The sequence below is a fragment of the Marinobacter sp. genome, assembly GCF_048266785.1.
Classification (GTDB): domain Bacteria; phylum Pseudomonadota; class Gammaproteobacteria; order Pseudomonadales; family Oleiphilaceae; genus Marinobacter.
Window position 1 is genome coordinate 1 of record NZ_JBLWYX010000014.1, and the last position, 106,993, is coordinate 106,993.

Below are 106,993 nucleotides of genomic sequence, written 5' to 3' on the forward strand. Positions count from 1 at the left end.
AAACACCCTCAGGGTAAGCTGGTGCGGGTAACCCATGGCGAAGTATTTGATGTGGCGGTAGACCTGCGCACCAATTCACCCACCTTTGGCCAGTGGGTAGGGGAATACCTTTCGGAAGACAACAAGCGCATGTTGTGGGTGCCGCCGGGGTTTGCCCACGGCTTTCTGGTAACCAGTGAAACGGCGGATTTTCAGTACAAGTGCACGGATTTCTATGCGCCGGAGTATGAACGTTCTATCCGGTGGGATGACCCGGATATCGCAGTAGATTGGGGGGGCGTGACAGCCGAGCAAGTGTTACTTTCTGAAAAAGACAGGCTGAGCTTAAGGTTTGAGGCAGCTCTACCCGAGCTTAAAGCTTCCATTGTTGGCTTGCCTGTTTAGCCGCTTGAGCGACTTTTTCGGACGGTCGCATAAAGATCCAGATATTGCTGAACAATGACCGATCGGCTGAAGTGCTGCCAGTAGTGTTGGCTGGCATTCTGGACAAGTCGTTGTGACTCCACGGGGTTGTCCAGCAGTTCCCGAATGGCGCTGGCTAGCGCGTCCGCTTCGTCCACGGGGGTGATAATACCGGTGTGGCCAGATTCAATAAGCTCTCCAGGCCCCTGGGAGTCTGTGGCGATAATCGGGCACTCGTGAGCCCAGGACTCCATCACGATGGAGCCTAAACCTTCGTGTCGGGAGGGGCATACAAACAGGTCTGCCGTTTTCATCAAGGTTGTTACATCGTTGCGCCATCCCAGGAAACGAACCCGCTGGTCAAGCCCAAGTTCTGTGCACTGCTGTTTTAGCGCCTGTTCTTCCGGTCCGCTGCCGGCCAACCAGAGGGTGGCCCCTGGCACCTGTTTGAGCGCCTGTAGCAGGATGTCGAAGCCTTTGTTTTTATGCAGTCGTCCGGCCGCGAGAATCAATGGGCTGTCTGCGGGCGTCTCAAAGCTGTCCCGGGGTAGAGGCTTTACCGGCGTCTCGTCGGCAAAGTTGGGTATGTAGAATACCCGTTTTGCCGGCATGCCACCTTGGATAAGATGATCGCAGATGCCATGAGATATGCCAATCCAGTAATCGGCGTGCCGATAGTACTTCAGGTTATAGTAGTGCCCCAGGCGACTTATCAGGGAGTAGTCGCCTGGAGGTGTTGCTATAGATGCGCGGTTCATCCAGGTCATGACGATATCCGGGTGAAACTGCCGCAGGGCGCGACGGAAACGCAGGCCGCCAATGGGGTTAAACTTGCCGCCAAATCGGAAACCATCACTCGCAACACCGGCCGCCTCAAGCGAATCCAGGCGGTGGCGATGAGCGCGAATGAAGGCGTGCTGATCCACCTGGTTAGTGTCCTGAAGGCCCTTGACCAAACGCACAAAGAAATTTTCGGCGCCCCCTTGTTTGGCTCCGGCGAGAACCTGGGCGATGCGAGGCTTATCCATTATAGGCTTCCGGAATGACTGGGTTCTGTGAGATTAGCTTTTTGGTGTTCGTTTACGAGTTTTGTGAAGAGTGCCTTGTACTGAACCATAATCACGTCTTTTGAAAACCGCTCCCTAAAAACATCATAACCATTTTTAGCTAGCTCACTGGCGAGTTCGGGGTTATCCAGCAATCGGTTGACCGCTTGAGCACACCCTGCAGCAGAATCGATTTCGAATAGCAGGCCGTCTTTTTCGTGGGTGATGAGCCACGATGGCCCTTGGCTCGCAGCGGCCACGATGGGAGTATGCGTTGCCCAGGCTTCCAATACAACGTTGCCTAATGGCTCAAAACGTGAGGGAAACACGCAGATATCAGCTAGGTCGAATAACTCCTGAACATCTTTCCTGAGGCCCAGAAATTTTACGCGACTGTTCACTCCGCACTGCTTTGCCAAGTCCTCCAACTCTTCCTGTAGTTGGCCGGTACCAGCAATAAGCAGCGTGGTGTCCGGGATGTCCGGGAGTGCCCTAATGAGCGTGTCATGCGCCTTCTTTTTATGCAATCGTCCAAGAGCCAGCAGTACCCGGTGCCCTTCCGGGATATCCGGTTTTGGCGACGGCATGCTTAGGCGTGATGGCAGTTCGCCACAGTTGCTGATCATGCTGACATAATCAGCAGACCAGCCGTTCTCAATGACATGCCTGACTAGGTCGTGGGTATTCACAATCAAGTGATCACACTTCTGGTAATTTTTAAGGTTATAGTAGCCCCCCAGCCTGCCAACAACGATAGCGTCGGTTGGAGGGCATTTCCGGGAGGCCCGGTTTACCCAAGTGACGATGATATCAGGAGCGAAATCACGAACAATGGATTTGAGCTTCCGGTTATACAGCAGTGGTTTGGCCACTTTCCCCATGGGAAGTGTGAAATAATCAACACCGGCTTTTGTCAGGCGCTGTTCCCTCGGGGGCAACGCCTCAATGACAACCTTTTGGGTGATGGATGGGTCCAGAGCTAACGCAGCAGTAACTTTTTCAAAATAGGTTTCTGCTCCAGCCTGTGATTGGGATAGAAGTATTTGCATTAACCGCATGATTTAATCTTCCTCTCGTGTACTTGGCAGAGGTCCATCGAATGATGTTAGGTCATCCCTGTGGTCGAGAAAGCCGACCCTGCTGGGCATTACTCCCTGACTCCTCTTGTATACAGCTTCTTCGATCTTGTCTTGCAGGTGCCGGATACGCTCATTCACTTTTTGAGTCTTGATGGGACTGGATAGCCAGTGCCAGGGGACAAGGTTGGGAGATCCAAGTCCGTCAATCACAACCAATCGCTTTAAATCGCCGTCAGAGGATTGTTGAGCCATAATGTTATGGATAAGTAATCTGCGGGAGGGAATCTGGTGGCGAACCCAAAAGTTAGATAGAGCCTCGACTGCCTGTTTACAACTCTCGGTGTACCCATGTTCCCAAATGTATTGTTTCAGTGACAGGGAGATCAAGCCCGAATCGTCCCGGATGAGTTCACACTCCAGACCCGGGCCGAGGTCAGTGTCGATAAATCCGTAGCAGTGATAAATATGCTGAAAAGCCTCCGCACCAATTTTTCTGGTGATGTCATCAATTACCCGATACTCCTCAAGATTATCGTCAAAACTCTTAAGGGGTCTCAGGTTTTTTGGAAAGCCTTTTGATTTCCGTAAGTCTTCAAGAGTAAAGTCCGGCCGTCGTACCTTTATGCAGTGCTGGTCATTTTCCGGATGAACAAAGCATAATCGATGTCCGCCTTTGGCGAAGGGCTTCTGATCTGACAGCGTTAGGGTCATTTCTGGCTGCCGTCCAGATTGATGTCTTGTGCCCACACGTAATCGTGAGTGAAGGGCTGCATCAGCGATGCTTCAACAATGTACTGGGCATTGAGGCGGGAGTTGATTTCGGTCTGGAAAAACTCTCTTGCCCGATTCGCCCAGAGCCGGCGCTTGGCGTCGTCGTGGTGGAATTCCCGGATTTTTGCCAGCAGATCTTCCTGGTCGTTGAAGTAAACGATGCTTTCCGGAGGCATGAGCTCATCAAAACGGGGCCCGCTGTGGGTAAATTGCAGGATGCCGTTACCGGCAAGCTGTGCCATGCGGGCCGAGGAATACCAGTAATGGCCTTCCTGGCGGTTCAGGTTCAGGCCCATGCGGGTTCGCGCCAGCGCCCGATCATAATCGCGCCCCCACACCGGAGCTTCACCAAAGCTGCCGTACGTTTTGAAGTTGAGTTCATCACCGAGCTGATCCTTGAGCCATTTGACCCTTTCCAGCCGCTTGGTGAAGTTGGTGCTGTTGCTGCAGAACAGAAGGTCTATATCGAGATCTGTGCGTTCGTCGTTGCGCATGCTCTCGATGGCGGGATCCACCGGGTTGGGCATGTGATAGACCCGCGCGCCGATGTCTTCAAAAATGCCCAGTTCGCGCCGACCGGTGGATACAAATATGGCATCGACCACCGCGGCCCGATGTTTGATCCGTTCCACGTTCTCCGGAACGAACAGTGGATCGTTGTTGCAGTGAGCAAGGGTGACAGACGGGTGCCGTTTGCGGATCTGCGCCAGGGTATCGTTGGTGATAATGTCGCAGTGCCCTGCAATCACCAGATCCGGCTCGACAGCATCAACGGTTTCCAGCAGTTTCCGGTTGGCCTTGTTTTTACCCAGATCACGAATACCCAGTGGTGCTTCGAACGCCGCCACATCCCGATCACTGAAGACCGACACGAAGTGATCGTTTTTGATGAGACCATTGGTCAGCTTCTGTGCCCAGCTTACCCGGGTCTGGCCATAGCGGCGCAGTTGCTGATAGGCAATATGCAGTACTCGCATGTCTGGCACTTCCTCTGAGTTTAAACGCAATATTGTAGCAGCCGGCGGGGCCGGGGTCTTCAGGCGTCCGTCATGGCCTTTCGGTAGACCTCCAGTGTGGCCTGGACCTGGTGCTCAAGTTTGAATTCAGGGTGAACCTGAATGTGCGCTTGCTGGTTCAGCAGTTGGTGTACGCGTTCAGCGAAGGCGGGGAGATCATCCGGCGGCACCAGGCCCGCCGGGAAGCAGGCGGAAAGCGACTCGGCCGCGCCGCCCCGATCAAAAGCGACAACCGGTGTGCCCACGGCGAGCGCTTCGGTCAAGGTGCGACCGAAAGGTTCGGGTTTGCTGGACATGTGGCAGACCACATCGGCCAGGCGATAAAACTCGACAATGTCCGAGCGGTGGCCGGTAAACGTGACGTGTTGTTTCAGGCCAAGCTCCGCGGTTCTGGACTCCAGCTCCGCAAGGTACCCCTCCTTGCTTTTCTCGGCCCCGCCAACGACAACGCCATGGGCTTCGGGATCCCGCTGGATCAGCTCGCTCATCATAGCCAGGAAGGCTTCCTGGCCTTTCCAGCGCGTCAGGCGCCCAGGCATCAGGATCAGTTTTTTGCCCTGTAGCTGTGGATAGTCTCGGTACAGCTGTTGCAGCCAGTGGGGTTCGGGTGGCGCCGGTGAAAACGCCCGAGTATCCACACCGCGCTGAATGATGGTGATGCGTTCGGGGGCCACCTTGTAGTTGCTCAGTATGTACTGCTCGACACACTGGGAAATCGCGATCAGGTGGTGCGGTTTGGCCATGATAGCGCTGTAGGCGTTGACTGAGTACATGCCGTGGAAGGTGCTGACCAGAGCAGGTCGGCTGGCCTCAGGTAAACCGCGCCAGGCGAGCCAGATAATCCAGGCCGGCAGTCTGGAACGAACGTGAATGACATCGGGCCGAAGCTCCTGGAGCAGCCGTCGTACCGGTCGTATCTGGCCAAAGGAGGCGAGCGCCTTGCGGTGAATGGGCATGGTTACGTGGCGGGAACCTTCGGCTTTCAGTTGCTCAACCAGCCGACCGCCGGACGACAGCACGATGGATTCATGGCCCTGGTTGACCAGTTCGCGGGCCAACTCCACGCTGCCACGCTCCACGCCGCCACTGTTCAGCGCCGGCAGAACCTGCAATACCCGCATCAACGAAGCTCCCTGTATTTTGTCATTAGCCAGTCTGCTGCGCGGTCTGCCTCCCAAAGCCGGGGGCTTTGATCAGGACGTGTATTCATCAGGCGCTCCCGGTCCCCCCAGCCTGTTACAAGCACCTCGGTTTTCAGGGATTCCAGACCTTTGACGACGCGGCTGCCGCTACGGGCCGCCAGGTTCAGCAATCCGGTCGGGGTGCCGGCAGTCAGGGCTTCATAAACCATCGAAACGCTGTCCGGTGACACCCAGACGGCCCTGGAGGTGCTCAAGGTTTCGGGCAGCCATTCGGGGCCGGTGTCGCGATGATGGTAAAAGGTCAGGTTTTCCTGCTGGAGGCTTGCCAGCGTGTTGAGCAATGGCGCTGGCGTTCGGCGTGAGGACGTTAGTTTCCAGTGCCACTGGGGGTATTCCTCTGCCAGTGTGTTCACTTGGTGCAGAATGGCATCGCTGTCCCAGTCATAGTGCTCGGAGGGTCCGCCGAGCAAGAGCAATCCGTTGCGTTGTTCTACTGCTTGCGGTTGCGGCGTTATCGCATTAAGTACGCCCCGGGTGATCAGAACGTTCGGTCGCTCGGGTGGGTTATCGTGGGCTGGAATGATGGCCAGATCAGGTTGCGGCAGGGGCAAAACCGGGCGCATGAGTACAACGGTAACTGCGTTATAGCGTTTGCGGCAGGCAAGCAGGAGTCTCTGGGTCTGGCTGCCTGCAGCCACAATAATGTCGGGTGAGGGCTGCTGGATATCGGGCGCCAGCCCGAGCACGGCCTGAATCCAGGAAACCGGGTGCCGCTGTGCATCAATCCAGAGGACATGAACATCGGCTCGGGCTGACAGCCGGTCGCCAAGTCCCCGCAGTTGGTTCTTGTGGCCAGGCTTGTTGTCGGTCAGTAACCAGACGACCGGTGTGCTCGTTGCTACGGTCGCCATGTCAGCGTTTTCCGTTGTGTTTGTAGGGGTTGGGTCGGCCTTCCGGCTGGTGCCGCAGGCGCTTGTATTCCCACTGGTACTGCTCGGGAATACGCCGGACTACCTTTTCGATCGACTGGTTCAGGGCCGTGGCCGCCGCTGTCGGATCTTTGTCGTCCAGGCCGGGCGCGGCTTCGGTGACCACAAGACGAAAACCCTGATGGTGAGGCAGCCTTTCGGCATAGCTTACCAGAGCCTTGGCGCCGGTTTTCTGCAATAGTTTGCTAGCCAGGGTCATGGTGCGGACTTCAATGCCAAAAAACGGTGCGTAGGCGTTGGTTTTGCCTCGGGGGGACTGGTCTGGAAGAATTCCGGCAATGCCGCCTTCCTTCAGGAGGTTCATCAGCCTGGAAAGTCCCTTGCGATCTCCGCGAACCAGCTCACAGCCCAGCCGGCTCCGTACCCGAATCATGTACTCCTCGAATTCCGGGACAGGGGGCGGGCTGTACAGGACGGCCATTTTGTAGCGCGCGGAAAAATACAACCCTGCCAGTTCCCAGTTGCCCAGGTGTGGCGCCACAAGGATCAGGCCTTTGCCGGAAGCCAGCGCTGCGTCCACCAGCTCGATACCTTCCGTCTCTCGAATCAGGCCCAAGCATTTCTCTACTGGCCATTCCCATATCAGGGGAATTTCCAGGGCGGTGATGCCGGTGTGCATCATGGACTTACGCGAGAGTTCACGTTGTTGTTGCACCGACAGTTCAGGGAGGCACAACCTTATGTTGGTTTCTGTGACACTTCGGGAGTTGGTTCCCAGTTTCCATGCCAGTAGTCCCGCCCACATCCCGATACGCTGAGCCAGGCTCAATGACAGGGCGCCGACAGCTCGAAATGGGCTGGTAATCAGGTAATACTTCAAATTGCTCATAATCTTTCGCATCGATCCTCAAAACGTATAATGTCATCTTCGCCCGGGTCTGGTCGGGTGCTTTGCGAATTTCCTGCTCTAATAAGGGCGTTGATGCGGGAGGCATCCTCCAGGCCGTCTACCACCTGGTGTGGAGACAGCCGGAATAATTGGTATTTCCGGGAAACTTGCGGTACTTATTCTTCAAAATCGCAGATCCTACATCGACAAACGGTCTGTTCGCGGGCAAGATGCCCGGCAAAAGAATGACCGCACCATGATAACGCATCGTTTTGCCGGGAGTCCCGCGTGTTGCCGTTCATTTATTCTCAACTTATCAGAATCGCCCTGCCGTTTATCATGATCCGTCTGTGGTGGCGTGGCCGAAATGTCCCCGCCCGCCGCAAAAACTGGCTGCATCGTCTTGGCATTGTGCCGGAAATGTCCGGGCCAGTCATTTGGGTGCACGCCGTGTCCGTGGGTGAAACCATTGCCGCTGCGCCAATGGTAAGACGGTTGTTGGCACGGAATCCTGATGTCGCGATCCTTATGACCGCCATGACAGACACCGGTCTCGCTCAGGCTCGGAAGATGTTTGGTGACAGGGTAGCCTATGCCTACGCCCCATACGACACGCCGGGCGCAATTCGGCGTTTTCTTGATCGCGTCAATCCCCGGATTCTGGTTATCCTCGAAACTGAAATCTGGCCCAATATGATCGGCCAGTGCCGACAACGTAATGTGCCAGTGTTTCTTATTAATGCCCGGTTGTCGGAACGCTCTGCCCGTGGCTACGAGCGGGTGGGAAAACTGCTGGCCCCGATCATGCAGAGCATTACCTGGGTGGCGGCGCAGGCCGAGCGGGATGCCGAACGATTTCGGCGTATTGGTGTTGCAACATCGCACGTTGAGGTTACCGGTAGCGTGAAATTTGATGTCGATATGCCCGAGGATGTCCGTGAGGCCTCCGCAAGCTTGCGACAGCAGTTTGGGCGGCGGCCGGTCTGGATTGCGGGTAGTACGCACAGTGGTGAGGATGTGCAGCTTCTGGAAGCCCAGCGATGCGTACTCGAATGCCACCCTACGGCGTTATTGGTTCTTGTGCCTCGCCATCCGGAGCGCTTTGATTCGGTATCTGAAATGGCGACAAGTAAGGGCTTCAAGGTGGTTCGGCGTTCATCTGGCCAGAATCCGGAAACTGCCCAGGTCTATGTTGGCGATACCATGGGCGAGTTGATGATGCTTTACGGTGCCAGCGATATCGCGTTCGTGGGCGGTTCACTGGTTGCGCGCGGCGGGCACAATCCTCTGGAGCCGGCGGCGTGGGGCATTCCGGTGTTTTCCGGCCCCCATGTGTTCAATTTCGAGACGATTTACGAGCACCTGGAATGTGATCACGGAGCACAAAGGGTCCAGAGCAGTCAGGAGCTGGCGCAGGCGGTCAGCCATCTGATATCGAACCCGAAAGAACGGCTAGCCTTTGGTCAGCGGGCGCAGGTCGTGGTCAGCAAGAACCGTGGGGCTCTTGATAAGGTGGTGGAAGGCATTATCGAGAGGCTGTGATTCCGGCCCTGTCTGTCGCCACGCCTGGGTTTTGGCAGTTCCGGAAGGCAAATAGAGAGGTTGATGTCGGTAACCTCACGAGGTTTTGCGGGCAGCTTCCACATAAACAAGCCGACCAGCTTGGTCATTTTCTACCGTACCGGTCTTCGTATCTGACAATGTCATCCTCTCCAAGATAGGAGCCGGATTGCACTTCGATCAGCTCCAGATCGATAACTCCCGGGTTTTCCAGAGAGTGCACTTGTCCTATTGGAATGTATGTGGACTGATTTTCGGTGACCAGATAGGTTTTTTCGCCGTTGGTCACCCGTGCTGTGCCGCTAACGACAATCCAGTGCTCAGCCCGATGATGATGCATCTGAACAGAAAGCTTTGCTCCGGGTTTTACAGTGATTCGCTTCACCTGGTAGCGCGGACCGCTATCTATAGAGTCGTAGATACCCCAGGGCCGATAGACCTCACGATGATTCATATGCTCGTGCCGGCCATCGCTGCGGATTTGCTCAACCACCGCTTTTATATCCTGAACTTTGTCTTTGTGAGCAACAAGAACGGCATCCTTGGTCTCGATGATGACAAGATCATTGAGACCAATGGTCGCAACGAGGCGGCTGTCTGCGCGAACAAGCGTACTTCGGGTTTGGTGCGCTATGACGTCGCCGCTGAGGCTGTTTCCATCCGGGTCTTTGTCGCTGACATCCCAAAGGGCGGACCAGGATCCGATATCACTCCACCCGGCATCCAGAGAGACAACCGCAGCGTGATCGGTTTTCTCCATAACGGCATAGTCCACGGATTCAGAAGGGCAGTTCGCGAACAGCGCCGAACTCACCCTGATAAAGTGCAAGTCCTCGCTGGTATCCGTCATCGCGGCACGGCAGACAGACAGAATATCAGGGCGGTGTAACTCCAGCTCTGCCAGGTATTGCCGGGCGCCAAACAGGAACATGCCGCTGTTCCAGAGGTACTCTCCAGACGCAAGATAGGTTTTAGCGGTCTCAATATCAGGCTTTTCCACAAAGCCATCAACGGAGTAGCAATCAGCGGCCAGTGCACTGCCGCGATGTATATAGCCGTACCCGGTTTCAGGTTGGTGGGGAACAATTCCGAAGGTGACAAGTTTGCCTTCTTTTGCCAGGGGTACAGCCTTTGCCACGCCTGCCTGGAACACCTGCACATCCTTGATCAGATGATCGGCGGCAAGAACCAGCATCAGCGGGTCATCGCCATCGGCGCTCTCGCACAGTTGCAGTGCCGCCAGCGCAATGGCAGGCGCGGTGTTGCGACCGCAGGGCTCCAGGATGATGCAGCTATCCTCATGGCCGGACTGCCGCATTTGCTCCGCTGCCAGAAAACGGTGCTCCTCATTGCAGATCAGGAGTGGTTTTTGCGCGTCCATTCCGTCAAGCCTGGCCACCGTCGATTGCAGCATCGAGAGCGGGCCGTCTGTCAGTTTAAGAAACTGTTTCGGGTTCAGTTGTCGTGACAGAGGCCACAGTCGCGAGCCGGTACCGCCAGCCATAATGACGGGATGAATCATGAGTTTACTCCGGGCTTGAGTTTGTGAGCGCTTTCCTGAGCATCAGGTTCAAGTGCGGATGTTACCATACGCATTGAGCATCAACATCGCGCTGTCTTGCCGGCGCCCGGGGAAAGCCAGCGATGGATAACCCACTGCGCGGCCCGGTCCGCTTCCCAGAGAGGTTTCTCCTGGCCGGTTTTGCCACCCATTACCGTAGCGTGATCGCTCCAGCGGGCCCAGGCATTTCAGTTGATTCCGATGCCGGGTTTGTTGTCTGTGAGCAACCATATTACGGGTGCTTTTAATGCTTTATATGCCGCCATAAAAACCCGGATCGTCTCTGTCCGGACGCGTTTTGAAACGCCGATGCATCCAAAGGTACTGGTCTGGAGCGCGCCGGATCTCCCGCTCCAGAATCTGATTGATCAAGGTCGCATCCTGCAAGTCATCTCCGCTGGGGAATGGTTCCAGCGGAGGGTGAAAATAAATGTCGTAACCGGGCTTGTCGTCTCGCCGGAAATGGCTGAAAGGAACCACCTTGCATTTACTGCGTGCCACAATGCGTGAAGTTGCTGTTATGGTGCCGGTTGGTATGCCAAAGAAGGGCGCAAATACGATATCTTTGCGCCCATAGTCCTGATCGGCGGCGTACCACACGGTGCGATTATTGCGCAGGCTCCGGAACAAGCCCCTGAGGTCCCGTGCACTGAGAACGGTTTCATACCGGCGCTCCCTTGCCCGTGTCATGATGGCATTCATCAGCGGATTGTTGTGGTCCCGCTGCATTACATCCGCTTCAATGTACTCGGTAATGAGGCTGCCACCGAGATCCAGAGTGCTGTAATGGCCTCCCAACAGCAGAACACCTTTGCCCTCGGCCAGTGCGGTATCGAGGTACTCCTTGCCGTGAACTTCCGTTATGCCGGTAAGCCTTGCAGGGTTTCGGAACCATGCTATGCCCAGCTCGATCAGGCCAATTCCATTGGCAATAAAGGTATTTCGAACCAACGCAGCCTGTTGCGACTGATTGAACTCCGGGAAGCATAGCCGGACGTTTACTTCGGCTATGTGGCGGCGCCTGCCGGCAAAACGCCAAGCCAGAAGGCCGACCCGTTTGCCGAGCCACCACTGAAAACGGATGGGAAGCTGGGCCACACACCACATTACAATAATCCCGGCCCAGGTCGACCACCAGCGAGGGTGGAGGTAGGCGGAGTAGTCAGTGTTGCGTGGCTGCCTGCGGTATTTCTTTTTCACGTGAAACAGATCCCGGGGGTCGGTGGGTTGCTGGGCAGACTATGAGACTATGGTGCCCGGCTGGGTGAGCCGGAAGCAAATCAATAGGCTTTGCGATATGATAGCGCACTGGTTTGCCGGGAGTCCTGCGTGCTTCAATTTATCTATTCACAGCTTATACGGTTGCTGCTTCCATTTATTCTTTTACGTTTGTGGTGGCAAGGCCGGCAGGCCCCGGAGCTGCGCCGTAATTGGCAGCAGCGTCTGGGCTTCGTGCCCCCGATCAGCGCACAGTGGTATGGGTGCATGCTGTGTCGGTTGGCGAAACCATTGCTGCGGGGCCTATGGTGGGGCGCCTGCTCGCTCGCAACGGTCACAACCCGCTGGAGCCAGCAGGTTGGGGAATCCCGGTAATCTCCGGGCCCATGTGTTCAATTTTGAAACCATTTACCAGAGGCTTCTCGACGACGGAGGCGTTACGATGGTCGGAGGTGCCGATGAGCTGTCCCGTTGCCTGCTGCCTCTGTTCAGTGATGCTGGCGAACGCCAGGCCAGTGGCCAACGTGCATTGTCCGTGGTCAATAAAAACAAGGGTGCACTGGACAGAGTGGTTGACGGGATTATTGAAAGGGTTTGATGTATGGCAGAGTGAGGAGTTTGCACTCCCTACTCTGCCTCCACAGGACTTTGCCGGGGCTTAGCGCTTGGCCTAACGAGCAGGGTCGTTCAGAGTTTCCTGATCGTTGGCCAGAGCTTCAATGCCCGGGGCATTGGCGCTAAGCCAGTTGTTCAGATCAATAAGGTCTCTTGGGCTGAGTGTGCCGGCGGCCTGCTTTAACTGAAGCGTGTTGTTCACGTAGTCATAACGGGCGTTAGCGTAGTCTCTCAGCGCCACATAGTAGGCCCGCTCCGCATCCAGTACCTCGACAATGTTCCGGGTCCCCACATCATAGCCTGCACGAGTGGCATCCAGTGCGCTGCGGCGTGAAATAATCGTGCGCTCCAGAGCAGACGCAGTTTCAACGTTATTATTAATGGTCAGGAACAGGCTGCGGGTATTTACCCGCACGTCGCGGCGCACGGTATTCAGCGACTGTTCGGCTACGGTAACCAGAGAGCGCTGCTGACGCACGCCGGCCTGTGTTCCACCGCCAGAGTACAAGGGGACGTTGAGGCTAAGCCCGATAATACCCTGGGTGCTGACGCCGTCACGCTGGATGCTTAGCGAGTTTTGGTCAATGCCGTCAACATCGGATTTGCCGTAAGACGCATTCAGGTCAACGGTCGGATAATGACCCGCTTTGGCGACTTTCAGCCCGGACTCACTGGCGCTCAGATCGTAAATTGCGGACTGAATAGACCAGTTTTGTTCCAGTGCCGTCATTTCCCACGCGGTCGGATCCATTGGCTCAGGCCGTCCCAGAGGGAAGTTCTGACGCAGATTCTCCAGATCCTCCGAATATTCACCGGTCAGCCGGGCCAGTTGTTCCCTGGCAATGTTGGTCTGGTTCTCCGCGGCAATGCGCTGGCTTCTGCTGTCGTCATAGCTGGCGCGGGCTTCATACACTTCTGTAATGGCAATCAGGCCGACATCAAAGCGCTCCTGAGCCTGCTCGTACTGGCGTTGGATCGCAGCCTCGGTAGCCCGGGCGGTTGTTACCGTATCCTGAGCCCGCAAAACGTCAAAATAAGCGGTTGCAACATCCAGGATCAGTTGCTGCTGCGCCAGGTTGTATTGCGCTCGGGCAGATTCTGTCTGGAACTGGCTGGCGTCGTATTGAAACCACGCGTCCGCACGGAACAATGGCTGTGTCAGTTGCACGCCATAGTTAAATTCTCGGTAGCTGCTGTCCTGGCTAGCGCTGGGGCCGTCCGAATCAATATGGCTAGCATCACCATAGGCGTCAATCTGTGGCAGCAGGGCGCTCCGGGTGACATCGCTGGCCGCTTGCTGGGATTCAAACCTGGCCTGAGCTGCAGCAATGCCAGAGTCGTAGGAGAGTGCTTTCTCATAGGTCTCGACCAGGTCCAGGGAAAGAGCGGGATGTGCCGCCAAGAGGCCAACTAGCCCGGAAAACAATCGTTTCTTCATTGTTACTCCTGAGTACATATACGCGTCTGCGCCCTCTCGGGGCGCTTATAAGGGAATGCCGGACCTTTGCGGAAAATATGGGAGCGGCATCAATAGTGACATGAAAAATCGAACCGGCCTGCAAAGACCCATCATTATGGACAATAATTGCTCTCAGCTCTACACTTGCAAATCGCACTCACTTTGAGTGCTATGCATTATAGACTCGCGTCTTGACGGGGTGCTGGCTACCTGATTTGTTTGGGTAGCCGGCTGAGATTGCAGCGCAGAACCCGCGACCTGATCCGGATAATACCGGCGTAGGGATTGAGACCAGACCATCGAAGAGCCAGCGCTGCCTGTGAAATAAAGGCGTAGCAGCTCTCTCCGTCATACGCGACCCGAATACCAAAGCCAAATTCCGGGAGCGAATGATGACAGATCTGCCAACCTACCTCAGTGATTCCGCCCGCGTAGATTCCGCCGCGATACAACCGTTGCCAGGATCGCGCAAAGTATACGTACAGGGTAGCCGTTCCGACCTGCGCGTGCCTATGCGGGAAATTACAGTACAGGATACACCCACGGAATTGGGCGGCGAGAAAAACCCGCCTGTGATGGTGTACGACACATCCGGTCTTTACATGGACCCAGACGCAACCATCGACTTGCGCAAGGGGCTACCGGCTATTCGAGCCGCCTGGATAGCCGAACGCAATGATACCGTGGTGTTGCCAAGCTATACATCGGAGTTCACCCGCCGTCGTATGAAGGATCCGCAGCTTGATCCGCTCAGGTTCATGGATGAGCGTAAGCCTTTACGCGCGCAAGCGGATAAAAACGTCACCCAAATGCATTATGCGCGTCAGGGTATTGTTACGCCGGAAATGGAATTCATCGCGATACGCGAAAACATGAAGCTGCAGGAAGCCCGGGAAAAGGGGCTATTGAAAGATCAGCACCCAGGCCAGTCATTTGGGGCCAGTCTGCCGCCGGAAATTACCCCCGAGTTCGTGCGCGACGAAGTTGCGCGGGGCAGGGCAATTATCCCCGCCAACATTAACCACCCGGAATCTGAGCCGATGATCATCGGCCGCAACTTCCTGGTGAAAATCAACGGCAACATCGGCAACTCTGCGGTTACTTCCTCCATTGAGGAAGAAGTGGAGAAACTCACCTGGGGCATTCGCTGGGGCTCCGACACCATTATGGATCTCTCCACGGGCAAAAACATTCACGAAACCCGCGAATGGCTCATCCGCAACTCACCGGTTCCCATTGGTACAGTGCCTATTTATCAAGCGCTGGAAAAAGTAGGCGGAGTCGCCGAAGATCTGACTTGGGAAATCTTCCGGGACACCCTGATCGAGCAGGCAGAGCAGGGCGTGGACTACTTCACCATCCATGCCGGCGTGCGCTTGCACCACGTGCCCATGACCGCCAAACGCACCACCGGTATCGTCTCCCGCGGCGGCTCCATCATGGCGAAATGGTGCCTGGCTCACCACCAGGAAAGCTTCCTGTACGAGCACTTTGAAGACATCTGCGAAATCATGAAAGCCTACGATGTCTCCTTCAGCCTAGGCGATGGCCTGCGCCCCGGCTCCATAGCCGACGCCAACGACGCCGCCCAGTTCGGCGAGTTGGAAACCCTGGGTGAACTGACCAAGATTGCCTGGAAGCACGATGTACAAGTTATGATAGAAGGCCCCGGCCACGTGCCCATGCACCTGGTGAAAGAGAACATGGATAAACAGCTGGAATGCTGCGATGAAGCACCGTTCTATACCCTCGGTCCACTGGTCACCGACATAGCGCCCGGCTACGACCATATAACCTCTGGTATTGGGGCTGCCATGATCGGCTGGTACGGCTGCGCCATGCTTTGCTACGTCACCCCCAAAGAGCACCTGGGCCTGCCCAACAAAGATGATGTAAAAACCGGCATCATCACCTACAAAATCTCCGCCCACGCAGCCGACCTGGCCAAAGGGCACCCGGGCGCTCAGATACGCGACAACGCCCTCTCCAAAGCCCGGTTCGAATTCCGCTGGGAAGATCAGTTCAACCTCGGCCTGGATCCAGACACCGCTCGCGCCTTCCACGACGAAACCCTACCCAAGGAATCCGCGAAGGTGGCGCACTTCTGCTCTATGTGTGGTCCAAAGTTCTGCTCCATGAAAATCTCCCAGGAAGTCCGCGACTACGCAAAAGAACACGGCTTGGACGAGATCTCAGCGGTGGACGCCGGTATGCAGGAGAAATCCAAGGAATTTATTGACGCTGGCAGTAAGCTCTACGATAAGGTCTGAGTTTCCCGGAAGCTGGCGGCCGGCGTAATAGGAGCTCGCGACTGCCAGCGTATAGCTCATGAGTCTGGGGCGGGGATGGAGAGGGCGTTCCAAAACTGTGCGGAGCCATGGATGGCGGAGCCCAAGCGTCACATGGATGTGCCGCAAGGAGCGTGTTTTGATAAGCCCTCTCGATCCCTGTCTTGCACCCAAGCAAGCACCAAGAAGGCTTGCAATACCCCACAGCCTGAGTCTATCGTTCAAAGTCGATTCCACTGCAGGGTAAACCATGACCGAGCCGTTCCAGTTTAAAGCCAGCGACGTCACCATCGAAAAACGTGAAACCGTTTTCCAAGGCTTTTTTCGCATGGACAAGCTGTGGCTGACACATCCGCGCTTCGATGGCCGGAGTATGCCTCGGTTTACCCGCGAACTCTTTCTTCGCGGCGATGCCACCTGCGTGCTCCCCTACGATCCCGGTCGCGACGAAGTGGTTCTGCTTGAGCAATTTCGCTTGGGCGCAATCGGGCGCGACCAGTCGCCATGGTTGCTGGAACTGGTCGCTGGAATGAACGAAAACGGTGAAAGCAGCGAAGACGTTGCTCAGAGAGAAGGTCAGGAAGAGGCCGGGCTCAGTTTCACCAGGCTCGAAAAAATCTGTGATTATCTTGTTTCACCGGGTGGCACTACTGAGATGGTTTACCTGTACTGCGGCAAAGTCAGCACCGAATCAGCGGGCGGCCTGTATGGGCTCGAAGACGAGCACGAAGACATACGAGCCCACGTAGTTTCCGCCGACGAAGCCATAGACATGATCCGTGACGGTCGCATCAATAACGCTGCCGCAATTATCGCGATACAATGGCTCCAGCTCAACAGGGCCAGACTGCAGGCAGGGTGGTAGTAATGGGTGAGTGGACGATGAAGCCCAAGCGGTATGTGCCTGACCTGCGCCAGCTGGGCGCCTTGTGTGAAGGTAACTACCAGCGCCTTCGCAGGCTACGCCAGCTCAGGGTGGACGATCAGCCAGTGTGTGAAATTGAGCTGCACCGGGAAAGTGAGTACCTGGGCCGCGTTCGGATCCAGGTGCTGCAAACCGCCCGGTATACGGAAACTCTCTTGCTCGAGCAGATCCACAACAGCGGACGTTGGCTCAATAATCCACAGATGACCGTTCGGGTATACCACGATGCTGCCATGGCGGAGGTCATCAGTTGCTATCGTGACACGCAGATTGCGCCTGTTAATGACTATCCCAACCGCTTTATGCACCATCCGGATGAAAAAGTTCAGGTCAACGGATTTCTTGCAGACTGGCTCGAATACTGTCTCAGATTCGGCCACTTGCCGCTCGAGTATGCGGCCTGGTCTGCTGGCGAAAGTGCGGATTGAAACTGGTTCTGGAGACCGGCATTATTGTTAAACACTGCAATATTTTGGACGCGCTGATCCAGAATGTGACGCCGGTTCCAATCAATAGTGATAAATCCCGAGGCTGACGACGTACACTTGTTTTGAGGTCATGGGAGCTAGTCTGAATTAGCAGCCTGTGAATCCGTTCCCCAAGCGCTGACCAAGAGCATCATGACGTCAATGGAAGCCACCCGCCCACTTCGGGTATTGCAGTTAACGGATCCGCACCTGATGGCCAGCGTTGATGGTGCGCTGCTCGGTGTAAATACCCGCGACAGCCTCAATGCAGTTATAGCAGAGGTGCTCAAATCCCGCGGGCAACCTGATTTGATCCTTGCCACGGGCGACCTCGCCCAGGATGGCTCGGAAGAAGCCTATCGTGTTTTAGGTGACCGCCTTGGCGTTTTTGACTGTGGGTCGGCGTGGCTTGCCGGAAACCATGATCACGTTGAACCTCTGACAAAAGCGGCAGCGCGACATGGCGCAGACCGCAGGCAAATTATTCAGGGCGGCTGGCAGTTTATTCTTCTGGATTCCTCAGTGCCTGGAAAAGTGTTCGGGGAACTGTCTGAGTCCGAGTTGGATTTTTTGGCCCAGGCGTTGGCACAGCACCCGGATTTGCCGGCACTTGTCACGCTGCACCATCACCCGGTAGATATCGGTGCTGACTGGATGAGGGAAATTGGCCTCAGGAATCGTGAAGATTTCTGGCAGGTGATTGATCGCTTCCCGCAGGTAAAGATTGTGTTGTGGGGCCACATTCACCAGACTCACGAGCAGCAGAGAAACGGCGTGCAGCTGCTAGCCACGCCTTCCACCTGCATTCAGTTTGCGTCCGGTTCGCGCAAGTTCTCCGTGGAAGATCTGGCGCCTGGGTACCGTTGGTTTGAACTCCAGGCCTCCGGCAACTTCACAACGGAAGTCGGCCGGGCCCTGGATTTCGAGTTTGAGCTTGATCAGAACAGCTCGGGTTACTGAGCCGCTGCCGCGAGCTTTCGTGCCACAATCCTATTTCCCGCGCTTTGCGCTCGCAGTTCGCCGGCTGCAGCTACCATAGCCTTGAGGGCGGGGATCACCTCTTCCCAGCGACGGGTCTTCAAGCCGCAATCCGGATTTACCCACAAACGCTCCGCCGGAACCCGCTCTGCTGCTTTTCTCATTAAATCCGTCATCTGTTCCTGTAGTGGAATATTTGGCGAGTGGATGTCATAAACGCCCGGACCGATATCATTGGGATATTCAAAGCCTTTGAAAGCATCCAGCAACTCCATGGCAGAGCGGGATGTTTCGATGGTGATCACGTCCGCATCCATACGGGCGATGGCCCCGATGATATCGTTGAACTCCGAATAGCACATGTGGGTGTGAATCTGGGTGTCATCCTGCACGCCGTTGGCGCTGATGCGGAAGGCGTCGATAGCCCACTCCAGATAGTTGTTCCAGTCGGACTGGCGCAGCGGCAGGCCTTCGCGCAATGCGGCCTCGTCAATCTGGACAATTCCCACGCCGGCTTTCTCCAGATCCCGCACTTCTTCACGTACGGCCAGGGCCAACTGAAGGCAGGTATCTTTGCGTGACTGATCATCACGCACGAATGACCAATTCAGAAGGGTTACAGGCCCGGTTAGCATGCCTTTCAAAGGCTTGTCCGTCAGGGATTGGGCGTATTTGGTCCAGTTTAGGGTCATGGCGTGGGGGCGGGTGATGTCTCCAAACAGAATAGGCGGTTTCACGCATCGTGAGCCATAGGATTGCACCCAACCAAAGCCGCTGAACACGTAACCTTCCAGTTGCTCACCAAAATACTCCACCATATCGTTGCGTTCGGCTTCGCCGTGCACCAGTACATCCAGGCCAAGCGCTTCCTGTTGCTCGATGCAGTAGGCAATTTCTTCGTGAATCCGCGCGGTGTAGTCCTGCTGGCTCAGATTTCCTTGACGGAACTCTTTACGAACCTCGCGTATTTTCGGGGTTTGCGGGAAGGAGCCAATCGTTGTTGTTGGATAGACGGGTAGCTTGAATCGTTCCTGTTGCAGCTTGGCCCTGATGCTGAACGGACTCTTGCGCTCGCCATGCTCTGGTGTAATGGCTGACAGGGCTTTTGCAACTGCCTGGTTATGAACGCGTGATGACTGCCGGCGGCTCTCGATGGCTTTCTGGTTGATATTCAGCTCTTGCGCGACAGACTCGCGGCCATCATCAAGCGCCTTCGCCAGTGTGCTCAATTCCAGCAGCTTCTGCCGTGCAAAGGCTAACCAGTTGCCGATTTCAGCATCCAGCATGGTTTCGCTCTCCAGATCAACGGGCACATGCAGAAGAGAGCAGGAAGGCGCGAGCCAGAGGCGCTCACCCAGCTTTTCATTCAATGGCTCCAGCAGATCCAGCGTGGCGCTCAGGTCGGTTTTCCAGATATTGCGGCCGTTGATAACACCGAGCGATAACACCTTGTGAGCTGGTAGCCAGTCGGCCAGCCGCGCAACTTCGCCGTGTGCGCTGATGGCATCCAGGTGAATGCCCGCTACCGGTAGCTCGCAAGCAAGTTGCAGGTTTTCCCGTAGTTCCCCGAAATAAGTCGTCAGCAGCAGTTTTACGGGTGCTGTTTTCAGCTCGTGATAGGCAAGTATGAACGCGTGTCGCCAGTCAGCATTGAGTTCCGTGACCAGTGCAGGCTCGTCAATCTGCACCCATTCGGCGCCCGCTGCGGCAAGCTTTGCCAGCAACTCCGTGTAGACCGGCAGCAGCTTGTCCAGAAGATTCAGGCGGTCGGAATCGTCTTTGGTCTTGCCCAGCCAGAGATAAGTAACCGGGCCGATGATGACCGGTTTGGTGGTTACACCCTGCCTACAGGCTTCGGCCAGTTGCTCGAGAATGCGCTCTGCATTAAGGCTAAAGCTCGTATCCGCACTGAATTCGGGCACTATGTAGTGGTAGTTGGTGTCGAACCATTTGGTCATTTCACCTGCATGCACACTGCAGCATGCGCTGTCGCTGGGGGAGCGGCCCCGAGCGACACGAAAATACTTATCCAGCGTAGAGCCGTCATGGGCCATTACCCGTTCAGGCAGATTGCCGAGCGTGGCACTCATGTCCAGCACCTGATCGTACAGCGAAAAATCGCCCACAGGTGTCAGGGAAAGGCCAGCCTGCTCTTGCCAGTTCTGTGCGCGCAACTCAGCGGCCGTTTCCTGCAGGGCTTGTTCACTGGACTTACCATGCCAGAGGGCTTCCAGAGCAAATTTAAGTTCCCGCCGGGCGCCAATGCGCGGGTAACCGAGGTTGTGTGTAGTGGTCATCCGGAACTCCTGATTCTGTGTTTAGTGGGGTGTTGATAGGAGCTGTCAGATTAGCGTTCCGGGTTAATGAAAAATAATGGTATTATTTCAGGGTTCCATTAATTTAATTCATGGGTTGCCGAATGATTGAGCGTAGCCATCTGGAAGTGCTTCGGGCTGTCGAAGCGGAAGGTTCCCTGACGGCAGCGGCCAGCCGTCTACACCTGACACAGTCAGCGCTCAGCCACTCCGTTCGCAAACTCGAGCAGCAGTTAGGAACGCCACTTTGGCTGCGGGAAGGGCGCCAGCTTCGGTTGACCCAAGCCGGTGGCCACCTGCTTGCTCTGGCAAATCGTCTGCTGCCGCAGTTCGAACATGCGGAAATGCTCATCGACCAGTTCGCCAGAGGGCAGGCCGGCACTCTTCGCATCGGAATGGAATGCCACCCGTGTTATCAGTGGCTGTTGAAAGTTGTTGGCCCCTACCTTGAACAGTGGCCGTCGGTGGATGTAGACGTAAAGCAGAAATTCCAGTTCGGCGGCATTGGCGCACTGTTTGGCCACGATATCGACATGCTGGTCACTCCCGACCCGTTGCACAGGCCCGGTTTGGTGTTTGAACCGGTATTTGATTACGAACAGGTGCTGGTGGTCGCGGCCAACCACCGCCTGGCAGACAAGCCTTGGGCAGAGGCTGTGGATCTGGAGCCGGAAACCCTGATTACCTATCCCGTGGCGATCGAGCGACTGGATGTGTTCAATTATTTACTGGTCCCCGCTAACACGCGCCCTGCCCGCCATAAAACCATCGAGACCACGGATATCATGCTGCAAATGGTCGCAGCAGGTCGTGGGGTGGCGGCGCTACCCCGCTGGCTGGTAACGGAATACAGCGAGCGGCTAGCCATCGTTCCGGTAAAACTGGGTAAAGAGGGCATCTCCAAACAGATTTTCCTGGGCTGCCGCGAGCGAGATGTCGGTGTGCAATATATGGATTCATTCATGAAGCTGGCGCGGGAGGTTCGCTGGCGCTGACGTTTCGGTTACACTGCGCAAAAATCTGCCAGGAACTACCCTTATGAGCGAAACACCTCCCGATTTGAAATACATTGAAACTCACCAATGGGTGCGCGTAGATGCCGATGGCACGGCTACTGTTGGTATTACCGACTTCGCCCAGGAGCAGTTGGGCGATGTGGTGTATATCGGCGTCCCCGAGGTGGGTGAGACGGTGACCGGTGGTGAGGAAGCCGGTGTTGCCGAATCCGTGAAATCCGCTTCCGATGTGTTCAGCCCGGTAACGGGTGAAGTTCTTGAAATAAACGAATCTCTTGAAGATGAACCTGAAAAGGTTAATGAAGACCCTTACGGTGATGGCTGGATGTTTAAAGTAAAGCTTGCTGACAAGGGTGAACTTGATGGGCTTATGGATGCGGATGCTTACGCTGAGCATGTAGCGTCCGCCGAATAAGTCTGGCAGGAACCGTCGGGCAAGGCTGTCCAAAACTGTGCGGAGCCATGGATGGCGGAGCCAAGCGTACACGGACGTATTCACAGCGTGTTTTGGACAGCCTTGCCCGACGGTTCCCTCCGCCCAAGCTTGGGTGTAGTGGTCGTCAGTTAATGTATAATCCCGCCCTGATTTTCTCCCCCTAGGTGGTCACAATGAATTTCCCGGTTTTATATCTACGCAAAGGCGCCGAGCGCAGGCTCCGTGCTGGCCATCTTTGGGTTTACAGCAACGAAGTGGATATTCAGCGATCGCCTCTGACACAGTTCGAAGCCGGCACCCAGGCTGAGTTGCGGGCATCGAACGACAAACCACTTGGTGTGGTTTTCGTGAACCCCCACGCCCTCATATGCGGCCGCCTGATCAGCCGTGATGCTGCCCAAGGCATGACACCAAACCGGCTGACTCAGCGCATGGAAACAGCGCTGGTGCTGCGGGACAGGTTGTTCGATAAGCCTTTCTATCGCTGGGTGTTTGGTGACAGCGACGGGCTGTCCGGGTTAGTGGTGGACCGCTTTGGAGACACGGTAGTGGTGCAAATCTCCACTGCCGGCATGGAACAGTTGAAGGAATCGATTATCCGGGCGGTTCAGCGCTTGGCGCATCCGAAAGCCATCATCCTCAAGAACGATGGCAAGATGCGCAGCGTTGAAGGGCTGCACACCTACATTGAACAGGCCCATGGCCCGGAAGCGACTCTGCTCAAGGTTGAAGAAAACGGTGTTCGCTTCGAAGTGCCGCTTGAAGGCGGCCAGAAAACCGGTTGGTTTTACGATCACCGCATGAACCGTCAGCGCCTGCAGGCCTATGCGCCCGGCAAGCGGGTGCTGGATGTGTTCAGTTACGTGGGTGGCTGGGGTATTCAGGCCGCGTGTGCGGGTGCAACGCAAGTGACCTGTGTGGACAGCTCTTCCACCGCTATAGATTCGGTGCATCACAATGCCAAGCTCAACGGCCTCGACAACGTGGAAACCCTTGAAGGGGATGCATTCGAGGCGCTGAAAGCGCTGGCGGACGAGAAAGAGAAATTCGATATCGTTGTGCTGGATCCGCCGGCTTTTATTCCTCGCCGTCGCGACCAGAAAGCCGGCGAGCAGGCTTATGCACGGTTGAATCAGTTAGGTTTGCGACTGTTGGAACGGGATGGGGTACTGGTTTCAGCCTCATGCTCCATGCACCTCTCCCAAGAAAAACTGGTTGATATTATTCGTGGTAGCGGGCGCAAGATTGATCGCTTCGTACAACTGCTGGAGCAGGGGCATCAGGCGCCGGATCACCCGATTATTCCCGGAATTCCGGAGACGGACTACATCAAATCCTGCTTTGTGCGGTCCCTTACCGGGTTTATGTGACGCCAGAGCTGAACCCGCTCTTCAAAAGAGGGCGGGTTCAGTGCTTCTTTGGTGACTGTCAATCGCGAAGTGTCATAACATTCCAGCCCTTATTTCTGGCGAACGCTTCCAGCTTTGAATCCGGATCAACCGCAACCGGATTATCTACTTTCTCTAGCAGCGGCAAGTCATTGTGTGAGTCACTGTAGAACCAGGCGCCGTCCAGTCTTTCATTGTGAGCTTCCAGCCAGTCATTCAGCCGGGTGACCTTGCCTTCCTGAAAGCTGGGGATGCCCGCCACTTCACCCGTATAGTGTCCGTTGACCATCTCGGGCTCGGTGGCAATCAGGTGCTCAATACCCAGGATGTCGGCAATGGGTTCGGTCACAAACCGGTTGGTGGCCGTGATAATCATCAGGGTATGGCCGCGCTGCCGGTGGCTGTTCAAAAGCACGCTGGCCTTTTTCTGCAGCATGGGGCGCACTTTTTTATCCGTGAACCTGGCTCGCCAATCCAGCAGTTCTTCCATGCTATGGATTGAGAGGGGCTGAAGTGCAAACCCAAGGTAATTCAGTATGTCCATCTCGCCGTTCAGGTACTCCTGATAGAAGCGGTCATTGGCCTTGCGATAGGCCTCGGCATCAACAATGCCTTCCTCTACCAGAAACTCACCCCAGGCATGATCGCTGTCACCAGCGAGCAGGGTGTTGTCGAGATCAAAAATTGCGAGCGTCAAGCGATTACCTCCAGGGAAACAGGGCGTGCGAAAGCGGGTATGTTACCACGGGTGGTGGAGTGCAACTGCGTTTGCCGAAGTCTTGGGATTCTGTAAGAATGAGCGCAACTTGGAAAAAATCCGGCCGGTAAATATCTCACCGGCCTGCCGACTCTATCAAGAGGACTGTACCGTGATCGATTCAGACGGTTTCAGACCCAACGTCGGAATCATTCTGGCCAACCACCGGGGAGAAGTTCTCTGGGCAAGACGAATAGGGCAGGACTCCTGGCAGTTTCCCCAAGGCGGTATTAATCATGAAGAATCGCCGGAAGATGCACTGTATCGGGAGCTTGGAGAGGAAGTTGGCCTGGGCGCCGATGATGTTGAAATCATCAGTTGTACCCGGGGGTGGCTGAGGTATCGCCTACCCAGAAGGATGGTACGGCACAACTCACACCCCGTCTGCGTGGGGCAAAAACAGAAATGGTTCCTGTTGAGGATGTTATCACCCGATGCGCAAGTACGCGTTGACGGTACGGATTCACCGGAGTTTGATGGTTGGCAGTGGGTAAGCTACTGGTATCCGTTGGGTCAGGTGGTTTCCTTCAAGCGTGAAGTGTATCGACGTGCGCTGAGAGAACTTGCGCCAAGACTGTTCTATAACATGGAGCAGTGGCACCGGAGCGAGCATAACCGGCGTTTAAAGGAACAGGCGAAATGACGGACTGACACCCCTATGCTGAGCATTCTGCGAAGTCTTGTACAAGAGGTAAACAGTGCCCGGGATCTTCATGAGGCGCTGGGTATAATTGTATCTCGTGTGCAGAAAGCCATGGGGACCGAAGTTTGTTCGGTTTATCTGCTGGATCCGGCCTCTAACCGCTACATTCTGATGGCTACCGAAGGCCTGTACCTTAAAGCCGTAGGTAAAGTGAGCCTTGCGCATTCCGAAGGGCTTGTCGGCCTTGTGGGTTCCCGGGAAGAGCCAATCAATCTTGAAGACGCACCGTCCCACCCCCGTTATCGCTATTTTCCTGAAACCGGCGAAGAGCGTTTTCGCTCATTTCTTGGTGTTCCCATTATTCACCATCGCCGGGTGCTCGGCGTTCTCGTGGTTCAGCAGCGGGAGAGTTCCCGGTGTTTTGACGAAGGCGAAGAGGCGTTTCTGGTCACGGTTTCCGCTCAGCTAGCGGGCGTTATTGCCCACAGTGAAGCGACCGGTGCCATCAGTGGACTTTCTCTGACCGGTGAAGAGGCCCGTGATGTCAGCTTCAACGGTGTGCCTGGGGCGCCAGGTGTGGCAATAGGTCATGGTGTTGTAGTCTATCCGGCCGCCGACCTGGATGTGGTTCCCGACAGGCAGGCGGAGGACGTTGATCTCGAGCTGGAGTTATTCCGGTTGGCTGTGCAAGCGGTCTGTGAGGACATCGAGCAGGTTGCAAAGCGGCTGACTTCAACGCTTCGCCCGGAAGAGTTGGCACTGTTTGATGTGTATCTCCGCATGCTGAGCGATGAAGCCTTGCCCGGTGAGGTTAACAACCGAATTCGTGAGGGTGTCTGGGCTCAGGGTGCGCTCAAACAGGTGGTTCAACATTACGTTCGTCATTTCGAAATGATGGACGACCATTATCTCCGGGAAAGAGCGGTCGATATCCGTGACCTTGGTCGGCGCCTGCTTTCCTATTTGCAGGAAGGCGAGCAGAAGGATCTGAATTACCCTGCGCGTACGGTTCTGGTCAGTGAAGAGCTGACACCGTCCATGCTCGGAGAGGTGCCCCGGGGCCAGTTGGTCGGCCTGGTGTCGGTCAAGGGCTCCAGTAACTCCCACGTGGCCATTCTTGCCCGCGCGATGGGCGTGCCCACCGTTATGGGGCTGGTGGATATTCCCGTTAACCAGCTCGATGGCAAGGAGCTGATCGTCGATGGCTTTGAGGGGCAGATTTTCGCTTCCCCTTCTTCAGATCTCAGGGCGTTCTTTCAAGCCATCTGTGAAGAAGAGGACGAGCTTGACCGCGGGCTGGAAGCGCTTCGAGACAAGCCCTGTGTGACAACGGATGGTCATCGGGTTCCTTTGCTGGTTAATACCGGGCTGATGACCGATGTCGTGCGCTCGCTGTCTCACGGAGCTGAAGGCATAGGACTCTACCGCACCGAAGTGCCGTTCATGATCAAGGATCGGTTTCCGTCGGAACAGGAGCAGCGGCAGTATTACCGCGAGCAGCTGGAAGCCTTTGCGCCCAATCCGGTGACCATGCGCACTCTGGATATCGGCGGTGACAAGGCGTTGACGTATTTCCCGATTGAGGAAGAGAACCCGTTCCTGGGCTGGCGGGGTATCCGGGTGACACTGGATCATCCTGAAATATTTCTGGTTCAGGTTCGGGCCATGCTCAAGGCGAGTGAAGGCCTCAACAACCTCCAGATCATGTTGCCGATGATCAGCAACATTTCAGAAGTTGAGGAATCCCTGCACCTGATTTACCGGGTTTACCACGAGGTGAGGGAAGAAGGTTTTGACATCCACATGCCCAAGGTGGGCGTAATGGTAGAGATACCGGCAGCGGTTTACCAGATTCGCGAGCTGGCTGACCGTGTCGATTTTCTCTCGGTGGGTTCCAACGATCTGACCCAGTACCTGCTTGCGGTAGATCGCAACAACCCCCGCGTTGCCCAACTCTACCACTCATATCACCCGGCTGTTCTGCAGGCGCTGGTGCGAATTGCCCAGGATGCCCACGCCGTCGGTAAGCCGGTAGGTATCTGCGGCGAGCTGGCGGGGGATCCCGGTGGTGCACTGCTGTTGATGGCCATGGGCTACGATTCCCTCTCCATGAACGCGGCCAGTTTGCCAAAAGTGAAATCCGTGATTCGCAGCGTCAGCCGGGAGTGGGCGGTGACGTTATTGAAAGACGTGCTATTGCTGGATTCTCCCCACGTTATCAAGAGTTGTGTGGATCTTGCGTTGCGCAATGCCGGCTTTGGTCGCTATCTCCGGCCTGGTAAGTCCACGTCGGCAGCCCTGGCTGAACAGGCGGCTTCCTGAAAGCGCGCTTGAAACTAGGGTGCGCGCTCTAAACCGGGTTGCTACCGTGCCAGATATACAGTGCCGAGAGTCCGTTCTGGCTCTTTATCCGGAAAAGGAACAGCTATGAAAGCGCCAACCGATCTGAAACCTTCTCCGCGCATTGGGCTCGCGCTCGGTGGCGGCGGCCCTTTGGGTGGTATATACGAAATTGGCGCACTTCGGGCGCTTGATGAAGCGCTGGATGGGCTGGACTTCAATAACCTCGACGTTTATGTAGGCGTTAACGCCGGTTCGTTTGTTGCAGCCAACCTGGCTAACCAGATGACCACAGCGCAGCTGTGCCGGATCTTTGTCCGGAACGAAGCCGAAGTTCACCCGTTTCACCCGGACGTGTTCTTCCGCCCGGCTTTCAAGGAAATAGGGAGCCGGATGCTGGCGATGCCAAGGCTGTTTTCTACCGCCTTGCGTCGTTTTATCAATAATCCCTACGACCAGAGCTTGCTCGAGGCTCTTACCCTGATGGCGCAGGCGATTCCAGCCGGACTTTTCGATAATGAAGGGCTGCATGAGTATCTCAAGCGGGCTTTTTCCATGCTGGGGCGATCAAACGATTTCCGGCAGTTGAAGCACAGCCTCTACATTGTTGCCGCCGACGTTGAAAGCACTGAAGCCGTATGTTTTGGTGCTCCCGGGTTTGACCATGTGCCGATTTCCAGAGCCATTCAGGCGAGCACAGCGTCGCCGGGCTTGTATGTGCCTGTCGATATAGATGGTCGGTATTACGTGGACGGAACACTGCGCAAAGGCCTGCATGCTTCGGTAGCGTTTGAAGACGGTGCTGATCTGGTTTTCGCGGTAAATCCCCAGGTACCGATTGACGCCAGTGCTGCGGTGAGGGCCGGAACCATGGCGCCAGGGGAGTTGACCCGTTCAGGCATGCCGAACCTGCTATCACAGATGTTCCGTACCATGGTGTATTCCCGTATGAAGTCGGGAATCGCACACTACGCGACGGATTATCCGGATAAAGATATTTTGTTGTTCGAACCGACCAGAGATGACGCCAAGCTCTTTTTCTCAAACGTGTTCAGCTTCCAGTCACGCAGAATGGTTTGCGAGCACGCTTATCAAATGACACGTCGGGATCTGCTGAACCGGGCAGGCGAGCTGGAACCAAAGTTGGCGAAATACGGCATCAGGCTGCGTCGGGACAGGCTGGAAGATGAGCAGCGCACGATAAGCACCAGTCTTTATGGCGAAATGCTGCCATTGTATGTTGCCAAGAGCAGGCAGAAAAAGGCGACGGGGAAAGGCAAGCTGGTGGCCGGGCTGGAAAATGTCACCCAGTTGTTTTCAAAAGCAGAATAACTGACCGGACCAAGGGCATACAACACCCCTGATCCGGCAGTTTCCGATCCGCGTGTGCGGATCCGCTCTGATCAGAGTATATAGCGGCTCAGATCCTCGTCTTCCGACAGCTCTCCAAGCTTTTCATTCACGTAGTCTGCAGTCACTTCAAACATCTCCGTTACGCCATCTCCGGCATCGAACGACAAGCTCTCGAGCAACCGTTCCAACACAGTATGGAGGCGTCTGGCACCGATGTTCTCGGTGGTCTCGTTCACCTTCCAGGCAATCTCGGCAATGCGGGCGATGGCATCTTCGCTGAACGTCAGCTTAACACCTTCGGTGGCCATCAGCGCTTCGTATTGTTGAACCAGCGATGCGTCCGGTTCTGTGAGAATGCGCTTGAAATCGTCGGGGCTGAGAGCCTGAAGCTCCACCCGGATTGGCAGGCGGCCCTGAAGCTCCGGAATCAGATCCGATGGCTTGGACAGGTGGAACGCGCCGGAGGCAATAAACAGAATATGATCTGTGCGCACCGAGCCGTATTTTGTGCTCACAGTGCTGCCCTCAATCAGCGGCAAAAGATCCCGCTGAACCCCTTCCCGCGAAACATCTGAAGAGGTGTTTTCCGAGCGCTTGGCCACCTTGTCAATTTCATCGAGAAACACAATGCCATTTTGTTCCACTGCAAGTATTGCTTTGTGTTTGATCGATTCTTCATTGACCAGCTTGGCGGCCTCTTCTTCCTTCACCCGTTTGAGGGCATCCGCCACCTTCATTTTCCGGGGCTTGGATTTGTCCGCAGCCATGTTGGAAAACATGCTCTGCAGCTGGTTCGTCATCTCCTCCATACCCGGAGGCGCCATGATCTCAACGCCGGCAGTCGAGCTACGAAGATCAATTTCGATTTCCTTGTCGTCGAGCTCACCTTCCCGCAGTTTTTTCCGGAACAGTTGGCGCGTGGAAGAATCCTCCGAGGTTTTCTGGCTGTCTTCGTTAAAACTGCGGGGCGGTGGAATGAGGGCGTCCAGAATGCGGTCTTCGGCAGCGTCCAGGGCTCTTTCTTCGTGGCGCTTCATTTCCTGAACGCGCAGCATTTTAACCGCCATGTCGGCCAGATCACGGATAATGGATTCCACGTCGCGCCCAACATAGCCCACCTCGGTAAATTTGGTGGCTTCCACTTTCAGGAAGGGCGCATCAGCCAGCTTGGCCAGGCGGCGGGCAATTTCAGTTTTACCCACGCCAGTGGGGCCAATCATCAAAATGTTCTTGGGTGTAACCTCATCGCGAAGGGTGCTGTCCAGCTGCATCCGGCGCCAGCGGTTCCTGAGGGCAATCGCTACGGCCCGCTTGGCATCTTGCTGGCCCACGATGTGTTTATTGAGCTCGTGAACAATCTCACGGGGAGTCATTGCAGGCATGGTTACTCCGGATCGGTCGTTTTGGAGGAGGCTTCTTTGGAGAGCAATTCGATCGTGCAATTGTGATTGGTGTAAATGCAGATATCCGCCGCTATATCCAGACCCTTCTCCACAATCTCATGGGCGGAAAGCTGGGTATTTTCAAGCAGTGCGCGTGCAGACGCCTGCGCGAACGGACCACCAGAACCAATAGCGATCAACCCCTGCTCGGGCTCGATCACGTCGCCATTCCCGGTGATAATCAGAGACGCTGTTTTATCTGCCACCGCCAGAAGCGCTTCCAGTCGCCGCAAGGCTCTGTCTGTACGCCAGTCTTTGGCAAGCTCAACAGCTGCTCTCGTGAGGTTCCCGTTGTGTTTCTCAAGCTGGGCTTCAAATCGCTCAAACAGAGTAAAGGCATCCGCAGTGCCGCCTGCAAAACCCGCAATCACCTGGCCATTATAAAGACGGCGAACCTTGCGGGCGTTACCTTTCATCACGGTATTCCCCAGAGAAACCTGGCCGTCGCCACCCATGGCAACTTCGTCATCGCGTCTGACGGAAAGTATGGTAGTCATTAGGGCTCCAATTGCCTGATAAAAATCGGTATTGGCCAGTTATGGAGGCGGGAAGGGAGAATTCAAGAGGAAGCTTGCGTTAGGCACGAATACAGCTATGAGGCGTGTTTCAGGAACCCTCGCCTGAAACACGCTTTCTCCAAAGGACGCAGGCCCGGCCTTATCCCTGTTTGGGAACCTTCCGAATAAGTGGCTGGATGTTAATCGAAACAAGCTTGTCGATCGCCGAACTCATCTGGCTGCGGGACGAGAATGGCCCCACGTTTACGCGGTACCAGACAGAGCCGCTATCCAGCTCTATTCGCTGCACGCCAGCCCTGAGCCCCTGGAAGGCAATCTGCGCGCGCTGGCGCTCGGCGTCTTCCTTGCTGCGGAACGAGCCGGACTGCACCAGGTAGTCGAAGTTCTGCTTGGTCGGGCCCGGGGTGTATTCCTCAACCTTCGAGGGAATAACTTCTGATTCCGGAAGCATCTCATAAAACCGGAAGCCCGGTTTTTTTTCGACCTGTTTAGTCGTTTTGGCCGCGGGAGGCTGCGCCGGTTTTTCGATTGCCGGTCGCGGTTGCGGCCCACCGCTGGTCGGCACGGAGTTCAGGTAAACAATAAACCCAATAAACCCGCCAACCGTCGCTAATGACAGAATCCATTTCAAAGACAAGCCTCCACGTTGGGATCGAGCTGGTGCTGCCGGTTTGGTGCGCTTCTTCTGGGCGCGGACAGGTTTGGCCGATTTTCTCTTGGCGGTGGCTGAGGGTGAGCCTGACCGGTTTTTGCGAGCGTAGTCTCGGGACATTTTTGTTACTTACATCTCTTCTGGTGCGCTGACGCCCAGCAGATCAAGCCCGTTTGCAATTACCTGGCGTACCGCGAGGTAGAGGCTAATACGGGCATCGCGCACTGCTGTGTCTTCAATCAACACTTTATGGGCGTTGTAATAAGTGTGGAACTGTCCTGCTAGATCCCTCAGGTAGTGCGTGAGGTGATGAGGTTCGCGTTGGGCGGCGGAGTTGGCGACCAGTTCCGGGTACTTGGCCAGTTGGTTTGCCAGCTCTTTTTCTTCATCCAGCGTGAGTAACGACAGGTCACCCACGCATTCGTTAAGCCCCCGCTCGACACCTTCTGTAGCCAGTTTCCGCAGCACGCTGCAGATACGGGCATGGGCATATTGAATGTAATAGACCGGGTTTTCATTGGTCTGGGAGCGGGCCAGGTCGATATCGAAGGTCAACTGGGAATCAACCCGCCTTGCCGCGAGGAAAAAGCGGGTAGCATCCCGGCCCACTTCGTCGATCAGGTCCCGTATGGTGACGTAACTGCCGGCGCGCTTGGAAATTTTTACTTCCTGCCCGGAGCGGGTGACCATGACCATCTGGTGCAGAACATAATCCGGCCAGCCTTGGGGAATACCCGCGTTCAATGCCTGCAGACCCGCACGAACACGCGTGATCGTGGAATGATGGTCGGCGCCCTGTTCGTTGATGACGGTGGTAAAGCCGCGCTGCCATTTATCCATATGGTAGGCCACATCGGGCAGGAAGTAGGTGTAGCCACCGTCTTTCTTGCGCATGACCCGGTCTTTATCGTCGCCGAACTCTGTGGTTTTCAGCCACAGCGCGCCGCCGTCTTCGTAGGTATAACCGTTGTCCTGGAGACGTTTTACAGCCGCTTCCACTTTGCCGTCCTGGTACAGGGACGATTCGAGGAAATACACATCAAACTCAACGCCGAATGCCTTCAGGTCCAGATCCTGCTCCCGGCGCAGATAAGCCACGGCAAATTCCTGAATGGCTGACCTGTCTTCGGGATCCGCGCAGGCGGTTACTTCACGGTCATCGGCGGTTACGGTGTCGCCCGCCAGATAGGCCTTGGCAACATCGCTTATGTAGTCGCCGCGGTAGCCGTCTTCCGGCCAGCTTTCGTCCTCGGGTGTCAGCCCTTTGACACGTGCCTGTACCGAGAGTGCGAGATTGTTGATCTGGGCACCAGCGTCGTTGTAGTAGAACTCGCGGGTAACTTCGTAGCCGTTGGCTTCCAGCAGTCGGCAAAGGCAGTCGCCAATGGCCGCGCCCCGTCCATGGCCGACATGCAGCGGGCCGGTTGGGTTGGCGGAGACAAATTCCACCTGAACTTTTTCGCCCTTGCCACTTTTGTTGCGGCCAAACTGGTCAGCCTCATTCAGAACGGCATCAACAATCTCAAACGCACTGGCCGTGCTCATAAAAAAGTTGATAAAACCGGGGCCTGCAATCTCCACTTTCTCCACAGCACTGCTCTCGGGTAGTTTCCCGATCAGCATTTCGGCCAGTTGGCGTGGTGCACACCCCGCCGTTTTCGCGGCGACCAGAGCAATGTTGCAGGCGTAATCCCCGTGGGATTTATCCTTGGTGTTGTCCACTTGCGGTATATAGGTCTGGTCGGCAGGCAGCGTGCCTTCTGACTGAAGGGTGGCCAGGGCAGACTGGAGCAGGTCGGAAACGGTCTCTTTCATGCTGTGAGGTAACTCGGTTTACTTGAAGAATTAATCAGGCAGGGCGCCCGTTGAAGACTGAAGGCCGGTATTATCGCGGAAAGTCCTGCCGCAAGCAAAAGGCTCGGTACTGTTTAGCCGGTTTCCTGAGGATCGACATCAATCATCCATTTGGCGCCTTTGGAAAATCTTTGCCCCTCAAGTGTCTGACAAATGCCGGTCAGCAACATGTTTAGCCGCTTCCGGTTATCGGTGTTCAGAACGAGTTGCGCGCGATGCCTGTCAGCCCGACGGGCAATCAGCGCGGGGAGTGGGCCCCAGATCTCGATGCCGGGCGCGTTAGCGAGAGGTTTTATGCTGTCGAGTATTTGCAGGCTCTGTTCCATCGTATTGGCTTCGGCCCGGAAAATCGCCATGGCGCGGAAAGGCGGGAACTGGCCGGCCTCGCGCTCTTCAAGAAGTTGGTCCGCCATGTCCAGGTAACGACCGTGGCAGAGCGTCTTGAGAAGTGGGTGGTCGCTATGGCAGGTTTGTACGATCACTTTTCCTGATTTCGAACCTCGTCCGGCCCGGCCGCTTACCTGAAGCAGTGTTTGGATCAGTTGTTCGGGGGCTCTGAAATCGACGCTGAAGAGCCCGCCGTCGGCATTGATCACAATCACCAGGGTCACATTGGGGAAGTCGTGGCCCTTGGCCAGCATCTGAGTTCCAACAAGGATGCAGGGCTTGCCGCTGTTGACCTGTTTCAGAATGCTCTGAATGCTGCCTTTGCGCTGGGTGCTGTCGCGATCGACACGCACGATGGGCGTATCCGGAAAGCTGGCGGCGAGAATATCTTCTGTTTGCTCTGTGCCTTGGCCAACCGGTTTGAAAGCGTCACTTTTGCATTGCGGGCAGGTTTCGGTCGCCGGTGCCTGGTAATCGCAGTGATGGCATCGCATCGCCCGGTCACGGCGATGGTAGGTCAGGCGAGTGTCGCAGCGCGGGCACTCAACCATATAGCCGCAATCAAAACACATCATGACAGGTGCAAAACCACGACGGTTTACGAAGACCAATGCCTGGTTGCCGCTGTCCAGAGTTTGCCGGAGCGCCTGCAGGACAGGGCGGGAGAGTCCTCCTTCGAGCGGTCGGCTGCGTATATCCAGCAGGCTGATTGATGGTGGCAGCGCTTTACCTGCGCGCTCTTCAAGCCGAATGAGCTGATACTTGCCGCCAAGAGCGTTGTGGTATGACTCCAGCGAGGGCGTAGCTGAGCCCAGAATAACCGGGCAGCGATTCAAATGTGCGCGATAAACCGCGACGTCACGGCCCGAATAACGAAAACCCTCCCCCTGTTTGTAAGAGCTGTCATGTTCTTCGTCAACGATCAGCGTTTTCAGTGAGGTAAAGGGCAGGAGCACAGCCGAGCGTGTGCCAATGAGAATAACCGGCTCGCCGTTGCGAATTTTCAGCCAGGCGCTCAGGCGTTGGCTGTCGTTGAGAGCCGAGTGCCATACCAGGATGCGCTCGCCAAAATAGCGTTGAAACCGCGCGACGGTTTGCGGTGTCAGGTTTATTTCCGGAACCAGCACCAGTGCCTGATCTTTGGCGGTCAGGTTCTGTTTTAGATAGTGCAGATAGATTTCTGTCTTGCCGCTCCCCGTAATGCCATATAGAAGGGACGCGCTGAAACCGTCCCCCGGCAGTGGTAGCTGAGAAGCAGCTTCGCGTTGCGCGTCTGATAACTTCGGGGCGGTTATGGTTTCGGTGTGCTGGCTTACGGAGATGTCTTTCGTGGGTGTTGCAGCCCGGATCAGGTCCTTGTTACATAGTGCTTTCAGCTGCGGGCGGGAGAATCCGGCCTTTATGATGTCGCTGGTTTTGGCGCCCTGTTTGTATTGTGCGATCCAGTCCAGCAGGATTTTTTGCTTGTGCGCGTTTGCTGGCAGTGCGGCGCTGCTGCTGCAGGCTTGCCACCAGTCCTCGGCCTTCTCCATGGCGGGCCGGCCCTTTCGCAACGCGGGTGGCAGTGCTGTGAACAGACATTCTCCCAGTGGGTGCTGGTAGTAGTCGCTGGCCCAGCTCAAAAGTTGAAAGGTTTCGTCCGGAAGTGCGGGCCATTCTTCCAAAGCATTGTGGAGAGGCTTTAGGGTGATCCCTTCTGGTGGCTCAATGTTGGTTTCCACGACCAGGCCAATCGCCTGTTGACGCCCGAAAGGAATTTTCACGCGTTGGCCGGGAGTTACGGTGAGCCCCTCAGGCACGAGATAGTCAAAAAGCCTTCTGAGCGGCCGGTTCAGTGCAATGCGAGCTGTGGATGGCACTGAGTGCTCCCTGATGGTAAGGCTTGCCTGCCGGGATAATTGCAAGTAAGATTCGCGGTCTGTTTCCGGCAGGGCATGATTGTGCCCCGTCTTCTCCATTGATTCAAACATGCGGTGCCTGGCACCAGGGCTTTAGAAATTGCCCCGTGATCAGGTAGCGGCATGACCCACAGAGGTTCGCCATGAAAGAAGGTATTCACCCCAAGTACGAAGATATCACCGCAACCTGTTCCTGCGGTAATGTGATCAAGACCCGCTCTACTATCGGTCACGATCTGCAGCTTGACGTCTGCTCACAGTGCCACCCTTTCTACACTGGCAAGCAGAAAGTTATGGATACCGGTGGTCGTATCGACAAGTTCCAGAAGCGTTTTGGTGGTCGTATTGCAGGCAAAAAAGACTGATACAGTCACAGAGTTTAAAAAAAGCGCCTGAGGGCGCTTTTTTTTGTGGCGGCTAAAATAACTGTATTGTTTTTGATCGTACGCAATTGGCCGTATTGACTGATCAGATTTTGTTCGACGCGCCCTTGTCGTTTCGGGGCAGGCGAGCCATAATGGCGCGCTCCTTCAGGCTGGCTCTTGCCGTCTGGAGGCTATTACCTTTAAACGTGACAAACGGAACAGTGGCAATGTCTCAAGATCTGAAAGAAGCAGCCCTTGAATATCACGCCAAGCCGCGGCCTGGAAAGATTAGTGTAGAAATCTCCAAGCCGACAGCGACCGCCCGCGACCTTGCTTTGGCATACAGCCCAGGCGTTGCCGAGCCGGTTCGCGAGATCGCGAAGGACCCGGAGAACGCCTACAAGTACACTGCCAAGGGCAACCTTGTGGCGGTTATCTCCGACGGTACGGCGATTCTTGGTCTGGGTAACCTGGGTCCGCTGGCAAGCAAGCCGGTAATGGAAGGCAAAGGCGTACTGTTCAAGCGCTTTGCCGGAATTGACGTGTTCGATATCGAGGTCAACTCCGAAAGCCCGCAGGCGTTCATTGAAACCGTTGAGCGTATTGCTGACACCTTTGGCGGTATTAACCTTGAAGACATCAAGGCGCCAGAGTGTTTCGAAATTGAGCGCGCTCTGATCGAGCGGTGCAATGTGCCTGTCTTCCACGATGATCAGCACGGCACAGCGATTGTTACAGCGGCCGGCATGATCAACGCCCTTGAACTGCAGGGCAAGAAAATTGAAGAAGCGAAAGTGGTTTGCCTGGGTGCTGGTGCTGCTGCAATCGCTTGTATGAAGCTGTTGATCAGCTGCGGTATTCGCTCTGAAAACATCTTCATGCTTGATCGTAAGGGTGTGATTCACTCAGGTCGCGATGATCTCAACCAGTACAAGGCGATGTTCGCTAACGATACTGACAAACGCACTCTGGACGATGCGGTGGACGGTGCTGATGTGTTTGTCGGCCTGTCAGGTCCAGACCTGCTGAGCGGTGAGCAGCTCAAGAAGATGGCGCCGAACCCTATTGTGTTTGCCTGCTCCAACCCGGATCCGGAAATTGATCCTGCGCTGGCTCACTCGGTTCGTGACGATTTGATCATGGCTACCGGCCGTTCGGACTACCCGAACCAGGTGAACAACGTTCTTGGCTTCCCGTTCATTTTCCGTGGTGCGCTTGATGTTCGCGCAACCTGCATAAACGAAGAAATGAAAGTGGCTGCTGTAACGGCTATCCGTGAACTGGCTAAAGAGCCCGTGCCGCAGGAAATCTGCGATGCTTACGGCGCTGACAGCTTTGAGTTCGGGAGAGAATACATTATTCCCAAGCCCATGGATGTTCGTCTCCTGGAAGTTGTACCGGCTGCTGTAGCCCGTGCTGCGGTGGATTCAGGTGTTGCTCGTAAAGGGTACCCAGCGCACTATCCTCTGATGAGCATGGATGACATCATCTGATCGATGACGTTATGAGACCACAAAAAACCGGCGGTAATCCCGCCGGTTTTTTGTGGTTGCTTTTTGTTTTGCGCTGCGGCTAGAAAATCTGGCGCGAGAGTCCGTTTCCGTCTGCGCCACCCGGGCCGATGTCATCTGCTGCCATTGGCGCTGGCGCATCCTCTTCCTTGAATATCTCGAAAACGCCTTCCTCTCCGGGCCTTGCGCGCTTGCCGGTTTCGGGATTGATGCGAATGTTAACGATACCGTTGGGTCGCGGCATGAATGCCGAAGGCATTCCGTCCAGCGCTACTTTCATATAATCGACCCAGATGGGCAGGGCAGTGCTTGCGCCGAACTCTCTGCGGCCGAGAGGGGCTGGCTGATCAAACCCTACCCATACGGTGGTGGCAAGGTTGTGATTGAAGCCGGCAAACCAGGTGTCTCGCTGTTCGTTGGTCGTTCCCGTTTTGCCTGCAATGTCATCGCGCCCAAGCGCCAAAGCACGACGTCCGGTTCCGCGCTTGACGACATCCCGAAGCATTGAGTGCAGGATATAAACCGAGCGCTCATCCGCAAGTCGTCGCATGACACGCGTTTCCGGTGCAGCTTCCGCTGTGGTGGCCGGAGATTTATCGGTTTCGTCATCGGGGTTCACCGGCGCAGTTTCAATCGTGTCGCAGTCCCGGTCACAAAGGGCGACGTTCGGGGCTTTGTAAATTGTTTCGCCGTTAACATCCGTAATGCTCTGAATCAGAAATGGTTCCACGTCGTAGCCGCCGTTGGCTATAACAGCGAGTCCTCGGGCTAACTCCATGGGGGAGAGCTGGCCACTGCCCAGAGAGAGGGACAGGTCTTTGGGCATGTTATCAACGGGAACCTTGAGCTGCTTGAGATAGTCCAGTGTCTGCGGGATGCCGACATCTCTGAGTAGCCTGATGGAAACCAGGTTCCGTGAGCGGTATAGCGCCTCGCGAAGCGGAGTGGGGCCGTAGAACTGCCCCGAGGAGTTCTGCGGGCGCCATGCGGTCTCGAGTTCCGAGTCGTCAAACACGATGGGGGCGTCATTGTAGATGGTTGCGGGTGTCATGCCGCTTTCCAGAGCTGCCAGGTACAGGAATGGTTTGAAAGTAGAGCCTGGTTGCCGTTTTGCTTGTATGGCTCGGTTGTATTTGCTTTGTCCGAAGCTGTAACCGCCGGCGAGCGCTTCAATGGCGCCCGTTTCCGCCTCAAGGGAGATCAGCGCTCCTTCGGCTTTGGGTACCTGCACGAGTGAAACCCGGACTGGCTGGTCAATTCCGGATGCTGCTGCTTCCTCCACCGGTTCGCCGTCTTCGGGCGCTGTTGGGGCTTGCGGCAGCTCGTCTACACGAACGTAAACAACGTCACCTATGGCTAAAACGTCTGACGGCTTTTCTGGCTTGGGGCCGGTCAGATTTTCTGTTTTGTAGCGGCTGGCCCACTGCATTGATTCGAATGGCATAACAGCAGGGCCGAACCGGCGCACGTGAGCCAGTGCCTGGTTTTTGTCATCATTGACGGCGGTAATAACCGCAGGCATCAGGGACTCTATTCTCGGGTAATTCAGTATGACGTTGGAAAGGTTGCCGCTGGCCAGCGTTTCGGCGTCGAGCTGGCCGATGGCGCCCCGATACCCGTGCCGGCGATCATAGGCTTCAAGACCGCTTCTGAGCGCGTCCGTTGCCATCTGCTGGTCTTTGCCGTCGACGGTCAGTGTAACAGTGTATCCGTCGGTATAGGCCTCCTCGCCAAACCGCCGGACCATCTCGGCGCGAGCCATTTCAGCGACATAGTCGGCGTCGACCTCTGTCTCTGTTGCATTGTAGGTAGCGGTGAGGGGGGCCTGGATAGCAAGCTCGTAAGCATCCGGGGTGATAAATCCGAGTTCTTTCATCCGGCCCAGGATCCAGTCTCTACGCTGCATGGCGCGCTGAGGATTGGCGAGGGGGTTATAGGCAGAGGGTGCCTTGGGCAGGCCCGCCAGCATGGCCATCTGTGCGAGAGAGAGTTCGTTGACCGGTTTGTTGTAATAAACGCGGGCCGCGGCAGCGATACCGTAGGCTCGATTCCCCAGGTAGATCTTGTTCAGGTACAGCTCGAAAATCCGGTTTTTGTCCAGTTCACGCTCTATCTGAACTGCCAGAAGTATCTCGTTGAACTTGCGAATAAATGTCCGATCACGTGACAAAAAGTAATTTTTTGCAACCTGCATTGTGATGGTGCTGCCGCCAGACTGGATCGAGCCAGTAGAGACGAGTTCGATTGCAGCCCGCGCCAATCCTTTGATGTCGACCCCGAAGTGCTCGTAAAATCGCGAGTCTTCAGCCGCCAAAAAGGCTTGTAACTGAATTGTTGGGATCTGTTCGATTGTGATCGGTGTCCTTCTCTTTTCACCGAATTCTGCTATTAATCTGTTGTCTTTGCTATATACCCGTAACGGCGTCTGGAGTTTTATATCCAGAAGCTGTTCGACAGGGGGGAGGCCGGGACGGAGGTAAAGATAGAAGCCTGAGCCTACGATAACGGCGACACTCAGACCGGTGAGAAATAACCATGCAAAAAGGCGAGATGTACGCAACAAATGAGACATTTTTTTCTGACAACTGTTGGATATAGGTCTATCATTTGAGAAATTGCTTTAGGAAGGATGAGTCGCTTCACCGTTGCAATTGTTCCCAGCTGAATGAGAGCGGGTATTGTAAACGGAATAATGAAGAAATTCTCTTAAATAAAAAACACATAACACATGTAACCGGGTGCATCTAGCCAGGTTTAGGGTGAGCGCGTGTTCGGATTGTTCGGAAAGAAATCCAGTGCAGTATTGGGCGTAGATGTGAGCTCAAGCTCCGTTAAGCTCCTTGAGCTGTCGAAGCAGGGCGACCGTTACAAGGTCGAGAGCTACGCAGTTGAGCCGTTGCCGGCCAACGCGGTTGTTGAAAAAAACATCACGGATGTTGAAGCGGTTGGTGAAGTCCTGAAAAGGGTGGCTTCCAAATCCCGTACCAGCGTCAAGCAGGTGGCTATTGCGGTATCTGGTTCGGCGGTCATTACCAAAGTCATCCAGTTGGACGGAGGGCTCAACGAGTTTGAGATGGAAGATCAGATTGCTCTTGAGGCGGATCAGTATATCCCATACCCGCTTGACGAAGTTGCGATTGACTTCGAGGTGCAAGGCGCCTCGGAAACCAACCCGGATCAGGTAGATGTGCTCCTTGCGGCATGCCGTAAAGAGAACGTTGATATCCGTGAAGACGCACTCGAGATTGCCTCCCTTAACACAAAAATTGTCGATGTTGAAGCATACGCGCTTGAACGTGCATACGCGTTGATTGAGTCACAGCTGGACTCCCAAGGTGAAGATCTTGTCGTTGCCATCGTCGATGTGGGTGCCACCATGACCACGTTGAGCGTTCTGGCTGAAGGCAAGACGGTTTACACCCGGGAACAGATCTTCGGCGGAAAACAACTTACCGAAGAGATTCAGCGCCGTTACGGCCTGTCTGTTGAAGAGGCCGGGCTTGCCAAGAAGCAGGGTGGCCTGCCTGATGATTATGAATCCGAAGTGCTTACACCCTTCCGGGAAGCTGTTGTTCAGCAGGTTGCGCGCGCGCTCCAGTTCTTTTTTGGAGCCAGTCAGTACAACGCGGTGGACTACGTGGTGCTCGCCGGCGGTACTGCTTCGATTCAGGGGCTGACAGAAATGGTGGAAGAGAAAACAGGCACACCGACACTGGTCGCGAATCCTTTTGCGGAAATGGCGGTCGGTTCGCGGGTTAACGCATCTGCCCTGAGCAACGATGCTCCTTCGCTGATGATTGCCTGTGGACTGGCAATGAGGAGCTTCGACTGATGGCAAAGATTAACCTCAGGCCCTGGCGCGAAGAGTTCCGGGCAGAGAAGCAGAAACAGTTTGTTGTGATGGTTGTGGGTGCTGCGATTATTGCAGGTGGCCTCACATTCCTCTGGAGCACAGATCTCGACAGCAGCATTGCGTATCAGCAATCCCGGAATGCTTATATTGAATCTGCTGCCAAGAAGCTGGATGAACAGATCCGTGAAATTGAAAGCCTTAAACGCAAGCGCGACGAACTGCTTGCCCGCATGAAGGTTATTCAGGATCTTCAGGGTAAGCGCCCTGTGATTGTTCGAGCTTTTGATGAGTTGGTTCGTACCTTGCCCGATGGCTTGTTTTACACAGACCTGAAAAAGGCGGGTGACCAGGTGAGCATTGTAGGTATGGCTGAATCGAACAGCCGTGTCTCGACGCTTATGCGGCAGTTTGAGGAATCTGACTGGTTTACCAGTCCGAAACTCTCCAATGTGTCTTCGGCTGACAGCCGGCGAGCGGGGTATAGCCAGTTCACTATGACTGTTAATCAAAAAACACCTGAGCCCGAAGGGGAGGATAAGTAATGAGCCTCGCGGACTCGCTGAAAAGCCTGAATGAATTTGATATCAACGATCTTGATATAAACAATGCCGGTATCTGGCCGGCACCTGTCAAGGCCATCGTTGTCCTGATTGTTTTCGGCCTTATTCTGGGCGGTGGCTACTGGTTCTTTATCAAGGATCAGTACGTGCAACTCGACCGGGTTGAGAAAACCGAGCAGGACCTGCGCAAAAAGTACGAAGAGAAAGCCTATCAGGTAGCGAATCTGGAGGTTTTCAAAGCGCAGATGGTTGAGATGGAAGAAACCTTTGGCGCGCTTGTGCGACAGCTTCCAAGCGAGACGGAAGTGCCGGGGCTTCTCGAAGATATTACCAACACGGCTCTGGGCAGCGGTTTGGCGCTTCAGGAAGTGAAGCTTCAGGCTGAGCAGAAACGCGATTTCTACTCTGAATTGCCGATCAATATCCGTGTTTCAGGTTCCTATCACGAGCTGGCATCTTTTGTGAGCAGCGTTGCAAGCCTTCCACGGATTGTAACACTGCATGATTTAACCATTAAACCAACTGGCGGAGACGGTGAGCGACTTGATATGCAGGTTGTTGCACGTACCTACCGCTACCGGGCTGGAGAATGAGCATGGCAGCAAAGCATGCGGGAAAAGCCTGGCTGGGTGTTTGTCTGGTATCACTCCTGACGGCCTGCTCCCAGGGCAGCGGATTTTCCGATCTGGACAAGTTTATGGCAGACACCCGGGCCAAGCCTCGAGGACATGTCGAGCCATTGCCGGAATTCAACGCATACGAGGCGTTCAGCTACTCAGCGGCAGATCGGCGCGCGCCATTTGAGCCGCCAATGGATGTCCAACTGACCATGGTTGATGAAAAGCCGGTCAGTGATGTTGAACCAAACCTGGATCGGCCAAACGAAGTGCTTGAGAACTTTGATATCAAGGATCTCGGGATGGTGGGTACGCTTCAGGGCGTGTCGGGAGGTCTATTTGCGCTGATTCGGGACAACGCGGGTGGTATTCACCGGGTTCGTGCCGGGAACTACATGGGTCAGAATTATGGCCGCGTTATCGGAGTTAGTGAAACCCGGATCGAGCTTATCGAGATCGTTCCCAATGGCCGGGGTGGTTGGGTAGAGCGTCCTCGCTCTCTGACCCTCAACGAAGACGCAGGCTAAGGAGCGGCGGGATGAAAGTTGAAAGAAAAATGCATATACAAAAAAGTTCGGGGTCGAGGCTAGCGATGTTAAGAAAACTCAATGTATACGTCAGCGTGATTACTTTTGGGTTGTTATCCGGCCTGGCCAGTGCGGTCACGCTGGAAGACGTGTCGTTTTCGTCGCTACCGGGAGAACGCCTGGAAGTGACACTCAAATTTGATGGTCAGCCACCCGAGCCATCGGGGTACACCATTGAGCGCCCGGCGCGCATTGCGGTGGACCTGCGCGACACGACCAGTGGTCTGAATAGCCGTAGTATTTCTCTCGGGTCGGGAAATGCCCAGAGCATGACAGTCGTAGAAACCAAGGATCGTACCCGCCTGATTTTCAATCTGGTTGAACTGGCACCCTACGACACGGTTCGCAAAGATAATTCTCTTGTGATGACCATTGGCGGAGAGTCCGGCGGCGGGTCGGTAACGGCCAGCACATCGATGAGCCCTTCGTCTGCAAAATCTTCCGCATCTCCGGATACGCTTGCCGGCGTTGATTTCCGTCGCGGCAAGGATGGCGAAGGCCGCGTTATCGTCGATCTCGGTAGCTCCGGCACCCAGGTAGATCTGTCTGAGCTTGGCGGAAAAATTCGCCTTACCATGGACGGGATCGCTGTGCCCGCAGACTTGCGCCGCCGGCTTGATGTAACGGACTTCGCGACGCCCGTCAGCCGCATTGATACCTTCGTTGAAGATGGAAACGCGGTGGTCGAGATTCGCCCTGAAGGCAACTATGACTACATTGCCTATCAATCGGGCAACCAATTCACGGTCAGTGTTGAAAAGCTGAGCGAAGAAGAGGCCGAGTCCCGCCGCGAAGAAAAATTCCCGTACACCGGCGAAAAGCTGTCGTTGAACTTCCAGGATATTGAAGTTCGCTCGGTGCTGCAGTTGATTGCCGATTTCACAGGCTTGAACCTGGTGGCGAGTGACACGGTTGGTGGCAGCATCACTCTGCGCCTGCAGAATGTTCCCTGGGATCAGGCTCTGGATCTTATCCTGAAAACCAAAGGCCTGGACAAGCGTCAGATCGGTAATGTCTTACTGGTTGCCCCTGCTGATGAGATCGCCGCCCGGGAAAAGCTCGAGCTTGAAACTACGAAGCAGATCGCAGAGCTGGCACCGGTTCGCCTGGATATCGTTCAGGTCAATTATGCCAAGGCAGGCGATATTGTTGCCCTGATCAAGGCGGACAAAGAGCTGATTACTGATCGCGGCTTCGTATCTTCAGATGTGCGAACCAACACCATCAGTGTCCGTGAGTCGTCGGAAAAGTTGGAAGAAATACGGCGCCTGGTTTCTACCTGGGACGTGCCTGTTCGCCAGGTTTCGATAGAGGCCCGTATAGTGCGCGCCCAAAACAATGTTGCTGAGGAACTTGGCGTACGTTGGGGGGCAGCCGCTCGAGGTGACGCGAATGGCGGATCAAATAACGTTGTGGGAGGGGGTTCTCAGGGTGGCTTGGCAGGTATTGCCGGCAGCAGTATCCTTGGATTCCCGTCTGATTTGAACGTCAATTTGGGAACAACTCGTCCACCAGCTGGTTCCGTGGCCTTCGGTTATATCGGTACGGATTTCCTGATTGATATGGAGCTGTCTGCATACGAAAGTGATGGTCAGGCCGAGGTAGTTTCGCAGCCACGCGTGGTGACTGCAGATCGCCAGACTGCTTCTATCAAGTCGGGTGAAGAGATTCCTTATCAGGAAGCCTCGTCAAGTGGTGCGACCTCGGTATCCTTTAAAGAAGCAGTGTTGTCTCTGGAAGTAACTCCGCAGATCACGCCGGATGACAAGATTATTATGGATCTGGTGGTGAATCAGGATTCCCGTGGCGAAGTTACCGAGGGCATTCCTTCGATCAACACCAACGAAGTGACAACTCAGGTGCTGGTTGGCAACGGTGAAACGGTCGTGCTGGGTGGGATCTTCCAGTCCGAAGTTGCCACTACCGTGATCAAAACTCCGGTTCTGGGTGACATTCCCTATCTTGGCCGCTTGTTCAAGCGCACGGAGCGGATCAACGAGCGCAGTGAGTTGCTGATCTTCATCACACCCAAGATCCTCAAGAACGACCTGATTCAGTAAACCGAACGGGTAAAAAAGCCGCCGCGATAAACCGGCGGCTTTTTTGTGTCTGCAGAATGTTCGGTGCTCAATCCGAAGCTTATGCAATCTACAGCCCTGTGATATTCTCACCCGCCTGAACACTATTGAGCGGAAGTTATGTCTTTGCCCAAACGCGTAGTCCTGGTTGGCCCCATGGGCGCCGGTAAAAGTACGATTGGCCGGATGCTTGCCCGTGAGTTGGGGTACCGATTCCTTGATTCCGATCGGATTATTGAAGAGCGTTGTGGGGCAAATATTCCCTGGATATTCGATGTTGAGGGCGAAGACGGATTCCGGCAGCGTGAAACTGCCATGCTTGCAGAGTTGTCTGCTGAGTGTCAGACGGTTCTGGCCACAGGTGGCGGTGCCGTTATGCGTGCTGAAAATCATGCAATGCTAAAAAAAGACGCTGTGGTGGTTTACCTTAGAACCTCAATAGAGCAACAGGTGGAGCGTACCCGTAAGGATCGCAATCGACCATTGCTGCAGAATGATGACCCTGAAGGCGTTTTACGCCATCTGTTTGCCGTCAGGGACCCGCTATACACCGAACTTGCCGACATTATTATGCATACGGATCGCAAGAGTCCCCGGCTTGTGGTGCGACAGCTTGTGAATCGTATAAATCCCAAAACTCCGCGACAGCAAAGACAGGTGCGAAAGGAAGGCCGCAATCATGTATAACCTGCTTCACGAACTTCTGGTTGATCTGGGAGAGCGCAGTTATCCCATCATAATCGGCGAAGGCCTGTTGGGTGACTACGACCTTTCCGGTTACGTTGCTGGTTCTCAGGTAATGATCGTTACCAATGATGTCGTTGGTCCCTTGTATCTGGAACAGGCCAAGGCCTGCTTTCCTGGCAAGAGTGTGGACACAGTTGTGCTGCCGGATGGTGAAAAGCACAAAGACTGGCAGACGCTGAACCTGATTTTTGATGCTTTGCTGGAAAAGCGGCACACCCGAAAAACCACGTTGGTCGCTTTGGGTGGTGGTGTTGTTGGCGATATGACAGGATTTGCTGCGGCGTCTTACCAACGCGGTGTCCCGTTCCTGCAAATTCCAACCACACTTTTGTCTCAGGTAGATTCCTCAGTTGGAGGCAAAACCGGCATTAATCATCCGCTGGGGAAGAACATGGTTGGCGCTTTTCATCAGCCTGAAGCGGTACTGATTGATACTGATACGCTTCAATCTCTCCCGCCGAGAGAAATTTCTGCGGGGCTTGCGGAAGTCATCAAGTACGGCCTGATTCGGGACGTGGCGTTTCTTGAATGGTTAGAACAGGCTATCGATCAACTGATAGCATGCGACAGCAAAGCTCTGGCGGAAGCGATATTTCGCTCTTGTGCCTGTAAGGCGGACGTTGTAGCTCAGGATGAACGCGAGAGCGGGCTCAGAGCTACGTTGAATCTTGGCCACACCTTTGGTCATGCCATTGAGACCTTCGTTGGCTATGGCAACTGGTTGCATGGGGAAGCGGTGGGCACCGGCATGATAATGGCTGCCGATCTGTCTGCGCGCGAAGGCTCAATCAGCCAGGATGATTATGGCCGCATTGTGCGAATCGTCAGCCGGGCCAGCTTGCCTGCTTCGCCTCCGGCGGATATGACGCCAGACGACTTTATGAACCTCATGGCCGTTGACAAAAAGAACGTTGATGGCCGGTTAACGCTGGTATTGCTTCGTTCTGTTGGGGATGCGGTCGTGACAGCTGGCGCCTCCCCGGAAAATCTTGCGGCAACGCTGAAGACCTTCTGTCGGCAGGAAGGCTGAGCCGAGGTTGTAACAATGAACAGCGGGGATCCCTTGTGACTGACGACAGCTTCAACAGCCTTGATGGCGGAGGGTTGTTCCCCAGATTACAGCAGCGATACGGTTTGAGAGAGAACCCGCTGGAAATGGAAACGCCGTTTTTTCCCGATGCTATGCGCTACCATGCCCTGGAAACGCTTCGCCACCTCTGTGGCTTTGGCGATATGGCACTGCTGCTTACCGGCGCACCGGGTTCGGGTAAGAGCAGGTTGCTGGCCGAGCTGGTGCGCAGCGAGTCCTCACGACTAGGCTTTCATCGCCTGTCCGCCGCCGCCATGACAAGCCCAAACGCGTTGGCAAGAGACCTGAAGCAGGTTGCTCGCTCGGGCGCTAGCCCGGATGAGAATCCGCGTGAAACCGTTTATCGCTTTTTTCGGTGGTCTGAGGACAAGGTCGCCAAGGGGCAGCGAATGGTGCTGCTTATAGATGATGCTGATCGAGCATCTCCAGAGCTTCTCCGGTTGATCCTTGACGGTTTTCTGGCAACCGATCGTGCCAAGGCTGCGGTTCCAGTGTTTGCTGGTGAGGACCATCTCGTCACGCTGCTGGGCCTTGAGGATGCATCGGTATCTGTGCACCAGATCCACTTGCGCCCGCTTACCAGGGAAGAGCTGTTTTCCTACCTTGAGCCACGTGTTCACAAAGCGGGCGGTAAGGTAGATGAACTTTTGAGCCCCGCCCGGCTAGCAAGAATACAGGATCTCAGTCAGGGCAGCTTTTCCCGACTGAAAAGAGTAACGCCTGGTATATGGCTGGATATCGTGTCTGATGCTTCGAAATCGAAGCGCTCACGGAGTATTGATTTAAAGCAGCTCCGCCTGCCAGCGCTGGCTCTCCTGCTTTTGGCTGGTTCCTGGTGGTTTGTATCCCGGCAGTATGAAGAGACGGTCGCTCTGGAGCATGAGGCGGTTTCTGAGCCTGACCGGATACGCAAGAGTATTACTGTCGGCCCCCATATGCCAGATGAAGAGATGCCGAAAGATGAAACACCAGATGAACTGCCTCTAGCGTTGACAGAGCCTCCGCCGCTGCCAGACCCTGTTGCTGAGCCTGAGCCTGAGCCTGAGCCTGAGCCTGAGCCTGAGCCTGAGCCTGAGCCTGAGCCTGAGCCTGACTTCATTCCAGAAAACGCCAGCAGGTATGTGGCCATTGAGCAATTGCGCAGCCGCGGCAAAGGCTGGACGATTCAGCTGGTAGCCGGAAACCAGGAGCAGACAGCGCTGAACGTAATTTCCCGCTACCCATCTCTTGATGAGATGGTTTATACGTTGGGCGAGCGCAAGAACAAGCCATGGTTCATGGTGTTCTATGGGAACTATTCGTCCTGGGAGTTAGCCCAAAAAGCGGCATCCCGGCTCCCTGATTCACTGGTTTCACGCTCTCCCTGGGTGCGTGCAACCGAGGGCTTGTGACAGGATCAAAAATGCGCGGTAACCCCATGTTCCGTATCGGGCAAAGCACTGAAACAACGCAACCTTACTCGAGAAATATTGCCAAATCTGTTTGAGTACGTATTTCTACGTGTGTAGAATGATCAGCCCATTTTTTTAATGTTGGCTGGTTTTTGCACTATATTGGTGCATAAGTCGCTGATTAAAAAGCATTTGCATGCGAGAGAGCGCTTATGAAGTCAGGTATGTATCATCCCGACGAATTCAAAGATAACTGCGGATTTGGACTGATTGCCCACATGAAAGGCGAGGTCTCTCACAAGCTGTTGCAGACGGCCATTGAGTCGCTCACCTGCATGACTCACCGGGGTGGTATCGCCGCAGATGGAAAAACCGGAGATGGTTGCGGCCTGCTTATTCAAAGCCCCGAAGCGTTCCTTAAAAAAGCTGCCGAAACAGCCTTTGGAAAAGCGCCCGATGGGCTATTTGCGGTGGGCCAGGTGTTCCTGAGCCCGGAGCCAGAAAAGGCCGCCGATGGGCGCGCCGCGCTCGAAAAACGACTGGTTGAACAAGGGCTGGAAGTCATGGGCTGGCGAGAAGTGCCGGTAGATGACAGTTGCCTGGGCCCAATGGCGCTGGACTGCATGCCCCGCATTGAACAGGTGTTTGTAACGCCAGCGGCCAAGTCGGAACAGGAATTTGCCATCAGTCTGTTTGTCGGTCGCCGCCATGCAGAGCGCGATATGGCAGATGATCCGGAGTTCTACATCTGCAGTCTTTCCCACCGCACGCTGGCCTACAAGGGCCTGATGATGCCGGCGGATCTGGCGAATTTCTACAAAGATCTGGGGGATCCTGATTTTGCCACTGCCATTTGCGTGTTCCACCAGCGCTTTTCCACCAATACCATGCCGCGCTGGCCTTTGGCCCAACCGTTCCGCTATCTGGCGCATAACGGCGAAATCAACACCATTGATGGCAACCGTAACTGGGCCATTGCCCGGGCGGCGAAATTCAACGCTCCGGATCTGCCTGACCTGCAAACCTTGCAGCCCCTCGTAAACCTGGCAGGCTCTGACTCTTCAAGCATGGATAACATGCTGGAAATCCTGTTGGCCGGCGGCGTGGATCTGTTCCGCGCCGCGCGGATGATGATTCCACCGGCCTGGCAGAATGTCGACACCATGGATTCCGAGCTTCGAGCGTTCTACGAATACAATTCCATGCACATGGAACCCTGGGATGGTCCCGCAGGCCTGGTTATGTCGGATGGCCGTTACGCGGTGTGCATGCTGGACCGCAACGGCTTGCGACCGGCGCGCTGGGTGGTTACCAAGGATGATTTCATTACTTTGGCGTCCGAGATAGGCACCTACAGCTATCAGCCGGCGGACGTGGTCGCAAAGGGCCGTGTCGGGCCGGGGCAAATGCTGGCTATTGATACCGAAACCGGTGAGGTGTTGCATACCCGGGATATCGATCAGCGCCTCAAAACAGCAAAGCCCTACAAGCGCTGGCTGCGTGAAAATGCGTTGCGAGTGGAAACAACGCTGAACCAGGATACGCCGGAATTCCGGCTGATGGATACGGATGAGCTGCTGGTGCACCAGAAGATGTTCATGGTGTCCTACGAGGAGCGTGACCAGATCCTGCGTCCCCTCGCGGAAAATGCCCAAGAGGCTGTAGGCTCAATGGGCGACGACACGCCCATGGCCGTGCTGTCCAGCAAGGTGCGACATGTGGCGGACTATTTCCGTCAGAAGTTTGCTCAGGTAACCAATCCACCGATCGACCCGCTGCGGGAAGCGATTGTGATGTCGCTGGAAACCTGTCTGGGAGCGGAGCGTAACGTCTTCGAGGAAACCGCAGAGCACGCTGACAGGATCATCTTGACCACACCGGTTCTGTCGCCAGCAAAATTCCTCCGGATTTCCAACAATGAGCGTCCGGGTTTTTCTGCAGCGCGAATTTCCATGAGCTACCTTCCGGAGCAGGGGCTTGAACAAGCCATTCGTCGCGTTTGTGATGAGGCCGAGCAAGCCGTTCGCAACGGTAAAGTACTGCTGATCCTCTCAGACAAGGACTTGAAACAGGGTGAGCTACCTGTGAGCTCGCTGATGGCGACCGGAGCCGTTCACCATCATTTGGTGGCAAAAGGTTTGCGTTGCGATTCCAACATTATCGTGGAGACAGGCTGGGCCAGGGACCCTCACCATTTTGCAGTGCTGTTTGGCTTTGGCGCGACGGCGGTCTATCCCTATCTGGCCTATCAGGTGTTGAACGATCTGATTCGGACGGGCGAATTGCTGATAGACCCTATCGAAGCGAAGAATAACTACCGCAAAGGGATCAATAAGGGGCTGCTGAAAATTCTGTCTAAAATGGGCATCGCGACTATCGCGTCTTATCGTGGCGCTCAGCTTTTCGAGGCCATTGGCCTTGCCGATGATGTTGCGAACCTGTGCTTTAACGGTGTGCCTTGTCGCATACAGGGTGCAGGCTTTTTCGATTTCCAGCAGGATCAGGAACAACTGGCGACCACTGCCTGGAAGCCGCGCAAGCCGATTACCCCAGGCGGCTTGCTGAAATATATCCATGGACAGGAATACCATGCCTTTAATCCGGATGTGGTTGGCAAGCTGCAAGAGGCGGTGACCTCGGGTGATTATGGCCATTACAAGGAATACGCGGCACTGGTCAACGAACGCCCGGTGGCCACGCTCAGGGATTTGTTTGGTTTCCGTGAAGGTATAGAAGCCATAGGGATTTCCGAGGTTGAGCCGGTCGAGCAGATCTTTACCCGCTTCGATTCGGCGGCCATGTCTCTTGGTGCTCTGTCGCCGGAGGCTCATGAGGCGCTGGCAGTAGCGATGAACACGCTTGGTGGCCGCTCCAACTCCGGCGAGGGTGGTGAAGACCCGGCCCGTCATGGCACCGAAAAACGATCCAAAATCAAACAGATCGCCTCGGGCCGCTTTGGTGTAACCGCTGAGTACCTGCGCAGTGCCGACGTCATGCAGATCAAGGTCGCCCAGGGTGCCAAGCCAGGTGAGGGTGGCCAGCTACCCGGTGGTAAGGTAAATGAGCTGATCGCTCGCCTGCGTTACTCGGTGCCGGGTGTAACTCTGATTTCGCCGCCGCCGCACCACGATATCTACTCGATTGAAGATCTGGCGCAGCTGATCTTCGATCTCAAACAGGTCAACCCGCAAGCGCTGGTTTCGGTAAAGTTGGTCTCTGAGCCCGGTGTCGGCACGATTGCGGCGGGTGTCGCAAAGGCTTATGCCGATCTGATTACCGTCTCCGGCTACGATGGCGGCACAGCGGCAAGCCCGCTGGCATCCATTCGCTACGCAGGCTCGCCCTGGGAGCTCGGATTGACCGAAACACAGCAGGCGTTGCGCGCAAATGACTTGCGTGGAAAGATCCGCCTGCAAACGGATGGCGGCATCAAAACCGGTCTGGATGTGGTGAAAGCCGCTATTCTTGGTGCCGAGAGTTTTGGTTTTGGCACCACCCCCATGGTCGCGCTGGGCTGTAAGTACCTGCGTATTTGCCATCTGAACAACTGCGCAACCGGTATCGCAACCCAGAACGAGCACCTCCGTGAAGAGCACTTTAAAGGCACGGTGGAAATGGCCATGAACTTCTTCCGTTTTGTGGCGGAAGAAACCCGGGAATGGATGGCCAAGTTGGGGGTCCGTAGCCTGGAAGAGCTCGTCGGGCGTGTCGACCTTCTCGTTCGCCTGCCGGGTGACACGGAGCGCCAGAAAAAACTGGATCTGACGCGGCTGTTGTCTAACGATCATATTCCGGCTGACAAGCCTCAGACCTGCCAGGTTGAGCGCAATCTGCCGTTCGATAAAGGTTTGCTGGCGGAAGAAATGCTCAAGGCAATTGCGCCTGCGATTGAGGGCAAGACCGGAGGCGCGTGGAATTACAGGGTGACCAACTGTGATCGCTCAATCGGTGCCCGTCTCTCTGGTGAAATTGCCGCGAAGCATGGAAACCAGGGCATGGCCGATGCACCAATCACGCTGGGCCTGGTAGGCACTGCCGGCCAGAGTTTTGGTGTCTGGAACGTCGGTGGGTTGAACCTTATTCTCGAAGGCGATGCCAACGACTATGTCGGCAAGGGCATGACTGGTGGCAAGCTGGTGGTCAGGCCGCCCCGTGGCAGTGCCTTCAAAACCCAGGAAACCGCGATTATCGGCAACACCTGCCTTTACGGAGCCACCGGCGGCAAGTTGTTTGCGGCCGGCACGGCCGGCGAGCGCTTCGCTGTTCGCAACTCCGGTGCCCATTCGGTTGTTGAAGGCGCTGGCGATCACTGTTGTGAGTACATGACCGGCGGGCTGGTGACTGTGCTGGGTTCTACTGGTCCCAACTTTGGGGCCGGTATGACCGGAGGGTTCGCCTATGTGCTGGATATGGACAATACCTTTGTTGATAAATACAACCACGAATTGGTGGAAATCCAGCGCATTTCCCGTGAAGAAATGGAGGCTTATCGCAACCTTCTGCGTAGCGTGATTCGAGAGCATATCTCGGAGACCGGTAGCGCCTGGGCTGAGCATATCCTTGAAGATTTCGACGACTACATCGGTCGCTTCTGGCTGGTGAAACCCAAAGCTGCGAATTTGCGCAGCCTGTTGGCAAGTACCCGTGCGCGTCCTGAATAGGCTCAGGGCGTTGAGTCTGGTTACTTGTGAGGGTTCCGGGTTGCCGAAATGGGCAGTCCGTGTCGATATTGAGCTGATGAGAGCGTCAACATGAAAGAACGACTTGGTAACGATTTCCAGTTTGTGGAAGTAGGGCGGGTAGACCCAAAGAAAGTGCCCGCGAAAAAGCGTAAAAAAGAGTTTGGTGAGATCTATCGACCGTTTACCGCCGATAGCGCAGCGTCCCAGTCCCACCGCTGCCTGGAGTGCGGTAACCCCTATTGCGAATGGAAGTGTCCGGTACACAACTACATTCCCAACTGGTTGAAGTTGGTTTCCGAAGGCAACATCATGAAAGCCGTCGAGCTGTGTCATCAGACCAACTCGCTGCCTGAAGTGTGTGGGCGTGTTTGCCCACAGGACCGCTTGTGTGAAGGTGCCTGTACGCTGAACGATGGCTTCGGCGCGGTTACCATTGGTTCGGTTGAGAAATACATTACGGATACGGCCTTCGCTCTTGGCTGGAAGCCGGACATGTCAGCGGTAAAATGGACGGATAAAAAAGTGGCTGTTATCGGCGCCGGCCCTGCGGGCCTGGGCTGTGCCGACGTATTGGTTCGCAACGGCGTTAAGCCGGTGGTGTTTGATATCTATCCGGAGATCGGCGGTCTGCTCACGTTCGGCATCCCGGAATTCAAGCTGGAAAAATCCGTGATGACCCGGCGGCGCCAGGTGTTCGAGGAAATGGGCGTCGAATTCCGTTTGTCCACCGAGGTGGGTAAAGACGTCCAGTTAGAGGATATTCTCGAAGAGTACGATGCCGTGTTCATGGGCATGGGAACCTATACCTACATGAAGGGCGGTTTCCCGGGTGAAGATCTGCCAGGGGTTTACGACGCACTGCCGTTCCTGGTGTCCAACGTGAATCGACGTCTTGGCTTTGAGAAAGATGCAGCGGATTTCATTGATATGAAAGGCAAGCGCGTCGTGGTGCTGGGTGGCGGTGATACCGCCATGGACTGTAATCGCACCTCCATTCGCCAGCAGGCAGAAAGTGTGAGTTGCGCCTATCGCCGTGACCAGGCCAACATGCCGGGCTCGCGCCGCGAGGTGTCGAATGCCAAGGAAGAGGGCGTGACATTCCTGTTCAACCGACAGCCCATAGCCATCATCGGTGAGGATCAGGTTGAAGGTGTGAAAGTGGTGTCAACTCAGCTTGGTGAGCCAGATGAAAACGGGCGTCGCCGGCCAGAGGTGGTGCCTGGCAGCGAGGAAGTCATACCCGCCGATGCCGTGCTGGTTGCCTTTGGTTTCCGCCCGAGCCCGGCCGACTGGTTTGACGAGCTTTCGATCAACACCGACGATTCTGGCCGGGTAACTGCGCCGGAAGACGCGGAATGCGGCTTTCAGACCAGCAATCCGAAGATCTTTGCGGGTGGCGATATGGTTCGGGGCTCGGATCTCGTAGTAACCGCCATCTGGGAAGGCCGCCAGGCTGCCGAGGGCATTATGGATTATCTGGATATCTGACAAACCCTTTGACCCGGATCAGAAGGCCGGCTTACTAAGGGTATGCCGGCCTTTTTTATTATGGCAAACGGGGTATCATTGCTCCCATTCCGTGTAGACCACCTGAAAGAGACAACGTTGGAATCCTTATGACCGAGTTGAAGAATGACCGCTTCTTGCGCGCCCTTATGCGCCAGCCTGTTGATCGTACCCCGGTATGGATGATGCGCCAGGCCGGCCGTTATCTGCCCGAGTATCGCGCTACTCGGGAGAAAGCAGGTGACTTCCTCAGCTTGTGCAAGAATACGCCTCTGGCCTGTGAGGTAACCCTCCAGCCGCTTGAGCGCTTTCCGCTGGATGCCGCGATTCTGTTCTCGGATATTCTCACCATTCCGGATGCCCTGGGTCTCGGGTTGTATTTTGAAACCGGCGAAGGCCCCAAGTTCAAGCACACCATTCGCTCCCAGGCAGATGTGGATGCAATGCCGAAGATCAAGGCCGAAACCGATCTTGATTATGTGATGAACGCCGTTTCCACCATCCGGGGCGCGCTCAATGGTCGCGTTCCCCTGATTGGCTTCTCCGGCAGCCCCTGGACGCTGGCAACCTATATGGTGGAGGGGGGTTCCTCCAAGGACTTCCGTGAGGCCAAGAAGCTCATGTACAGTCAGCCAGAGGTCATGCACCAACTGCTGGATCACCTCGCGGATGCGGTCATCGATTACCTCAACGGCCAGATCAAAGCCGGTGCCCAGGCGGTTCAGATTTTCGATACCTGGGGCGGCGTGCTGAGCAGCTGGGCGTACGAGGAGTTTTCTCTGCGCTACATGAAGAAGATCGTTGATAACCTGATTCGCGAAAATGACGGGCGCTATATCCCGGTGATTCTGTTCACCAAAAACGGTGGCCAGTGGCTTGAATCCATTGCAGATTCAGGGGCTGATGCCGTTGGTCTGGATTGGACCACGGACATCGGCGACGCTCGAGCTCGCGTGGGCGATCGTGTGGCTCTGCAGGGTAATATGGATCCCACCATGCTCTATGCGCCTAAAAAGCGTATTCGCGAGGAAGTGGGCGACATCCTGCGTCGCTACGGCTCCGGCCCTGGTCACATATTCAACCTCGGCCACGGCATTACGCCGGATGTGGATCCCGAGCACGCCAAGGCGTTCATCGAGGCGGTTGTTGAATTGAGTCCTGAGTACCACCGCTGATTGTTGTCCTTGCTTTCTGGCCTGTTAGCGCCGGGAAGCGGGGGTTGAGTCACCGATTCCAAAAACCGCTACAAGCACATCCCTGTGGCTTGTCTCCGGCCGTCCATGGCCTCCGACATTTTTGGAATCGGTGACTCAACCCCCGCATCTATGTTCTCAGCACGTCTTCTCTTAGTGCCCCCCCCTGAAGTAGAACTCCTCTGGATCGGCAACCCCACCCGGTCTATAGTCGTACCAGATGATATCGACAATAAAGGAGCAGCCCCTTGCCCACCAAAACGTCCGAAAAACGGAAGTTTCACCGCATCAGCTTTGACGCCCCTTGTGAACTGCATGCCTTTGAGAGCGTGTGGACAACGGAGGTACTGGATATTTCCCTGAAAGGTGTTCTGGTCAAGCGGCCAGAGGGTTGGGACATACCTTTGAGTCAGCCCTGTGAGGTGATTGTTCATCTTGATGGACAGCAGGCAGGGATTGTTATGGCTGTCGAATTAAAACACGTTGAACCAAATAGGCTTGGCTTCAGTTGCCAGTACATCGATCTGGAAAGCGCCACCCATCTGAAGCGTTTGGTTGAGTTGAACCTTGGCGATCAGGTTCTTCTTGAGCGGGAGTTTTCTCACCTCATTGATTAGTTAATTATCGAGTTTTTGTTGGAGGGCGAATTGCGAATTTTGCAGGCGGAAGTGGGGAAGCCTTTCCAAAAATGTCGTAGGCCAAGGACGGCCGGAGACAAGCGCACATGGATGTGCTCGTAGCGGTTTTTGGAAAGGCTTCCCCACTTTCGCCATACCGCTAAAGCCGGCAGTCTGGGGGTAGGGCTTAAAGCTCCTCCAATGCCGTAATAGCCTCACTAAGCTTGGTCACAGGAATCACCTTCATGCCCGCTATAGCCTTACGTGGCGCATTAGCTTTAGGAACAAGAGCACGGGTAAATCCATGCTTGGCGGCTTCATTAATCCGCTCCTGCCCGCTGGGCACCGGCCGAATCTCGCCCGACAACCCGACTTCCCCGAAAATGACCAGGTCCTGGGGCAGCGCCCGATCACGGAATGACGAAACAATCGCAGCCAACAACGCCAAATCCGCGCTGGTCTCGTTAACCTTCACGCCACCCACAACGTTCACAAACACATCCTGATCCGACACATGCAAGCCGCCATGGCGGTGCAACACAGCCAGAAGCATGGCAAGCCGGTTCTGATCCAGGCCAACCGCGACACGCCGTGGGTATCCGCCCTGGGCCATGTCCACCAGCGCCTGAATTTCCACCAGCATGGGCCGGGTGCCTTCCCATACCACCATAACCACGCTGCCCGGCGCCGCTTCTTCGCCACGGTTCAGAAAAATCGCACTGGGGTTCTTTACTTCCTTCAGACCCTGCTCGAGCATGGCAAACACGCCCAGCTCATTCACCGCCCCAAAGCGGTTCTTGATGCCGCGCAGGGTGCGGTAACGGCTGTCACTGGAGCCTTCCAGAAGGATGGAGCAGTCGATCATGTGCTCCAAAACCTTGGGGCCGGCAAGACTGCCGTCCTTGGTGACGTGGCCTACCAGGAACAGAATGGTGCCTGTCTGTTTGGCAAAGCGGGTCAGAAACGCTGCGCTTTCACGCACCTGGGAAACCGAGCCGGGGGCGGATTCCGTGTCCGCCACGTGCATCACCTGAATACTGTCCACCACCAGAATCCGTGGCTTTTCCGCCTCCGCCACCTGCATGACCCGCTCGACGCTGGTCTCGGAGAGCATTTTCAGATCTTTGGTGGGCAGGCCAAGACGTTTCGCGCGCATGGCGACCTGCTGCAGGGACTCCTCACCGGTCACGTAAAGCGCGGGAACACTGGCGGCCAGATGGCACACGGCCTGTAGCAGCAGAGTGCTCTTGCCTGCGCCGGGATGGCCGCCCATCAGCACGGCGGAGCCCTCCACCAGCCCGCCACCCAGAACCCGGTCAAACTCCTGCATGCCGGTGCTGATGCGCTCCTGCTCGGAGAGGCTTACGTCGTTCAGGCTCTGGACGGCCGACAGGCTGCCGGCAAAACCTTCAAAGCGAACGCCGCGAGCGCCTTTGGCATTGTTGCTGACGCCACGGACTTCGCTAATGGTATTCCAGGTCTGGCAGGCCGTGCATTGGCCCTGCCATTTGGAATAATCTGCACCGCATTCAGTGCAGACATACGCGGTTTTGGCTTTTGCCATCAGGCCAGCTTCTTGTACTTCATGCGCTGGGGCACCATGGCGGAATCCCCTTTGCGTTTTTTGTGGTCTTCGTCGTATTCGGCGAAGTTACCCTCGAAGTACACCACCTCACCGTCATCCTCGAACGCCAGAATGTGCGTGGCTACGCGGTCAAGAAACCAGCGGTCATGCGAGATAACCATGGCGGAGCCCGGGAAATTCAACAGAGCTTCTTCCAGAGCGCGCAGGGTTTCTACGTCCAGGTCGTTGGTAGGTTCGTCCAGCAGCAACACGTTGCCACCTTCTTTCAGCAGCGCAGCCAAGTGCAGACGGTTGCGTTCACCGCCAGACAAGTCGCCTACGCGCTTTTGTTGGTCAGAGCCTTTGAAGTTGAAGCGGCCGGCATAGGCCCTCGACGGCGTTTCATAATTGCCGACCTTGATGATGTCCTGGCCTTCACTGAGCAGTTCCCAGACAGTTTTGGACCCGTCGAGATCACGGTTCTGATCTACATAGGCCAGCTTGACCGTTTCACCCACGGTGATGGTGCCGGAATTGGGCTGATCGTGACCTGCGATCATGCGGAACAGTGTGGATTTACCAGCGCCGTTACCACCGATGATGCCGACGATGGCGCCCGGCGGTACAGAGAATGAAACATTTTCGTAGAGCAGGCGGTCACCAAAAGCTTTGCTGATACCTTCCACTTCGATGACCTTGTCGCCAAGGCGGGGTCCGGGTGGGATATAGATTTCGTTGGTTTCGTTGCGTTTCTGGAAATCCTGCGAGCTCATTTCTTCGAAACGGGCAAGGCGGGCTTTGCTCTTCGACTGCCGGCCTTTGGCGTTGCTACGCACCCACTCCAGCTCCTGCTTGATGGCTTTCTGGCGCGAGGCTTCCTGTTTGGCTTCGGTGCCCAGGCGCTTTTCCTTGTTTTCCAGCCACTGGCTATAGTTGCCTTCAAACGGGATGCCCTGGCCCCTATCGAGTTCCAGAATCCAGCCTGCTACGTTGTCGAGGAAGTAGCGGTCGTGGGTAATCGCAACCACTGTGCCTTCATACTCGTGCAGAAAACGTTCCAGCCAGGCGACGGATTCTGCGTCCAGATGGTTGGTGGGCTCATCCAGCAGAAGCATGTCCGGACCCGAGAGTAACAGGCGACACAGGGCTACACGGCGGCGCTCACCACCGGAGAGATTCTTTACCGGCTGATCCCAGGCTGGCAGGCGCAGAGCGTCTGCGGCAACTTCCATTTTGCGCTCGATGTCATGGCCGTCAGTCGCCTGAATCAGCGCTTCCAGTTGGCCCTGTTTTTTGGCCAGCGCGTCGAAATCCGCGTCTGGTTCAGCGTAGTCGGCGTAAACCTGGTCGAGCTCGGCCAAGGCGTTGTGAACGTCGGCAACCGCTTCATCAACAATTTCTTTAACAGTTTTGCTGTCGTCCAGCTCGGGTTCCTGAGGCAGGTAACCCACATTGATGCCGGGCTGAGGCCGGGCTTCGCCAATGTAATCCTGATCCACGCCCGCCATAATGCGTAAGAGAGTAGATTTACCTGATCCGTTGAGGCCCAGTACGCCGATTTTGGCGCCCGGGAAGAAGCTCAGGGAAATATCCTTGAGAATTTCGCGTTTGGGCGGAACCACTTTGCCCACTCGGTTCATGCTGTATACGTACTGGGCCATAAAGGCATTACCCTCTTGGAAAAGGAGATGTGACAGGGTGTCTGAGGCGCTTCGAGCCCCCACCTTACGGAACTTGCTAATTGGGTTTGCTAATTGGGTTTGTAAGGTATCGAAACCCGGGAGCTATAGCAATTTCACGAAAACAGGTGATATCGGCATGACGGTATCTGCGAACTGCATAAAGGGTGATTTTCAACCCGATAATAGGCTAGAATAGCGGCCCAAATTTTAAGGGATTCCGGGGGCTATTTCCAAGACTCTCCGGGCCAGCCAAGCACACAGGGGCAGCGCATCGATGTTTAATCGTGATATGAAAATCGCCGGATTCGACGATGAACTCTGGAACGCCATGCAGGCGGAAAGCAAGCGCCAGGAAGCTCATATTGAGCTGATCGCATCCGAGAACTATACCAGCCCGCGGGTTATGGAAGCCCAGGGCAGCGATCTTACCAACAAGTACGCTGAGGGTTATCCCGGCAAGCGTTACTACGGCGGCTGTGAGTTTGTCGATATCGCCGAGCAACTGGCCATTGATCGTGCCAAAGAGCTGTTTGGCGCCGCTTACGCGAACGTGCAGCCGCACTCGGGCTCACAGGCTAACTCAGCCGTCTTCATGGCGCTGGTTAACCCGGGCGATACCGTTCTGGGGATGAGCCTGGCTCACGGTGGCCACCTGACCCACGGTGCCAGCGTAAACTTTTCCGGCAAGATCTATAACGCCGTGCAGTACGGCATTAACACTGATACCGGGTTGATTGATTACGATGAGCTGGAGGCCCTGGCGGTTGAGCACAAGCCGAAGATGATCATTGCCGGCTTCTCTGCTTATTCGCAGGAACTGGACTTTGCCCGTTTCCGCGCCATTGCCGACAAGGTGGGTGCCTACCTGTTTGTAGACATGGCTCATGTTGCTGGCCTGGTTGCCGCCGGTGTTTATCCCGACCCGATGCCCCACGCGCACGTGGTCACAACCACCACTCACAAAACCCTGCGTGGACCCCGTGGCGGCCTGATTCTGGCCTGCGACGATGAAGCCCTGCACAAGAGGCTGAACTCCGCGGTTTTCCCGGGTGGCCAGGGCGGCCCGTTGATGCATGTGATTGCCGCCAAGGCGATCTGCTTCAAAGAAGCCATGAGCGACGAGTTCAAAACGTATCAGCAGCAGGTGGTCAAGAATGCTTCCGCCATGGCAAACGTGTTTGTTGATCGCGGCTACGATGTGGTTTCCGGCGGTACCAAGAACCACCTGTTCCTGGTAAGCCTGATCAAACAGGACATCACCGGTAAAGATGCAGACGCTGCTCTGGGTCGTGCGCACATTACTGTTAACAAGAACGCGGTTCCCAACGACCCGCGCTCGCCGTTCGTAACCTCCGGCCTGCGCCTTGGCACACCTGCCGTCACCACCCGTGGTTTTGGTGAAGCTGAGTGCCGTGAACTGGCAGGGTGGATCTGCGATATTCTTGATAACCTGGAAGACGAAGCCGTAAGCAACCGTGTCCGCGAGCAGGTTGAAGCCCTGTGCGCGCGCTTCCCGGTGTACAGCTAAGCATCTGGCAAGACCTGCCGGGCAGGGCGCGTATAGCCGCGCTGCCCGGCTTTCTCTTCGGAGTTCCTGACTATGCACTGTCCTTTCTGTGGTGAAGCAGATACCAAGGTTATTGACTCGCGTCTCGTGACCGAGGGTGATCAGGTGCGCCGTCGCAGAGAATGCCTTTCCTGCCGTGAGCGCTTTACCACGTTCGAGTCAGCTGAACTGGTAATGCCCAGAGTCGTCAAGCAGGATGGCATTCGTCAGCCTTTTGACGAAGAGAAGCTGCGCTCGGGGATTATGAAAGCTCTGGAGAAGCGCCCGGTCAGTATTGAACAGATTGATGCTGCGCTGAATCGCATCCGATATCGCCTGCGCGCGACCGGAGAGCGCGAGGTGAAATCCATGCAGCTGGGTGAAGAGGTGATGACAGAGCTTAGGCAACTCGACAAGGTGGCCTATGTCCGGTTTGCCTCTGTTTATCGCAGCTTTCAGGACATCAATGAGTTCAAGGAAGAAATTGAGCGGCTTTCGGCCTCCAACGGTGACGCGGCTGTGGATGTTGCGAAAGCGCTGGCGGATAACCACTCTCCTGAAGGAAAAAAATGACCGAGCTCCGGGAACGGTCCATGATGGCCCGGGCCGTGCAGCTTGCATGGCGGGGCCGCTATTCAACGCATCCCAATCCCCGGGTTGGTTGCGTGATAGCCCGTGGTGACAAGATTCTGGGTGAAGGCTGGCATGAACGGGCCGGCGAAGCTCATGCGGAAACCCGTGCGCTCAGTCAGGCCGGCCCGGCTGCTCGTGGCGCGACGGCCTATGTCACGCTCGAACCCTGCAGTCATTTTGGCCGCACGCCACCCTGCGCACGTGCATTGATTGATGCAGGTGTGTCTCGGGTTTTTGCAGCCACTAAAGACCCGAACCCGTCGGTATCCGGAAGGGGGCTGGAAATGCTCCGCGAGGCCGGTATCCGTGTCAGTGAAGGGCTTTTGGCGGATGAGGCGGCGCGCCTGAACCCTGGGTTCATGAAACGCATGAATACAGGTCGCCCCTGGGTTCGGCTGAAGATGGCGGCCAGCCTGGATGGTCGCACCGCTATGGCCTCAGGTGAAAGCCAGTGGATTACCGGTGATGAAGCCCGCCGTGATGTTCAGCGGCTCAGGGCTGTCAGTGACGCTATTCTTACGGGTGTAGGAACGGTGCTCGCGGACGACCCTTCACTAACCGTTCGCCGTGAAGAGCTCGGGGATATAGGCGATGCCACTGAGCCCTCCCGGCAGCCATTACGCGTGATCGCCGACAGGGATGCCAGAACACCGCCTTCCGCAACGATTTTGCGCGGTGGCAAGGTTCAGATATTTTGTGCTTCGTCTACGCTTGCGACGGCGCCTGCACAGGACCTTGCAGCACTGGGGATTCGCCTGAAAGGCGTCACCTGGAAAGACAACGGCATTGATGTATCCGAGCTTTTGGATTCGCTGGGGGGAATGGGCATAAATGAGCTACTGGTGGAAGCCGGCCCCACACTGGCAGGCACGTTTATCAGCGAACAGCTGGTCGACGAGCTCTGGCTCTACCAGGCCCCGGTATTTCTGGGCAGTAACGGCCGGCCGACGGCACATCTTCCGCTGGAGACTATGGCCGACAAGATTGAATGGGTCGTACAAGACCGGCGACAGGTAGGAGACGACCAGCGCCTGATCCTGGTACGCCGCTAAACGTTTAAATTCACAATGTATCCCAAAGTTGCTGTCTGAGGCTGTGATGGGTGCATTGAAAGGGTGCAAAAGAGTATGGCACTGAACAGCGTTGAAGAAATTATCGAAGATATCCGCCAGGGCAAGATGGTTATCCTGATGGATGACGAAGACCGGGAGAACGAAGGTGACCTGGTGATGGCGGCTGAGCACTGCTCCGCTGACGACATCAACTTCATGGCCCGTTTTGGCCGTGGCCTTATTTGCATGCCCATGACCCGCGATCGATGTGAACAGTTGGGGCTGCCGTTAATGGTTCAGCAGAACGCCTCGGGTTTTGGCACCAAGTTTACGCTTTCCATTGAAGCGGCCACGGGCGTGACCACAGGCATCTCGGCGGCAGACCGTGCCCGCACTGTGCAGGCTGCAGTAGCCCGCAATGCCAAGGTGTCGGATCTGGTTCAGCCCGGGCATATTTTCCCTCTGATGTCTGATCCTGGCGGCGTGCTTAGCCGGGCTGGCCACACAGAGGCATCCTGTGACCTGGCTGCATTAGCCGGTTGCGAGCCTGCGGGCGTTATCTGTGAAATCATGAATGACGACGGTTCCATGGCGCGTCGGGAAGATCTTGAGCGCTTTGCAGAAATACATAATCTGAAGATCGGCACCATTGCGGATCTGATTCACTACCGCACCCTTCATGAACGTACCGTTGAGTGTGTCGAAGAGAACCAGCTCGATACTGAGTACGGCGTGTTCAAGCTACGCACTTACAAAGATGTTATTCAGGGCTCGACACACCTGGCCATGATATTTGGTGAGATTTCCGTAGATGAGCCCGTGTTGGTGCGCGTTCATATTACCGATACGCTCAGGGACCTGCTGGGTGCCCGCCGTAAGGATTCCCGCAGCTGGCCGCTGCACCACGCGCTTGAGAAAGTCGCAGCGGAAGGACGTGGCGTTGTGGTTCTGCTGAACAGTGCAGAAGACAGTTACGATCTCGAAGACCGCATTCAGGAGTTCTTTGATCAGGGACAAGCTTCTGCTGGCAAGGGTAGCTCAGGTGTGTATTTCACCATAGGCACCGGCTCCCAGATTCTGCGGGATCTTGGCGTAAGCAAAATGCGCCTGCTAAGCCCCTCTGTTAAATACTCGGCGATTTCCGGATTTGATCTGGAAGTGGTTGAGTACATTCCCTACACCCCGGACTGACACGCCAGGTTGCAGCATTGTGGCTGCGACCCGAGAAGGAGCCACCGATGGCAGATATCAAAGTAATTGAAGGTGATTTTACCCAGTGCAGCGGTCGCTATGCGCTGGTGGTTGGCCGTTTTAACGGCTTTGTGGTGGAAAGTCTGGTAAGCGGTGCGATAGATACCCTGCGTCGCCATGGTATTGCCGACAGTGACATCACTCTGGTTCGAGTACCCGGGGCCTATGAAATGCCATTGGCCGTGAAGCGCGTTGCTGAAACCGGCGGCTACGACGCCATTATTGCTTTGGGCGCCGTTATTCGTGGTGGAACCCCGCACTTTGAATATGTGGCGGGCGAAGCTGCCAGTGGTCTCGGTGCGGTAAGCCTGGAAACAGACGTGCCGGTAACCTTTGGTGTATTGACCGTTGATTCTATCGAACAGGCAATCGAGCGCTCCGGCACCAAGGCCGGCAACAAGGGCGCTGAGGCGGCCATCACGGCGCTGGAAATGGTCAGCCTGTTCAACAAGCTGGGTGAGTAATGAGCAATACTGAAGATACAACACCCCGCCCGGCGCCGTCCGACCAGCCAAAAGCTGGTGATCGCCGCCGCGCCCGGATTCTGGCAATGCAGGCGCTTTACCAGCGGCACTTTGCCAAGAGTCCGATTTCGGATATTGAAGCCGAGTTCATGGTCGACAACGACATGGCCAAGGTCGATATCTTGTACTTCCGTGACGTCCTGCGTGGTGTCCATCGCGAACAGGCAGAACTGGACAAGCTGATTGAGCCATTTCTCGATCGCCCGCTGCAAGAGGTAGATCCGGTGGAGCTGGCCATTTGTCGGGTCGGAGCCTATGAGCTGCGGCATCGACTGGATGTGCCATACAAGGTGGTGATCAACGAAGGCATTGAGCTTGCGAAGAAGTTCGGTGGCACAGAAGGACACAAGTTCGTCAATAGCGTGTTGGACAAGCTAGGCCGGCGTTTGCGCCTGGCCGAGACTCGTTCGCGCTGATCAATGGGCGAATTTGAACTGATACGGCGGTATTTCATGCCGCTGTCCCGTTTGCACGGCTCCCGGTCTATCGTTTTGGGGCCGGGCGACGACTGTGCCATTCAGCGTGTTCCCTCCGGTTCTGATCTGGTTTTTTCCATCGATACGATAGTTGAGGGGGTGCACTTTCCCCTCAACTATCGTCCTGACTATCTCGGTTGGAGAGCACTTGCGGTTGCTGCCAGTGATCTTGCCGCCATGGGCGCCGACCCCACCTGCTTTACCCTTGCGTTGACTCTGCCCGAGGCTGATGAGACCTGGTTGCGCGACTTTGCGTTCGGGCTAGGCAAGGCAGCCGAATCATTCGGAATGGTGCTTGCAGGTGGCGACACGACGCGCGGTCCCCTGGTTTTGAGTTTGCAAGTACACGGCCAGGTTCCCGTCGGAGCGGCAATCTGCCGCTCTGGTGCCGGGCCGGGTGATCTGGTTGTGGTTTCCGGCACTCTTGGTGATGCCGGCGCCGCCCTGGACTATCTTGACGCGCAGAGCCCCTCCAAAGATGAAGAGTTTGTTCTTGAGCGTTACCATCACCCCGAGCCGAGGCTGGCGCTGGGTGCAGCCCTGAGAAGCATCGCTACGGCTGCTGTTGATGTGTCCGACGGTTTGCTCGCGGATCTTGGCCATATTCTTGAAGCTTCTTCGGTCGGCGCCAGTATTGAGTGTGCCCGTGTGCCGGTATCGCCTGCACTCACCCGCCTGAAAGGCTCGGAGGCACTGGATTATGCGTTGCGCTCCGGCGATGACTACGAGCTTTGCGCGACCATTCCTGAGGCAAAATGGACCGATGCACCATCATCATTGAAGCAGCAGCTCACGGTTATCGGCGTGATTGAGCAAGCGCCGGGTTTGCGCCTTGATGGGACTGCTGTAGTGTCGGAATCTGATGCCGTGGGTTTTGACCATTTCAGGAGAAAAGCATGAGCCAGGAAGATCAGTGGCCAGAACCGGATTTGCCCCAGGCGATTCTGCCGCCGGGGTTTCTCAAAAACCCGGTGCACCTGCTAGCTTTCGGGTTTGGTAGCGGGGCCGCGCCCCGCGCTCCGGGAACCTGGGGTAGCCTTGCAGCGATTCCCCTATGGTATGGGTTTGCCTGGATTCCACCGGTCGCCTATTGGCTTGTCGTTTTACTGGCCTTCCTGGTGGGTATCTGGCTATGCGGAAAAACAGCAGCCGATTTGAAGGTACACGACCACGGCGGGATAGTGTGGGACGAATTTGTCGGGATGTGGATTGCCCTTGGGCTCTTTCCTGACCAGATTTACGGTGTAATGCTGGCGTTCTTGATTTTCAGGTTCTTCGATGTACTCAAGCCTTGGCCCATTAACTGGCTGGATGAGCGGTTGCCCGGTGGGCTGGGGATCATGGTGGACGACGTGGTTGCCGGGGGCATGGCACTGCTTTGCCTGCTCGCGATCGACGTCTGGCTGATGCCTTACATTCTTTAACAGATGCTCACTTCAGTGCACCTGCTGTTCTTCCGGAAGGAGTTTCACCACATGCAAGAAACGCTTCAGCCCGATCTCAGCTCGCTCTCTGGAAGCGAAAGGGCCGCTGTCGAAGCCTTCCCGGGTCGTGAAATACCACTTGCTCCCGACACAGAAAAACCGACTGCTACGAAAGGCGATGCGCCCCTCTTCTCCTGATCTGACCTGAGTATTCATGGCCGGCTCCTGTGCGCCTGATCTGTGTCTGTATTCCGGGCGCCGTGTGAAGGGTAAGGGTCTGTTTAAAATTAATACAAATCCGGGAAAATTCAACATTTTTTGACAATTATGTAGATCATATCTACGGACTGACTACTCGTCGTACTCTTTTTGTATCTGGTTGCCCTCTGCCGCCGCTGTGTTCAGAATACACTTTAGCAGGCCGCATCCTTCGCTCGCCCAAGCTTCACTCGAATCGTCAAGGAGATAAAATGAGCATCAGTCACGTTTTATGTGTTAGCAAGTTCAAGTTGAGCTATTCCCCTCGTTGGTTACAGATGGTTCGGGCGTTACTTCCTGTTGCGTTCCTTTCTGCCCTGGTTGGTTGTTCGTCGGCGGTTACCAAGCTTGAGACTTGGGAAGGTAACCCGACCACTGCGGTGAACGCGGCTACGCTGAAGGCGCCCGGTGCCATCCACGTCAGCCGGGTTAATGGGCACTCGATGACCAACTATCTGATGGATGATCTGGCGTTGGACTATGCGCTGCTTCCGGGTGAGAACCAGGTGGTATTCACTTATAAAACCATATGGGCCAAATCCGGCGTGGTGAGAGATGGTGAGTCGAAGGTTCATGTGATCAAAAGTGGGCCGCAGGTCGTGCGCTTTGAGGCCAGTCCCAATGAGACGTATCGATTCGAGTTCGACAAGCCGGAATCCCGCCGGCAAGCGGAGCAGATGATGCCTGAGTTCTCTGCGGCAATTGTAGGGGCAAACGGTAAGGTTCTGGCCCAATCTGCAAGCTGGTCGCCTTCAGACACCACGTCGAGAGCGCGAACGCCTTTGTCGGGTGGTCAGGCGATGGATGGTGAGATGTTGGCCAGCGATGGTATGAGTTCGCTGGACCGCTTGAAGGCTGTCTGGGAAACCGCATCTGACGACGATAAGAAAGCCTTCCTGCGCTGGGCGTTTGAGTAAGCGCTCAATGCTTCGCCAGCCGTTATCGCCTGAAGCGGCCCACGAGCCTCTTCAGGCCACTTTCCAGTAAGCCCATTGCAGTGTATGCCAGGGACTGACGTCGGGTCTCTGTGAGCGGAATATGCATTTCCTCCGGGTCCAGTTCGCCGGCGGCGCCCTCAATGGCTGCAAGGCTGTCACAGGCGTGGTTCCGGAGCGAATCGCCCTGGGGCACCACATCGGGGCAGATGGTGAAGTTGAGTGTCAGGTCGCCCTGATAGCTTACGGCAACAATAACCAGCCCCATGCTGTCGAAAAGTGGCGCAGCATTGTACTGCTGCACCAGTTTTGCGCCCTGAAGATACAGGGGTATCTGAGGCCCGGGCACGTTGGTAATGGGCAGGTTAAATGCAGGCCGATAGCGTTGGGCAATCTGCAGCTCCGAATACAACCGTGCCGACAACGCCAGCATGCTGGAGGGCAAAAGCTCTGTGAGCCGATCCGCCGCGATGGCTTCCCGGTATGGCTCTGAGGCCACGGCATTCCAGTGAATCCTGCGAATACGCCGGGCCGGGTCGGGTTCGTTGGTGGCAAGATCCAGAAGCATGGCGGACATCTGGTTTCCAGTGGTCCTGCGCAGCGTACTTGAGCGCACCGAAATGGGCGTCATGGCAATCAGAGACTGACCTGCGTCAGCTCCCTGGTCGCCAAGGTATCGGCGCAGTGTTTCCGCGCAAAGCCCTAAAACCACATCGTTCAGCGTGACATCGCCCAGCGCTGCCTTGATTGCTTTGAGGCGGGATAATTCAACCTTTGCGGATACGATTTGGCGGTTGGCCGTGATCTGCTGGTTGAATGGGCTGTGGGGCGCCGAAAACAAGGGGAATGGCAGGCGGATTTTTCGTAGCTGCTTCTGTATCAATCCTCGGGTAGTGGCTTCCGCTGCATCGACTGCCAATGAGGCGAATCGCCAGGGTGTGCGCAGAATATTGGCGCCCGCCCGGATCATTACCCGCCCTTCCGAGGGCTCAGGGCGTGGTTGCCAGGGTCTTGGAGAGCTGATGAGTTGTGGCTCGGGCGTATATTCCAGCAGCTTGCCCATGATTTCCTCACCGCTGAACGCATCGATGGCGGCGTGGTGCAGTTTTACAATGAGTGCAAGGCCCGCCTTGCCTTCTTTCTCGCCACCCAGTCGGAAACCGTCCACGAAGGTTATATGCCAAAGGGGGCGGTCCCGCTTCAGAGGCTCTTCCAGAATCCTGGAGGCAAGCGTCATCAGGCTTGCCTCCCGGCTGTTTTCGCCGAGGCTTACATAGGCCAGATGTCGCTCAATACTGAAGTCAGGATCATCAATCCAGTATGGGCGGCCCAGGCGTAGGGGGATCTCCTTGAGACGCTGGCGGAAAACCGGCACGACGTGAAGGCGGCTGCGCAGGTAAGCAACGAAGGTGCTGAATGCCAGGGGCGTATCGCGCTCGCTGGCATCGAAGAGGTAGATGCTACCGATATGCATCGGCGCGTTCGCAGATTCAAGGTACAGGAAGGAAGCGTCCAGTTCTGATAGCTGCCGCATCAATGGGCTCCAGTCGTCGTTAAAGTTCGTCGCAGTATAGATGAAACGGTTGTTGATCTTGTTGACTTATTTGCCTGCCAGAATTCTGCGGCGGAGCCATTTTGGTCTCAGCCTGTGCCGGGGCTTCAGCTATCGAGCCAGTCTGTTATGGTCGCGTCTTTGGTCAGTCTGTGCCAGAACCACATCAACGCTTTGCCTTTATCGTCTGCGTGCCTTGCGGCCTGAAGCGCTATGGGTTGTCTTGGTTCGCCTACAGATTTTTCGATGAGTTGGCCGGAAGCAAGAAGCGCCTTCACCCGGGCGCGTGGTAACCAGCCTACGCCAAGCCCGGCCTTCTGCATGGCGATTTTGTGGTCGATAGTTGCGCCTGTCAGAGTACGTTGTTGGTGAAAGATGCCTGCATGTCCAGCGGGCAGAGCGCGTGATGAGTCTGCGGCAACGGCGGCCGGAAAGCGGCGGATATCTTCTTTGCTTAACGGTTCTTCTGCAGTTGCCAATGGGTGGTCGGGCGCGACGGCAAAAACAAAGGCCATGTTGCCAAGAATAAGACTGGTAAAGTTCCCCGCGGGCTTGCTGATGTCGTCGGCACCAATAACAAGGTCCACCCTGCGGCTTTGAAGCGCATCCCAAGTGCCGGCAAACACCTCTTCGGTGATCTGAACGTCAACCGGAACACCCAATGCGTAGAATTCTTTTATCGCCGGAAACAGGCACTCCGCTGGCAACAGTGAATTGAATCCGATGCGTAGCCGGGTTTCCCAGCCCTGAGCAACTTGCCGGGTTGAGTGTGCGAGGTTATCGGCTGCATCAAGCAGGGTTCGACCTTCTTCGAGCAGGTAAAGGCCAGCGGGCGTGAGCACGGCCCGGTGCCCGCTTCGGTCAAACAGAACTACGTTCAGGTCTTCCTCGAGCTTTTGCACCGTATAGCTGATCGCAGATGGCACCCGGAAGAGCTCGCCAGCAGCGCCGGCGAAGCTGCCTTTGCGGTCGATGGCGTCGAGGACTTTCAGGGCGTCTATAGTGATGGCTGTGTGCATGTTCGAATTATCTGAGGTAGTTGGCCAGAATTGGTTGCTTGAGAGGGTAGCAGGGTCGCCGTTATTGTGCTTGGGTCATCAGTATATTTATTGGAGTTGGATATGGGTCTTCTCGTCGACGGCAAGTGGCACGATCAGTGGTATGACACCAGCAAAACCGGGGGCAAATTTGAGCGTGAAGCCGCGCGGTTTAGGAACTGGGTGACGGCGGATGGCTCGCCGGGGCCGGCGGGTGAGGGCGGTTTCAGGGCTGAGTCGGGGCGTTATCATTTGTACGTTTCGCTGGCCTGCCCCTGGGCTCATCGCACGTTGATTTTCCGCAAGCTGAAAGGGCTTGAGGCCCATATTTCCGTATCTGTTGTGCATCCGGATATGGTGGAGAATGGCTGGGAGTTCCGGCCCGGTGCGAGCGCACACACGGATGATTTGCACGATTTTCGATTTATGCATCAGGTGTATACCAAAGCAGCACCGGAGTATACGGGGCGAGTGACAGTTCCGGTGTTGTGGGATAAACGCCAGAACACTATTGCCAGCAATGAGTCGGCGGATATTATCCGTATGTTCAACTCGGCGTTTGATGGTCTGGACGACGTGAACACTAATCTGGACTTCTATCCGGAGGTGCTGCGGGCGGAAATTGATGCAGTGAATGAGCGGGTTTACGACACGGTTAACAACGGTGTCTACAAGGCAGGTTTTGCCACGGCTCAGGCGCAGTATGAAAAAGCCTACTCTGCGTTGTTTGATTCGCTGGATTGGCTGGAAGCCAAGCTGTCGGGGCAGCGTTATCTGGCGGGGAGTACTTTAACGGAAGCAGATTGGCGACTGTTCACGACGCTGGTGCGGTTTGATGCGGTTTACTACAGTCACTTCAAGTGCAATCGTCAGCGCATCAGTGATTTTCCGGCGCTTTCAGGTTATCTGAGGGAGTTGTATCAGGTGCCTGGTGTGGTCGGTACCGTGAATATTGATCAGATCAAGCGCCACTACTATGTGAGCCAGCGTACTATCAACCCCATGCAAGTTGTGCCGGTGGGGCCGTTGCTGGATTTCACAACGCCCCACGGTCGCGATGGTCTTAGCTGACTCGCACTACGGCGACCTGAGTCAACAGCTCCAGGGCGTCTTTGTGGGGAGAGTCAGGAAGGGTGCTCAGGGTGTCAGAAGCTTTTGCAGCTTCGGCCCTGGCTCGCTCCATGGTGTATTCCAGCGCACCTGAGGCTTCAACAAGTTCGAGAACCTTTGGCAAGTCATCCAGCCCGCCTTTGCGTATGGCCTGGCGTATGAGTTGGCGGTCTTCTTCGCTGCTGTGAATCATGGCGTGGATCAGGGGTAGGGTGGTTTTACCTTCCGCAAGGTCGTCGCCGACGTTCTTGCCCATGGCTTCGGCATCGCCGCGATAATCGAGAACGTCGTCCACCAGTTGGAAGGCCAGCCCAAGGTGTTTGCCGTAGTTTTTCAGTGCCTGCTCCTGTGCATCATCTGCATTGGCGAGCAAGGCGCCGGAATGGGAGGCGGCTTCAAAAAGCATGGCGGTCTTGTTGTGGATCACGGTCATGTACTGATCTTCGGTGAGGTCCGGGTTCTTCACATTCATCAACTGCATGACTTCGCCTTGGGCGATTACCGCCGTGGCGTGAGACAGGATTTCCATAATAGGAAGGCTTTTCAACTCAACCATCATCTCGAATGCGCGGGCGTAGAGGAAATCACCTACTAACACACTGGGAGCATTCCCCCAGTTAGCATTTGCTGTGCTTCGGCCCCGGCGCATGTCCGATGTATCCACAACATCGTCATGGAGCAGTGTCGCGGTATGCAGGAATTCGATCACCACGGCCAGCTTGAGATGCTCATCCTTGCTATAACCTGCAGCCCGGCTGGAAAGCAAAACCAGTAAGGGCCTCAAGCGCTTACCGCCGCTTTCAATAATGTACTGGGCTATTTTCTCTACCAGAGGTACATCAGAGGAAAGTCGCCGGATGATCAGGTCATTAACGCGGCTGAAGTCGTCTGCCACGGTGTCGTAAATGCGCTGGGCTGTCATGCGGCTTGTGGGTCCCTTGCTGATGTCGTAGTTGTGTCGCTGCCTAGTATGCTGATAATACAGGCAGAACGCGGCAATGCTAGGTATTGAAGCGGTAAGTGTCAACTTGGCTTGTATTGCTGAGCGCCTTTTCGTACAATCACGCGCCCAACTCATCCCAACCTGCGCTCCCTGCTATAGGGTTGCCAAAGCGCTTCCCTTAGAACCAGGTGGATAAGAGCAGGGATGGGTCAATCGCGGAGAACGTTAATGTACGCAGTTATTGTTAGCGGTGGTAAACAGCACCGTGTTAAGGAAGGCGAAACGCTGAAGCTTGAGAAGCTCGAAGTGGAAACTGGCGGCAACGTCGAGTTTGATCGCGTTCTGCTGATCGCTGATGGCGACAACTTCAAAGTTGGCGCGCCGGTAGTTGATGGTGCCAAAGTGACTGCCGAGGTGGTTAGCCACGGTCGTCACGACAAGATCAACATCATCAAATTCCGTCGTCGTAAGCACTCAATGAAGCGTCAGGGCCACCGTCAGTGGTTTACTGAAGTCAAGATCACGGGTATTCAGGGCTAACACCCGGAAAAAAACCCCTTAATCAGGAGGCTTGTCATGGCTCACAAAAAAGCAGCAGGTAGTACCCGTAACGGTCGCGATTCCGAGTCGAAACGACTTGGTGTGAAGCGCTACGGCGGCGAATCAGTATCTGCAGGCAGCATTATCGTTCGTCAGCGCGGAACCCGTTTCCACGCAGGCGTCAATGTTGGCTTGGGTAAAGACCACACGTTGTTCGCAAAAGCAGACGGCCAGGTCAAGTTCGAAGTGAAAGGTCCGCAGAACCGTAAGTTCGTAAGCATCGTTCCAGCTGCTGCGTAAGCAGCGGCGATCCGGTTCTGTCGAACCTTGGGTAGCCCTGATATTCTGCTGTTATAGTCAGAAGTCAGAGCCACCCGGAGCCCCGCAAAGCTTCCATAGAGGCTGCGGGGCTTTTTAGTTTATGCGCTACGCGCAAAGGGTTGATTCATGAAATTCGTAGACGAAGCCACAATCATCGTTGAAGCCGGCAACGGCGGGCACGGCTGCCTCAGTTTTCGACGTGAAAAATACGTTCCCAGGGGTGGTCCCGACGGTGGCGATGGCGGCGATGGTGGCTCCGTGTATCTCGAGGCGAGCGATTCGCTTAATACGCTGGTCGATTACCAGTTTCAGCGTAAGCACAAAGCCCCGGGCGGTGAACAGGGTTCCGGGCGGAATTGCACCGGCACCAAAGGTGAAGATCTGGTGCTGCCGGTACCGGTTGGCACCACGGTGGTTGATGTTGACACCCACGAAGTGCTTGGCGACCTGACCCGTATTGGTCAGCAGTTGAAGGTAGCTCAGGGCGGGTTCCACGGCTTGGGCAATACCCGATTTAAATCATCAATCAACCGCGCGCCCCGCCAAACATCCAAAGGCTCTGAAGGTGAGCTCAGGAATCTGCGTCTGGAGCTGAAAGTTCTGGCAGATGTGGGCCTTCTGGGGTTGCCCAACGCAGGTAAGTCTACGTTTATACGGTCTGTATCAGCCGCGACGCCCAAGGTTGCGGATTATCCGTTTACGACGCTGGTGCCGAATCTGGGTGTCGTGAGCGTGCAAATGCACCAGAGCTTTGTTATTGCGGATATCCCCGGTCTGATTGAGGGTGCTGCGGAAGGTGCGGGCCTTGGTGTTCGTTTTCTGAAACATCTGGTGCGCACCCGTTTGCTGTTGCACCTGGTCGATGTGGCCCCCTACGATGGTTCATCGCCGGCCCACGCAGTTAACGTGATTGCTCACGAGCTGGAAAAGTTCAGTGAAACCCTGGCTAATCGAGAGCGCTGGCTGGTGTTGAACAAGGTCGATATGGTGCCGGAAGAAGATCGTGAAGCTCATTGCCAGGCGATTGTTGATGAGCTTGATTGGCAGGGGCCGGTATTCCGCGTTTCTGCGCTTAGCGGTGAGGGCACCAAGCCGTTGACGCAGGCGGTGATGCGTTGGATCGAAGAGCGTGCCGAGGAAGAGGCGGAGAATCCAGAGGCCGCCGAGCAAGAGGCCTTGAAGCGCCAGCGGATGGATGAAGAAGCTCGAGCGGGCATCGAGGAAGAGAAGCAGGCCCGCCGCGCGGCTCGTGAGGAAGATGACGATGGCTTTGACGAAGACGACGACGATGATTACGACGTTGAAGTGGTTTATGTGAAGGATTAGATTTCGGATTTGATGCCTGAGTTATCCCGTTAGTTCGAGAGAGGCGAAGCCCATATCATGACGCAACGCGCCCAGCTGCATCAGGCACGCCGCCTGGTGGTGAAAATCGGAAGTGCCCTCCTGACCAATGATGGCCGTGGCCTGGATGTGTCAGCGCTTGGGCTTTGGGTGGATCAGATGGCGGCGCTGGTCAAGCAAGGCGTTGAGCTGGTTGTGGTTTCTTCCGGCTCAGTGGCTGAGGGGATGAGTCGCCTGGGGTGGAAAAAACGCCCGGAGCAGTTGCATGAGTTGCAGGCCGCCGCTGCTGTAGGTCAGATGGGGCTGGTGCAGACCTGGGAGGCAGAGTTCAAGCGCCACGGTATTCATACCGCCCAGATTCTGCTGACCCACGATGACCTTTCTGATCGCAAGCGTTATCTGAACGGTCGCAGCACGCTCAGGGCTCTGCTGGATTTTGGTGTTGTGCCTATCGTGAACGAGAACGACACGGTGGTTACCGATGAGATCCGCTTTGGTGATAACGACACCCTGGGCGCTCTGGTTACTAATGTGGTTGAGGCAGACGGCCTGATTATTCTCACCGACCAGCTTGGCCTGTTTGATAAAGATCCACGCAAGAACCCGGATGCCAGTCTGGTGACCGAACGGCTCGCCAGTGATCGCGAGTTGGATGCCATGGCCGGCGGCAGCGCCGGAGTTCTGGGTCGCGGAGGCATGCAGACCAAACTCCGTGCCGCGCGCCTTGCAGCGCGATCCGGAGCCTTCACGGTGGTTGTGGGTGGCCGCATTGAGGGTGTTCTTACCCGGCTGCACCAGGGGGATGTTCTGGGTACTTTACTGCTTCCTGAGCAGGGGCGGATTGCGGCGCGTAAGCAGTGGCTGGCAAGCCATCTGCAGACTCGCGGCAAGTTGACGCTCGATGATGGCGCGGTGAAAGTGCTTCGTCAGGGTGGACGCAGCCTTCTCCCTGTCGGAGTCAAAAGCGTTGCCGGTCAGTTTCGCCGTGGCGAGATGGTGTCCTGTGTTGATCAAAAAGGTATTGAGGTTGCTCGCGGGCTGGTGAATTACGATGCAAGTGAAGCGGGTGCAATAGCCGGTCGTTCAAGCAGTAGCATTACAGAAATTCTGGGCTATATTTCCGACGAAGAGATAATTCATCGGGACAACATGATAATTGTCTGAAAAAAGGTCATTGTTTGAAAAAGTAATTATCTGAACAAAAAAACCGGCTGCGAGCCGGTTTTTTTATAACAACAAGAGCTTTTAGTTAGCGCAAGGCGCTATCAGGCGCTCTTCAGCGCTTTGATCTTGGTGCTCATGCGACTCTTCTGGCGAGCCACCTTATTCTTGGTGAAGATGCCCTTGTTGACCATGCTGTCCATAATAGGCTGGGCAGTCTGGAATGCGGCCTGAGCTTCTTCGTAGTTGCCAGACTCAATTTTGGTCTGCACTTTTTTCATGTAAGTGCGGGTCATGGAGCGCAGGCTTGCGTTGTGCTTGCGGTTTTTCTCGTTCTGACGTGCGCGCTTTTTGGCTTGCGGGGTATTTGCCACCGTAAAACTCCTGAAAGTACTGAAAATTCGTTACTGAATGATTCGTACGGAAAACTCTGGGCAAAATATCATCCAGAGGATCCCTGAAATCGCGGGCGCGCCCATAACCAGCGCGTCGAAATAAATGACGCGGAACTATGCCGCCCAAACCCGTAAATGTCAATACCAAACCCCATTTGATCCCATGATTCAAAAGGGCTGTGGTAAACTCCCGGCTCGCCGGATACGGGTTCAGCGGGGAAGCAGGTAATTCCCGAAATACCCGGCCAAAATGAGTGTGCAACCGGACTAAAGCCCGAATGTCATCGCAACCTGAACCTTTGCCGAAGAAACAACCGGAAAAAAAGCCGCCTGCCAAAGTGCCCGGCCTGCTCAGGTCTTCCGGTTTGGTAGGTATGATGACCATGCTGTCCCGGGTGCTGGGTCTGGTGCGGGATATGGTGATTGCGCGCTATTTTGGCGCCGGTGCCGGTGCAGACGCTTTCTTTGTTGCGTTCAAAATCCCCAACTTTTTACGCCGGCTTTTTGCCGAAGGTGCTTTTTCACAGGCGTTTGTGCCGGTGTTGTCATCCTATCGCGAGAACCGCCCGGTTTCGGATGTAAAACGCCTGGTAGATGCGGTAGCAGGCTCTCTCGGGCTTGTTCTGCTAGGCATTACCCTGGTGGCCATGCTTGGCGCGCCACTTTTGACCGCCGTCTTTGCCCCCGGCTTTCTGGATGATGACGTCAAATTTGCGCTGACCAGCGACATGCTGCGCATCACCTTTCCGTACTTATTGATGATTTCCCTGACGGCATTTGCCGGCGGTATTCTCAACAGCTACGACCGTTTCGCGGTGCCGGCTTTTACGCCGGTTTTGCTCAATCTGGCGATGATCGGTGCGGCTGTCTATCTTACGCCGCTGATGCGCGAGCCGGTTATGGCTCTGGCCTGGGGTGTGTTCATCGCCGGCGCACTTCAGCTGTTTTTCCAGCTGCCGTTCCTGATGCGCCTGGGACTTATGCCCCGGCCGCGGGTTGATTATCGACACGAAGGTGTCAGCCGCATCCTCAAGCTGATGGTGCCGGCGTTGTTCGGGGTGTCGGTCAGCCAGATCAATCTTCTGCTGGATACGGTTCTGGCATCGTTCCTGCAAACCGGCAGCGTATCCTGGCTGTATTATTCAGACCGGCTTTCCGAGCTGCCCTTGGGGGTATTCGGTATTGCTATTGCTACGGTGATTCTGCCAAGCCTGTCGCGCAAGCACTCCGCAGCCTCCACAGATCAGTTTGCCGCTACATTGGACTGGGCCGTGCGTGCGGTGCTGATTATCGGGGTGCCTTCGGCGCTGGCGCTGGGGTTGTTGGCCGAACCCTTGATCGCAACCCTGTTTCATTATGGTGAGGTTACCGACAGGGATGTGGTCATGTCGGCCCAGAGCTTACGGGCCTATTCTGCCGGATTGCTCGCCTTCATGGTGATCAAGGTTCTGGCGCCGGGATTTTTCGCGCGACAAGACACCCGTACGCCGGTGAAAATCGGGATCATTGCCATGGTCGCCAACATGGTTTTCAATCTGGCGCTTATCGTACCTTTGGCCCACGCAGGCCTGGCGTTGGCAACGTCGCTGTCGGCCTGGCTTAATGCGGTTCTGCTCTGGCGTGGGCTCAAGCGGCAGGGTGCCTGGCAAAGCCAGCCCGGCTGGGGGAAATATTTTTTGCAGATCGGCCTCGCGAACGCTGCCATGGTTGCCGTTATACTCTGGCTGAACATGCCAGTCGAGCGCTGGCTGTCAGCAGACGGCATTGAGCGTTCGCTTTATATGGGAATGATGGTGGTGGCCGCCAGTGGTGCCTATTTCCTTGTTCTGGCTCTGGCAGGGGTGCGGGTAAGACATTTCCGCCAGAGGTAAGGTATAATCGCGCGTTTTCTCGCCAGCGTCTTGCACACACCGGCAAGCGCTGAAAGCCAACTGGCAAATGAAGGTTCGCACAGCATGCGTCTCATCCGAAGCCTGACCAACCTGAAAATGCTTTCCAGGCAGGTGGATTCTCCGCTGGCGGAGGGCTGTGTTGCCACGATCGGCAACTTTGACGGCGTTCATCTGGGCCATCAAACGATTATTGATCAGGTAAAAAGCAAAGCCCGCGCATTGAATCTACCCTCGGTTGTCATGGTTTTTGAGCCTCTGCCAAGGGAGTTCTTCCAGGGTATGGACGCGCCTCCCCGGTTAATGGGGTTTCGACAGAAACTGGAAACTCTGCTGGCAGCGGGCATTGATATCGTGCTTTGTCTGAAGTTCGATGAGAACTTTCGCAGTTACTCCGCTATGGGCTTTATAGACGATGTTCTTATTGACGGGCTGGCGGTGCGCCACCTTGTTGTGGGCGACGATTTTCGCTTTGGCTGCGATCGGGCCGGGGACTTTGCGTTGTTGGAAAGGGTAGGCAAAACCGCGGGCTTCTCCGTAGAGAACACCCGTACCGTGACCGTTGCAGGCGAGCGAATCAGTAGCACCCGAATCCGCAACCTGCTGCTGGATAACCAGCTCGAACAGGCCGAGTCTTTGCTTGGGCGCCCGTATCGCATCCGGGGCCGTGTTGTTTATGGCCGGCAGCTGGGACGACGTATCGGATCGCCCACGGCGAATATTCTGTTCCGGCAGATGCCGGCCTTGCGCGGCGTGTACGTTGTTAGCGTGACGCTGGAAGACGGAAGCACTCGAGACGGCATCGCCAACATTGGCCTGCGCCCGACCGTTGATGGCAAGCAGCCGGCACTGGAAGTGCACCTGTTTGACTTTACTGGCACACTTTACGGTCAGCATATTGATGTTGTTTTCCGCCACGGTCTGCGGGATGAAGAAAAGTTTGAATCCATCGACGCGCTTAAAGCGCAGATAGCCAGAGATTTCGATGCCGCAAGAGCGTGGCTGACACAACAGCGCTGAGCCGAATTGACTAAATAAGCTGACCAAACATACTGACCAAAAGAGTACGCACACAAACCATGAGCGACTATAAGCACACTCTGAATCTGCCGGAAACCGCGTTTCCCATGCGCGGCAACCTGGCCAAGCGCGAGCCCGAGATGCTCAAGCGTTGGCAGGATCTGGACGTTTACGCCAATCTGCGCCAGCAGCGCGAAGGGCGTGACAAGTTCATCCTTCATGATGGCCCTCCCTACGCCAACGGCAGCATTCACATTGGTCACGCGGTTAACAAGATTCTGAAGGATATGATCGTTAAATCCCGAGGCTTTATGGGCTTTGATGCGCCCTACGTGCCGGGCTGGGATTGCCACGGTCTGCCGATTGAACACAAGGTTGAGCAGGAAATCGGCAAGGCCGGTGTTAAGGTCGACTATAAAACCTTCCGCCAGGCTTGCCGTGATTACGCCACCAAGCAGATCGCCGGCCAGAAAGCTGACTTTATCCGCCTTGGCATCATGGGTGAGTGGGACAAACCCTACCTCACCATGGACCCAAAAGTGGAAGCTGGCATTGTGCGGGCTCTGGGCAAGATCGTCGCCAAAGGGCACGTGGTTCGTGGTTTCAAACCGGTTTACTGGAGTGTGGTGGGTCAGTCCGCGCTGGCAGAGGCCGAAGTGGAGTACCAGGACAAAACCTCGACGCAGATCGATGTGCGCTTCACTGCCGTCGATCAAGCCAAAGCCCTGTCGCTGTTCGGAACTGACAAAGGCGAAGGCGACGTTTCCGTGGTTATCTGGACCACCACGCCCTGGACCATCCCCGCCAACCAGGCAGTATCTCTCAACGCTGATCTGGACTATGCGCTGGTTCAGGTTGACGCGGGCAACGGCCCCGAGCGTATGATTCTGGCGGCGGCCATGGTCGAAGGCGTTATGGCGCGCTGGGATATTCCGGATTTTGAAGTGCTGGGCACTTGCCTGGGCGCGGATCTTGAAAACCTGCCCTTGCATCACCCGATCTACGATAAGCAGGTTCCTGCGATTCTGGGTGATCACGTATCAATCGAGGCGGGTACCGGCGCCGTTCACACTGCGCCTGATCACGGTATGGAAGACTTTGTGGTCGGCAAAACCTACGGTATTGGCACGCTGAACATGGTTCAGGCCGACGGTACCTACACCAGCGCTACCGGTGAGTTTGCAGGCATTCATGTCTACAAGGCCGACGAGCCTGTGTGCGACGCTCTGGCGCGTGAAGGCAAGCTTGTTCGCAAGGAAAAATTCCGCCACAGCTTCCCACATTGCTGGCGCACCAAAACACCGCTGATCTACCGCGCTACGCCGCAGTGGTTTATCAGCATGGAGAAAGAAAATCTCCGCGCGGACGCACTGGAAGCCATCAAAGGTGTGCGTTGGGTGCCGGCCTGGGGTCAGAATCGTATTGAAGCCATGGTCCAGCAGTCTCCGGACTGGTGCGTCTCACGCCAGCGCACCTGGGGCGTGCCGATCACACTGTTTATCCACAAAGAAACTCAGGAACTGCACCCGGATACCCAGAGCCTGATTGAAAAAGTGGCTCAGGTTATCGAAACCGGTGGCATTGACGCCTGGTACGAGATCGATACCCGCGAATTTCTGGGCGACGATGCCGATCACTACGAAAAAGTTCTGGATACACTGGATGTTTGGTTCGATTCCGGTGTTACCCATGAGTCTGTGTTGCGCGTCCGCCCGGAACTGGGCCAGTTTCCGGCTGATATGTACCTGGAAGGCTCTGACCAGCACCGTGGCTGGTTCCAGTCCTCGCTGAAAACCTCCATTGCCATGAACGGTGTGGCGCCCTATAAACAGGTGCTGACCCATGGTTTTACCGTGGATGGTAAAGGCCTCAAGATGTCCAAGTCTCTGGGCAACGTGATTGCACCCCAGGAAGTGATGAACGAACTGGGTGCCGATATTCTCCGCCTGTGGGTTTCGGCAACCGATTACAGCGGTGAAATGACGGTTTCCAAGGATATCCTGCGACAAACTGCTGATGGGTATCGTCGTATCCGTAACACTTCGCGCTTCCTGTTGAGCAACCTCACAGGCTTTGATCCGAAGCAGCACATGGTTGCGCCGGAAGACATGATTGCCCTGGATCGCTGGATGGTCGACCGTGCTCTGCAGCTACAGAATGAGTTGCACGAGGACTACCAGAATTACGCCTTCCTGCGGATCTACCAGAAGGTGTACAGTTTCTGTGAAGCGACGCTGGGCGGCTTTTACCTCGATATTATCAAGGACCGCCAGTACACCACTCAGGCGGACAGCCTGGCGCGGCGTTCCTGTCAGACTGCGCTTTATCACGTGGCAGAAGCCCTGGTGCGTTGGATTGCACCCATTCTGAGCTTCACCGCGGATGAAATCTGGCAGCACCTGCCGGGAGAGCGCGGCGAGACTGTTTTCTATGAAACCTGGTATGAAGGCCTTACAGAATTGCCTGAAAATGCCGAGCTGGGTCGCAACTACTGGCGCCGGATTTTCAGCGTGAAAGAGGCAGTAAACAAGCGCCTGGAAGAAGCCCGTGCCCGAGGCGAGATCAAAGGATCGCTGAGCGCCGAAGTCACGCTATATTGTGATGGCGAGCTGGCGGCGGATCTGGAATTTCTTGGAGAAGAGCTCCGCTTTGTGCTGATCACCTCGGAAGCAACCGTAAGGCCGACATCGGAAGCGGACGGCGCTGAGATGACCAGTTACGAAGGCCTGCGTGTAAAGGCAACTCCGGCTACCCATACGAAATGCGAGCGCTGCTGGCACCACCGCGCAGATGTGGGTGCCAACGCCGACTATGAAGAGCTGTGTGGCCGTTGTATCACCAACGTGGAAGGGCCGGGCGAAACACGCTCGTTTGCCTGATGGAACTGGCAATGAATGAGCAGGTAACCGGAAGCAAACTGAAGTGGCTCTGGCTGGCGGTACTGGTGGTCGCGCTTGATCTCGGCACCAAGGCCATGGCCACTGCCATGCTGACCTACGGCAACCCGTTACCGGTGATCCCCATGTTTAACCTGACGCTGTTGCACAATACCGGCGCAGCGTTCAGTTTCCTCGCCGGAGCGGCAGGCTGGCAGCGTTGGTTCTTTGTGACCTTGGCTCTTGTGGTCAGCGTAGTATTGGTCGGCTGGCTGAGAAATCTGCGGCGGCATGAAACCTGGTCGGCCATTGCCATCGTACTGATTCTTGGCGGTGCGCTGGGTAATGTATACGACCGGGTTGTGCACGGCTATGTCGTCGACTTCCTGCATTTCTATTGGCAGGACTGGCACTTTCCCGCATTCAATCTGGCCGATACTGCCATTACCATAGGTGCCGCCATGATGATCCTTGATATGTTTCGCAAGCCTGCTGATTCCGGTACGCCTGCGAACGGGAGCGAATAAAGCCCATGAAAGAACTGCCTGTAGATAAAGGAACGCGCGTAACCTTGCATTTTGCGCTCAAATTCGAGAGCGGCGAAGTGATTGATACCACTTTCGACAAAGATGCGGCGACTCTGGAAATCGGTGATGAAAGCCTGCCGGAGAATTTCGAAGCCTACCTGATGGGCATGAAAGCCGGCGACAAAGCCAGCCACCAGGTGCCGCCGGAAAAGGCCTTTGGCCAGCGCAACCCCAATAATTTGCAGACCTTCAAACGACATGAATTCAGTGCGGATATGGTGTTGGAGCCGGGCGTGATGATCTCCTTTGCGGATGCGCGGCAGCAAGAGCTGCCTGGGGTAGTCAGCCGCGTGGAGGGCGATGAAGTGGAAGTGGACTTCAATCATCCGTTGTCCGGGCGTACACTGACTTTCGATATAGAAGTTATTGACGTAGAACCGGCAGGGCAGACCCACTGACTATGCAAATAAGACTGGCAAACCCCCGTGGCTTTTGTGCTGGCGTGGATCGCGCCATCGAGATCGTAAATCGCGCCCTGGATGTATTCGGTGCGCCCATTTACGTGCGCCACGAGGTAGTGCACAACAAATTCGTGGTCGACAATCTCCGCAATCGCGGCGCCATTTTTGTAGACGAACTGGATGAAGTGCCAGACGACAAGTTGGTCATTTTCAGCGCCCATGGCGTATCCCAGGCCGTGCAGAACGAAGCCGCCCGTCGTGGCCTCAAAGTGTTCGACGCCACCTGCCCGCTGGTCACCAAAGTACACCTGGAAGTCATGCGCTACAGCCGCGACGGACGCGAGTGCGTGCTGATAGGGCACCACGGCCATCCGGAAGTGGAGGGCACCATGGGCCAGTACGATCACAGTACCGGGGGCGATATTTATCTGGTTGAGAACGAAGAAGACGTCTCACGCCTCGAAGTGAACGACCCGGCACACGTTTCCTACGTTACCCAAACCACTCTCTCCATGGACGACACCGCCCGCGTAATCGACGCCTTGCGGGAAAGGTTCCCCAAAATCGAAGGTCCTCGCAAAGACGACATCTGCTACGCCACCCAGAATCGACAGGATGCGGTAAAGCAACTGGCCGGCGACTGCGACCTGATGCTGGTGGTTGGCTCACCCAACAGCTCCAACTCCAATCGACTGCGCGAACTCGCCGAGCGTATGGGCACCCCCGCCTACCTGATTGACGAAGCCGCCCAGATTGATCCGCAATGGCTGGAGGGCAAAGAATCAATCGGCGTTACCGCTGGCGCTTCCGCCCCGGAAGTGTTGGTTAATGACGTGATTGCTCGCCTGCGGGATCTTGGCGGCAGCGTGCCGGAAGAGATTGCCGGGCGTGAGGAGAATATTGTGTTCTCTATGCCGAAGGAGCTTAGGATTGACGCGATTGACGTGACCCAAGTCCCGGTAAGTTAGTCACCGGTTTTGAAGGACGCTATTCAGGGCGCTCAGGGTGAGCGCCGACCACGATTTAGAGACTAAAGTCACAAAATCAACTCTTCGCTTCCGTTTGTCTTGCTCAGTTGACCGCTCGTCGGATATAGCTAGAGCCCCCTCCCCGGACCTTTTAAGTTAAGACCAGTGCAATTTGGAAAGTTCTTATGTTCACTCGAAAGCAAAGTCTTGGTTTTACGCTCATTGAACTCATGGTCACCCTTGCGTTGGTTGCTGTGATCGCAGCTTTTGCTATCCCATCCTTTACCACGATGATAGCCAATAGTCGTCTTGTGAGCACTTCTAACGACATCGTTGGAGCCTTGAGCTACGCGCGAAGTGAAGCGATTAAAACAGGGCGCAGAGTGTCTGTGAACCCCACAGACGGTGCCAACTGGGCTAACGGCATGAGCGTTTGGATTGACAACAATTCAAATGGTTCCATGCAAGATTCAGAAGAGCTCCGCAGGACAACCGGCGCGGCAGGAGCGGTCACCATAACGTCCTCTTCCAACTTCGCCTTCAGCGGAGGCGGGCTTTTGTCCAATAGCTCGGCGGAGGTAACTATCCAAGTCTGTGATAATCGCAGTGGAGAGTCAGGCAGTAAAATAATTGTAACTCTCGGTGGAGGCATTCGCTCAAAGGATCACACATGCGGATAACGAAAGCCTTTAGTCAGGGGGCGTATCGTGAACGGGGTTTCACGATGATTGAGGTTCTTGTTGCAATGGTGATCTTAGCCATTGGCTTGCTGGGAGTGGCCGGAATGCAGGCGTTGTCGCTGAAGCAGAGCGGTAATTCAGGTGTTCGCTCCCTTGTAACCATGCACGCGTACGATTTGTCAGAGAGGATGCGAGCGGAGTCAGATGACATAGCCGTCTTTGAGAAGGCGACATCCTCTGCCTGCACCGGATGTAACGCCAAGTTAAGCGCTTGGCAAACCCGTTTGCTTGAGGATGTTCCTACCGCCACCACTGCAGTGGATGTTACGACAAACACTAACCTTGCTTTTGCGGAGATCACGGTGACCTGGTCAGAGAGGGGTATAGGCAATGACGCGCTTGCCCAAAGTTACACGCTGTATGTGAGGCTTAGATGATGTCACCGATTAGTCGTCAAAAAGGGTTATCCATCGTTGAGCTCATGGTGGCCTTGACCTTGGGGCTGATATTAACAGCCGGCCTGGTGCAGATTTTCAGTGGCAACCAACGCACGTTTATTGTGGGTGAGGCAAGTAACCGGGTTCAGGAAACCGGCCGGATGACAACTGAATTTCTCAGTAGGGCGGTGCGTAATGCCGACTATTGGGGGTGTATTCCCCGGGACAATGTTGCCAATAAACTCGATAGCACGCACGAAGTCTATCAGGCTTCTGAGGATCTGTTCAGTTTCTCCGATGGCTTTATGGCCTATCAGAGTGACGGTACGACTCTTGGGCTAACGGGTACGGATGCACTGATACTGCGAGGGGTGGGCGGCGCCGGCGCTGTCCAGATTACGACCGTAATGCCTAACTCCTCGGCGAACCTCAAGGTCGACACCGTTGACGGTATCGATGACTCCGACATCCTGCTGATCAGCGATTGTATCGCCGGTGATATCTTTCAGGTAACCGGTACACAGACTGGCGCCAATCCGGGAATAAACCACAATGGGGGTAACTCCGTAGAGCCGGGTAATAGTAGTCCGAGCGACGGCGTGGACGTAACGGTTGATAACAACTGTCCCGGTGACCCTACAAAATGCCTCTCCAAGCAATATGATGAGTCGGCCCAGATATACACTCCTTACTACCACCAGTTCTTTCTGAATGCCGATGCGGATGGTCGCCGGGCTTTGTTCCGTCAAAACAAGGCGGAAGACGCTCAGGAAGTTATGGATGGAGTCTGGGATCTCCAAATGCGTGTAGGCATCGACTCAGGCTTATCCAATGGCGAAGTAACCCAATGGATAGATATCGATGGGCCAACCGCCCTTTCAACAGCCGCCGCAGCGAATGTGGTCGCGGTACAGCTATCCCTCCTCGGTCGGTCGCCGGAAAACAACATCGTCGATGCCCCCATGGAGCTGTGTTATCCCTCTTGGGCGGACTGTTCTGGTGGCCCGAATTACGACGTAGCGACCGAAGTGGCAGCCGATTCGAAACATCTTTATCGCGTATTCACAACCACGGCTACCATCCGGAACCGGATTTTAAAGGTTGAACAAAATGAAGGATAAACAAAGCAGCTCGCCAGAGCTTCAGCAGGGTGCCGTTCTGCTCACCAGTTTGCTGATTCTTTTGATTCTGAGCTTGCTGGCGGTTTCCAGTATGCAAAATAGCAGTATGCAGGAGCGGATGGTCTCTGCCCAACGCGAGGGCTATATGGCGATGGAGGGGGCCGAATTGGCCCTGCGCGAAGCCGAACAGGCCATTGAGGTCCTGGCAAGTCCTTCGGGCTTCGACACGCTGGATGGGTTTTATGAAAAAGGCTCAGCGCCACGCGGATCTGGAGTGTTCACTGCCGGTATATGGGCTGGCGGCAACTCGATCGCTGTAACTGTGCCTACAGTCAACGGAGAACCGCTTTTTCCTGAGGCACCGAGGTACTTGGTGGAGTTTGTTGGCGACGCTCAGCTAGAAGTTGGCAATGAATCTGCCAATGTAAACATGACGAATTACACTCACGAGACCGGAGCTACGGTTGCTAAGGCATTTCGGATCGTGGCGAGAGGTACCGGCGCGACCGGTGATGGCCAGCGAATTCTTGAAGAATATTACCGGCGCGAATTTTAAGTGCTGGCAGGAGGCGTTTAGATGAAGGATTTATACAGTCGAGTATTTCATGGCCTGGTTGGGATGTGTGTCTGCTTGCCAGCCGCAAGCTATGGGAGCGTGCCTTTCTCTGACACGCCGCTTTTCTTATCCGGGACGGTTAAGCCAAATGTCATCTATGCAGTTGATGACTCGGGTAGTATGGATTTCGAAACTGTAAGTAGTTATTCCTCAGGCGGAAATCGCTATTTGTTCAATAGTGGAGCTATTAGCAGCGATAATATTGGCGGGTGGCTCACGAACACCAGCGGTAAAGGGCAGGTCCCTTTTACCCGTCGATACTATTTTCTGCGATCATCTGACTACAATGCGGCGTATTACAATCCGGATTCGGTGTACAAACCCTGGCCGGACTCCACCAATCTGACGTTGACTAATGCCGATGAAACGAATGCGCCTTTTGAACCGACGTCCGCAAGCAGTCGAAAACTCGATTTAACGGAGGACACCACAGATACCAGTGGCAATACTTTTTATCCTGCCACCTACTATTTGAAGGTTGCCGACGGTACCCTCTCATTTATCCGCAATGGTGTCTCATACAGCTGTGGTGCGGGTAACGATTACAGTAATTGGATAAGCGATCCGGGAAGCTTCACTTTTGATAATGGTGTCGTAGGCTTTGGCCCGGATAACTCCTGCCTCAAAGAAGTCAAGATATCTGCCGGCACCGACGAAATGCAGAACTTCGCTAACTGGTTCAGCTATTATCGCCGGTTACACCATGCAACGCGAGGGGCAATTGGCGAATCGCTCGAAGGTCTCTCGGGAATTCGAGTTGGCACATTCTGGATCCACAATCGCCGTGAGATTCCCATGGAGGATCTTGATACCGAAAGAAAGGACTTCCTCGAAGACACATACAAACGTTTCGGATCTGGATACAGTGGAGGTGGTACACCTCTCAGGCGCACGCTTGTCCACGCTGGGAATCAGTTTGATACCAATTCAGACTTGATCCAGGCGGAATGCCAGAAAAACTTTACTCTGCTTTTCACCGACGGGTTTAACAACGCTAGCGTTTCGAGTATTGGAAATGCTGATGGCGACGATGGCTCCCCCTATGCGGATACCGTCTCCAATACCCTTGCGGATATTGCAATGAGTTACTACGAAAAGCAGCTTCGTAGTGGCGATTATTCTGCAGGTAAAGTTAGACTTCCTGAAGGTTGCTATAAGCAGGAAAATGACCCTGGGTACAGTAGCTTGACGCAGAAGCGAGTCGAGACAACGGATCCCTCTTACGATGCGTCCGTGGATTGTAACAGCAACCTGCACATGAACACCTACACGGTTGGGTTTGGTGCGACGGGCGAGGAATTTGTTGGCAACGGCTATTCCAGCGTTCAGGATGTATACGACACTCCGCCGGACTGGAGTCAACTTGAGGATGTTGATGACTGGGATGAAGATCAGGTAGACGACCTACTCCACGCAGCAGTCAATGGTCGTGGCGAATTCTACAATGCGAGCAGTGTGGACCAGTTGAGGTCAGCTATATCGACCGCAATTCGTGATATTGTCCGCTCAACCGGAAGTGCAACCAACGTGACCTTTAATACTGCCACTCTGGAGCAGGGCAGTGAAGTGTATACGGCGTCATTCAACAGCGGTGACTGGAGCGGATCCGTCGCAGCAAAATCGCTGAATCCGGTAACCGGTGCTATTGGCAGCACCTTGTGGGATGCAGCCGACGAGTTAAAGAATAAGCTGCCCGATGATCGGTTCATCGTGACGAGCAATGGTGGTGGCGTTCTCTTCGAATGGGATGAGTTATCTGCATGGCAGCAGGACGATCTTAACGGGCCTGACGACGACGCTCTCGGTCCCGACAGGCTAGCCTATATTCGTGGGGACCAGTCGAAGGAAGGGGGTACTTTCCGGAAGCGCTCGACGCCTCTGAGTGATGTTGTGAATTCATCACCTGTGTATGTAGGCGCACCTGCGAGTGGTTGGCCTGACCGCGACCCGTTTGGAGTAGCTTCCACCGGTCGCTACTCGACGTTTAAGCAAAATAAATCTGGCCGCACGCCCATTGTTTATGCGGGGGCAAACGACGGCATGCTTCATGGCTTCAGTGCGGAGACTGGAGAAGAGTTGATTGCTTATATCCCGAGTTTCGTATACTCGGATGCTGAAAAGTCGGGGCTCAGTTATCTCAGTGATCCCAGCTATAACCACCGTTTTTATGTCGATCTGTCTCCGGCTGTGTCGGATATTTATATCGATGATGCGGCAGGCAGTAACGCAGACTGGCGTACGGTAATGGTTGGCGGTTTACGCTCAGGTGGACGAGGTCTGTTTGCCCTAAATCTCACCGACCCATCCAGCTTTGATGGGACGTCTACTGCCGCTCAAGATCTTGTGATGTGGGAGTTCTCTCATCCAGAACTCGGTTACATTACCGAGCCTCCAATGATATCACTCGTGAAATGGGCGAATAACGATTATCGCTGGAGTGCTTTGGTACCTAACGGATATAACAGTGATAACGGAAAAACAGGTCTTTTTGTACTCGACATCCAGGGCGGCCAGAATGGCTGGGTTGAAGGTACAGATTACAAGTTCATTGAGCTTGAGGTATCTGGTGGAACCGGGCTTTCTCCACTTCGCGCGGTCGATTATAAGGACGAGTCCGGTGCTGCTGTCCGGGACGGTATTGTTGATCGGGTTTATGCAGGTGACCTGAATGGCAATATGTGGGCGGTGGACCTTTCAACTGGGACTGCCAACACATGGGGAAGTGTTTACCGTTCCGGTAACGGTGCGAACGCGACCAATCAGCCTCTGTTTGTCGCAGAAGACTCTTCCAGTAACACGCAACCGATTACCTCTGCGCCAGTTATGGGGAGAAATATCTACAATACACAAGGGGGGCAGCCAAATCTCTTTGTTTTCTTCGGTACCGGGCGATACTTGACCGATACTGATCCGGCTAGCACGGCAACTCAAAGTTTCTATGGGGTATGGGATGAGGGAGGGGCTGTTGCAAGGTCTCAGCTGGCGACTCGAACCATCACTGAATCTACAGCATCCGGCCAGGAAGTGAGAACGGTCAGCGGGGCGTCGGTTGACTGGACAGATACGTTATCAACAGCGAAAAAAGGCTGGGTTGTTGACTTTACTACTGAGGTGGGTGAAAGGGTGATCGAAAGCCCTCTAGTGAGAGGGGAGTACGTGCTTTTCAATACTGTTACACCAACTCAGAGCCTTTGCCAGAGTGGTGGAACTAGCTGGACGATGGCATTGCGATTCGACGGCACAACTCCGACCCAATCTGTATTTGATCTCAATAATGACGGTAGGGTTGACGCGAATGACGCAATTGTTGGTGGGGTAAGATACGGTGATGCGATGATTCTCAATTCGAACATCTTGGGAGATAACCTTTATCGGCAAGCGTCTGACGGTGAGATTGATCAGACTAAAGTGGATTTAGGTGGGGGCAAAACGCTTGGTCGTTCAGGTTGGCAGGAGGTTTACGAAGAATGAACAATAAAGATCTAGGTATGGCTGAACGAACATGTCGAACTCAAAGTGAGTGGGGATTTACATTGATTGAGCTGATGATCGTTGTCGCGATCATCGGCATCATCGCGGCCATCGCATATCCGAGCTATCTGGAGCAGGTAAAGAGTACGCGCCGTACAGATACTCAAGGGGCACTTGTCTCGTTTGCCAATGCGATGGAGCGCTTTTATACACAAAGCAACTCCTACATTGGCGCCGATGGCGGCACGTCTGTCATTAGTAATACTTTGACTGCGCCGGATGCTTCTGTATTCGCCAGTGTGTCGCCAACCGATGGTAATACCGTATACAACCTCCGAATCTACAACCTTACCGCAAACAGTTATGAGCTAAGGGCTGTCCCCATCGCGGGAGGACCCCAAGCCGGCGACGGGTTTATTCAGTTACGATCTAACGGCGTTCGGGGCTGGGATGCGGATAATTCCGGCGGGCTCTCCGGCGCAGAGCAAACCTGGTCTAGATAATCTATTTAGCTAGGTACATTGAACTGGGTTACCGTAGGCATCTTCGACTATGCCGTCGTTATCAGAATCCTTTGAAACAAAAGGGCGCCCTCCCATATTGATCCGGATTTGGGCAGCATAGCGGTTGTCGTGATCCTCGGGGCACCAGACGATGTTGCCGATGGCCTCCTCGGCAAGTCCCGAAGGGCGAAACCTAAAGTAATTTCTGATACCTGTTTTGCCAGCCATGTGACCGGCAACGTTGAGCTGGACGACTCGTAAAATCTGGCTCTCGTTTGTTATTGATTTCGTGCGATCGGGGTCGCGAAAAGCGACAAGAGGTCTATTCCAGTCTGATCCGCATTTTTTTATGGGGGTCAATGGACACAGAGTCACCGTTTTCTGTTCCTGAATAGCTGAATTCCGCGCGAAGTTTATTAGAGATACGAGTTCACTAAGAGCGGATTGTTGTCGAGCCCTTTTCAGGGTCGTGTCAAAGGTAGCCGAAGCGAAAGTGGCGATCACAGCCACAATAAATAGAACAATTATCAATTCCAAGAGCGAGAATCCTCTCGCTATACGAAGGTGTTTCATCCTTGAAGCTCCAATTCGGGTGAATTTGCGCTTCCTGCGCAAATACTAATCCTACGCGAACACAAATTATTTTGTAGTGGCGCAGCTTATATCGTTACCCATAATTTTGTTCGATGTCACTCCATTCCCAACTTCTTCAACCGATACCGCAACGCCCGAAAGCTGATCCCCAGCCTCTTGGCCGCTGCCGTTTTATTCCAGCGGGTCGCCTCCAGCGCTTTTTCAATAGCTTGGCGCTCGATGGATTCCAGGTAACCCTCCAGGTCAATATCACCCTCTGGCACCGGAGCCGGGCTTGCGTCTGCATTTGCGCCGACGTTGATATCGCTCGCCCCGGCACCAAGGCCATTGCCGAGATGCAGGTCAGAGGCGCTGATCTTTTCGGCGTCGCAGAGAGTAAAGGCGCGTTCAAGAATATTCTCCAGCTCACGCACGTTGCCCGGGAAGTCATGCTCTTTCAGCCGGTCTACTGCGTCTTGAGACAGTGTTGCCGCATCGCATTCGTATTCCCGGGCGATGCGTTCAAGTATGTGGTTCGCGAGAAGCGCGATATCGTCTGTTCGATCTCTTAGGGGAGGAACAGCCAGTTCGATCACGTTAATCCGGTAAAACAGATCCTGCCGGAAGCTTCCATCCTGAACCAGTTCTGCCAGGTTTTTGTGCGTGGCGCTCAGTAAACGTATATCGACAGGTATTTCTTTGGTATCACCTACCGGGCGCACGGCTTTTTCCTGAATGGCGCGCAACAATTTAACCTGCATGGCAAGGGGCAGGTCGGCTACCTCGTCCAGAAACAGTGTGCCGCCGTCGGCAGAACGGAAGAGGCCATCTTTGTTTTCAACGGCGCCTGTAAAGCTACCTTTTTTGTGCCCGAAAAACTCACTTTCCATCAGTTCTGAAGGAATTGCACCGCAGTTGACGGCGGTGAAGGGTGCAGCACTGCGCGGCCCCTGAAGGTGAATCATCCGCGCCACCAGCTCTTTACCACTGCCGGATTCACCGCTGATAAAAACCGGTGCCTGGCTTCTGGCGAGCTTGCGGGTCTGATTGCGTAGCTTTTTGATTTGCGCGGAGTTGCCAAGCAGAAGGCCAGGCTCATCGGTGGCGTCATCAATAGCAGGGCTTGGCTCCGATAGCCTCAGGGCACTATTCACCAGTTCCCGGAGCCTGGAGAGTTCAACCGGTTTGGAGACGAAATCAAACGCGCCGGCTTTCAGGGATTCAATCGCCGTATCCATGCTTCCGTATGCCGTGATAACGGCAACGGGCATGTCCGGCCGGTGCTGTTGAATCCACTGCACCAATTCGATGCCGTTACCATCTGGCAGGTTCATGTCTGTCAGGCATAGCTGTGGAGTGTGCTGCTCCAGCAGTTTGAATGCGCTGGTAAGGTCTGGAGCGGTGAGGGTTTTTATGCCCATCCGCGAAAGAGTAATTTCGAGAAGATCCCGAATGTCGGGTTCGTCGTCAACAATCAGCGCTGTGTGAGTGGTCATCTTGTTTTGTCGGTTCCATTTTTGTCGGTTCCACGTCAGATCATTCGCCCTGGGGGAGCAAAGGTAATGCGGAAACAGCAGCCGGGTTTGTCGTCTTCCACGAGGGACAAATGGGCCTGATTAGACTCGCACAGTTCTCTCGCCAGATAAAGCCCAAGGCCCGTGCCACCTTTGTCGGTGGTGTAAAATGGCTCGAAAACCAAATGATTTGAGCCCGGGGCTACACCCTGGCCAAAATCTCTTACATCTACGTAAGCTCGCTCGCCATCTGCCGTAGCGCCAGCGTTCAGTTCGATTCTGCGTACTCCGGTATGCTGGTGACTGTAGCGCAAGCCATTATCACACAGGTTCACCAGCACCTGTTCGATCTGGCTTTTATCAAATCGCGCTTCGGGCATGTTCGCGATGGTGTTTAATCTCACTTCAGTGGCGGGTATGGCGTTGTCCTGGGTTTGGAGGAAGTCAGTTCTGAATTCCTTCAGCCAGTTGCCTAAATCAACCAGATCGGCATGGGCTGATTTGCGCCGGGAAAGGCTGAGCACGTTCTCGATAATGCCATTTGCGCGTCGCGAATGGCGCCGGATAATTCCCAGCATTTGCTGGTCTCCGGTATCGAGATGAGGCGACTCTTCCATCAGTTGGGCTGCGTGGCTGATAGCCCCAAGCGGGTTGCGGATTTCATGGGCAATACCGGCAGTCAGCCGGCCGAGCGAGGCCAGTTTCATCTGCTGGGCCTGTTGCGTCATTTTGCTCATGTCTTCGATAAATACCAGAATCTGGTCTCCGCGCTCCTGGTCAAGCTGGGTGAAATTGGCTTGCAGGAGCGGAGAGGTGGGTGCCGATTGAAACGGTTTCGTGCGCTTTGCAGGGTTCTTGAGCCACGCTTCCAGGCCAGACTTGAGTGGCTGGGGTAGGGCTTTGGGTCGAGTTGGGGGCGTTCCCTTATCGGTTGGAATGCCAAACAGCAGTTCTTCGGCAGCCGCATTCGCAAGGCGTATTTGGCCATGTCGGTCAAGCACAAGAATACCGGTTCGCATGCGCTGAATGATCTGCTGGTTGATTTGTTCCAGTTCTACAATGCTTTGTGCACGACTGCTGGCCAGAGCTTCACTGCGCATCATTCGCCGAGAAATGTTTTGCAGGACAAACGCAGTAGCAAAATACAGGATGCCAAGTGAACCGGCACGCACAATATCGTCGGCGGGCCCGTCGAGTGTCAGCACCGCCCAGCCCGAAATGCTGAGTGAACAGATGGTCGCAAGAGCCGCATAGAAAGTTCCCATGCGGCTGGGGTTAAGAATATTGCCTGCGGCTACGGAAACAATGACGAGATTGGCAAGCCCGTTAGTGATGCCGGTGCTGGCAAATAGCAGCCCGTGCATGATCAGGATATCCAGCAGTATTGATAAGGTGATGTGCCGCTTTCCGGGCTCAAGGCCAGCCAGCATGATCAGTGCGATAAAACTGTTCAGCGCGAGATAGCCCACTACGCCAAACTGGTAATAATCCAATAACCGAAAGCGGACGTCGAAATTGACAGGGTCAACAAACAGCAGAGCCACCAGCACAAGGCTGATCACCACCCTGTAATGATTGTATATGCGAAACAACTTGGCTTGCTGAAAGCCGGCTGTTCGTTTGTTGGTAATGACTACCGACACTGTATCTGTCGTCATGGTTTTTCAAAAATCCGTTGCTGGGCGGAAGAAATCAGGGCCTATAGGGGGGTATAATAGCCTTTTCGTGGCAATGAGTTACAGGAGCCTGTCTATGTCCGTTTCCGGGAGCGCCCCGCTTTCCAATACGTCCCACCATAAGTTGCGGGTGGTAATGGCGCAGATGGATTTTCTGGTGGGGGATATTCCCGGTAACACCGGGCTGGTTATTGAGGCTGCGAAGCGTGCTCGTTCGAGGCACGGGGCAGATATTGTTGTTTTCCCGGAGCTTTGCATCACCGGATACCCGCCGGAAGACTTGTTGCTGCGCCCCAGTATGGATCTCAGAGTGAGTGAGGCGCTTGAGCGGCTGCAAAGTGCGGAGATTGGCGCCGCGATCGTTATCGGCGCGCCGCTTCGAAGTGCCGGCCGGCTTTACAACGCGGCTGTGGTGATCGAAAGCGGCACAATCACCGGTCGTTACTTCAAGCGGTTTCCACCCAATTACCAGGTTTTCGATGAAAAACGTTATTTTGCGGATGGCACGGGCCCGACGGTGCTTGAGATCTGCGGCGTGCCGGTGGGTCTGACGGTTTGCGAAGATATCTGGGCGGATGGCCCCGTTGAAGACTCCGTGGCTGCAGGGGCCCGGTTGATCATCAACCTGAATGCGTCGCCCTATGATATTGATAAACAGGCACGGAGAAAGGCGCTGCTCGAGCGCAAGTCACGTGAGAATCAGGTGAGTATTATCTATACCAATCTGGTGGGGGCCCAGGACGAACTGGTGTTCGACGGCGGCTCTATGGTTTACGACCATTCGGGCGCTCTTGCTGTGGAGGTGTCGCAGTTTACCGACGGACTGTTTCCTGTAGATTTTGTGTGTGATCGCCATTGCCAGCCAATCTCGCAATCATTGCCCCCGGAGCCGTCGCTAGAGGCGAATGTTTACAGCGCACTGGTTACCGGTGTTCGCGACTATGTGAACAAAAATGGTTTCAAATCGGTGGTGCTTGGTCTTTCCGGCGGTATAGATTCTGCCCTGGCTCTGGCTGTGGCAGCCGATGCACTGGGGCCGGAGCGTGTCCGTGCTGTGATGATGCCGTTCCGCTACACGTCGGATATGAGCCTTGAAGATGCAGAGGCTCAGGCGGTGGCCATGGGCGTTCAGTACGATGTGTACTCCATAGAACCCATGTACGAATCCTTTATGGCGACGCTGGCTACCCCTTTCGAGGGCACATCCCCGGATACAACCGAGGAAAATCTGCAGGCTCGTATCCGGGGTGTTGTGCTGATGTCACTGTCCAACAAGTTTCGCTCGCTGGTGCTCACAACTGGCAATAAGAGCGAGCTGGCCGTGGGGTATTCGACCCTTTATGGCGATATGGCTGGCGGTTTCGATGTGCTGAAGGATGTTCCCAAAACTCTTGTTTTCCGCCTCGCAAGGTGCCGTAATTCCGTGTCTCCGGTGATTCCTGAGCGCGTAATCACGCGGCCGCCTTCGGCGGAGCTGGCTCCGGATCAGAAAGATGAAGATAACCTTCCGGGCTATGACGTGCTGGATCAGATTCTGAATCTGTATGTAGAGCGGGATTTCAGCTCAGATGCGATTGTTGCAGAAGGCTTTAACGAGGCAGACGTTCGTCGTGTTATTCGCTTGGTGGATATCAACGAATACAAGCGCCGGCAGTCGCCGATCGGGATTCGGATCACCGAGCGCGGTTTTGGTAAGGATCGCCGCTATCCCATTACCAGTGGCTGGAAAAGCGGCAATTGACAGGGCAGAAGTTATTCGTCGTCCATAAGCCCAAAGGTAACGACGCTGGAGAGTGAGCGATTCTCACGCTTCAGCAGGCCTGCCTGAAACTCACCCTCGCTGTTGAATGCATCGCTTTTCGGGAAGTTCTGGCGAAGTAGCGCGATCGCATCCTGAGAGCCTTTTTTGAATTTCAGGAAATCGAACGTCTCTGCCAGGATGATGATCGCTTCTTCAACGGCCGGTGATGTTGGGAAGTTCTCTACGATGTAACGCGCCCTGTTATTGGCGGCCACGAAGGCTTCGCGTTTGATGTAATAGCGAGCGGCGTGAAGTTCCAGCTCTGCCATTCGGTTGCGCACTGCAATCATGCGCTGACGAGCGTCAGCAGCGTATTCGCTCTGTGGATAGCGGTTCAATAGTTCGCTGAAATCACGGAATGCCTGCTGCTGTTCTCCGGCGTCCCGGGCGGCAACATCGATCGGGAAATAGCGTGCAGCCAAGCCGATATCAAGGTTGTAGGAGGCGAGTCCGCGCATATACAGTGCGTAATCCGCATGATCGCTCTGTGGGTTCAGGCGCAGGAAGCGGTCTGCTGCAGCCCGGGAGCCCTCAAGATCGAGATTCTGGTAGCGGGCATAAATGAGATCAAGCTGCGCCTGTTCAGCGTATCGACCAAACGGGTAGTAGGTCTCCAGCGAATCCAGATTCTGCTCGGCTTCGTTGAAGTTGCCGGCATTCATTGCCTGCCGGGCGTTGTCGTAATAGGTCTTTTCCGGTAGCACTTCCTCCTGCTTGTTGGACGCACAGGCACTGATCAGCACAATCAGTGTGGAAAGTAGCAGTAAACGAAAACCTGATCTCATGCCGGAATCCCGTATAATGTCGATAAATTCGGTTGCGGTATTGTAGCGGGGAACTCGCCTTATGTGCAGAGTGCATTCCGCCAGTTTCAAATATTCTGACCGAAACGTAACACACACAGGCCCTGGGGGCTTAATGTCATCTGAAAACCGAATAACTGCCAGTTTTGCTATACCGCCTGCGTTGAGTGACCGGCGTCTTGATCAGGCTGCCGCAGAACTCATGCCAGAGCATTCGCGTTCGCGCCTGCAGTCCTGGATTCGCAGCGGCGCTTTAACGGTGAACGGAGAAGCTCGTAGGCCGAAAGACAAAGTAATGCTGAGCGACCGCCTTGAGCTTGATGCCGAGCCCGAAGCTCAGGTGACCTGGCAGGCCGAAGCGATCAGCCTGGATATTGTTTATGAAGATGAGCATCTGCTTGTCATCAACAAGCCCGCTGGCCTGGTGGTTCATCCAGCGGCAGGTCACGCCGACGGCACTTTGGTGAACGCGTTGCTTAACTATGCCCCGGAGGTTGAGAACCTGCCCCGTGCCGGTATTGTCCACCGTCTTGATAAAGACACCTCGGGTATCATGGTGGTCGCTCGCAGTCTGATTGCACACACCTCTCTGGTTGGCCAGTTACAGACCCGAACCATGGGGCGCGAGTACGAGGCCGTTGTGGTGGGTACTCTGACGGGTGGTGCTACGGTGGATGCGCCCATCGGCCGTCACCCCCATGAGCGCAAGAAAATGGGTGTGGTGAAAAACGGTAAGCCCGCAGTAACCCATTATCGCCTGATTGAGCGCTTTGCTGCCCACACCCATGTACGCTGCAAACTGGAAAGCGGTCGTACACACCAGATTCGGGTGCACATGGCCCATGTAAAGCATCCTCTGGTTGGTGACCCGCTCTATGGTGGCCGGTTGCGCTTACCAAAAGGTACAACGGAGGAGTTGCGCGAAGTACTCTCGGCATTTCATCGGCAGGCACTGCATGCACGTCAGCTCACGTTGGAACATCCGGAAACCGGAGAAATTCTGAGTTGGGATGTGCCGCTACCGGAGGATTTCATGGGCTTGCTCGCGGCTTTACGTAAGCATATTCAGGAACTTGAGAGCAATGAGTTCTGAAGCTGCTCCTTTACTAACGCTTATCCACCCGGATTGGCCAGCGCCTGCGAACATCCGCGCGGTGTGCACAATCCGCGCAGGTGGTGTCAGTCAGTCCCCATGGGCCAGCCTGAATCTGGGTGGTCATGTGGGTGATGAACCCGCGCACGTGATGCAAAATCGCAAAAGACTTGCAGTTGCCTGTGGTCTTTTGCCAGGCGCATTTGGTTGGCTGAACCAGATTCATGGCACCGAAGTTGCCGATTTGTCTGCCGGGGACATCACTGGTACTCCTGAAGCCGACGCCAGTTTTACCCGGGCAACCGGAAGAGCTTGTGTCATTCTCACTGCAGACTGTTTACCTGTCATTCTCTGTGACCGAAATGGAACCACGGTAGCCTCTGCTCACGCCGGCTGGCGCAGCCTCTGTGGTGGGGTGCTGGAAAACCTGGTGGTCAGTATGGGGTTGCCGGGCAATACGCTGATGGCCTGGCTCGGGCCAGCCATAGGGCCAAAAGCGTTTGAGGTTGGGCCAGACGTCAGGGCGGCTTTTATAGCGCAAGATCCACAGACAGAGGCTGCTTTCAGCCCGTTGGGCGCCCGCGAGGGCCATTATATGGCTGACATATATAGCCTTGCCCGACTGCGGCTCGAGGCGCTGGGGGTTGAACATATTTCTGGTGGTGACTTTTGTACGGTTGCAGATAGTCAGCGTTTCTACTCTTATCGCCGCGATGGCCAGACTGGTCGCATGGCAACGGTTATCTGGAAAACCTGAGGTGCGTCAATTTTCTGACAGATGCCCCTGCGTTGACCTTGAACTTCCCTCGATTGCCCCTACATTAGTTCCCAAAGCAAACCGAATGCGCAATAACTGATCGCATTTGCCGAACGAATCGGGGAAACGAATCCATGAGAATCGACAAGCTCACCAGTCTTTTGCAAACCGCACTGGCCGACGCCCAGTCATTGGCCGTTGGCAAGGACCATAACTTTATTGAGCCTTTGCACCTTATGCAGGCAATGCTTGACCAGCAGGGCAGCTCTATCAAACCGCTCCTTAAACAGTCAGGGGCAGAGCCCGGTCGGGTGCGCCAGGCTGTGGCACAGGAAATCGAGAACCTGCCGGAAGTAAGCGGCAGCGCAGGCGATGTTGCCATGTCCAACGATATGGGCCGCCTGTTCAATATTGCCGACAAATTGGCACAGAAGCGCAAAGACCAATTTATCTCCAGCGAACTTATGCTGCTGGCTGCCTTGGAAGATCGTGGCACGCTTGGTCGTGTTCTACGTGAGCAGGGTGTGGATAAAGGGGCGCTGGAAAAAGCCATTAGTGCCGTGCGTGGCGGTGAGACTGTAGATGATGCCGGTGCCGAGGAAAACCGCCGGGCGCTGTCCAAGTACACCATCGATCTGACCGAGCGGGCGGAAGCCGGCAAGCTCGATCCGGTGATCGGGCGTGATGACGAGATTCGTCGCACGATTCAGGTGTTGCAGCGCCGACGTAAAAACAACCCGGTACTGATCGGTGAGCCCGGCGTCGGTAAAACCGCCATTGCGGAAGGCTTGGCCCAGCGAATTGTAAACGGCGAAGTGCCTGAGGGGCTTAAGAATAAACGGGTTTTGTCTCTGGATATGGGCTCGCTTATTGCCGGTGCCAAGTTCCGGGGTGAGTTTGAGGAGCGCCTGAAAGCGGTACTGAACGAGCTCGCCAAACAGGAAGGCCAGATCATCCTGTTCATCGATGAAATTCACACAGTTGTGGGCGCGGGTAAAGCTGAGGGCTCCATGGATGCGGGCAATATGCTCAAGCCGGCACTGGCCCGTGGTGAGCTGCATTGCGTAGGCGCCACCACACTGAATGAATACCGAGAGAACATTGAGAAGGACGCTGCTCTGGAGCGCCGCTTCCAGAAAGTACTGGTGAATGAGCCGAATGAAGAGGACACCATCGCGATCCTCCGCGGCCTTAAAGAGCGTTACGAAGTACACCACGGTGTAGAGGTGACCGACGGAGCGATTATTGCGGCTGCCAAGTTGTCCCAAAGGTACATTACTGATCGTCAGTTGCCCGATAAAGCCATTGATCTGATCGATGAAGCTGCCAGCCAGATTCGCATGGAGATGGACTCCAAGCCAGAGCCTCTGGATCGGCTGGAACGTCGCCTGATCCAGCTCAAAATTGAGCGGGAAGCACTGAAAAAAGAGACTGATGCGGCTTCGAAAAAGCGGCTTGAGGAGCTTTCAGGTGTTATTCAGGGTGTGGAGCGGGAATACGCTGATCTTGAAGAAGTCTGGAATACCGAGAAGGCCGCTTTGCACGGTTCCCAGAAGATAAAGAGCCAGCTTGAGCAGGCCCGCATCGATCTGGAAACCGCCCGCCGTGCAGGCGATTTGGGCAAGATGTCCGAGTTACAGTATGGCCGCATTCCGGAGCTGGAGCGTCAGCTCGATATGGCGAGCCAGGCGGAAATGATGGAAATGAAGCTCCTGCGTAATCGCGTTACCGACGAGGAAATCGCGGAGGTTGTTTCCAAGTGGACGGGCATTCCGGTATCCAAAATGCTCGAAGGCGAACGCGGCAAACTGATGCGCATGGAAGATGAGCTGCATACCCGGGTTATTGGTCAGGACGAAGCTGTAGAGGCTGTGGCGAATGCCGTTCGCCGCTCACGGTCGGGCCTGGCAGATCCTCACAGGCCTAACGGCTCGTTCCTGTTTCTTGGGCCAACTGGTGTGGGTAAAACCGAGCTGTGTAAAGCGCTGGCTTCGTTCCTTTTCGACACCGATGACGCCATGGTGCGTATCGATATGTCGGAGTTTATGGAGAAGCACTCTGTTGCCCGCCTGATTGGTGCGCCGCCGGGTTACGTCGGTTATGAAGAGGGTGGATACCTCACTGAAGCTGTTCGTCGTCGCCCATACTCCGTGCTGTTGCTCGACGAAGTTGAAAAGGCGCACCCGGATGTATTCAACATACTGCTCCAGGTGCTTGATGATGGTCGCCTCACGGACGGCCAGGGGCGTACAGTGGATTTCCGTAATACGGTCATCGTTATGACGTCAAACCTGGGTTCTGACATTATTCAGCAGAAGGCTGGCGAAGAGAATTACGAAGCCATGAAGAGCGCTGTCATGGAGGTGGTGGGAACACACTTCCGCCCTGAATTTATTAACCGTGTGGACGAAGTGGTTGTATTCCACCCATTGGCGGGAGCCCAAATTCATGGCATCGCCAAAATCCAGATAGAGATTCTCGGCAGGCGCTTGCAAGAACAGGATATGAAGCTGGAGCTGGACGAGGCTGCCATGGACTTGCTCGCAGAAGTCGGGTACGACCCGGTGTACGGTGCGCGGCCACTCAAGCGGGCTATTCAGCGGATGATTGAAAACCCACTGGCGCAAAGGCTGTTGCAGGGTGACTTTGTCGCTGGCGACATAATTCTCGCCACTGTGGATGGAGGCAAGCTGGAGTTCAAAAAGGCTTGATCGGAGTTGATAGTAAAAAAGGTGAGGGCTTCGGCTCTCACCTTTTTTTTAGCTGTTACGACTGATCTTCTGGCTCGCAGTTTTCAGTCGCAATTTCTTCCAGCTTTTCCCGTTGCTCGGCGACCTCTTCCGGGCTCAGATAGCGCAGTTCGCCGTTTTCTTCTATGCGAATACGCGCGTTGCTATCGATGACTTTCAGGTTTGAGCGTGCGCTTTCACAGTTGGCCACGCGCTGCTTTCGGCGGGCTGCCTCGACGGCGGTCTCCTTTTCACGGTCAGCTTCTTTCTGTTGTTGCTCCTGAAATTCGCCCAGGCGTTTTTGCGGACTGGGTCGGTTGGCGGCTGCGGAAGAAGACGTGCCCGAGCGAACGTTGACGGTTTCAGAGTTGGCACCCACAGGCTGACGGTCACCGAAATGGGTTATGCCGTTTTCGTCCGTCCATTTATACACCGAGGCGCTCATTGCCATGCCGGGTGCTACGGCTATCAATAATGTCAGCATCAGGATTTTTCTGTTCATGGCTCTACTCGCGGTGTGTTCGCTGTTCCCGGGCTAATCAGTAACCTGAAAAACCGGGCCCGTTACATTGATTTATATTGGTCTATCATGCCATTAGTGCGAAGCATTTTCTTCCGCCTGGTTCAAATCTCTGTATCTGAGTTGTGGATAATTATGGCAGACCTTTAGTCAGTAAGGGCGCAGAAAGCAACGGTTGCTATTGACAGGGAGTTTCGCGCTGTCAGAATTACCGATTGCCTGAAGACTGGGGCTACTACGGCAGGCAACCCGTGCGAGTATTCCCCTTTATTTACCACACTGAGCGTGCCGCGCATCTGCCGCGGAATGGTTGTTGCTTACGTGCAACCCGTTGATTGGCCGTTCTCCGCAACCCTCAGGAGGGCGGCTGGCCAAGAGACAACCTCTTAACAAGGTGTGGAGCAGCCGGTTCCGCTTTCAAAAGAAGCAGGGAAACCGTGAACCCAGGCAACCGGGCGTGTGCCCGGCTCATTCACTCGTAGAAGAGGGTAGAACATCGTGGAGTTATTGTCTGGCGCCGATATGCTGATCCGCTCCCTGCAGGATCAGGGGATCGAATACATATATGGCTATCCGGGTGGCGCAGCCCTTCATATTTATGATGCGCTGTTCAGGCAGGACAAGGTCAAGCATATTCTGGTGAGACACGAACAGGCTGCAGTGCATATGGCTGATGGCTATGCACGTGCGACTGGTTTGCCGGGAACCGTGCTTGTGACCTCTGGCCCTGGAGCCACCAACACCATTACCGGTATTGCTACCGCGTTCATGGACTCCATTCCCATGGTGGTTCTGTGCGGACAGGTCGCGTCTACCCTGATTGGCGAAGATGCCTTCCAGGAAACCGACATGATGGGGGTTTCCCGGCCTGTCGTTAAACACAACCTCAGTGTACGTCACCCTTCGGAGATTCCGGAAATTATCCGCAAGGCGTATTACATCGCCTCAACCGGTCGTCCCGGGCCTGTCGTTGTGGATATTCCCAAGGATATGACCGCACCGAACGAACGTTTTGAATATGCTTACCCGAAAAAGGTCAAGCTGCGTTCCTACAACCCGGCCATACGTGGCCACGCTGGTCAAATCAAAAAAGCGGTAGATATGATGCTGGCGGCGCGCCGTCCCATTATATATGCGGGTGGTGGCGTCATTCTGGGTAAGGCTTCCGGGCAGCTGACCGAGCTGGTGCGTAAACTGGGGTATCCGATTACCAATACCCTGATGGGTATCGGCTGTTATCCGGCCAGCGACAAGCAGCACCTTGGCTGGCTTGGCATGCACGGAACCTACGAAGCCAACATGGCAATGCACCATTCGGATCTTATTCTGGCGGTCGGTGCGCGCTTTGATGACCGCGTAACCAATGCAACGGAAAAGTTCTGCCCCGGGGCCCGTATCATTCATATTGATATTGACCCTGCGTCCATTTCCAAAACCATCGACGCCGACGTGCCAATCGTCGGGCCGGTTGATGCGGTTCTCAAGGAAATGCTTGCCCTGGTAAAAGAGAGCAAGGAAAAGCCGGATGCAGACGCTCTTGCATCCTGGTGGAAACAAATCGACGAATGGCGCGCGTTCCATGGTATGCGTTACGAAACCAGTCCGGATGTGATCAAGCCTCAGGAAGTTGTGGAGATGCTTTGGCGCCTGACGAACGGAGATGCGTTTGTTACCTCGGATGTTGGGCAGCATCAGATGTTCGCAGCCCAGTATTACAAGTTTGACAAGCCTAACCGATGGATCAACTCTGGTGGCCTCGGCACTATGGGCTTCGGCTTGCCGGCGGCTATGGGTATCAAGCTGACTCACCCGGATGATGAAGTGCTTTGCATTACCGGTGAAGGCAGCATTCAGATGAATATTCAGGAGCTTTCTACCTGCAATCAGTACAAGCTGCCGGTAAAAATCATCAATCTTAACAATCAGTCGCTGGGCATGGTAAGGCAGTGGCAGGACATGAACTATGAGTCCCGTCACTCCCAGTCGTATATGGAATCGCTGCCAGACTTCATCAAGCTTGCGGAAGCCTATGGCCATGTTGGTGTCCGTATTGACAAGAAAGAAGATCTGGAACCGAAGCTGAAGGAAGCGCTGGCTATGAAAGACAAACTTGTCTTTGTAGATATCCAGGTTGACCGCTTTGAGCACGTGTACCCGATGCAAGTGGCACGTGGCTGCATGAAAGATATGTGGCTCAGCAAGACGGAGAGGGTGTGATCATGCGTCGAATCATTTCTGTGTTGCTTGAAAACGAACCGGGGGCACTATCCCGCGTAGTCGGGCTGTTTTCGCAGCGGAACTACAACATTGAGACCTTGACGGTTGCGCCTACCGAGGATGAGACTCTATCTCGTCTTACAGTGACAACGACTGGCTCAGACCGGGTTATTGAGCAGATTACCAAGCAGCTTAACAAGCTCGTTGAGGTGGTTAAACTGGTGGATCTGACTGAGGGGCCTCACATCGAGCGGGAGCTGATGCTGATCAAGCTAAAAGCAACAGGTTCTCAACGTGCCGAAATAAAGCGCACTGTGGATATTTTCCGGGGCCAGATCGTTGATGTCACCAGCTCGGTTTACACTGTTCAGTTGGCGGGCGCTAGCGACAAGCTGGACGGCTTTGTTCAGGCGATCGGCACTTCGGGCGTGCTCGAAGTAGTGCGCTCGGGGGTTTCCGGGATCGCTCGGGGCGAAAAGGTTTTGAGCCTTTAAACGATTTCACATATTACGAACGCTTTGGCCTCCTGAAAGGCCATCACAAATCATAGGGGTTAGTCATGCAGGTTTATTACGATAAGGATTGCGATCTTTCCATCATTCAGGGCAAGAAAGTTGCCATCATCGGTTTTGGCTCACAGGGGCACGCTCACGCGTGTAACCTGAAAGAGTCCGGTGTTGATGTGACCGTAGGTCTGCGCCCAGGGTCTTCTTCTATCGCCAAGGCAGAAGCCTATGGCCTGAAAACCAGCGACGTGCCATCTGCGGTTGCGGCAGCTGATGTGGTTATGGTTCTGACTCCGGATGAGTTCCAGTCCCAGCTATACAAGGCTGAGATTGAGCCAAACCTGAAGCAAGGCGCCACTCTGGCTTTTGCTCACGGCTTCGCAATTCACTACAACCAGATTGTTCCGCGCAAAGATCTGGACGTTATCATGATTGCTCCCAAGGCTCCGGGCCACACCGTTCGCACCGAGTTTGCGAATGGCGGCGGTATCCCCGATCTGATTGCCATCTTCCAGGATGCCTCTGGCAACGCCAAGGACCTGTCTCTGTCATACGCCAGCGGCATCGGTGGTGGGCGCACTGGCATCATCGAGACTACCTTCAAGGATGAAACCGAAACCGACCTGTTCGGTGAGCAAGCGGTTCTGTGCGGTGGCGCTGTTGAGCTGGTAAAAGCGGGTTTTGAGACCCTGACCGAGGCAGGCTATGCTCCGGAAATGGCGTACTTTGAGTGCCTGCATGAGCTCAAGCTTATTGTAGACCTGATGTACGAAGGCGGTATTGCCAACATGAACTACTCCATCTCCAATAACGCAGAGTATGGTGAGTATGTGACAGGCCCCGAGATTATCAACGAACAGTCTCGCGAAGCCATGCGCAACGCGCTCAAGCGTATCCAGAGTGGTGAATACGCGAAGATGTTCATCTCTGAGGGTGCTCTTAACTATCCATCAATGACTGCGCGCCGTCGTCAGAACGCCGCTCACGAGATTGAAGTGACAGGTGAGAAATTGCGCGGAATGATGCCGTGGATTTCTGCCAACAAGATCGTGGATAAGGATAAAAACTAAGCGGAGTTTCGCTTGGTTAATGAAACGCGGCCCGGGTGGTCGCGTTTTTCGTATATACTTCGCCAAAATACTTTCCGGAGTAATGGGAATGACTGACGAAAAAAAAGATGCTCAATTAAGTTCCGGGGCCAGCGAGCCTGAGAATCCTTCCAGTGCTGCGACAGAGTGTGAAATAGAGCCGGGCGAGGTGATAGAAGAAGAGCTGGTCGAAGGTGCACCGGTGCGCAGGAAGGGCATATACCTTTTGCCTAATGCGCTGACAACTGCCTCATTGTTCTCTGGCTTCTATGCCATTGTGTCGGCGGCGGGTGGTGTTTTTGATAACGCTGCTATTGCGATTTTTGTGTCAATGATTCTGGACGGTCTTGATGGGCGCGTTGCTCGCATGACCAATACCCAAAGCAAGTTCGGTGAAGAATACGACAGTCTCGCAGACATGGTTGCGTTTGGTGTTGCGCCCGGGTTTGTCGCGTTCTTCTGGTCCCTGAACGGCCTCGATAAAATTGGTTGGGCGATTACATTTATATACGTGGCAGGTGCCGCGCTTCGCCTGGCGCGATTCAACACGCAAATTGGCTCTGTGGATAAGAAATTTTTCGTTGGCCTTCCAAGCCCTGCAGCTGCGGCATGCGTTGCTGGCCTTGTTTGGTGCTTTCAGTCGTTTGAGTCGTCAGCCTGGTTAACCTTCCTGACCATGGTGGTTGTAGGTGGTGCAGGCGTGCTGATGGTCAGCAACGTGCTGTACCGCAGTTTCAAGGATCTTGATCTGCGAGGGCGTGTGCCTTTCGCTGCGATTCTGCTAGTGGTACTGATTTTCGTAGTAATTGCGCTGGATCCGGCGACAGTGCTATTCACCGGGTTCCTGATCTACGCTTTGTCTGGGCCGGCTCGCGCATTGTTTCGCGGAAAACTGCGTCGGTCTGCGAGTGCAGATAAGTAAAGCACTGAGCGTCCTGCAAAAGTAGTACGGTTTTTGATCGGTTTCCACCTTGTTTTGCTGTATTCATAGGTGGAAACCGAAGTTCTGCAGAATTAATTGAAGATGGCCGTTGACAGATCTGCGGGTGTCTGTAGAATGCGCATCTCCTTCGAGGGACACACCGCTGAGGCGGGGTGTATTGAGAAGGGCAACTGTTTGAAAGTATTAAAGAAAACGAGTTTGAAGTTTCTTTAATTAAACGGTTGACAAGGCGGCGAGACGATGTAGAATACGCCACCTTGATTGAGCAACGGCTCAACCGCTCTTTAACAAATTGACCAAGTAATTCGTGTGGGC

General features: G+C 55.2%; 91 protein-coding genes and 1 riboswitch. Of the genes, 61 read left to right on the forward strand and 30 right to left on the reverse strand.

Features of this window, described 5'->3' with window-relative positions:
- The coding region (gene rfbC, locus ACN0V1_RS16490; protein ID WP_417546042.1) for a dTDP-4-dehydrorhamnose 3,5-epimerase at nucleotides 1-384 on the forward strand (384 nt) is incomplete at its 5' end.
- On the opposite strand, the gene ACN0V1_RS16495 is transcribed toward rfbC, so the two are convergent.
- From ACN0V1_RS16495 to ACN0V1_RS16525, 7 genes are read right to left on the reverse strand one after another with little or no spacing between them, the layout of a single operon-like run.
- Entirely contained in the window at nucleotides 381-1,430 is a 1,050-nt protein-coding gene (locus tag ACN0V1_RS16495) for a glycosyltransferase (RefSeq protein WP_417546043.1), read from the reverse strand. The two genes, rfbC and ACN0V1_RS16495, sit on opposite strands and share 4 nt — an antisense overlap.
- Complete coding sequence (locus ACN0V1_RS16500) at nucleotides 1,430-2,506, reverse strand: glycosyltransferase family 4 protein (protein ID WP_417546044.1); 1,077 nt, start codon at nucleotides 2,504-2,506, stop codon at nucleotides 1,430-1,432. Before ACN0V1_RS16500 ends, ACN0V1_RS16495 begins: the two co-directional genes overlap by 1 nt.
- Before the next feature lie 3 nt (nucleotides 2,507-2,509).
- Nucleotides 2,510-3,238 carry a YrbL family protein gene (locus ACN0V1_RS16505; protein ID WP_417546045.1) on the reverse strand — a complete coding sequence of 243 codons (729 nt, stop codon included), beginning with the start codon at nucleotides 3,236-3,238 and terminating at the stop codon, nucleotides 2,510-2,512.
- The gene (locus ACN0V1_RS16510; RefSeq protein WP_417546046.1) at nucleotides 3,235-4,275 is read right to left on the reverse strand and encodes a glycosyltransferase family protein; all 1,041 of its coding nucleotides are present in this window, start codon (nucleotides 4,273-4,275) and stop codon (nucleotides 3,235-3,237) included. Before ACN0V1_RS16510 ends, ACN0V1_RS16505 begins: the two co-directional genes overlap by 4 nt.
- Nucleotides 4,276-4,334: 59 nt before the next feature.
- Entirely contained in the window at nucleotides 4,335-5,435 is a 1,101-nt protein-coding gene (locus ACN0V1_RS16515; RefSeq protein WP_417546047.1) for a glycosyltransferase family 4 protein, read from the reverse strand.
- Entirely contained in the window at nucleotides 5,435-6,367 is a 933-nt protein-coding gene (locus ACN0V1_RS16520; RefSeq protein ID WP_417546048.1) for a mitochondrial fission ELM1 family protein, read from the reverse strand. Before ACN0V1_RS16520 ends, ACN0V1_RS16515 begins: the two co-directional genes overlap by 1 nt.
- A 1-nt stretch (nucleotide 6,368) precedes the next feature.
- Nucleotides 6,369-7,274: a lysophospholipid acyltransferase family protein gene (locus ACN0V1_RS16525; RefSeq protein WP_417546049.1), complete on the reverse strand. Its 906-nt coding sequence runs from the start codon at nucleotides 7,272-7,274 to the stop codon at nucleotides 6,369-6,371.
- A 288-nt stretch (nucleotides 7,275-7,562) separates the two neighbouring features.
- On the opposite strand from ACN0V1_RS16525, the gene waaA reads away from it, so the two are divergent.
- Nucleotides 7,563-8,816 carry a lipid IV(A) 3-deoxy-D-manno-octulosonic acid transferase gene (gene waaA / locus ACN0V1_RS16530; RefSeq protein WP_417546050.1) on the forward strand — a complete coding sequence of 418 codons (1,254 nt, stop codon included), beginning with the start codon at nucleotides 7,563-7,565 and terminating at the stop codon, nucleotides 8,814-8,816.
- Nucleotides 8,817-8,940: 124 nt separating this feature from the next.
- Here the strand turns inward: waaA and ACN0V1_RS16535 are convergent, their stop codons facing one another.
- Nucleotides 8,941-10,356, reverse strand: coding sequence for a mannose-1-phosphate guanylyltransferase/mannose-6-phosphate isomerase (locus ACN0V1_RS16535; protein WP_417546051.1), 1,416 nt, complete (start codon nucleotides 10,354-10,356; stop codon nucleotides 8,941-8,943).
- A gap of 291 nt (nucleotides 10,357-10,647) precedes the next feature.
- On the reverse strand, nucleotides 10,648-11,595 hold the full coding sequence (lpxL, locus tag ACN0V1_RS16540) for an LpxL/LpxP family Kdo(2)-lipid IV(A) lauroyl/palmitoleoyl acyltransferase (protein ID WP_417546052.1): 948 nt from the start codon (nucleotides 11,593-11,595) through the stop codon (nucleotides 10,648-10,650).
- A gap of 376 nt (nucleotides 11,596-11,971) precedes the next feature.
- Between lpxL and ACN0V1_RS16545 the strand changes: the two genes are divergently transcribed.
- On the forward strand, nucleotides 11,972-12,211 hold the full coding sequence (locus ACN0V1_RS16545) for a hypothetical protein (protein WP_417546125.1): 240 nt from the start codon (nucleotides 11,972-11,974) through the stop codon (nucleotides 12,209-12,211).
- 72 nt (nucleotides 12,212-12,283) lie between these two features.
- Here ACN0V1_RS16545 and ACN0V1_RS16550 read toward each other — a convergent pair whose 3' ends face one another.
- Nucleotides 12,284-13,666 carry a TolC family outer membrane protein gene (locus tag ACN0V1_RS16550; RefSeq protein ID WP_417546053.1) on the reverse strand — a complete coding sequence of 461 codons (1,383 nt, stop codon included), beginning with the start codon at nucleotides 13,664-13,666 and terminating at the stop codon, nucleotides 12,284-12,286.
- A gap of 206 nt (nucleotides 13,667-13,872) precedes the next feature.
- Nucleotides 13,873-13,989: riboswitch (TPP riboswitch) on the forward strand.
- Nucleotides 13,990-14,079: 90 nt separating this feature from the next.
- Between ACN0V1_RS16550 and thiC the strand changes: the two genes are divergently transcribed.
- From thiC to cpdA, 4 genes are all read left to right on the forward strand, one after another.
- Entirely contained in the window at nucleotides 14,080-15,957 is a 1,878-nt protein-coding gene (gene thiC, locus ACN0V1_RS16555; protein WP_417546054.1) for a phosphomethylpyrimidine synthase ThiC, read from the forward strand.
- 268 nt (nucleotides 15,958-16,225) lie between these two features.
- Nucleotides 16,226-16,840 (forward strand): NUDIX domain-containing protein, encoded by a 615-nt coding sequence (locus ACN0V1_RS16560; protein ID WP_417546055.1) that lies wholly within the window; start codon nucleotides 16,226-16,228, stop codon nucleotides 16,838-16,840.
- 2 nt (nucleotides 16,841-16,842) lie between these two features.
- The gene (locus tag ACN0V1_RS16565) at nucleotides 16,843-17,328 is read left to right on the forward strand and encodes a DUF1249 domain-containing protein (RefSeq protein WP_417546056.1); all 486 of its coding nucleotides are present in this window, start codon (nucleotides 16,843-16,845) and stop codon (nucleotides 17,326-17,328) included.
- Between the two features lie 192 nt (nucleotides 17,329-17,520).
- The gene (gene cpdA, locus ACN0V1_RS16570) at nucleotides 17,521-18,327 is read left to right on the forward strand and encodes a 3',5'-cyclic-AMP phosphodiesterase (RefSeq protein WP_417546057.1); all 807 of its coding nucleotides are present in this window, start codon (nucleotides 17,521-17,523) and stop codon (nucleotides 18,325-18,327) included.
- Here the strand turns inward: cpdA and metE are convergent.
- Nucleotides 18,321-20,642: a 5-methyltetrahydropteroyltriglutamate--homocysteine S-methyltransferase gene (gene metE / locus ACN0V1_RS16575; protein ID WP_417546058.1), complete on the reverse strand. Its 2,322-nt coding sequence runs from the start codon at nucleotides 20,640-20,642 to the stop codon at nucleotides 18,321-18,323. The two genes, cpdA and metE, sit on opposite strands and share 7 nt — an antisense overlap.
- A 122-nt stretch (nucleotides 20,643-20,764) precedes the next feature.
- Here metE and ACN0V1_RS16580 point away from each other — a divergent pair, with 122 nt between their 5' ends.
- The 3 genes from ACN0V1_RS16580 to ACN0V1_RS16590 all read left to right on the forward strand — a co-directional run bounded on the left by ACN0V1_RS16580 (nucleotide 20,765) and on the right by ACN0V1_RS16590 (nucleotide 23,482).
- A complete protein-coding gene (locus ACN0V1_RS16580) occupies nucleotides 20,765-21,655 on the forward strand; it encodes a LysR family transcriptional regulator (protein WP_417546059.1) in 891 nt (296 codons plus the stop codon).
- A 43-nt stretch (nucleotides 21,656-21,698) separates the two neighbouring features.
- Complete coding sequence (gene gcvH, locus ACN0V1_RS16585; protein WP_417546060.1) at nucleotides 21,699-22,091, forward strand: glycine cleavage system protein GcvH; 393 nt, start codon at nucleotides 21,699-21,701, stop codon at nucleotides 22,089-22,091.
- Nucleotides 22,092-22,285: 194 nt separating this feature from the next.
- Nucleotides 22,286-23,482, forward strand: a complete 1,197-nt coding sequence (locus tag ACN0V1_RS16590; RefSeq protein WP_417546061.1) for a class I SAM-dependent rRNA methyltransferase — start codon at nucleotides 22,286-22,288, stop codon at nucleotides 23,480-23,482.
- Nucleotides 23,483-23,540: 58 nt separating this feature from the next.
- Here ACN0V1_RS16590 and ACN0V1_RS16595 read toward each other — a convergent pair whose 3' ends face one another.
- On the reverse strand, nucleotides 23,541-24,197 hold the full coding sequence (locus tag ACN0V1_RS16595) for an HAD family hydrolase (protein WP_417546062.1): 657 nt from the start codon (nucleotides 24,195-24,197) through the stop codon (nucleotides 23,541-23,543).
- A gap of 172 nt (nucleotides 24,198-24,369) precedes the next feature.
- Here ACN0V1_RS16595 and ACN0V1_RS16600 point away from each other — a divergent pair, with 172 nt between their 5' ends.
- The 3 genes from ACN0V1_RS16600 to ACN0V1_RS16610 all read left to right on the forward strand — a co-directional run bounded on the left by ACN0V1_RS16600 (nucleotide 24,370) and on the right by ACN0V1_RS16610 (nucleotide 28,572).
- A complete protein-coding gene (locus tag ACN0V1_RS16600; RefSeq protein ID WP_417546063.1) occupies nucleotides 24,370-24,900 on the forward strand; it encodes an RNA pyrophosphohydrolase in 531 nt (176 codons plus the stop codon).
- A gap of 15 nt (nucleotides 24,901-24,915) precedes the next feature.
- Entirely contained in the window at nucleotides 24,916-27,222 is a 2,307-nt protein-coding gene (gene ptsP, locus ACN0V1_RS16605; RefSeq protein WP_417546064.1) for a phosphoenolpyruvate--protein phosphotransferase, read from the forward strand.
- A gap of 105 nt (nucleotides 27,223-27,327) precedes the next feature.
- Nucleotides 27,328-28,572 (forward strand): patatin-like phospholipase family protein, encoded by a 1,245-nt coding sequence (locus ACN0V1_RS16610; protein WP_417546065.1) that lies wholly within the window; start codon nucleotides 27,328-27,330, stop codon nucleotides 28,570-28,572.
- 71 nt (nucleotides 28,573-28,643) lie between these two features.
- Here the strand turns inward: ACN0V1_RS16610 and hslU are convergent, their stop codons facing one another.
- From hslU to ACN0V1_RS16635, 5 genes are all read right to left on the reverse strand, one after another.
- Nucleotides 28,644-29,975, reverse strand: a complete 1,332-nt coding sequence (hslU, locus tag ACN0V1_RS16615; protein WP_417546066.1) for an ATP-dependent protease ATPase subunit HslU — start codon at nucleotides 29,973-29,975, stop codon at nucleotides 28,644-28,646.
- A gap of 2 nt (nucleotides 29,976-29,977) precedes the next feature.
- Complete coding sequence (gene hslV / locus ACN0V1_RS16620) at nucleotides 29,978-30,532, reverse strand: ATP-dependent protease subunit HslV (RefSeq protein WP_417546067.1); 555 nt, start codon at nucleotides 30,530-30,532, stop codon at nucleotides 29,978-29,980.
- Between the two features lie 160 nt (nucleotides 30,533-30,692).
- The gene (locus tag ACN0V1_RS16625) at nucleotides 30,693-31,325 is read right to left on the reverse strand and encodes an SPOR domain-containing protein (protein WP_417546068.1); all 633 of its coding nucleotides are present in this window, start codon (nucleotides 31,323-31,325) and stop codon (nucleotides 30,693-30,695) included.
- 9 nt (nucleotides 31,326-31,334) lie between these two features.
- A complete protein-coding gene (gene argS / locus ACN0V1_RS16630) occupies nucleotides 31,335-33,020 on the reverse strand; it encodes an arginine--tRNA ligase (RefSeq protein WP_417546069.1) in 1,686 nt (561 codons plus the stop codon).
- Between the two features lie 113 nt (nucleotides 33,021-33,133).
- On the reverse strand, nucleotides 33,134-35,305 hold the full coding sequence (locus ACN0V1_RS16635; protein WP_417546070.1) for a primosomal protein N': 2,172 nt from the start codon (nucleotides 35,303-35,305) through the stop codon (nucleotides 33,134-33,136).
- Nucleotides 35,306-35,487: 182 nt separating this feature from the next.
- Here ACN0V1_RS16635 and rpmE point away from each other — a divergent pair, with 182 nt between their 5' ends.
- Complete coding sequence (gene rpmE / locus ACN0V1_RS16640; RefSeq protein ID WP_144780090.1) at nucleotides 35,488-35,709, forward strand: 50S ribosomal protein L31; 222 nt, start codon at nucleotides 35,488-35,490, stop codon at nucleotides 35,707-35,709.
- Nucleotides 35,710-35,936: 227 nt separating this feature from the next.
- On the forward strand, nucleotides 35,937-37,202 hold the full coding sequence (locus tag ACN0V1_RS16645; protein WP_417546071.1) for a malic enzyme-like NAD(P)-binding protein: 1,266 nt from the start codon (nucleotides 35,937-35,939) through the stop codon (nucleotides 37,200-37,202).
- A gap of 79 nt (nucleotides 37,203-37,281) precedes the next feature.
- Here ACN0V1_RS16645 and ACN0V1_RS16650 read toward each other — a convergent pair whose 3' ends face one another.
- Complete coding sequence (locus ACN0V1_RS16650; RefSeq protein ID WP_417546072.1) at nucleotides 37,282-39,792, reverse strand: penicillin-binding protein 1A; 2,511 nt, start codon at nucleotides 39,790-39,792, stop codon at nucleotides 37,282-37,284.
- A gap of 195 nt (nucleotides 39,793-39,987) precedes the next feature.
- Here ACN0V1_RS16650 and ACN0V1_RS16655 point away from each other — a divergent pair, with 195 nt between their 5' ends.
- The 12 genes from ACN0V1_RS16655 (at nucleotide 39,988) to ACN0V1_RS16710 (ending at nucleotide 56,141) form a co-directional block, all read left to right on the forward strand.
- Nucleotides 39,988-41,052, forward strand: a complete 1,065-nt coding sequence (locus ACN0V1_RS16655; RefSeq protein ID WP_417546073.1) for a pilus assembly protein PilM — start codon at nucleotides 39,988-39,990, stop codon at nucleotides 41,050-41,052.
- Nucleotides 41,052-41,615 (forward strand): PilN domain-containing protein, encoded by a 564-nt coding sequence (locus ACN0V1_RS16660; RefSeq protein ID WP_417546074.1) that lies wholly within the window; start codon nucleotides 41,052-41,054, stop codon nucleotides 41,613-41,615. Before ACN0V1_RS16655 ends, ACN0V1_RS16660 begins: the two co-directional genes overlap by 1 nt.
- Nucleotides 41,615-42,226: a type 4a pilus biogenesis protein PilO gene (locus ACN0V1_RS16665; RefSeq protein WP_417546075.1), complete on the forward strand. Its 612-nt coding sequence runs from the start codon at nucleotides 41,615-41,617 to the stop codon at nucleotides 42,224-42,226. The genes ACN0V1_RS16660 and ACN0V1_RS16665 overlap by 1 nt, the downstream gene beginning before the upstream one ends.
- Nucleotides 42,227-42,228: 2 nt before the next feature.
- Nucleotides 42,229-42,777, forward strand: coding sequence for a pilus assembly protein PilP (locus tag ACN0V1_RS16670; protein WP_417546076.1), 549 nt, complete (start codon nucleotides 42,229-42,231; stop codon nucleotides 42,775-42,777).
- 65 nt (nucleotides 42,778-42,842) lie between these two features.
- Entirely contained in the window at nucleotides 42,843-44,897 is a 2,055-nt protein-coding gene (pilQ, locus tag ACN0V1_RS16675; RefSeq protein WP_417546077.1) for a type IV pilus secretin PilQ, read from the forward strand.
- Between the two features lie 138 nt (nucleotides 44,898-45,035).
- Nucleotides 45,036-45,602, forward strand: coding sequence for a shikimate kinase AroK (gene aroK, locus ACN0V1_RS16680; RefSeq protein ID WP_417546078.1), 567 nt, complete (start codon nucleotides 45,036-45,038; stop codon nucleotides 45,600-45,602).
- Nucleotides 45,595-46,692 (forward strand): 3-dehydroquinate synthase, encoded by a 1,098-nt coding sequence (aroB, locus tag ACN0V1_RS16685; protein ID WP_417546079.1) that lies wholly within the window; start codon nucleotides 45,595-45,597, stop codon nucleotides 46,690-46,692. Before aroK ends, aroB begins: the two co-directional genes overlap by 8 nt.
- A 35-nt stretch (nucleotides 46,693-46,727) precedes the next feature.
- The gene (locus ACN0V1_RS16690) at nucleotides 46,728-48,143 is read left to right on the forward strand and encodes an AAA family ATPase (protein WP_417546080.1); all 1,416 of its coding nucleotides are present in this window, start codon (nucleotides 46,728-46,730) and stop codon (nucleotides 48,141-48,143) included.
- A gap of 212 nt (nucleotides 48,144-48,355) precedes the next feature.
- Nucleotides 48,356-52,804, forward strand: coding sequence for a glutamate synthase large subunit (gene gltB / locus ACN0V1_RS16695; RefSeq protein WP_417546081.1), 4,449 nt, complete (start codon nucleotides 48,356-48,358; stop codon nucleotides 52,802-52,804).
- A 90-nt stretch (nucleotides 52,805-52,894) separates the two neighbouring features.
- Nucleotides 52,895-54,313, forward strand: coding sequence for an FAD-dependent oxidoreductase (locus ACN0V1_RS16700; protein ID WP_417546082.1), 1,419 nt, complete (start codon nucleotides 52,895-52,897; stop codon nucleotides 54,311-54,313).
- Nucleotides 54,314-54,441: 128 nt separating this feature from the next.
- Nucleotides 54,442-55,506: a uroporphyrinogen decarboxylase gene (gene hemE / locus ACN0V1_RS16705; protein ID WP_417546083.1), complete on the forward strand. Its 1,065-nt coding sequence runs from the start codon at nucleotides 54,442-54,444 to the stop codon at nucleotides 55,504-55,506.
- Between the two features lie 266 nt (nucleotides 55,507-55,772).
- Nucleotides 55,773-56,141: a PilZ domain-containing protein gene (locus ACN0V1_RS16710; RefSeq protein ID WP_417546084.1), complete on the forward strand. Its 369-nt coding sequence runs from the start codon at nucleotides 55,773-55,775 to the stop codon at nucleotides 56,139-56,141.
- Between the two features lie 187 nt (nucleotides 56,142-56,328).
- Here ACN0V1_RS16710 and radA read toward each other — a convergent pair whose 3' ends face one another.
- The gene (radA, locus tag ACN0V1_RS16715) at nucleotides 56,329-57,705 is read right to left on the reverse strand and encodes a DNA repair protein RadA (RefSeq protein WP_417546085.1); all 1,377 of its coding nucleotides are present in this window, start codon (nucleotides 57,703-57,705) and stop codon (nucleotides 56,329-56,331) included.
- Nucleotides 57,705-59,366 carry an energy-dependent translational throttle protein EttA gene (ettA, locus tag ACN0V1_RS16720; protein WP_417546086.1) on the reverse strand — a complete coding sequence of 554 codons (1,662 nt, stop codon included), beginning with the start codon at nucleotides 59,364-59,366 and terminating at the stop codon, nucleotides 57,705-57,707. Before ettA ends, radA begins: the two co-directional genes overlap by 1 nt.
- A gap of 295 nt (nucleotides 59,367-59,661) precedes the next feature.
- Between ettA and glyA the strand changes: the two genes are divergently transcribed.
- The 8 genes from glyA to ACN0V1_RS16760 all read left to right on the forward strand — a co-directional run bounded on the left by glyA (nucleotide 59,662) and on the right by ACN0V1_RS16760 (nucleotide 66,293).
- On the forward strand, nucleotides 59,662-60,915 hold the full coding sequence (gene glyA, locus ACN0V1_RS16725; RefSeq protein WP_417546087.1) for a serine hydroxymethyltransferase: 1,254 nt from the start codon (nucleotides 59,662-59,664) through the stop codon (nucleotides 60,913-60,915).
- A 72-nt stretch (nucleotides 60,916-60,987) separates the two neighbouring features.
- Nucleotides 60,988-61,506: a transcriptional regulator NrdR gene (gene nrdR / locus ACN0V1_RS16730; protein WP_417546088.1), complete on the forward strand. Its 519-nt coding sequence runs from the start codon at nucleotides 60,988-60,990 to the stop codon at nucleotides 61,504-61,506.
- Nucleotides 61,503-62,618, forward strand: coding sequence for a bifunctional diaminohydroxyphosphoribosylaminopyrimidine deaminase/5-amino-6-(5-phosphoribosylamino)uracil reductase RibD (gene ribD, locus ACN0V1_RS16735; RefSeq protein WP_417546089.1), 1,116 nt, complete (start codon nucleotides 61,503-61,505; stop codon nucleotides 62,616-62,618). The genes nrdR and ribD overlap by 4 nt, the downstream gene beginning before the upstream one ends.
- Before the next feature lie 75 nt (nucleotides 62,619-62,693).
- The gene (ribBA, locus tag ACN0V1_RS16740; protein ID WP_417546090.1) at nucleotides 62,694-63,809 is read left to right on the forward strand and encodes a bifunctional 3,4-dihydroxy-2-butanone-4-phosphate synthase/GTP cyclohydrolase II; all 1,116 of its coding nucleotides are present in this window, start codon (nucleotides 62,694-62,696) and stop codon (nucleotides 63,807-63,809) included.
- A gap of 47 nt (nucleotides 63,810-63,856) precedes the next feature.
- Nucleotides 63,857-64,333 carry a 6,7-dimethyl-8-ribityllumazine synthase gene (gene ribE, locus ACN0V1_RS16745; protein ID WP_291952064.1) on the forward strand — a complete coding sequence of 159 codons (477 nt, stop codon included), beginning with the start codon at nucleotides 63,857-63,859 and terminating at the stop codon, nucleotides 64,331-64,333.
- Nucleotides 64,333-64,809: a transcription antitermination factor NusB gene (gene nusB, locus ACN0V1_RS16750; RefSeq protein WP_417546091.1), complete on the forward strand. Its 477-nt coding sequence runs from the start codon at nucleotides 64,333-64,335 to the stop codon at nucleotides 64,807-64,809. Before ribE ends, nusB begins: the two co-directional genes overlap by 1 nt.
- 3 nt (nucleotides 64,810-64,812) lie before the next feature.
- Nucleotides 64,813-65,769, forward strand: coding sequence for a thiamine-phosphate kinase (gene thiL, locus ACN0V1_RS16755; RefSeq protein ID WP_417546092.1), 957 nt, complete (start codon nucleotides 64,813-64,815; stop codon nucleotides 65,767-65,769).
- Nucleotides 65,766-66,293, forward strand: a complete 528-nt coding sequence (locus tag ACN0V1_RS16760) for a phosphatidylglycerophosphatase A (protein WP_417546093.1) — start codon at nucleotides 65,766-65,768, stop codon at nucleotides 66,291-66,293. Before thiL ends, ACN0V1_RS16760 begins: the two co-directional genes overlap by 4 nt.
- 12 nt (nucleotides 66,294-66,305) lie before the next feature.
- Here ACN0V1_RS16760 and ACN0V1_RS16765 read toward each other — a convergent pair whose 3' ends face one another.
- A complete protein-coding gene (locus ACN0V1_RS16765; protein ID WP_417546094.1) occupies nucleotides 66,306-66,509 on the reverse strand; it encodes a DUF6316 family protein in 204 nt (67 codons plus the stop codon).
- 254 nt (nucleotides 66,510-66,763) lie between these two features.
- On the opposite strand from ACN0V1_RS16765, the gene ACN0V1_RS16770 reads away from it, so the two are divergent.
- A complete protein-coding gene (locus tag ACN0V1_RS16770; RefSeq protein WP_417546095.1) occupies nucleotides 66,764-67,468 on the forward strand; it encodes a DUF2057 family protein in 705 nt (234 codons plus the stop codon).
- A 22-nt stretch (nucleotides 67,469-67,490) separates the two neighbouring features.
- Here ACN0V1_RS16770 and ACN0V1_RS16775 read toward each other — a convergent pair whose 3' ends face one another.
- Both ACN0V1_RS16775 and ACN0V1_RS16780 read right to left on the reverse strand, forming a co-directional pair.
- Nucleotides 67,491-69,020, reverse strand: a complete 1,530-nt coding sequence (locus ACN0V1_RS16775; RefSeq protein ID WP_417546096.1) for a WS/DGAT/MGAT family O-acyltransferase — start codon at nucleotides 69,018-69,020, stop codon at nucleotides 67,491-67,493.
- Nucleotides 69,021-69,145: 125 nt separating this feature from the next.
- Nucleotides 69,146-70,057, reverse strand: coding sequence for a LysR substrate-binding domain-containing protein (locus ACN0V1_RS16780; RefSeq protein ID WP_417546097.1), 912 nt, complete (start codon nucleotides 70,055-70,057; stop codon nucleotides 69,146-69,148).
- 102 nt (nucleotides 70,058-70,159) lie between these two features.
- Between ACN0V1_RS16780 and ACN0V1_RS16785 the strand changes: the two genes are divergently transcribed.
- Nucleotides 70,160-71,146, forward strand: coding sequence for a glutathione S-transferase family protein (locus ACN0V1_RS16785; RefSeq protein ID WP_417546098.1), 987 nt, complete (start codon nucleotides 70,160-70,162; stop codon nucleotides 71,144-71,146).
- Here ACN0V1_RS16785 and ispB read toward each other — a convergent pair.
- Nucleotides 71,139-72,107 carry an octaprenyl diphosphate synthase gene (ispB, locus tag ACN0V1_RS16790; protein WP_417546099.1) on the reverse strand — a complete coding sequence of 323 codons (969 nt, stop codon included), beginning with the start codon at nucleotides 72,105-72,107 and terminating at the stop codon, nucleotides 71,139-71,141. The two genes, ACN0V1_RS16785 and ispB, sit on opposite strands and share 8 nt — an antisense overlap.
- Nucleotides 72,108-72,356: 249 nt before the next feature.
- On the opposite strand from ispB, the gene rplU reads away from it, so the two are divergent.
- From rplU to proB, 4 genes are all read left to right on the forward strand, one after another.
- Nucleotides 72,357-72,668 (forward strand): 50S ribosomal protein L21, encoded by a 312-nt coding sequence (rplU, locus tag ACN0V1_RS16795; protein WP_096784044.1) that lies wholly within the window; start codon nucleotides 72,357-72,359, stop codon nucleotides 72,666-72,668.
- 36 nt (nucleotides 72,669-72,704) lie between these two features.
- Nucleotides 72,705-72,968, forward strand: coding sequence for a 50S ribosomal protein L27 (gene rpmA, locus ACN0V1_RS16800; RefSeq protein ID WP_144780029.1), 264 nt, complete (start codon nucleotides 72,705-72,707; stop codon nucleotides 72,966-72,968).
- Nucleotides 72,969-73,115: 147 nt separating this feature from the next.
- Nucleotides 73,116-74,315, forward strand: a complete 1,200-nt coding sequence (cgtA, locus tag ACN0V1_RS16805; protein ID WP_417546100.1) for an Obg family GTPase CgtA — start codon at nucleotides 73,116-73,118, stop codon at nucleotides 74,313-74,315.
- Nucleotides 74,316-74,372: 57 nt separating this feature from the next.
- The gene (gene proB, locus ACN0V1_RS16810) at nucleotides 74,373-75,497 is read left to right on the forward strand and encodes a glutamate 5-kinase (protein WP_417546101.1); all 1,125 of its coding nucleotides are present in this window, start codon (nucleotides 74,373-74,375) and stop codon (nucleotides 75,495-75,497) included.
- Between the two features lie 101 nt (nucleotides 75,498-75,598).
- Here the strand turns inward: proB and rpsT are convergent, their stop codons facing one another.
- Nucleotides 75,599-75,868 carry a 30S ribosomal protein S20 gene (gene rpsT / locus ACN0V1_RS16815; RefSeq protein WP_144780023.1) on the reverse strand — a complete coding sequence of 90 codons (270 nt, stop codon included), beginning with the start codon at nucleotides 75,866-75,868 and terminating at the stop codon, nucleotides 75,599-75,601.
- Nucleotides 75,869-76,263: 395 nt separating this feature from the next.
- On the opposite strand from rpsT, the gene murJ reads away from it, so the two are divergent.
- From murJ to ACN0V1_RS16875, 12 genes are all read left to right on the forward strand, one after another.
- A complete protein-coding gene (gene murJ, locus ACN0V1_RS16820) occupies nucleotides 76,264-77,760 on the forward strand; it encodes a murein biosynthesis integral membrane protein MurJ (RefSeq protein ID WP_417546124.1) in 1,497 nt (498 codons plus the stop codon).
- A gap of 84 nt (nucleotides 77,761-77,844) precedes the next feature.
- Nucleotides 77,845-78,798: a bifunctional riboflavin kinase/FAD synthetase gene (gene ribF / locus ACN0V1_RS16825; protein ID WP_417546102.1), complete on the forward strand. Its 954-nt coding sequence runs from the start codon at nucleotides 77,845-77,847 to the stop codon at nucleotides 78,796-78,798.
- Nucleotides 78,799-78,857: 59 nt separating this feature from the next.
- A complete protein-coding gene (gene ileS, locus ACN0V1_RS16830; protein ID WP_417546103.1) occupies nucleotides 78,858-81,677 on the forward strand; it encodes an isoleucine--tRNA ligase in 2,820 nt (939 codons plus the stop codon).
- Nucleotides 81,677-82,201 carry a signal peptidase II gene (lspA, locus tag ACN0V1_RS16835; RefSeq protein ID WP_417546104.1) on the forward strand — a complete coding sequence of 175 codons (525 nt, stop codon included), beginning with the start codon at nucleotides 81,677-81,679 and terminating at the stop codon, nucleotides 82,199-82,201. The genes ileS and lspA overlap by 1 nt, the downstream gene beginning before the upstream one ends.
- A gap of 5 nt (nucleotides 82,202-82,206) precedes the next feature.
- Nucleotides 82,207-82,659: an FKBP-type peptidyl-prolyl cis-trans isomerase gene (fkpB, locus tag ACN0V1_RS16840; RefSeq protein ID WP_417546105.1), complete on the forward strand. Its 453-nt coding sequence runs from the start codon at nucleotides 82,207-82,209 to the stop codon at nucleotides 82,657-82,659.
- Between the two features lie 2 nt (nucleotides 82,660-82,661).
- Nucleotides 82,662-83,630, forward strand: a complete 969-nt coding sequence (ispH, locus tag ACN0V1_RS16845) for a 4-hydroxy-3-methylbut-2-enyl diphosphate reductase (RefSeq protein ID WP_417546106.1) — start codon at nucleotides 82,662-82,664, stop codon at nucleotides 83,628-83,630.
- Nucleotides 83,631-83,815: 185 nt separating this feature from the next.
- Entirely contained in the window at nucleotides 83,816-84,310 is a 495-nt protein-coding gene (locus tag ACN0V1_RS16850) for a GspH/FimT family pseudopilin (RefSeq protein WP_417546107.1), read from the forward strand.
- Nucleotides 84,301-84,747 carry a type IV pilus modification protein PilV gene (gene pilV, locus ACN0V1_RS16855; protein ID WP_417546108.1) on the forward strand — a complete coding sequence of 149 codons (447 nt, stop codon included), beginning with the start codon at nucleotides 84,301-84,303 and terminating at the stop codon, nucleotides 84,745-84,747. Before ACN0V1_RS16850 ends, pilV begins: the two co-directional genes overlap by 10 nt.
- Nucleotides 84,744-85,868, forward strand: coding sequence for a PilW family protein (locus ACN0V1_RS16860; RefSeq protein ID WP_417546109.1), 1,125 nt, complete (start codon nucleotides 84,744-84,746; stop codon nucleotides 85,866-85,868). Before pilV ends, ACN0V1_RS16860 begins: the two co-directional genes overlap by 4 nt.
- The gene (locus ACN0V1_RS16865; RefSeq protein WP_417546110.1) at nucleotides 85,858-86,424 is read left to right on the forward strand and encodes a pilus assembly PilX family protein; all 567 of its coding nucleotides are present in this window, start codon (nucleotides 85,858-85,860) and stop codon (nucleotides 86,422-86,424) included. Before ACN0V1_RS16860 ends, ACN0V1_RS16865 begins: the two co-directional genes overlap by 11 nt.
- A gap of 21 nt (nucleotides 86,425-86,445) precedes the next feature.
- Nucleotides 86,446-89,955, forward strand: coding sequence for a pilus assembly protein (locus tag ACN0V1_RS16870; protein ID WP_417546111.1), 3,510 nt, complete (start codon nucleotides 86,446-86,448; stop codon nucleotides 89,953-89,955).
- Nucleotides 89,956-89,972: 17 nt separating this feature from the next.
- Nucleotides 89,973-90,458: a type IV pilin protein gene (locus ACN0V1_RS16875; RefSeq protein ID WP_417546112.1), complete on the forward strand. Its 486-nt coding sequence runs from the start codon at nucleotides 89,973-89,975 to the stop codon at nucleotides 90,456-90,458.
- Nucleotides 90,459-90,467: 9 nt separating this feature from the next.
- Here ACN0V1_RS16875 and ACN0V1_RS16880 read toward each other — a convergent pair whose 3' ends face one another.
- From ACN0V1_RS16880 to ACN0V1_RS16890, 3 genes are all read right to left on the reverse strand, one after another.
- A complete protein-coding gene (locus ACN0V1_RS16880) occupies nucleotides 90,468-91,031 on the reverse strand; it encodes a GspH/FimT family pseudopilin (RefSeq protein WP_417546113.1) in 564 nt (187 codons plus the stop codon).
- Between the two features lie 116 nt (nucleotides 91,032-91,147).
- Complete coding sequence (locus tag ACN0V1_RS16885; RefSeq protein ID WP_417546114.1) at nucleotides 91,148-92,527, reverse strand: sigma-54-dependent transcriptional regulator; 1,380 nt, start codon at nucleotides 92,525-92,527, stop codon at nucleotides 91,148-91,150.
- Between the two features lie 35 nt (nucleotides 92,528-92,562).
- Complete coding sequence (locus tag ACN0V1_RS16890; RefSeq protein ID WP_417546115.1) at nucleotides 92,563-94,203, reverse strand: sensor histidine kinase; 1,641 nt, start codon at nucleotides 94,201-94,203, stop codon at nucleotides 92,563-92,565.
- 94 nt (nucleotides 94,204-94,297) lie between these two features.
- Between ACN0V1_RS16890 and ACN0V1_RS16895 the strand changes: the two genes are divergently transcribed.
- On the forward strand, nucleotides 94,298-95,962 hold the full coding sequence (locus tag ACN0V1_RS16895) for an NAD+ synthase (RefSeq protein WP_417546116.1): 1,665 nt from the start codon (nucleotides 94,298-94,300) through the stop codon (nucleotides 95,960-95,962).
- Nucleotides 95,963-95,973: 11 nt separating this feature from the next.
- On the opposite strand, the gene ACN0V1_RS16900 is transcribed toward ACN0V1_RS16895, so the two are convergent.
- On the reverse strand, nucleotides 95,974-96,807 hold the full coding sequence (locus ACN0V1_RS16900) for an outer membrane protein assembly factor BamD (RefSeq protein ID WP_417546117.1): 834 nt from the start codon (nucleotides 96,805-96,807) through the stop codon (nucleotides 95,974-95,976).
- 133 nt (nucleotides 96,808-96,940) lie between these two features.
- On the opposite strand from ACN0V1_RS16900, the gene rluD reads away from it, so the two are divergent.
- The 3 genes from rluD to clpB all read left to right on the forward strand — a co-directional run bounded on the left by rluD (nucleotide 96,941) and on the right by clpB (nucleotide 101,386).
- Nucleotides 96,941-97,918, forward strand: a complete 978-nt coding sequence (gene rluD / locus ACN0V1_RS16905) for a 23S rRNA pseudouridine(1911/1915/1917) synthase RluD (RefSeq protein WP_417546118.1) — start codon at nucleotides 96,941-96,943, stop codon at nucleotides 97,916-97,918.
- Complete coding sequence (gene pgeF / locus ACN0V1_RS16910) at nucleotides 97,908-98,675, forward strand: peptidoglycan editing factor PgeF (protein WP_417546119.1); 768 nt, start codon at nucleotides 97,908-97,910, stop codon at nucleotides 98,673-98,675. Before rluD ends, pgeF begins: the two co-directional genes overlap by 11 nt.
- Before the next feature lie 134 nt (nucleotides 98,676-98,809).
- Nucleotides 98,810-101,386, forward strand: coding sequence for an ATP-dependent chaperone ClpB (gene clpB, locus ACN0V1_RS16915; protein WP_417546120.1), 2,577 nt, complete (start codon nucleotides 98,810-98,812; stop codon nucleotides 101,384-101,386).
- Between the two features lie 55 nt (nucleotides 101,387-101,441).
- Here clpB and ACN0V1_RS16920 read toward each other — a convergent pair whose 3' ends face one another.
- Nucleotides 101,442-101,906, reverse strand: coding sequence for a DUF4124 domain-containing protein (locus ACN0V1_RS16920; protein ID WP_417546121.1), 465 nt, complete (start codon nucleotides 101,904-101,906; stop codon nucleotides 101,442-101,444).
- Nucleotides 101,907-102,422: 516 nt separating this feature from the next.
- Here ACN0V1_RS16920 and ACN0V1_RS16925 point away from each other — a divergent pair.
- The 4 genes from ACN0V1_RS16925 (at nucleotide 102,423) to pssA (ending at nucleotide 106,657) form a co-directional block, all read left to right on the forward strand.
- Nucleotides 102,423-104,141 carry an acetolactate synthase 3 large subunit gene (locus ACN0V1_RS16925; RefSeq protein ID WP_417546122.1) on the forward strand — a complete coding sequence of 573 codons (1,719 nt, stop codon included), beginning with the start codon at nucleotides 102,423-102,425 and terminating at the stop codon, nucleotides 104,139-104,141.
- Nucleotides 104,142-104,143: 2 nt separating this feature from the next.
- On the forward strand, nucleotides 104,144-104,635 hold the full coding sequence (gene ilvN / locus ACN0V1_RS16930; protein ID WP_144779976.1) for an acetolactate synthase small subunit: 492 nt from the start codon (nucleotides 104,144-104,146) through the stop codon (nucleotides 104,633-104,635).
- Between the two features lie 65 nt (nucleotides 104,636-104,700).
- Nucleotides 104,701-105,717: a ketol-acid reductoisomerase gene (gene ilvC / locus ACN0V1_RS16935; protein WP_417546123.1), complete on the forward strand. Its 1,017-nt coding sequence runs from the start codon at nucleotides 104,701-104,703 to the stop codon at nucleotides 105,715-105,717.
- 88 nt (nucleotides 105,718-105,805) lie between these two features.
- On the forward strand, nucleotides 105,806-106,657 hold the full coding sequence (gene pssA, locus ACN0V1_RS16940; RefSeq protein WP_339782480.1) for a CDP-diacylglycerol--serine O-phosphatidyltransferase: 852 nt from the start codon (nucleotides 105,806-105,808) through the stop codon (nucleotides 106,655-106,657).
- Nucleotides 106,658-106,993 lie beyond the last annotated feature (336 nt).

Excerpts from the sequence above, each read along its gene's own strand:
- ACN0V1_RS16495 (WP_417546043.1), bottom strand. The coding sequence starts at position 1,430 with ATGGATAAGCCTCGCATCGCCCAGGTTCTCGCCGGAGCCAAACAAGGG.
- ACN0V1_RS16500 (WP_417546044.1), bottom strand. The coding sequence starts at position 2,506 with ATGCGGTTAATGCAAATACTTCTATCCCAATCACAGGCTGGAGCAGAA.
- ACN0V1_RS16505 (WP_417546045.1), bottom strand. The coding sequence starts at position 3,238 with ATGACCCTAACGCTGTCAGATCAGAAGCCCTTCGCCAAAGGCGGACAT.
- ACN0V1_RS16510 (WP_417546046.1), bottom strand. The coding sequence starts at position 4,275 with ATGCGAGTACTGCATATTGCCTATCAGCAACTGCGCCGCTATGGCCAG.
- ACN0V1_RS16515 (WP_417546047.1), bottom strand. The coding sequence starts at position 5,435 with ATGCGGGTATTGCAGGTTCTGCCGGCGCTGAACAGTGGCGGCGTGGAG.
- ACN0V1_RS16520 (WP_417546048.1), bottom strand. The coding sequence starts at position 6,367 with ATGGCGACCGTAGCAACGAGCACACCGGTCGTCTGGTTACTGACCGAC.
- ACN0V1_RS16525 (WP_417546049.1), bottom strand. The coding sequence starts at position 7,274 with ATGAGCAATTTGAAGTATTACCTGATTACCAGCCCATTTCGAGCTGTC.
- ACN0V1_RS16535 (WP_417546051.1), bottom strand. The coding sequence starts at position 10,356 with ATGATTCATCCCGTCATTATGGCTGGCGGTACCGGCTCGCGACTGTGG.
- ACN0V1_RS16550 (WP_417546053.1), bottom strand. The coding sequence starts at position 13,666 with ATGAAGAAACGATTGTTTTCCGGGCTAGTTGGCCTCTTGGCGGCACAT.
- thiC (WP_417546054.1), top strand. The coding sequence starts at position 14,080 with ATGACAGATCTGCCAACCTACCTCAGTGATTCCGCCCGCGTAGATTCC.
- ACN0V1_RS16560 (WP_417546055.1), top strand. The coding sequence starts at position 16,226 with ATGACCGAGCCGTTCCAGTTTAAAGCCAGCGACGTCACCATCGAAAAA.
- ACN0V1_RS16565 (WP_417546056.1), top strand. The coding sequence starts at position 16,843 with ATGGGTGAGTGGACGATGAAGCCCAAGCGGTATGTGCCTGACCTGCGC.
- cpdA (WP_417546057.1), top strand. The coding sequence starts at position 17,521 with ATGACGTCAATGGAAGCCACCCGCCCACTTCGGGTATTGCAGTTAACG.
- metE (WP_417546058.1), bottom strand. The coding sequence starts at position 20,642 with ATGACCACTACACACAACCTCGGTTACCCGCGCATTGGCGCCCGGCGG.
- ACN0V1_RS16580 (WP_417546059.1), top strand. The coding sequence starts at position 20,765 with ATGATTGAGCGTAGCCATCTGGAAGTGCTTCGGGCTGTCGAAGCGGAA.
- gcvH (WP_417546060.1), top strand. The coding sequence starts at position 21,699 with ATGAGCGAAACACCTCCCGATTTGAAATACATTGAAACTCACCAATGG.
- ACN0V1_RS16590 (WP_417546061.1), top strand. The coding sequence starts at position 22,286 with ATGAATTTCCCGGTTTTATATCTACGCAAAGGCGCCGAGCGCAGGCTC.
- ptsP (WP_417546064.1), top strand. The coding sequence starts at position 24,916 with ATGCTGAGCATTCTGCGAAGTCTTGTACAAGAGGTAAACAGTGCCCGG.
- ACN0V1_RS16610 (WP_417546065.1), top strand. The coding sequence starts at position 27,328 with ATGAAAGCGCCAACCGATCTGAAACCTTCTCCGCGCATTGGGCTCGCG.
- hslU (WP_417546066.1), bottom strand. The coding sequence starts at position 29,975 with ATGCCTGCAATGACTCCCCGTGAGATTGTTCACGAGCTCAATAAACAC.
- hslV (WP_417546067.1), bottom strand. The coding sequence starts at position 30,532 with ATGACTACCATACTTTCCGTCAGACGCGATGACGAAGTTGCCATGGGT.
- ACN0V1_RS16625 (WP_417546068.1), bottom strand. The coding sequence starts at position 31,325 with ATGTCCCGAGACTACGCTCGCAAAAACCGGTCAGGCTCACCCTCAGCC.
- argS (WP_417546069.1), bottom strand. The coding sequence starts at position 33,020 with ATGAAAGAGACCGTTTCCGACCTGCTCCAGTCTGCCCTGGCCACCCTT.
- rpmE (WP_144780090.1), top strand. The coding sequence starts at position 35,488 with ATGAAAGAAGGTATTCACCCCAAGTACGAAGATATCACCGCAACCTGT.
- ACN0V1_RS16645 (WP_417546071.1), top strand. The coding sequence starts at position 35,937 with ATGTCTCAAGATCTGAAAGAAGCAGCCCTTGAATATCACGCCAAGCCG.
- ACN0V1_RS16650 (WP_417546072.1), bottom strand. The coding sequence starts at position 39,792 with ATGTCTCATTTGTTGCGTACATCTCGCCTTTTTGCATGGTTATTTCTC.
- ACN0V1_RS16660 (WP_417546074.1), top strand. The coding sequence starts at position 41,052 with ATGGCAAAGATTAACCTCAGGCCCTGGCGCGAAGAGTTCCGGGCAGAG.
- ACN0V1_RS16665 (WP_417546075.1), top strand. The coding sequence starts at position 41,615 with ATGAGCCTCGCGGACTCGCTGAAAAGCCTGAATGAATTTGATATCAAC.
- ACN0V1_RS16670 (WP_417546076.1), top strand. The coding sequence starts at position 42,229 with ATGGCAGCAAAGCATGCGGGAAAAGCCTGGCTGGGTGTTTGTCTGGTA.
- pilQ (WP_417546077.1), top strand. The coding sequence starts at position 42,843 with ATGTTAAGAAAACTCAATGTATACGTCAGCGTGATTACTTTTGGGTTG.
- aroK (WP_417546078.1), top strand. The coding sequence starts at position 45,036 with ATGTCTTTGCCCAAACGCGTAGTCCTGGTTGGCCCCATGGGCGCCGGT.
- aroB (WP_417546079.1), top strand. The coding sequence starts at position 45,595 with ATGTATAACCTGCTTCACGAACTTCTGGTTGATCTGGGAGAGCGCAGT.
- gltB (WP_417546081.1), top strand. The coding sequence starts at position 48,356 with ATGAAGTCAGGTATGTATCATCCCGACGAATTCAAAGATAACTGCGGA.
- ACN0V1_RS16700 (WP_417546082.1), top strand. The coding sequence starts at position 52,895 with ATGAAAGAACGACTTGGTAACGATTTCCAGTTTGTGGAAGTAGGGCGG.
- hemE (WP_417546083.1), top strand. The coding sequence starts at position 54,442 with ATGACCGAGTTGAAGAATGACCGCTTCTTGCGCGCCCTTATGCGCCAG.
- radA (WP_417546085.1), bottom strand. The coding sequence starts at position 57,705 with ATGGCAAAAGCCAAAACCGCGTATGTCTGCACTGAATGCGGTGCAGAT.
- ettA (WP_417546086.1), bottom strand. The coding sequence starts at position 59,366 with ATGGCCCAGTACGTATACAGCATGAACCGAGTGGGCAAAGTGGTTCCG.
- glyA (WP_417546087.1), top strand. The coding sequence starts at position 59,662 with ATGTTTAATCGTGATATGAAAATCGCCGGATTCGACGATGAACTCTGG.
- nrdR (WP_417546088.1), top strand. The coding sequence starts at position 60,988 with ATGCACTGTCCTTTCTGTGGTGAAGCAGATACCAAGGTTATTGACTCG.
- ribD (WP_417546089.1), top strand. The coding sequence starts at position 61,503 with ATGACCGAGCTCCGGGAACGGTCCATGATGGCCCGGGCCGTGCAGCTT.
- ribBA (WP_417546090.1), top strand. The coding sequence starts at position 62,694 with ATGGCACTGAACAGCGTTGAAGAAATTATCGAAGATATCCGCCAGGGC.
- ribE (WP_291952064.1), top strand. The coding sequence starts at position 63,857 with ATGGCAGATATCAAAGTAATTGAAGGTGATTTTACCCAGTGCAGCGGT.
- nusB (WP_417546091.1), top strand. The coding sequence starts at position 64,333 with ATGAGCAATACTGAAGATACAACACCCCGCCCGGCGCCGTCCGACCAG.
- thiL (WP_417546092.1), top strand. The coding sequence starts at position 64,813 with ATGGGCGAATTTGAACTGATACGGCGGTATTTCATGCCGCTGTCCCGT.
- ACN0V1_RS16760 (WP_417546093.1), top strand. The coding sequence starts at position 65,766 with ATGAGCCAGGAAGATCAGTGGCCAGAACCGGATTTGCCCCAGGCGATT.
- ACN0V1_RS16765 (WP_417546094.1), bottom strand. The coding sequence starts at position 66,509 with ATGAATACTCAGGTCAGATCAGGAGAAGAGGGGCGCATCGCCTTTCGT.
- ACN0V1_RS16770 (WP_417546095.1), top strand. The coding sequence starts at position 66,764 with ATGAGCATCAGTCACGTTTTATGTGTTAGCAAGTTCAAGTTGAGCTAT.
- ACN0V1_RS16775 (WP_417546096.1), bottom strand. The coding sequence starts at position 69,020 with ATGCGGCAGCTATCAGAACTGGACGCTTCCTTCCTGTACCTTGAATCT.
- ACN0V1_RS16780 (WP_417546097.1), bottom strand. The coding sequence starts at position 70,057 with ATGCACACAGCCATCACTATAGACGCCCTGAAAGTCCTCGACGCCATC.
- ACN0V1_RS16785 (WP_417546098.1), top strand. The coding sequence starts at position 70,160 with ATGGGTCTTCTCGTCGACGGCAAGTGGCACGATCAGTGGTATGACACC.
- ispB (WP_417546099.1), bottom strand. The coding sequence starts at position 72,107 with ATGACAGCCCAGCGCATTTACGACACCGTGGCAGACGACTTCAGCCGC.
- rplU (WP_096784044.1), top strand. The coding sequence starts at position 72,357 with ATGTACGCAGTTATTGTTAGCGGTGGTAAACAGCACCGTGTTAAGGAA.
- rpmA (WP_144780029.1), top strand. The coding sequence starts at position 72,705 with ATGGCTCACAAAAAAGCAGCAGGTAGTACCCGTAACGGTCGCGATTCC.
- cgtA (WP_417546100.1), top strand. The coding sequence starts at position 73,116 with ATGAAATTCGTAGACGAAGCCACAATCATCGTTGAAGCCGGCAACGGC.
- proB (WP_417546101.1), top strand. The coding sequence starts at position 74,373 with ATGACGCAACGCGCCCAGCTGCATCAGGCACGCCGCCTGGTGGTGAAA.
- murJ (WP_417546124.1), top strand. The coding sequence starts at position 76,264 with ATGATGACCATGCTGTCCCGGGTGCTGGGTCTGGTGCGGGATATGGTG.
- ribF (WP_417546102.1), top strand. The coding sequence starts at position 77,845 with ATGCGTCTCATCCGAAGCCTGACCAACCTGAAAATGCTTTCCAGGCAG.
- ileS (WP_417546103.1), top strand. The coding sequence starts at position 78,858 with ATGAGCGACTATAAGCACACTCTGAATCTGCCGGAAACCGCGTTTCCC.
- lspA (WP_417546104.1), top strand. The coding sequence starts at position 81,677 with ATGGAACTGGCAATGAATGAGCAGGTAACCGGAAGCAAACTGAAGTGG.
- fkpB (WP_417546105.1), top strand. The coding sequence starts at position 82,207 with ATGAAAGAACTGCCTGTAGATAAAGGAACGCGCGTAACCTTGCATTTT.
- ispH (WP_417546106.1), top strand. The coding sequence starts at position 82,662 with ATGCAAATAAGACTGGCAAACCCCCGTGGCTTTTGTGCTGGCGTGGAT.
- ACN0V1_RS16850 (WP_417546107.1), top strand. The coding sequence starts at position 83,816 with ATGTTCACTCGAAAGCAAAGTCTTGGTTTTACGCTCATTGAACTCATG.
- pilV (WP_417546108.1), top strand. The coding sequence starts at position 84,301 with ATGCGGATAACGAAAGCCTTTAGTCAGGGGGCGTATCGTGAACGGGGT.
- ACN0V1_RS16860 (WP_417546109.1), top strand. The coding sequence starts at position 84,744 with ATGATGTCACCGATTAGTCGTCAAAAAGGGTTATCCATCGTTGAGCTC.
- ACN0V1_RS16865 (WP_417546110.1), top strand. The coding sequence starts at position 85,858 with ATGAAGGATAAACAAAGCAGCTCGCCAGAGCTTCAGCAGGGTGCCGTT.
- ACN0V1_RS16870 (WP_417546111.1), top strand. The coding sequence starts at position 86,446 with ATGAAGGATTTATACAGTCGAGTATTTCATGGCCTGGTTGGGATGTGT.
- ACN0V1_RS16875 (WP_417546112.1), top strand. The coding sequence starts at position 89,973 with ATGGCTGAACGAACATGTCGAACTCAAAGTGAGTGGGGATTTACATTG.
- ACN0V1_RS16880 (WP_417546113.1), bottom strand. The coding sequence starts at position 91,031 with ATGAAACACCTTCGTATAGCGAGAGGATTCTCGCTCTTGGAATTGATA.
- ACN0V1_RS16885 (WP_417546114.1), bottom strand. The coding sequence starts at position 92,527 with ATGACCACTCACACAGCGCTGATTGTTGACGACGAACCCGACATTCGG.
- ACN0V1_RS16890 (WP_417546115.1), bottom strand. The coding sequence starts at position 94,203 with ATGACGACAGATACAGTGTCGGTAGTCATTACCAACAAACGAACAGCC.
- ACN0V1_RS16895 (WP_417546116.1), top strand. The coding sequence starts at position 94,298 with ATGTCCGTTTCCGGGAGCGCCCCGCTTTCCAATACGTCCCACCATAAG.
- ACN0V1_RS16900 (WP_417546117.1), bottom strand. The coding sequence starts at position 96,807 with ATGAGATCAGGTTTTCGTTTACTGCTACTTTCCACACTGATTGTGCTG.
- rluD (WP_417546118.1), top strand. The coding sequence starts at position 96,941 with ATGTCATCTGAAAACCGAATAACTGCCAGTTTTGCTATACCGCCTGCG.
- pgeF (WP_417546119.1), top strand. The coding sequence starts at position 97,908 with ATGAGTTCTGAAGCTGCTCCTTTACTAACGCTTATCCACCCGGATTGG.
- clpB (WP_417546120.1), top strand. The coding sequence starts at position 98,810 with ATGAGAATCGACAAGCTCACCAGTCTTTTGCAAACCGCACTGGCCGAC.
- ACN0V1_RS16920 (WP_417546121.1), bottom strand. The coding sequence starts at position 101,906 with ATGAACAGAAAAATCCTGATGCTGACATTATTGATAGCCGTAGCACCC.
- ilvN (WP_144779976.1), top strand. The coding sequence starts at position 104,144 with ATGCGTCGAATCATTTCTGTGTTGCTTGAAAACGAACCGGGGGCACTA.
- ilvC (WP_417546123.1), top strand. The coding sequence starts at position 104,701 with ATGCAGGTTTATTACGATAAGGATTGCGATCTTTCCATCATTCAGGGC.
- pssA (WP_339782480.1), top strand. The coding sequence starts at position 105,806 with ATGACTGACGAAAAAAAAGATGCTCAATTAAGTTCCGGGGCCAGCGAG.